This window comes from Streptomyces albiflavescens, assembly GCF_014645835.1.
Lineage (GTDB): Bacteria > Actinomycetota > Actinomycetes > Streptomycetales > Streptomycetaceae > Streptomyces > Streptomyces albiflavescens.
In genome coordinates, this window is record NZ_BMMM01000024.1 from 60,411 (window position 1) to 154,734 (window position 94,324).

87 protein-coding genes and 3 pseudogenes (1 of these 90 running past the window's edge) are annotated in these 94,324 nt (G+C 69.7%); 58 read left to right on the top strand and 32 right to left on the bottom strand.

What is annotated here, in order from left to right:
* The 6 genes and pseudogenes from IEY95_RS42475 to IEY95_RS42500 all read left to right on the top strand — a co-directional run.
* Positions 1 to 141: the 3' portion of a golvesin C-terminal-like domain-containing protein gene (locus tag IEY95_RS42475; protein WP_189191619.1), read on the top strand. It extends 8,493 nt beyond the left edge of the window; the window shows 141 of its 8,634 coding nt (coding positions 8,494-8,634); its start codon lies off the left edge, out of view; its stop codon occupies positions 139 to 141.
* 109 nt (positions 142 to 250) lie between these two features.
* On the top strand, positions 251 to 862 hold the full coding sequence (locus tag IEY95_RS42480) for a hypothetical protein (RefSeq protein WP_189191620.1): 612 nt from the start codon (positions 251 to 253) through the stop codon (positions 860 to 862).
* Between the two features lie 316 nt (positions 863 to 1,178).
* Positions 1,179 to 1,619, top strand: a pseudogene (locus IEY95_RS42485) (hypothetical protein); the annotation flags it as partial.
* A 469-nt stretch (positions 1,620 to 2,088) separates the two neighbouring features.
* Entirely contained in the window at positions 2,089 to 2,586 is a 498-nt protein-coding gene (locus IEY95_RS42490) for a hypothetical protein (protein WP_189191621.1), read from the top strand.
* A 1,033-nt stretch (positions 2,587 to 3,619) separates the two neighbouring features.
* Positions 3,620 to 4,432, top strand: a complete 813-nt coding sequence (locus IEY95_RS42495; RefSeq protein ID WP_189191622.1) for a hypothetical protein — start codon at positions 3,620 to 3,622, stop codon at positions 4,430 to 4,432.
* A gap of 140 nt (positions 4,433 to 4,572) precedes the next feature.
* On the top strand, positions 4,573 to 4,986 hold the full coding sequence (locus IEY95_RS42500; RefSeq protein ID WP_189191623.1) for a hypothetical protein: 414 nt from the start codon (positions 4,573 to 4,575) through the stop codon (positions 4,984 to 4,986).
* 379 nt (positions 4,987 to 5,365) lie between these two features.
* Here IEY95_RS42500 and IEY95_RS42505 read toward each other — a convergent pair whose 3' ends face one another.
* From IEY95_RS42505 to IEY95_RS42515, 3 genes are all read right to left on the bottom strand, one after another.
* A complete protein-coding gene (locus tag IEY95_RS42505) occupies positions 5,366 to 5,566 on the bottom strand; it encodes a hypothetical protein (protein WP_229703734.1) in 201 nt (66 codons plus the stop codon).
* Between the two features lie 11 nt (positions 5,567 to 5,577).
* A complete protein-coding gene (locus IEY95_RS50495; RefSeq protein ID WP_308429407.1) occupies positions 5,578 to 5,784 on the bottom strand; it encodes a hypothetical protein in 207 nt (68 codons plus the stop codon).
* Between the two features lie 279 nt (positions 5,785 to 6,063).
* Positions 6,064 to 7,290, bottom strand: a complete 1,227-nt coding sequence (locus tag IEY95_RS42515) for a helix-turn-helix domain-containing protein (protein ID WP_189191625.1) — start codon at positions 7,288 to 7,290, stop codon at positions 6,064 to 6,066.
* A gap of 253 nt (positions 7,291 to 7,543) precedes the next feature.
* Between IEY95_RS42515 and IEY95_RS42520 the strand changes: the two genes are divergently transcribed.
* From IEY95_RS42520 to IEY95_RS42580, 15 genes and pseudogenes are all read left to right on the top strand, one after another.
* Entirely contained in the window at positions 7,544 to 9,583 is a 2,040-nt protein-coding gene (locus IEY95_RS42520) for a golvesin C-terminal-like domain-containing protein (RefSeq protein ID WP_373294662.1), read from the top strand.
* Between the two features lie 75 nt (positions 9,584 to 9,658).
* Positions 9,659 to 10,135 (top strand): hypothetical protein, encoded by a 477-nt coding sequence (locus tag IEY95_RS42525; RefSeq protein ID WP_189191626.1) that lies wholly within the window; start codon positions 9,659 to 9,661, stop codon positions 10,133 to 10,135.
* 56 nt (positions 10,136 to 10,191) lie between these two features.
* Positions 10,192 to 11,367 carry a hypothetical protein gene (locus IEY95_RS42530; protein ID WP_189191627.1) on the top strand — a complete coding sequence of 392 codons (1,176 nt, stop codon included), beginning with the start codon at positions 10,192 to 10,194 and terminating at the stop codon, positions 11,365 to 11,367.
* Positions 11,368 to 11,687: 320 nt separating this feature from the next.
* Positions 11,688 to 11,858, top strand: coding sequence for a hypothetical protein (locus IEY95_RS42535; protein WP_229703735.1), 171 nt, complete (start codon positions 11,688 to 11,690; stop codon positions 11,856 to 11,858).
* A gap of 245 nt (positions 11,859 to 12,103) precedes the next feature.
* On the top strand, positions 12,104 to 12,400 hold the full coding sequence (locus IEY95_RS42540; protein ID WP_189191628.1) for a hypothetical protein: 297 nt from the start codon (positions 12,104 to 12,106) through the stop codon (positions 12,398 to 12,400).
* Between the two features lie 635 nt (positions 12,401 to 13,035).
* Positions 13,036 to 13,143, top strand: a pseudogene (locus tag IEY95_RS51120) (IS982 family transposase); the annotation flags it as partial.
* A 42-nt stretch (positions 13,144 to 13,185) separates the two neighbouring features.
* The gene (locus tag IEY95_RS42545) at positions 13,186 to 13,713 is read left to right on the top strand and encodes a hypothetical protein (protein ID WP_189191629.1); all 528 of its coding nucleotides are present in this window, start codon (positions 13,186 to 13,188) and stop codon (positions 13,711 to 13,713) included.
* 300 nt (positions 13,714 to 14,013) lie between these two features.
* A complete protein-coding gene (locus IEY95_RS42550; protein ID WP_189191630.1) occupies positions 14,014 to 14,484 on the top strand; it encodes a DUF5959 family protein in 471 nt (156 codons plus the stop codon).
* Positions 14,485 to 14,970: 486 nt separating this feature from the next.
* Complete coding sequence (locus IEY95_RS42555; protein WP_189191631.1) at positions 14,971 to 15,672, top strand: hypothetical protein; 702 nt, start codon at positions 14,971 to 14,973, stop codon at positions 15,670 to 15,672.
* Positions 15,672 to 16,940, top strand: a complete 1,269-nt coding sequence (locus tag IEY95_RS42560) for a DUF4241 domain-containing protein (RefSeq protein ID WP_189191632.1) — start codon at positions 15,672 to 15,674, stop codon at positions 16,938 to 16,940. The genes IEY95_RS42555 and IEY95_RS42560 overlap by 1 nt, the downstream gene beginning before the upstream one ends.
* 9 nt (positions 16,941 to 16,949) lie before the next feature.
* The gene (locus tag IEY95_RS42565) at positions 16,950 to 17,663 is read left to right on the top strand and encodes a hypothetical protein (RefSeq protein WP_229703736.1); all 714 of its coding nucleotides are present in this window, start codon (positions 16,950 to 16,952) and stop codon (positions 17,661 to 17,663) included.
* A gap of 17 nt (positions 17,664 to 17,680) precedes the next feature.
* The gene (locus IEY95_RS42570; protein ID WP_268240550.1) at positions 17,681 to 18,202 is read left to right on the top strand and encodes an SUKH-4 family immunity protein; all 522 of its coding nucleotides are present in this window, start codon (positions 17,681 to 17,683) and stop codon (positions 18,200 to 18,202) included.
* 166 nt (positions 18,203 to 18,368) lie between these two features.
* Positions 18,369 to 18,728, top strand: a complete 360-nt coding sequence (locus IEY95_RS42575; RefSeq protein ID WP_189191634.1) for a hypothetical protein — start codon at positions 18,369 to 18,371, stop codon at positions 18,726 to 18,728.
* 227 nt (positions 18,729 to 18,955) lie between these two features.
* Entirely contained in the window at positions 18,956 to 19,081 is a 126-nt protein-coding gene (locus IEY95_RS50295; protein WP_268240551.1) for a hypothetical protein, read from the top strand.
* Positions 19,081 to 20,325 (top strand): hypothetical protein, encoded by a 1,245-nt coding sequence (locus IEY95_RS42580; protein ID WP_189191635.1) that lies wholly within the window; start codon positions 19,081 to 19,083, stop codon positions 20,323 to 20,325. The genes IEY95_RS50295 and IEY95_RS42580 overlap by 1 nt, the downstream gene beginning before the upstream one ends.
* Here the strand turns inward: IEY95_RS42580 and IEY95_RS42585 are convergent.
* The 5 genes from IEY95_RS42585 to IEY95_RS49745 all read right to left on the bottom strand — a co-directional run bounded on the left by IEY95_RS42585 (position 20,291) and on the right by IEY95_RS49745 (position 24,275).
* Positions 20,291 to 20,530, bottom strand: coding sequence for a DUF397 domain-containing protein (locus IEY95_RS42585; protein WP_189191636.1), 240 nt, complete (start codon positions 20,528 to 20,530; stop codon positions 20,291 to 20,293). The two genes, IEY95_RS42580 and IEY95_RS42585, sit on opposite strands and share 35 nt — an antisense overlap.
* Positions 20,523 to 21,341, bottom strand: a complete 819-nt coding sequence (locus tag IEY95_RS42590; RefSeq protein WP_189191637.1) for a helix-turn-helix domain-containing protein — start codon at positions 21,339 to 21,341, stop codon at positions 20,523 to 20,525. Before IEY95_RS42590 ends, IEY95_RS42585 begins: the two co-directional genes overlap by 8 nt.
* A 416-nt stretch (positions 21,342 to 21,757) precedes the next feature.
* A complete protein-coding gene (locus IEY95_RS42595) occupies positions 21,758 to 22,999 on the bottom strand; it encodes a DUF4241 domain-containing protein (protein ID WP_189191638.1) in 1,242 nt (413 codons plus the stop codon).
* A 49-nt stretch (positions 23,000 to 23,048) separates the two neighbouring features.
* On the bottom strand, positions 23,049 to 23,618 hold the full coding sequence (locus tag IEY95_RS42600) for an SMI1/KNR4 family protein (protein WP_189191639.1): 570 nt from the start codon (positions 23,616 to 23,618) through the stop codon (positions 23,049 to 23,051).
* Positions 23,619 to 23,924: 306 nt separating this feature from the next.
* A complete protein-coding gene (locus IEY95_RS49745; protein WP_229703737.1) occupies positions 23,925 to 24,275 on the bottom strand; it encodes a hypothetical protein in 351 nt (116 codons plus the stop codon).
* Between IEY95_RS49745 and IEY95_RS49750 the strand changes: the two genes are divergently transcribed.
* The 6 genes from IEY95_RS49750 to IEY95_RS42630 all read left to right on the top strand — a co-directional run bounded on the left by IEY95_RS49750 (position 24,259) and on the right by IEY95_RS42630 (position 29,334).
* On the top strand, positions 24,259 to 24,774 hold the full coding sequence (locus IEY95_RS49750; protein ID WP_229703738.1) for a L,D-transpeptidase family protein: 516 nt from the start codon (positions 24,259 to 24,261) through the stop codon (positions 24,772 to 24,774). The two genes, IEY95_RS49745 and IEY95_RS49750, sit on opposite strands and share 17 nt — an antisense overlap.
* Before the next feature lie 270 nt (positions 24,775 to 25,044).
* Positions 25,045 to 25,485 carry a hypothetical protein gene (locus IEY95_RS42610; RefSeq protein WP_229703739.1) on the top strand — a complete coding sequence of 147 codons (441 nt, stop codon included), beginning with the start codon at positions 25,045 to 25,047 and terminating at the stop codon, positions 25,483 to 25,485.
* Positions 25,486 to 25,652: 167 nt separating this feature from the next.
* The gene (locus tag IEY95_RS42615; protein ID WP_189191640.1) at positions 25,653 to 26,270 is read left to right on the top strand and encodes an RNA polymerase sigma factor; all 618 of its coding nucleotides are present in this window, start codon (positions 25,653 to 25,655) and stop codon (positions 26,268 to 26,270) included.
* A 234-nt stretch (positions 26,271 to 26,504) separates the two neighbouring features.
* Positions 26,505 to 27,128, top strand: coding sequence for a hypothetical protein (locus tag IEY95_RS42620; RefSeq protein ID WP_189191641.1), 624 nt, complete (start codon positions 26,505 to 26,507; stop codon positions 27,126 to 27,128).
* 479 nt (positions 27,129 to 27,607) lie between these two features.
* Entirely contained in the window at positions 27,608 to 28,270 is a 663-nt protein-coding gene (locus tag IEY95_RS42625; RefSeq protein WP_189191700.1) for an RNA polymerase sigma factor, read from the top strand.
* Positions 28,270 to 29,334 (top strand): hypothetical protein, encoded by a 1,065-nt coding sequence (locus IEY95_RS42630; RefSeq protein WP_229703740.1) that lies wholly within the window; start codon positions 28,270 to 28,272, stop codon positions 29,332 to 29,334. The genes IEY95_RS42625 and IEY95_RS42630 overlap by 1 nt, the downstream gene beginning before the upstream one ends.
* Before the next feature lie 502 nt (positions 29,335 to 29,836).
* Here the strand turns inward: IEY95_RS42630 and IEY95_RS42635 are convergent.
* A complete protein-coding gene (locus tag IEY95_RS42635; RefSeq protein WP_189191643.1) occupies positions 29,837 to 30,667 on the bottom strand; it encodes a L,D-transpeptidase family protein in 831 nt (276 codons plus the stop codon).
* Between the two features lie 222 nt (positions 30,668 to 30,889).
* Here IEY95_RS42635 and IEY95_RS42640 point away from each other — a divergent pair, with 222 nt between their 5' ends.
* The 3 genes from IEY95_RS42640 to leuE all read left to right on the top strand — a co-directional run bounded on the left by IEY95_RS42640 (position 30,890) and on the right by leuE (position 33,835).
* Positions 30,890 to 32,470: an acyl-CoA mutase large subunit family protein gene (locus IEY95_RS42640; RefSeq protein ID WP_189191644.1), complete on the top strand. Its 1,581-nt coding sequence runs from the start codon at positions 30,890 to 30,892 to the stop codon at positions 32,468 to 32,470.
* Positions 32,471 to 32,569: 99 nt separating this feature from the next.
* The gene (locus IEY95_RS42645) at positions 32,570 to 33,142 is read left to right on the top strand and encodes a Uma2 family endonuclease (RefSeq protein WP_229703747.1); all 573 of its coding nucleotides are present in this window, start codon (positions 32,570 to 32,572) and stop codon (positions 33,140 to 33,142) included.
* 42 nt (positions 33,143 to 33,184) lie between these two features.
* Entirely contained in the window at positions 33,185 to 33,835 is a 651-nt protein-coding gene (gene leuE / locus IEY95_RS42650; RefSeq protein WP_189191646.1) for a leucine efflux protein LeuE, read from the top strand.
* Positions 33,836 to 33,842: 7 nt separating this feature from the next.
* Here leuE and IEY95_RS42655 read toward each other — a convergent pair whose 3' ends face one another.
* Positions 33,843 to 35,300, bottom strand: a complete 1,458-nt coding sequence (locus tag IEY95_RS42655; protein WP_229703748.1) for an FAD-dependent oxidoreductase — start codon at positions 35,298 to 35,300, stop codon at positions 33,843 to 33,845.
* Between the two features lie 104 nt (positions 35,301 to 35,404).
* Between IEY95_RS42655 and IEY95_RS42660 the strand changes: the two genes are divergently transcribed.
* Entirely contained in the window at positions 35,405 to 36,055 is a 651-nt protein-coding gene (locus tag IEY95_RS42660) for a TetR/AcrR family transcriptional regulator (RefSeq protein ID WP_189191648.1), read from the top strand.
* A 15-nt stretch (positions 36,056 to 36,070) separates the two neighbouring features.
* On the opposite strand, the gene IEY95_RS42665 is transcribed toward IEY95_RS42660, so the two are convergent.
* The 4 genes from IEY95_RS42665 to IEY95_RS42680 form a co-directional block, all read right to left on the bottom strand.
* Entirely contained in the window at positions 36,071 to 36,994 is a 924-nt protein-coding gene (locus tag IEY95_RS42665) for a class I SAM-dependent methyltransferase (RefSeq protein WP_189191649.1), read from the bottom strand.
* Positions 36,995 to 37,401: 407 nt separating this feature from the next.
* On the bottom strand, positions 37,402 to 38,559 hold the full coding sequence (locus IEY95_RS42670) for an acyltransferase family protein (RefSeq protein ID WP_189191650.1): 1,158 nt from the start codon (positions 38,557 to 38,559) through the stop codon (positions 37,402 to 37,404).
* Positions 38,556 to 39,890 (bottom strand): alpha-2,8-polysialyltransferase family protein, encoded by a 1,335-nt coding sequence (locus IEY95_RS42675; RefSeq protein WP_189191651.1) that lies wholly within the window; start codon positions 39,888 to 39,890, stop codon positions 38,556 to 38,558. The genes IEY95_RS42670 and IEY95_RS42675 overlap by 4 nt, the downstream gene beginning before the upstream one ends.
* Positions 39,887 to 40,867: a glycosyltransferase family 2 protein gene (locus IEY95_RS42680; protein WP_189191701.1), complete on the bottom strand. Its 981-nt coding sequence runs from the start codon at positions 40,865 to 40,867 to the stop codon at positions 39,887 to 39,889. Before IEY95_RS42680 ends, IEY95_RS42675 begins: the two co-directional genes overlap by 4 nt.
* A gap of 198 nt (positions 40,868 to 41,065) precedes the next feature.
* Between IEY95_RS42680 and IEY95_RS42685 the strand changes: the two genes are divergently transcribed.
* The 19 genes and pseudogenes from IEY95_RS42685 to IEY95_RS49760 all read left to right on the top strand — a co-directional run.
* Entirely contained in the window at positions 41,066 to 42,397 is a 1,332-nt protein-coding gene (locus IEY95_RS42685) for a DUF6716 putative glycosyltransferase (RefSeq protein ID WP_189191652.1), read from the top strand.
* Between the two features lie 74 nt (positions 42,398 to 42,471).
* The gene (locus tag IEY95_RS42690) at positions 42,472 to 43,782 is read left to right on the top strand and encodes an N-acylneuraminate cytidylyltransferase (RefSeq protein ID WP_189191653.1); all 1,311 of its coding nucleotides are present in this window, start codon (positions 42,472 to 42,474) and stop codon (positions 43,780 to 43,782) included.
* 14 nt (positions 43,783 to 43,796) lie between these two features.
* Complete coding sequence (locus IEY95_RS42695) at positions 43,797 to 44,735, top strand: N-acetylneuraminate synthase family protein (RefSeq protein WP_189191654.1); 939 nt, start codon at positions 43,797 to 43,799, stop codon at positions 44,733 to 44,735.
* A gap of 38 nt (positions 44,736 to 44,773) precedes the next feature.
* Positions 44,774 to 45,925 (top strand): hypothetical protein, encoded by a 1,152-nt coding sequence (locus tag IEY95_RS42700; protein WP_189191655.1) that lies wholly within the window; start codon positions 44,774 to 44,776, stop codon positions 45,923 to 45,925.
* A 167-nt stretch (positions 45,926 to 46,092) separates the two neighbouring features.
* Positions 46,093 to 47,202, top strand: coding sequence for a phosphate ABC transporter permease subunit PstC (gene pstC / locus IEY95_RS42705; protein ID WP_229703742.1), 1,110 nt, complete (start codon positions 46,093 to 46,095; stop codon positions 47,200 to 47,202).
* 1 nt (position 47,203) lies between these two features.
* Entirely contained in the window at positions 47,204 to 48,502 is a 1,299-nt protein-coding gene (gene pstA, locus IEY95_RS42710; protein ID WP_189191656.1) for a phosphate ABC transporter permease PstA, read from the top strand.
* Complete coding sequence (locus tag IEY95_RS50300; protein WP_189191657.1) at positions 48,502 to 50,277, top strand: substrate-binding domain-containing protein; 1,776 nt, start codon at positions 48,502 to 48,504, stop codon at positions 50,275 to 50,277. Before pstA ends, IEY95_RS50300 begins: the two co-directional genes overlap by 1 nt.
* 59 nt (positions 50,278 to 50,336) lie before the next feature.
* A complete protein-coding gene (locus IEY95_RS42720; protein ID WP_189191658.1) occupies positions 50,337 to 53,030 on the top strand; it encodes a hypothetical protein in 2,694 nt (897 codons plus the stop codon).
* 137 nt (positions 53,031 to 53,167) lie between these two features.
* Positions 53,168 to 55,162, top strand: a complete 1,995-nt coding sequence (locus IEY95_RS42725; protein ID WP_189191659.1) for an Ig-like domain repeat protein — start codon at positions 53,168 to 53,170, stop codon at positions 55,160 to 55,162.
* Positions 55,163 to 55,253: 91 nt separating this feature from the next.
* Complete coding sequence (locus tag IEY95_RS42730; protein ID WP_189191660.1) at positions 55,254 to 56,162, top strand: sortase; 909 nt, start codon at positions 55,254 to 55,256, stop codon at positions 56,160 to 56,162.
* Between the two features lie 266 nt (positions 56,163 to 56,428).
* Positions 56,429 to 57,250, top strand: coding sequence for a phosphate ABC transporter ATP-binding protein PstB (pstB, locus tag IEY95_RS42735; protein WP_189191703.1), 822 nt, complete (start codon positions 56,429 to 56,431; stop codon positions 57,248 to 57,250).
* A gap of 338 nt (positions 57,251 to 57,588) precedes the next feature.
* On the top strand, positions 57,589 to 58,812 hold the full coding sequence (locus IEY95_RS42740; RefSeq protein WP_189191704.1) for a M20 family metallopeptidase: 1,224 nt from the start codon (positions 57,589 to 57,591) through the stop codon (positions 58,810 to 58,812).
* A 284-nt stretch (positions 58,813 to 59,096) separates the two neighbouring features.
* Positions 59,097 to 60,155, top strand: a complete 1,059-nt coding sequence (locus IEY95_RS42745; RefSeq protein ID WP_189191661.1) for a BMP family lipoprotein — start codon at positions 59,097 to 59,099, stop codon at positions 60,153 to 60,155.
* A 201-nt stretch (positions 60,156 to 60,356) separates the two neighbouring features.
* Positions 60,357 to 61,883, top strand: a complete 1,527-nt coding sequence (locus tag IEY95_RS42750) for an ABC transporter ATP-binding protein (RefSeq protein WP_189191705.1) — start codon at positions 60,357 to 60,359, stop codon at positions 61,881 to 61,883.
* Positions 61,880 to 63,007 carry an ABC transporter permease gene (locus IEY95_RS42755; RefSeq protein WP_189191662.1) on the top strand — a complete coding sequence of 376 codons (1,128 nt, stop codon included), beginning with the start codon at positions 61,880 to 61,882 and terminating at the stop codon, positions 63,005 to 63,007. Before IEY95_RS42750 ends, IEY95_RS42755 begins: the two co-directional genes overlap by 4 nt.
* On the top strand, positions 63,007 to 64,293 hold the full coding sequence (locus IEY95_RS42760; RefSeq protein ID WP_189191663.1) for an ABC transporter permease: 1,287 nt from the start codon (positions 63,007 to 63,009) through the stop codon (positions 64,291 to 64,293). The genes IEY95_RS42755 and IEY95_RS42760 overlap by 1 nt, the downstream gene beginning before the upstream one ends.
* Positions 64,290 to 64,691 (top strand): cytidine deaminase, encoded by a 402-nt coding sequence (locus tag IEY95_RS42765; protein ID WP_189191664.1) that lies wholly within the window; start codon positions 64,290 to 64,292, stop codon positions 64,689 to 64,691. Before IEY95_RS42760 ends, IEY95_RS42765 begins: the two co-directional genes overlap by 4 nt.
* A 71-nt stretch (positions 64,692 to 64,762) precedes the next feature.
* The gene (locus tag IEY95_RS42770) at positions 64,763 to 66,046 is read left to right on the top strand and encodes a thymidine phosphorylase (RefSeq protein WP_189191665.1); all 1,284 of its coding nucleotides are present in this window, start codon (positions 64,763 to 64,765) and stop codon (positions 66,044 to 66,046) included.
* Positions 66,047 to 66,149: 103 nt separating this feature from the next.
* Positions 66,150 to 66,389: pseudogene (locus tag IEY95_RS49760) on the top strand (STAS domain-containing protein); the annotation flags it as partial.
* Positions 66,390 to 66,428: 39 nt separating this feature from the next.
* Here IEY95_RS49760 and IEY95_RS42775 read toward each other — a convergent pair.
* Together IEY95_RS42775 and IEY95_RS42780 are read right to left on the bottom strand one after the other, a co-directional pair.
* Positions 66,429 to 67,484, bottom strand: a complete 1,056-nt coding sequence (locus IEY95_RS42775) for a sigma-70 family RNA polymerase sigma factor (protein ID WP_189191666.1) — start codon at positions 67,482 to 67,484, stop codon at positions 66,429 to 66,431.
* A 269-nt stretch (positions 67,485 to 67,753) separates the two neighbouring features.
* On the bottom strand, positions 67,754 to 69,076 hold the full coding sequence (locus IEY95_RS42780; protein ID WP_189191667.1) for an MFS transporter: 1,323 nt from the start codon (positions 69,074 to 69,076) through the stop codon (positions 67,754 to 67,756).
* Positions 69,077 to 69,138: 62 nt separating this feature from the next.
* Between IEY95_RS42780 and IEY95_RS42785 the strand changes: the two genes are divergently transcribed.
* The gene (locus IEY95_RS42785; protein ID WP_189191668.1) at positions 69,139 to 70,092 is read left to right on the top strand and encodes a LysR family transcriptional regulator; all 954 of its coding nucleotides are present in this window, start codon (positions 69,139 to 69,141) and stop codon (positions 70,090 to 70,092) included.
* Between the two features lie 98 nt (positions 70,093 to 70,190).
* On the opposite strand, the gene IEY95_RS42790 is transcribed toward IEY95_RS42785, so the two are convergent.
* Positions 70,191 to 70,952, bottom strand: coding sequence for an alpha/beta hydrolase (locus IEY95_RS42790; RefSeq protein WP_189191669.1), 762 nt, complete (start codon positions 70,950 to 70,952; stop codon positions 70,191 to 70,193).
* A 113-nt stretch (positions 70,953 to 71,065) separates the two neighbouring features.
* Here IEY95_RS42790 and IEY95_RS42795 point away from each other — a divergent pair, with 113 nt between their 5' ends.
* Both IEY95_RS42795 and IEY95_RS42800 read left to right on the top strand, forming a co-directional pair.
* A complete protein-coding gene (locus tag IEY95_RS42795) occupies positions 71,066 to 72,220 on the top strand; it encodes an adenosine deaminase (protein ID WP_189191670.1) in 1,155 nt (384 codons plus the stop codon).
* 142 nt (positions 72,221 to 72,362) lie between these two features.
* The gene (locus tag IEY95_RS42800; RefSeq protein WP_189191671.1) at positions 72,363 to 72,716 is read left to right on the top strand and encodes an ATP-binding protein; all 354 of its coding nucleotides are present in this window, start codon (positions 72,363 to 72,365) and stop codon (positions 72,714 to 72,716) included.
* An 81-nt stretch (positions 72,717 to 72,797) separates the two neighbouring features.
* Here the strand turns inward: IEY95_RS42800 and IEY95_RS42805 are convergent, their stop codons facing one another.
* The 5 genes from IEY95_RS42805 to afsQ1 all read right to left on the bottom strand — a co-directional run bounded on the left by IEY95_RS42805 (position 72,798) and on the right by afsQ1 (position 76,928).
* Positions 72,798 to 73,001 carry a PspC domain-containing protein gene (locus tag IEY95_RS42805; protein WP_189191672.1) on the bottom strand — a complete coding sequence of 68 codons (204 nt, stop codon included), beginning with the start codon at positions 72,999 to 73,001 and terminating at the stop codon, positions 72,798 to 72,800.
* Positions 73,002 to 73,091: 90 nt separating this feature from the next.
* A complete protein-coding gene (locus tag IEY95_RS42810; RefSeq protein ID WP_189191673.1) occupies positions 73,092 to 73,643 on the bottom strand; it encodes a VanZ family protein in 552 nt (183 codons plus the stop codon).
* A gap of 176 nt (positions 73,644 to 73,819) precedes the next feature.
* Complete coding sequence (locus IEY95_RS42815) at positions 73,820 to 74,425, bottom strand: hypothetical protein (RefSeq protein WP_189191706.1); 606 nt, start codon at positions 74,423 to 74,425, stop codon at positions 73,820 to 73,822.
* A 215-nt stretch (positions 74,426 to 74,640) separates the two neighbouring features.
* Complete coding sequence (locus IEY95_RS42820; protein WP_229703743.1) at positions 74,641 to 76,254, bottom strand: ATP-binding protein; 1,614 nt, start codon at positions 76,252 to 76,254, stop codon at positions 74,641 to 74,643.
* Entirely contained in the window at positions 76,251 to 76,928 is a 678-nt protein-coding gene (gene afsQ1, locus IEY95_RS42825; RefSeq protein WP_099505496.1) for a two-component system response regulator AfsQ1, read from the bottom strand. Before afsQ1 ends, IEY95_RS42820 begins: the two co-directional genes overlap by 4 nt.
* Before the next feature lie 297 nt (positions 76,929 to 77,225).
* Between afsQ1 and IEY95_RS42830 the strand changes: the two genes are divergently transcribed.
* A complete protein-coding gene (locus tag IEY95_RS42830; RefSeq protein WP_189191674.1) occupies positions 77,226 to 78,005 on the top strand; it encodes a SigE family RNA polymerase sigma factor in 780 nt (259 codons plus the stop codon).
* A 191-nt stretch (positions 78,006 to 78,196) separates the two neighbouring features.
* Here the strand turns inward: IEY95_RS42830 and IEY95_RS42835 are convergent, their stop codons facing one another.
* A complete protein-coding gene (locus IEY95_RS42835) occupies positions 78,197 to 79,000 on the bottom strand; it encodes a hypothetical protein (protein WP_189191675.1) in 804 nt (267 codons plus the stop codon).
* A gap of 67 nt (positions 79,001 to 79,067) precedes the next feature.
* On the bottom strand, positions 79,068 to 79,706 hold the full coding sequence (locus tag IEY95_RS42840) for a uridine kinase family protein (protein ID WP_189191676.1): 639 nt from the start codon (positions 79,704 to 79,706) through the stop codon (positions 79,068 to 79,070).
* Positions 79,707 to 79,962: 256 nt separating this feature from the next.
* Between IEY95_RS42840 and IEY95_RS42845 the strand changes: the two genes are divergently transcribed.
* Positions 79,963 to 80,370, top strand: a complete 408-nt coding sequence (locus IEY95_RS42845; protein WP_189191677.1) for a hypothetical protein — start codon at positions 79,963 to 79,965, stop codon at positions 80,368 to 80,370.
* A 105-nt stretch (positions 80,371 to 80,475) separates the two neighbouring features.
* Here IEY95_RS42845 and IEY95_RS42850 read toward each other — a convergent pair whose 3' ends face one another.
* The 3 genes from IEY95_RS42850 to deoC are packed head-to-tail and all read right to left on the bottom strand — an operon-like array spanning position 80,476 to position 83,776.
* The gene (locus tag IEY95_RS42850; protein ID WP_189191678.1) at positions 80,476 to 81,378 is read right to left on the bottom strand and encodes an aldehyde dehydrogenase family protein; all 903 of its coding nucleotides are present in this window, start codon (positions 81,376 to 81,378) and stop codon (positions 80,476 to 80,478) included.
* Positions 81,371 to 82,807, bottom strand: a complete 1,437-nt coding sequence (locus IEY95_RS42855; protein WP_189191679.1) for an aldehyde dehydrogenase family protein — start codon at positions 82,805 to 82,807, stop codon at positions 81,371 to 81,373. The genes IEY95_RS42850 and IEY95_RS42855 overlap by 8 nt, the downstream gene beginning before the upstream one ends.
* A 6-nt stretch (positions 82,808 to 82,813) precedes the next feature.
* Positions 82,814 to 83,776, bottom strand: coding sequence for a deoxyribose-phosphate aldolase (gene deoC, locus IEY95_RS42860; protein WP_189191680.1), 963 nt, complete (start codon positions 83,774 to 83,776; stop codon positions 82,814 to 82,816).
* Between the two features lie 238 nt (positions 83,777 to 84,014).
* On the opposite strand from deoC, the gene IEY95_RS42865 reads away from it, so the two are divergent.
* Positions 84,015 to 84,686 carry a PH domain-containing protein gene (locus IEY95_RS42865; RefSeq protein WP_189191681.1) on the top strand — a complete coding sequence of 224 codons (672 nt, stop codon included), beginning with the start codon at positions 84,015 to 84,017 and terminating at the stop codon, positions 84,684 to 84,686.
* A 438-nt stretch (positions 84,687 to 85,124) separates the two neighbouring features.
* Here the strand turns inward: IEY95_RS42865 and IEY95_RS42870 are convergent, their stop codons facing one another.
* The 4 genes from IEY95_RS42870 to IEY95_RS42885 form a co-directional block, all read right to left on the bottom strand.
* The gene (locus IEY95_RS42870) at positions 85,125 to 86,354 is read right to left on the bottom strand and encodes a putative hexosyltransferase (protein ID WP_373294663.1); all 1,230 of its coding nucleotides are present in this window, start codon (positions 86,352 to 86,354) and stop codon (positions 85,125 to 85,127) included.
* Between the two features lie 339 nt (positions 86,355 to 86,693).
* Positions 86,694 to 88,325 (bottom strand): phospho-sugar mutase, encoded by a 1,632-nt coding sequence (locus IEY95_RS42875; protein WP_189191682.1) that lies wholly within the window; start codon positions 88,323 to 88,325, stop codon positions 86,694 to 86,696.
* Between the two features lie 339 nt (positions 88,326 to 88,664).
* Positions 88,665 to 89,489 carry a purine-nucleoside phosphorylase gene (locus IEY95_RS42880; RefSeq protein ID WP_189191683.1) on the bottom strand — a complete coding sequence of 275 codons (825 nt, stop codon included), beginning with the start codon at positions 89,487 to 89,489 and terminating at the stop codon, positions 88,665 to 88,667.
* A gap of 345 nt (positions 89,490 to 89,834) precedes the next feature.
* The gene (locus IEY95_RS42885) at positions 89,835 to 90,272 is read right to left on the bottom strand and encodes a gamma-glutamylcyclotransferase family protein (RefSeq protein ID WP_189191684.1); all 438 of its coding nucleotides are present in this window, start codon (positions 90,270 to 90,272) and stop codon (positions 89,835 to 89,837) included.
* 107 nt (positions 90,273 to 90,379) lie between these two features.
* Between IEY95_RS42885 and IEY95_RS42890 the strand changes: the two genes are divergently transcribed.
* Together IEY95_RS42890 and IEY95_RS42895 are read left to right on the top strand one after the other, a co-directional pair.
* On the top strand, positions 90,380 to 91,828 hold the full coding sequence (locus IEY95_RS42890) for an NAD(P)H-quinone dehydrogenase (protein ID WP_189191685.1): 1,449 nt from the start codon (positions 90,380 to 90,382) through the stop codon (positions 91,826 to 91,828).
* 167 nt (positions 91,829 to 91,995) lie between these two features.
* Positions 91,996 to 92,964 carry a DeoR/GlpR family DNA-binding transcription regulator gene (locus IEY95_RS42895; protein WP_189191686.1) on the top strand — a complete coding sequence of 323 codons (969 nt, stop codon included), beginning with the start codon at positions 91,996 to 91,998 and terminating at the stop codon, positions 92,962 to 92,964.
* A gap of 93 nt (positions 92,965 to 93,057) precedes the next feature.
* On the opposite strand, the gene IEY95_RS42900 is transcribed toward IEY95_RS42895, so the two are convergent.
* Positions 93,058 to 93,603: a TetR/AcrR family transcriptional regulator gene (locus IEY95_RS42900; protein ID WP_229703752.1), complete on the bottom strand. Its 546-nt coding sequence runs from the start codon at positions 93,601 to 93,603 to the stop codon at positions 93,058 to 93,060.
* Positions 93,604 to 94,324 lie beyond the last annotated feature (721 nt).

Here is a 94,324-nt window from a genome sequence, read left to right on the forward strand (position 1 = left end):
GGTGTCCCCTGGTCGGAGCAGCGCACACAGTTCAGAGATCTCGGCAGCTTCATGGCGGCGAATAAGATTAAACGCGGCGATCAGTTCCTGGTCTCGGTGATCAATGTGCGAGAGGAGTATGGCGTCTATATAGCCGGGTAAGGGGTTCTCCGCTTCAATCGAACCCAGTAGGGTGGGGTGGCCGACCCGTGTTCGGCCACCCCACCCGAGCCAGTTCTTCCTCATCCGAGGCGACAGAAGGAGGTCCAGCATGACGAGGTCCGACCGTAGGTTCGACTGGTTTTACGGTCTGGAAGAAGACTATTTGTATCCAACTATTTCTGTCATCGAGGGATCCGATCATAAAGAAGTGATGAGGATCCTTGGGGTGGGGGGCGCCGAGCCTGAGGCGATGACCGCCCGGGAAGCTCTCGAAAACGTGACGCGAAATGTTGAATTGGTCGGGCTGGGTGAGGACTGTGGGCTGATCTTCACCGTTGAGGCGATTGGTTCGACTTTGGCGGTTCCCGGTGTGCTGCGCGACATCTCTCGGGATGGTCGTTGCGTAAGCGTGAGCTTCAGCAGTGAAGGGGTCCACAGCTTTCACTACGCCGTGAATGGCGAATTGGTCAGTTATGAATTCGATGCCGAAGAAACGGTAACTCCATTGCGCCCCGGAGACCCTCGGTGGAATCCTGTGTGGTCCGAGGTGCCGAACGGTGTCGATGATGAAGAGGTGGACCGAGGCGTACACCTTCTGGCTCTTGTCGAGCAGATCATGGGATTGGCGCCGAAGGAGCAGTGGCTGAGTGAACGACTTCAGACACTGTGCATCCCGTCTTCTGTCCGTTTCCAAAACACACCGGCTTGGGATATCCCCTGATCCTCCAGGGCGCCGTACGGTGCCGGGCGCTGGACGGACTGTCACAGCGGGAGCCGGAAACACCGTTCCGATCCGGCGATCCGTGATGCCTACGCGGACTTCGTCCGCTATACCGTGGACCGCGAGGTGATGATCGGCATCAACAGCCTGGAGAAGCCTACGGCCGGCCTCGGACAGCACTTGCCGGCGCTGTCCTTACCGAAAACCTCATCCGCCCAGGTGGGAGCTGGCATGCGGGATGCGCGGGTTCTCGAGCACGGACGCTCGAATCGGTGCTCTCGCACGGCTGACGATCACCCCGACATGATGGCTCGTCGTGCTGCTGCGACTGGCTTACCTGACCGTGACGCACGCGTTCGCCGTGCTGCGCCTGCTGCCCATGAGCGACCGGGACACGGACACGGAGATCCTCGCCCTGCGCCATCAGATCACGGTGCTGGAGCGCCAACTCGGTGGCCAGAAGATTCGGTTCTCCCCGAGCGATCGCGCGTTCCTGGCGGCGTTGCTGCACCGCCTGCCCTCGGAGGTGCTGCGCAGGAGGGTGGTGCGTCCGGACACGGTGCTGCGCTGGCACCGCGACCTGATCGCACACCGCCACGCTGCGCGCTCCCGGCCCAAGCGCCCGGGAAGGCCGCGGACCGTGCGCTCCATCCGGCTGCTGGTGCTGCGGCTCGCCCGCGAGAACCCCAACTGGGGATATCGCCGCATCCACGGCGAACTCATCGTTCCAGGCGTCACGGTGGCGGGCGACGAAGTTGCACACTACGTGAACGTAGAGCAGATGCTGCAGAGCGGTCCCGGTGGGCAGTATTTGCGAGTGGAGGCAGGATTCGATATTCCACAACTCGTGACTCCCGACATCGTCCAGAAAGATCGTGTGCTCGTTACGGTGTCGACCAACAAGAAGACCGGAATAGTCGGCAAAGGTGGGCACGACGGGGCCATCAGTTGGTGGACGAGGAAGAATCCACGGCCAAATGACCCGGATATGAAGCCCTACCCTGTGACGGTGCCTGCGACGGTTTGGGACTGGGAACCCAGCTCCAGTACGGTCAATAGCATCGAGAAGGGGGTCGGCTATGGAGTGGTCGGTACGCTGGGAGTCATCGCGACTCTACTCACAGGTGGCGCTGCCACACCGTAGGAATTGAGCGAAGAAAAGAGTCCCCGGCTCATGAGAGCCGGGGACTCTTTGCGCGGGAAGCATGGTCGGGTAGGCTGAGCGCATGAGCGAGTACATCAACTTCGTTGGATCTGTGGCCGTTTCGCCTACGTTGAATCCCTCGGAGGTTCGGTATCTTGAGAGGTTCGCGGCGACTCGCAGGATGTCCAGAGCGTCTGGCCCCTATTCTACGATTGAGACCGGGCGACTGGTTATCCCAGATGGCGACATTCTCGACGTGAACACACCGCCGACTGGTCAACCCGGCCTGAGTTGCCAATGGGTCCCCGCTAATGATGGTACGCGGATCGAATGGAATCGTCGGAGTAAATTTCGCTTCGCAGATGAATGGCTAGCCTATATTATCGACCATTTCCTTGCGCCGGACGCCGTGCTCGCGCAAGAGTTGTCCAACCCGGTGGAGGGGAGATATTACGCTCCAGAGTTCGCCGACTTCACCTTCGACCATACCCTTAACGGCTCCGTCGACGCGTACAGTGAGTTCGGTGAGCGATGGCAGTTGGTCGTGAATGGGAATGCTGTCAGCCTTCAGGGTGTTTGAGTGCTGAACCTGAATCAGTGAGTCTTTCCCAGTAAGCGCCCGCCGCTCGCTGTGATCGCGACGCTGGCGCTGCGGTCCGTGTGGTCCCCAGGGCTGTTGCAAAGTCAGGGTCGGTTGGAAAAGCATCAATGCCTGAGGCGTGGTTTACGGCGGCAGGGAGAAAGCGATGAGGGTAGAGGTCAACCTTCGATCCTCGGAAGTGGATATTCCGCAACTCGCGGTTGAATGGTTCGAAATGGCGACCTGCGAGATTTTCGGTCCGCTGCTCGAAGAACTGCGGAACGGCCCTGACCTTCACATTCCTGGTAAGGGGGAGAGCATGATGGTGGGGCCGCCGGGGGGCGTCTGGGCCTCGCTGACCCAGCAGGACCCCCTGTGGGGCAGGCTGCGCTCTCGGAATCCCTGGTCCGAAACGAATTGGAGCAGGTTTCTCGCGAAGGTTGCCCAGCGGCCAGCGAGTTCTGGATTCTGGAACTGAACGGGGAAGGGCATCGGCGCGGGGCGGGCCAAGCGAAAGTTTCGGTTCAGTGCGTCAGTGAGGACGGTGAGTGGTACCGATTCCGGGCTGAGTGCGGGGGCGGTGAGGCACCACCTCGTAGAATCATTTCATCTTTGGATGTCAATTCCGTCACCGAGCATCTGAAGCGTTTTGTTTCGAGAGTTCCAGCCACCTTCGGTTGTGTCACCGATGACGGGGGTCATGGCGGGGAGACCATGCTGGAGGTCATTCATCGAGCTCGATGGGCACGACTTCATTGACCCGTGTTCAACGATCCGAAACAGGCCGACAGGTTCCCGTCGGGTCGATGCGGTTCATGCCGTCCACGACCGAACCTGATGTGTCGGTTGACTGGACGCGTACGAGCGAGTCGTGGGGCAAGGAATTCCCGTGCGACTACCGGTAGTTCATCGAGGTGTACGGGTCCGGGACAATCCAGGACTACCTGGTGATCCAGGATCCCGAACCCAAAGGGGATCGGCCGAAGTCCGCATTCGGCGGCATGCTCCACGAGGCGGTGAACGCCGAGCACGCATGGGCGACGACTCGGAAATCACCCGAGCCGGTCGGGACGAACCCGGAGCTGATCGCTTGGGGGTGGACTCCAGCGCGGACATCCTGTGCTGGGGCGCCTCCGGTGAAGACCCCGGTATCTGGCCGGTCCTGGTCTACAACAGGGACGACAGCCTGTGGAGCCGCTACGACTGCGGGATGGTGGAGTTTCTCTCGCGACTACTGCGAGCGGACCTCGACGACTGCTCACCCCATTCCGTAGGTATCCGTTCGCCTGACGCGTCGGTCGCCCGCACCGTACTTGTACGGTGCGGGCGACCGACGCGTCAGGCCTTCGTCATCCTTGGATTCACATCTTGGAGCGTCATGTTTGACATCACCTTTGTTCCGGACTCCATGCGGGATCTCACCGAGAAGCAGCTCGCCAAGTTGGAGCGGGCCAGTGAGATGGATTTGCGGTACGAGTACTTCAAGGCAGATCTATCCATCGCCGCTGATGAGTTCGGAAACGAGCAGTTCCCGGTGACGCCGGCCCTCGATTTCGTGTTCTGTGTGCTTCTTGCGGCCGGTGATATTCGGCAGGGTAATCCTGGGCGCATCAGCTTCACGGAGAACGATCTGCTGATTCATTTCACCCGCGACGGCGAAACGGTGACCGTGACGAGGTCCTGGGATCCCGTGCCCGGGCACTGCACGGTCGCCGAGTTCCTCGCTGTCGCCGCCAGATTCTCCACGGACGTCCTGGAATTCATTGCGCGGCGCTATCCGGCCTTCCAGGCAAATCCGGCCCGTGGGAAGCTAGTCGGCATGGTGGGAGAGTTGAAGGCGTCGTAGACGTACCGGCGGCTGTTCTTCGGCGCCGACCCGGGCCCTCCGCTCCCGTTTTTCGGTGAGCGGAGGGGCGGCGACGCTTCGCCGCCCTCTCCGTGGTATCGCTTGGTTAGGACTCCCGCACCGCTATGAGAGGCGAATTCGTGATCGAACATGTCTCCCAGGAAACGAAGCTCCAATACGAGCGAATTGTGGGAGAGGTGCGGGAGACGCTGCGCCTGGCCGGAATTCCTCTCACGGACCGCAAGGGGAATTCGGGTGCGCACGTTTACATTGATACGTTTCTCAATGCTGGGTCGGAAGGTGGTTCGGAAGGGGTCTATGTCGAGTGGCTGTCCAGTGCTGAGTTGATGGCGAAGGTGGATGATTGTGCCGAACGCAGTGATTTCGAAAACCCTGTGCTTCCCTTTGCGGATGCGGTGTTGGACGCCGTGCGAACGATGCTGAGGGATGTTCTGGAGGGCGCGGGGTGGCGGGCTTCCCTGGACGATGTTGGCGTACACGAGGAAGGCGTTCGAGTGTTCGGCCGGAGCGGTCCGGCGCCCGGGCTCGACTGAGCAAACTCTGCATTCTGGTCCCGCTGCCGCTGCCGCTGCCGCTGCTGGCCGTGGCATTGTGCAGCGGGCCGTAGGCGGCTGCCCTTAGGGTCCTCCAACGAGGTGGCGGACGACCGGTCGGTAGGCCGCCCGCCCTGCCGTCTGGGAACGGGATGCGGGCGGCCGGGTCGGGGCTGCTACCGGGCGTTATCGGTGCGGCAGCGGGGGCAGCGGGGGCAGCGGCACGGAGGCCAGGCGAGCGAGTCTGCGAGGCGTTCCGGGTCGGGGGTGGCCGTGATGGTGTGTCGTCTGGACTGTGCGACGCGCTTGCCGTCAGGGGTGAGCCGGTAGATGTGGATCGTCAGGCGGGATGTCCCGGGCGGGGGTGGGGTTCCGGCGTTCACCGCTCACCCTCCGACGCGTGGCAGGCGCACGGGCAGTGGCGGGCCAGCAGCATGCCCACGCCGCCGGGCATTGGCACGTCCGCCGTCTGGCGGCACTCGCCGTGCAGGTCCTCGTAGCCGGGCTGTTGGGCGAGCGCGCACTCGGCCGACAGCCACGACTGGTCCGCGCTTTCCCTTGTCACCTGTGGCTGCTTCATGGTCGCGCCCATCACGCGACCCCGTTGGCGCCGACCACGTGCCGGTCGAGGTCGATGCCGAGGTCGGCCGTGAGGACCAGGGCGAGCCGCCGCCGCTGATGCTGCCGCTCCCGTTTCCGCTCGCTCTCGAGAACGTACGGGCGGACGACAGCGTTCGCGTTGCCGTCGAGCGGCGTGTCCAGTCCGTACGCGCAGCGGTGCACCGGGGGCCACGGCATGGCAGTTCGGGGCGATTCCGGCGTGTGCGCGGGGGCCGATAGGGCGGGGCGGAACCCGGCGCGGCGCCTGCCGGAACCGGGTGCAAGAACCAGCCGGAGCAATTCGGCAATGCGGCGGTTACAGTCGTGCATGTTGACGCTCCTACTCAGCGTTGGCCGCGCCCCGGGAGGTCTAGCCACCTCGCCGGGGTCTTGTCGCAGCCATCGACGGTAGGAGCGGTTCGGCCGTGCAAGGGGTATGTACATACCCCCCTTGTGGAGGGGTACAGGTTGTACCCATCAGGCTGCTACGCCGAGCCGGCGTGCCAGTTGGCGCGCGTCCTCCCTGATCATTGCGTTGTTGCCGGTGGCGAGTTCGGCCACGGCCGGGCGAGCGAACAGGTTGAACCGCACGGTCTCCGGCGCGGTCTCGTACGCCTTCTTCAGCAGGTGAATCACGGCCACGTCCTCGCCCTGGAGCCGGTAGGCGCGTGCGGACTCCACTAGGTGGAAACTCCGGCGCGTCGCCGAGGGCATCGGCGCGAGGTCGATGTGCGTCGCGACATCGATCGCCGGGCCGGAACGTACGAGGTCTGCGTTCATGGTGATCGCGTAGGCGTCGACCATGCCCCGCCCGAAGATCAGCCACGGGTGCGCGTAGCCGTCGCCGAGGCGGCGCGCGGCTTCGTCCGCGCGGTCCCAGTGCCGTTCGGCATCGCCCCGGCGGCCCACCTTGGCGTACGAGAGGGCCGCTGCCAGGTGCAGGAGGCCCCAGCGTGCGAGGTCTTCCGGACCGTGCTCGGGGTTGAGGAGACCAGCTGCCTTCATGGCGAGGTCGACGCGTGCCTCGTGTCGCTCTCCGGCGTCCCTGAAGACGTGGTTCATGTACCAGGCCGCGGCGGCGATGGCGTGCGGGTCGTCGGCGTCCTGCGCTGCCGTCATCGACCGGTCTCCGGTGAGCATGACGAGTTCGGGCGCGGGCTGGAAGCTGAGGTACAGCTGCGCCAGGTGGTAGGTCTCGGCAAGCGCGACCAGGGCACGGCGCCGGTCGGTGCTTTCCAGAGCGTGTGCGGCGTGCCGGCAGTCGATCAGTAGGTCGGGGAGCAGGGCGGCGAGGCTTGTCCGGTGGTTGCCGACTCCGTGCCACAGCTGCCACGCCTGCCGTACGCGCGCGGCCAGCGCTTCGGCGGTCTCCGGTTCCTCGTCGGCCCCGTTGAAGTCATAGGTTGTGAGCGCTGCCTTCACCGAGGGCAGCGCCTCGTGCGCGGCCTTGCTGTAGGTGGCGGTCAACAGCCGTTCGTCGCCGGTCAGTTCCGCCAGGTCCTCGACTCCGAGAACGTCGGCCAAGCGCAACAGGATTGGCAGGCGCGGAATCTGGAGGCGGCCCACCTCAAGGGCCTTGACCCATTCCGAGGACCGGCCGACCAGTCCGCCGAGGACGGCCCGTGTGAGGCCGGCGCTCTCACGCGCCCGCCGGAGGCGCTGCCCGAAGGTCGAAGGTGCCGGGGTATCGGTGTGCTCAGGCATACTGAACTCCGTTCTGAGGTCGCATTCAGAACGGTACCCCTGGGCCTCCCAGGGGTAGCAGCGATCGGCCCCTCCTTGGTGGGGGCCGTCGCCCTGCCGATGCCAACGAACCTGAGCCGGCAACCCACGTGGGGACGCGGACAACAACGTCACGTACCTGGAGGAGGCCAACGGCGCCAAGGCCGCGTACTGCTACGACCAGAAGACGGGCTACCCGCTCTGGCAGCGCGACGCGGAGAACAACAAGGCGGGCGTGCCCGACCAGACGGCCACCTGCGTCTTGGACTCCACCAAGTGGCCGGCGAACGCGGCGAAGTACGAGTATCAGACGCGCGCGGACGGCTTCTCGGCGGACCTGTTCCGCAAGACGTCGCCGGAGGGCCGCGCCTGGCAGTTCGGCTACGACTCGTTCGGCAACGTGAAGACGGTCACCGACCCCAAGGGTGTCGCGACGCCGACGGCTGGCGACTACACCACGTCGTACGACTACGACGCCTACGGTGAACTGACCAAGGCAACCGACGCCAACGGCCACGCCACCACGTACAGCGGCTTCGGACCCACCGGTTACCCGACGACGATCACGGACGCGAAGTCCAACGCGACGACGTACGAGTACGACGCCCGCGGCCAGGTCACCAAGGTCACCGACGCCAACGACAAGGTGACCACGCAGACGTACGACACGTACGGTCGCCCGCTGGTCAACACAGTGCCCAAGGACACGGGCGTGGTGATCACCACCCCGGCGCCGGTGTACGACGAGAACGACAACGTCACGAAGTCGACGGCGCCGAGCGGCGCGGCGTCGACAGCGGTGTACGACAACGCTGACGAGATCACGTCGGCGACGGGGCCGGCGAACAACCAGACCGCCCCGCGGACGTCGACGTACACCTACGACAAGGTCGGCAACGTCAAGACGACGACCGAGCCCAAGGGCACGGCGACGACGACGGATGCGACCGACTACGTTACGACGAACACCTACGACGAGATCTACCAGCTCACGTCCGTGGTCAACGCGAACAGTGACAAGGTCTCGTACGAGTACGACAACGTCGGCAACGTCACCAAGGTCATCGACCCGAAGAAGAACGCGACGACCGACACGACCGACTACACCACCAAGACCGACTACGACCTGGACCACCGGGTCACGGTCGTCACGGACGCGGCCGGCAAGACCACCAAGAAGGGCTACGACAAGGACGGCCTGGTCACCTCGGCCACGGACGCCGAGAACAACACCACGCTCATCACCTACGACGAGTGCGGCAAGCAGACCGAGGTCAAGGTCCCGCACGAGGGCACCACGACACGCTCGACGAAGTACGAGTACGACCAGGTCGGCAACACCACCAAGGTGCTCACGCCGCGGGCGACGGCGGCCGGTTCCACCGACGCCTTCACGGTCCGCACGTCGTACGACGAGCTGAACCGCCCGGCCAAGCAGTACCAGCCCTACGACCCGGCGGACTCGCGCTACAACGACCCGAACGTCTACACGGAGACGACGTACGACAAGGTGGGCCAGGTCGCGAAGACCTCGCTGCCGCCGTCGGACGGCGAGACGGTCCGCAACGACACCACCTACAGCTACTTCGACAACGGCTGGGCGAGGTCGTCCGCGGACCCGTGGGACATCACCACGACCTACGACTACAACGAGCTGGGTCAGCAGATCAAGCGGACTCTGACCTCGGCGGGCGGTTCCTCGGACCGCACGATGTCGTGGTCGTACTACGCCGACGGCTCGCTGAAGTCCCGCGCGGACGACGGCGTCCCGGTGGGCAAGTCGGTCGTCCTGGCCGACAACTCCGACACCCAGAACACCTCGAAGACCGGTACCTGGACGAAGGGAGACATCACCGGTCAGCAGGGCTACAACCACGAGACCCACGCGGCCGGAACCGGCACGGATGCCTACACGTGGACGCTCAACATCCCCAAGGACGGCACGTACGCCGCGTACGTGAAGTTCCCGAAGGTGACGGGCGCCGCGACGACGGCGAAGTACACGGTGACCTACGACGGCGGGACGGCCGACAAGACGGTCGACCAGAACGCCACCGCCAACCAGGGCACCTGGGTCTCGCTGGGTTCCTTCGCCTTCAAGCAGGGCAACGCGGCCAAGCTGCAGCTGTTCCAGAACAGCGGCGGAGTCGTGGTCGCGGATGCCGTCAAGCTCGTCCGTGACACCACCGGTGACCCGGCGGACACGGAGAAGGACAACTTCACCTACTCCTACGACCCGTTCGGCCGCGAGGAGTCCAGCGACGGCACGACGTAGGGATCGCAGGGGCCTGGTCGCAGAGCCATGGCCCCTGCGATCCCCGGACTTGTGCAGGTACAAAGGGGGTTGCGTGTGGGGAGCTTGATCAGGACGTTCGGCCTCCTTTCGGCCGCACTGCTGTGTGCTGGCGGCTGTTCGGGACTTGACCCTGCCGACGATATTTCGAGTTCGTCGTGTATGAGTGAAATCGGTGGTGACCTGTTGCCGCAGAGATTCGACGTGACTGTTCCCGCGCATGCCGACGTCGTCAGGTGTCACACCGTCCGCACGTGGGACAGTGACTCACTCTCACTCGTGTTTGACGGATCGCCAAAGGTGGTGGATCAACTTCTCGGCCAATACGGCCATCAGTTGGCGGACTTGACGTGGGATGACGATTCGGTCCTCGTTCGCGACGAGCAGTGGGGGATGGGCAAGTGCTTCCCCGACGGATTGAAGGGGAAATGCTTGTACCTGAAATTCCAGACAAACATAGGATACTGCGCTGCCGTTGCGGAAAAGCTCCCTAACCGTATGGTGCGGTTCAGCTTCAGTGTCGACAAGGTGTGACGCGGGGCTGGTATGTGCAAATCCACGGAAGTCGGGGCAGGACGGTGAAGGCACTCGTGAACTCCGTGGTGATCGCGTCGGTCGCGTCGGCCCTCGCGCTCGCCCTGCGGGGCCTCGGTCGTCGCCGCTCCGGAGCTTCGAGTTCGACGGGCCGCTCCTTTTCGCCGCTCGTTGCGCTGGCGGTCACCACCGTGCTCATCTACGTCAACCAGGTGCTGTTCACGGTGTACGTGCTGCGCGTTCATGGTGGCGACCCGTCGTTCATCGCGCGTTACCTGCCGACCGGGTGGTTCGACCTGGCCACACACGACCCCATGATGCGATCGCTCGGTCGTGTCCTTCCCGCGCCGGAGCTTCTCGCTACGTCCGTGCTGCGGGTGCAGGCCTTCCTGGAACTGCCCTTCGTGCTCACCGCGTTCGCGACGGTTGCGCGTTGGTTCGACGCCGACCTGTACCGGCGGATCGCCTGTTCCGCGCTGCTTCCGTTGGCGTCCGTGTCGTACACCGTCGTGTTCTGTCTGGTCGAGTGGGATCTGCGGAACCCCTACACGAACGATGATCTGGTCATACGGGCCGTGTCTGCCGTGATCACGCCGGTCCTCCTGGCCCGTTGGGCGGCGCGTGACGCGGGGGTGTCCCGGGCGGCCGCCTCCGTGTCGGGGCTTTTGGTGTTCATCGGGTCGCTCGGCGCCTTGGGTGTGCTCGTTCTCGTCGTGTACGACACCGCCCTGCTCTACAACCTGGGGCGCCTGGACGACCGTCTTCCAGTCGTGATGGTGGCCGTTGCCGCGCTGACCGGGTTGCGCTGGGCCGCGGGCCGCCTGCCGGATCCGTCCGCTCCTGGTCTGTCCTCGGCCTTCGTGTGGCAGGTGCTTCGCCACTGGCTGGGGCTCTTCCTCGTGCCCGCACTGGCAGTGCGTTACGGGGTCATGTTCGGGACTCCGCAACTCGCCGGAGCCATGGAATTGTTGATGGCTGCCGTTGCCGTTGTACTGGCCGGGCGGGACGTGGTGGTGACTTCGGGCGGAGGTCGGCGGCTCGCGCTGGTGCTGGCCGGCCGGGTCGGGTGTGCGGTCCTGGCCGGATCGGCCGCCGCGTACGGGGTCGCCGCGCTGACTCCTCGGTCTTACTACGAGGTCACGCTGCTGTCGGCGGCGGCTGCGTTCCTGGTGACAGGAGTTGCGGTGTGCGGGCTGCTGGACGCCGGTGCGCGATGTGCGTCCGCGACATGATGGCCCGCATGAAGTGACCGTCTGTGTACGCACGTTCCGGCATGGTGCGCTGTTCGAGAACATCGCGGTCGAGGACGCCCAGGATTGGCAGACGACATGCTGAGGATCGAAGAGCTGGAGGCCGCGCTTCCGTCGATGACGCAGTGGCGTGTGCCGGGGGCGCAGCGTGGATCGGGCTGCCCTCGAAGCGGACCTGGGCACGGCGCTGCCCTCCGACTACCGGTCCCTGGCGGAGGCCTACCCCCCTCATTGGACTCCGCCCAGCGCAACAGGCCACCGGGCCGCGGGTAGGGGACGTAGTCGACTACCTCTACTGGAGGATGAGCTCACCCGACCCGGACTCCTGGCCCGTGGTGGTGTGTGGAGCCAACGGCGACTGGTCGGAGTTCCCGGTCGGTGCTGTCGAGTTCCTGGCCGGCGTGTATCGGCGCACCGCGGTGTGTCGCCGTTCACGGCAGGACTGTGCGGTCCTGATCACGCAGATCCTGTGAAGCGTGATCCGAGAACCGTCGTCCTGAACCTGACGTGTGGTTACGCTCGCGACAGGGGGGCGATGATGACTGAGCCGTTGACGTTCGCAGCCATGGGCGGGGTCGCGCTCAGCGAGGGCATCAGGTTTCTGTACGGCTAGGCGGAGGAGCTGCTCAATCGGCGCCGTGAAGCACGTGCGGAGGCGTCGGGGGCGGAGTCGGCTGGAGCCCCTTACGTCACACTGTGCGTCCCGAAAGGAATCGAGTTGAGAAGCGCCAAGGCTATTAGGGTTATTTCTCGCGTTCTGGGGTTGATTGGGATTTTCGCCCTGCTGATAAGTGCCCTTGTCTTGTCTCCCAAGATCCCGGGCGCCGGTCTGACGAGGGCCAATACTGATTCCGATGCGAGTGCCTCCAGCCTATTCATGCTGCAGGCTGCCATGGTGATGTCAGCGCTGGGGGCTGTCCTGCTCGGCTGGCGGGAACGCAAGATCGGGATCTCTGCTCTGGTCCTGGTTGCTGCAATTTCACGCTATCTGTCCCTTGCTGGATTCATCTACTAGATGATCAATTCCAAGGGATGGGCGGTGAGTCGACCGTTACGATCAGGACTGGGAGGTGGGAGCTCTGGGGAGGGTGGCCTGTGGGTGGCATGGCGGGTCTCGGACGCCGGGGGATGCTCTCGCTTATTGCGGTGATGATGCTTGCAGCGTGTACGTCAACTGAAAAAAGCGCAGACAGTGCCAAGGTCCGCACAGATCTGGAGCCCCTGGAGCGTCGGTTCGCTGCGCTCGGCCCGCTGTCCGGCGCACACTGGCTCGGGACCGCGCTGGGCACCGATTCGAGGGTGTCCGTTCCGGGCCCTACTGATGTGCGTGTAGTGGGAACTGCCCAGCTGAGAGCAGGTGCCGTCGCTGCCATCACTGGCGCACGGCACCGGAGCTTTCAGCCTGATACGCCAAGCCGGCTTCCTCCTGAACTCGCCGAGTTCATGCCGACAGGCGCCAGGTGGGTCCGGAGCAACGCCCTCGACCGTGAAATGACGGGCGGGACGTACTTCGGCACGTTCTATCTCGATCCAGGCACGGACACGGTCTACTTTGACACGACCAATCCAAACGTTTCCGCCAGCTCCGGACCGTGATCGAGTCCTGCGGTTATCCTGCGGAGCCGAGGCGAAGGTATCCAAAGTCAGTGTATGACGCCCGAATTGGACGCTCTCGCTACCGCACTGAATGTGAGAATCGACGACTTGCTGACGACCTCTCCACGGCTCGCTCCGTGGCGGCCGAAGATCGGCATCGCGCTGCTTTGGTGCCGGAGCCGTTTTTCGTGCTGGGGGAGTGACGTGTGGTTCGACTGTGACCCTGAGCTGGAACTCACCGAGGAAGGCCTGCGTTTCGTCACCGCCCTGCGGGAGCGGGCGGAGGCCGGCGCGTGGTCCTGCGATCCGGACGACACGTACGCGACCCTCGCCGTCTTCGAGAACCGCACCGAGCTCCTGGTCACTCTGGACCTGCGGGACCCCGTCTCCGAGTCGGACGCGCACATCGTCACGGTTGGGGCGTTCTTCACCGGCTCGCGTCTCATCGGCGGCGAGTTCCACGACCAGCTGTACACGCTGGAACGCACGCTGGAAACCGCGATCGAACTTTCGGGATCACCCGAGTTCCTCGCGGAACGCGTCGCGGAGTGGTTCACGGCCATGCTGGCCCTCCCCATCCTGCGAGACGACTTCATCGTCGACGGCCGCGTCGTGAACCGCCAGTGGGTCCTGGCCAGAACCGGCAGGCAGTTGGCCTCCGATTTCCGGGTGGAGCCGGGTGACCCTGTCGGTCGTACGGTTCAGGTCCGGGGTGAGGTTTCCGATCGCTGAAGAGCGTCCGGAAACGGGCGGCGATGCGGGGATTCCACGTGAGTTCGGTTCATCGGATTCGATGGAGGACCGAGATGCGCCGGATGCCAGGGGGTCCGCGGGAGCGTCACCTTCATCGAGTCGCAGCCGGGGAGGGAGTCTTCCATCGTCACTGTGGACGGAGTCGTTTCGACCTCGTCCGCGTGGGAGGAGGGTCGGCCCGGTCAGCCCGGTGCCACGGTGGAGGCGGTCGACAGGCCGATCAACGCGGCGCATGATTCATCAGCGACCCCACCCTTACGGGCGAGAGCGAGGCAGGCAGTGACGGAACCAGGCGCGGTGGACCTCATCCACCTGGGGGACGCGGACGGCAACCGCTGCATCGTGCGTGTCACCGGGCGCTCCAGGCCTGGTGTGCTGCCGGGTCACGACACCCTTCGGGCCGACGTGTTCGCATCGGCGGACTTCGTCGACGCCCGCCTGGATGTCTATGTCTTCCAGCGGGACCTCGATGCCTGGCAGCGCGACTTGACCGGTATCGCGCCTGGGAAGGACGCGAGGATCGGCAGGGACCGCGGACTCGAACTCGTTCTCCACATGCTCGACGACCGCTCCCTGGCCGTAACCCTCCACGATCCCGACCGTCTCACCACGATGCTGCGGATCCGACCGGAGGAGAACTGGGTCGACGAGCACCTTCAGCGCCTTGAGCAGGTCCGGCGGATCTGGCCCAGCGAGGTGGTGGAGACGGGACCCATGACCTACGCGTGGAGCCCCGACCGGCAGGCCTGACTCGCCGCCCTGCCGACCTGTTCAAGCTGATCAAGCGCGGGGCAGGGCACTGCTCTTGAACGCGTCGACGACGGACGCGTGACAACGGCCGTTCGATCCTGAGGGCGATCGGGCGATCGGGCGATCGGGCGGTCGGGCGGTCGGGCGATTCGTCCGGAAGGTTCCCGTGCTCGTATCCCGCCGCGCGACTGTTGTATAACCGGGCCGCCATCGCACTCCCCGTCCCTGTCGAACCTGCCGAAGGGTTGCCTCGTGCCGTCCGGAATACATTTCAGCGCGCGTGGGCGCCGTACCGTCGTCGCCCTGGTCGCGGCTGCCGTGACCGTAGCCGGGTGTTCCCCGAAGGACGGCAGCCGGAAGTCGTCGGGGAGTCACGGGTCCTCGCGGACAGCGCAGGCCCAGCCCGAGCCGAAGAGGACATCGCGGCCCCCGTCCGCGCCGAAGCCGAGAACGGCCGCCCAGTTCGTCGCCCGGGCCCGGCAGGCCATGAGCGCCGAGAAGGGGTGGACGTTCGCCCTCCACGGCAGCGAGTCCCTCGTCATGGCGGGGCAGGCGCCGTCCACCGCCACGTACAGCGCGACCGCGCACCGCACCACCGCCCCTGAGGCGCTCCAGCAGACCGGCACGATCACCACCAGCAAGGGGGAGCGCAAGTCCGAGGTGGTGTACGTCGTCGGCGGCACCGGTTACGTCAAGGAGGGCGGCGAGGCCTGGAAGAAGGGGCCGCTGTCCGATCGCGACATCGCCAATGATGTCGAGGATCCCGTGGTCGACCTGGACGCGTTCGGGGCGTACTCCAAGAGCGCGAAAGTGAGCCGTACCGGGGCGGGCGGGGCTGACGTACGGCTTCAGGTCACCGCTTCCGGCTGGCAGTTGTCGGCCGCCCGAAGCCGTCCCGCGCTGAAGCGGGCGGTGCGGGAGATGGAGCCGGCGCTGGTTCAGCTGCGGGGTGCCGGGGTGACGGCGACCGACAGTCAGATCACGCTCAAGAGCCTCACCGAGACCTGGGACCTGGACGCGGCGCACGGCTACCGGCTCACCTCGCACCGCTATGCGTACACGTTCCTCATCCCGTACCGGGGCGGTGACATCACGGTGAGCCAGGAGGTGCGCGCCGACAACCGTGGCGTGTTCGGCGGAAGTGTGGCCCTGCCCTCCGGCGCCGCAGCAGCAAGGGAAGCAGCCTGATGAGTGAGAACGGCAGCGGCAGCGAGATCGTCGACGTCGCGTACGGCGAAGGGTGGGACTCCGGGCGCGGGGCCGTGCTCGGGCCGATCAGCAGCGAGGCCGCGGCCGCGCGGGACGCCGCGGGGGAGTCGTACGCGGTGGTGCTGCGGCAGGCGGACCACCCCGCCGTGGTCGTCGCGCATGTGGCCTGGGCACGCCACTACCTCGGGCTGTGGGTGTACGACGCTCAGGGGCGGCGCTTCCTCGAACTGGACCTGCGGCGCCTTGAGGCGGAGCGGCTCTTCCTCACCTACAGACGCGCCTGGGCGTACGCGAGCGACCAGAGCCCGGAGTTCGCGGCGGACGCCGGGCGGCTGACGACCCGGCTCCGGCCGGACGAGCGCGGCTCGCAGATCGTCGAACCACAGGGCGACAAGGGTGGTTCGCTGCACACGGTCGCGGACGTGCCCGAGGAGCAACGATGGTTTCCCGCTCCGCGGTTCGGGCGGTGGGAAGGGCTGTTCGCGCCGCTCGGCATCGACATCGCGGACCGGTGCGAGCTGCGGGAGGTCGCGGACGCGGCTGTAGGCAGCGAGGACGCCGAGCCCAACTGGCGGCCGCCGGAAGGGTTGCGCCCCCGGCACCTGAACGAGCTGTTCACTCTGGGCGCCCGCTTCTCGACGCCCGAGGCGGAGTACACCGTTTGGGATCCGATCGCGGCGGGGACGCTGCGGCTGCCGAGCGGGCGGCTGGTGGCGCGCGACCCCACGTACGGGCAGTGCGAGCAGGACGCCGGGTTCACGGTGACCGTGGCGCCCGGGAGTTACCCGGTGCAGCTCGCCTGCGCGGCGTACACGGCCGAGAGCCGGGGCCGGACGCTGATCTACGACGAGTTCACCGCGGCCCGCGTGCTCGTCTCCGAACAGCCAGCAGTGCACTGGGAGTTGGCGCTGCTCGAAGGCCAGGACGAACGCGTCCTGCGGGACGGGGAGTTCTACGGCTTCGGCGTGGACGCGGGCACCGGCGCCTTCGTCGACGCGACCATGGCCGAGCAGCTGGGCCGGCGGTTCTGGGACGGCCAGGTCGCGGGCACGCAGGACGAGGACGACAACGGCATCGCGACCGTGGACGACCCGGCCACCGGCGCCAACCTGATCGCCTACCCGAGCGGGCGGGGCGACGGCTCCTACCCCGTGTGGATCGGCCGGGACGCGGACGGTGACGTCACGTGCTTCGTGGCGGACATGCTGATCCTCGACCAGGCGGAGCTCCTGCCACAGCAACTTTAAGGTGAGCGGATGTTCGAGAACGAGGTGAACGAGACGCGGGCGGTGCTGCCCGGCTACGCGATCGACGTCGGAGCCGAGCCGCTGGACCGGCCCGCGCGGAACTCGGTAGGGGGCTGGCCCTTTCTCGACGACGGCCAGGAGTGGCCCGAGTGTTTCTGCGGCGAGCGGCTGGCGCTGTTCTTCCAGTTCGACATACCCCTGAACGTGGAGCCGTTCGGTGGAGACCACCTGTTGGTCTTCCACTGCCGCGCTCACAACGACGCGTCCGAACCTGAGCTGACCGACGACGGCCGGCTCGTGCCCGCGTACTGGGACGCTCCGCGGCCGCCCTACCCGCGTCCGTTCTGGCGTGTGCTGCTCCAGCGCCACGCGACGCGGCCGACGCCGGATCGCGAACCGTCCGTGCGTGCGCTGCCGTTGACGCTGCGGCCTCTGGCGGACACCCTCGACCGGCACGGGCGAGGAGTCCCCGGATTCAATGTGGGCGGTACGCCGTCCTGGGCGCAGGATCCCGAGTACTACCGATGCGCGTGCGGCGCCGATCTGATGCACCTCTGCCAGGTGCCGGAGGGCTGGTCCTTCGACGTCCACCCCGGCTTGCCGGAGCAGCCCTACACCATCTACGCCGACACCTACCTCCTGTTCCTCGGCAACGAGGTCTATCTGCAGGCCTGCCCGGCCCACTGCGACCCGGCGGCAGTCTGGCCCGTGAACCAGCACTGACGGCGGGAGCACATCTGATGCGCCCGGCCGATCGGCTTCGATGGGCCCCGGATCGCTGCGCTGCCCTGACGCACATGGACAGCCGCCGATTCCTCATGGACGAAGGGCTGCCCAAAAGGTCGCTGCTCTTCACCTCCGTCGAGCCCATCAGCAAGGTCGCGGCGTGGGTTCAGGGACCCCAGCGGTACGTGGTGCTCGGCAACTACACCGACGACGAGAGCTTCGTGCTCGACATGGACGCCGGAACGGTTCACTTCGGGACCGGGGCGGGTGATCCTGTGTGGCCGGTCAACTCGGGGCTTCGGAAATTCGTCCGCTGCCTGGATGCGGCAGAGGGGGAGTTCCCCTTCTACGGGGCGGGCGCGGGGGTCGAGGAGTACACACGCGTCTCCACCCGGCTGAAGGCGCTCGTCCGGCATATCGACCCCACCTGCTTCGCGGCGGAGGGCTCGTTCTGGGCGTCCCTCCTGCACGACATCTCCATCGGTGACTTCTCGACCGAGGACGTCGACTGGTGGCCCTCCGCGGGTGAGAAGTGAAGCCCTGAACAGGGAGCGTTGTCGGTGGCGGCCCGTAGTGTCCTCGCCCATGGGATTCTTCGGTTCGTTCGTGATAGCCCGGTGTGATGGTCCCCTGGCGGAACTCCCCGCGATGAGTGAGGCGGGCGGTGACCTGGCGTGGTCGGTCAGGGACGGGGCCTGGCAGATGGTGCAGCTGCACGGCGGTGGTCGACCCGCCGCGTCGATCGTCCAGGACACGCGAGCCCCTGTGCTCGTCGCTCTCGTTTTTGACAGTGATGTGGTCGCAGTGGAGGCGGCGAGCCCGAAGGGACCCAGGTGGGAGTGCACGCTGGCGCCGGAGATGGCGATTGATTCCTACGGCGCCCCGGAGCAGGTCGTCGAATGGAACGAGGCGGCACTCGAACCCGCGTTGGCGTGGGCGAGGGAAGCCGGTCATGAACCAGACGCAGAGGCCGTGACGGCAGCCCTCTCGGCCGAGGCGGACCCGTTCGCGGAGGACCTGGTGAGAGAGCTGGCAAAGGCTCTGGGGTTCCGCTTCGCCTGACCGCGCGGGGCGCTCCCCGGCGGTCGCGTCCGCGGCGGCGGAGGCCGAGGCGGGAGGAGCCGGAGTGGCTGCCGGAGGGCGATGTGGACGCGGACGAGGTGCCCGGCTTCACCACCCGGGACAATACGGAGGCGCACCCGGACGACCTCGTTCCCTCCTCCGGAACAGGGCAAGGGCCGGTCGGCGCGCCGCTTCCCGAGCGGCATCGATCTCCAAGGAGCGTGCACATGAGGCCCCGTGTGGCTGTGGCTGCGCCGGCGGTTCCGCTGCTTTCCGAGGGAGCCTGCATGTCCTATAAGTTCGTGATCGTCCACCGGGCGGCCACGGAGCGCATGGTGGACGTCGGCAGCTGATGGCCGTGAGAGTACTCGTGGACGCCGCGGTTCTCGCGTCGGTCGTAGCGGCCCTCGCGCTGACCCCGCGTGCTCTGGGCCGCCTCCCGGATCCCGTCAGGGCGGCGGGCCGCTCCGTCTCCCCGCTCGTGGCACTGGCACTCGTGACCGGCCTGATCTACGTCAACCAGGTGCTGTTCACGGTGTACGTGCTTCGCGTGCACGACGGGGACGTGTCGTTCATCGCGCCCTATATGCCCGCCGGGTGGTTCGACCTGGCCACGCACAGCCCGGTGCTGCGCTCGCTCGCCCGCGGCTTTCCCGCGCCGGAACTCCTCGCCCCCTCGGTGTTGCGGGTGCAGGCGTTCCTCGAACTCCCCTTTGTCCTGCTGGCCTTCGCCACGGTGACGCGCTGGCTGGACCCGGGCCTGTACCGGCGGATCGCCCGGTCCGCTCTGCTTCCGCTCGCCTCGGCGTCGTACACGATCGTGTTCTGCGTCGTCGAATGGGACCTGCACAACCCCTACACGGCCGACGACATCGCGATCCGGGCCCTCTCCGCCGTGCTCACACCCCTGCTCATCGCCCGCATGGCGGCCCATGACTCCGCCGACGCCCGGCCAATGACAGCCGTGCGCCTCCTGCTCTTCATCGGGTCACTGGGGGCTCTGGGGGTGCTGGTCCTCGTCGTGTACGACACGGCGTTGCTCTACAACCTGGGCAGGCTGCCCGAGCGAACTCCACTGGCCCTTGAGGGCGTTGGCGCCCTCGGCGTACTCCGGCTGACGGCCGCCCGACTTCCGGCCCGCTCTCCCGAACCGGGTCCCGCGGTCACCTTGGTGGGGCAGGCCGTGCGCCGCTGGCTGGCCCTCTTCTTCGTCCCCGCTCTCGCGATCCGGTACGGCGTCACTTTCGGAACGCCCGCATTGGCCGCGGGCGCAGGCTCGTTGACCCTGGCGATGGCCGGTCTGTATGCCCTGCGGGACGCGTCGACGGTGCAGGATCCTCGCCCATACCGGCATGTGTTCGGACTGGTGGCACAGCTCGGCGGCGCCTCGCTGGTCGGCGCCGGTGCGGCGTACATGGTCGCTCGTTGGGCCGCGGGCTCGTACTACGAGGCGACGCTGCTCCTGGCGAGCGCCGCGTTCCTGGTCGCGGCGATCACGTCGTGCGGGCTCCTCGATGCGGGAACCAGGCGCCGGGCGTCCAGTCCCTCTCGTCCCCTGCGACTCAGCTCTGGTAGGGGGAGGCGGAGGCCATCCTGACCGCCGTGACGAACGCCGTCCACGCGCCGGCCGTGAAGACGACGGCCGGGCCGTGCGGGTTCTTGCTGTCGCGGACGGGGATGTGGGCGGGGCGGGAGTCGCTCACTTCGAGGCACTCGCCGCTGTCGCCCCCGCTGTAGCTGGACTTGCGCCACATTGGCACGACCGAGGCGTCGGGGATGCTGACGGGCTCACTGCTACGCATGCTCGTATTCCTCCGCGATGGACCTGATCAGGGCCAGGGACGCGCGGTGTGACAACGCATCCCCCAGACCGTGATCGTAGACGGCCTGGCACTGGCGCACTACGGATGGGACTTCCAGTACCCGGCCCGTTTTGAGGCCTTCCACGTACGCGACCGGCGGCAGATCTTCGAACCACATCAGCGAGACAAAACCCTCCATCAACGCGTGCAGGCCCACCGAGAAGGGCAGCACATGCACGCGGATCCGGTTGCTCTCGCCCAACTTCAAGATGTGCCGAAGCTGTTCGCACATCACCGCCGCGCCTCCGACCGGGCGCCGCAGCACAGCCTCGTCGAGCAGCGACCAGAACACCGGTGAGTGGAAGTCGTCGAGGATGCGGCCTCGTTCGAGGCGTGTGACAAGCAACTTGTCACGTTCCTCGGGAGTTTTCGGCGGGAAGCCGGAGCCGAGCACCTCGCGTGCGTACGCCTCCGTCTGCAGAACGCCCGGCACCAGCTTCGGGCCGTACACCCTGATCACCTTCGCCTGCCGCTCCAGCTTCAGGGCCTCGCCGAAGTGCTCGGCGACCTTTCCCTCGCCCAGCGTCGGCAGGAACTCCACGAAGAACCCGCCCGTACCCAGCACTTGATCCAGCCGTCGTGCGTCCTCCACGTCCGGCCTGCGCCGCCCCGCCTCGATATGGGCGATGTGCGAGCGCGACATGATGGCCCGCAGGCTCAAGTCCTCCTGCGTGAGCCCGGCCTTCTCGCGTCGCCGTTTGAGTTCCTTGCCGTACTTCTCGCGTGACTGCGGGTTGTCCTCGATGGCCATCGCCAACTCCCCAGAGTGCAGACGCCGTTGTCACAAGCAAACCCCTACCGAGCGTAACTCCCATCACCCCAGTGTGTGATCGGAACTGCACAGAACGTGAGAGGCGGGACTGGGGATGGATGAGGTCGAGGGTGACGAGGGTGGCGCGTACATCACACTCAGGGTCTCGCGGGACAGTGGTCGGACCTGGGGGCCGCGGACTACGTACCAGCCTGGGCGTGAGGCACTGCCCATCGAATCGGGCGGCCGATTCCCGCCGTGCGAGTGCCCGCGGTGCGCTCACCTGAAGTGACCCTGCGTGTACCGATGTTGATGCACGGTGAGCGCGAAGGCCGGGCCGTGGGCGGAGTCTGTCGTCCTGGTCCGGGTCTGACCCCGGGGAACGAGGAACTCGCGCCGCTCGGCCCATGGTGCCGTCAGTCGCTCGGTACCTCCTGGTCGCCGAGGATCAGCATGTCGGCGACGAAGCACGTGATCTCGCCGTCCGCGTCGCGCCCGATCCACACCGGGTAGGAGCCGTCGCCCATGCCACTCGGATAGGCGATGAGGTTGCCGCCGGACTCCGGGTCCTCGCTGACGAGGATGCCGTCGGGATCGGCGTCCTGGGCGCGGGCGTTCTCGCGGCCGGTGAGCCGGGCGGCCGCCGCGGCGTCCACGAAGCAGCCGGTGCCGCTGTCCACGCCGAAGCCGTAGAACTCGCCGTCCCTCAGGGTGCGCGGGTCCTCGCCGGGGCGCAGGGCCAACTCCCATGCCACCGTGGGTTTTTCGGAGATGAGGACGCGTGCCGCGGTGTAGTCCTCGATGTGGACCGGCGTGTCCTCGAACGCGCTCGTGTAGGCGGCGGTCGCGATCTCCGTGCGGTAGTCGCCGGGGGGTACGACGACCGTGAAGGGCTTGCCGGGAGTGATCCAGTCCGGGTCGCAGGCGATGATCTGGCCCGTCGGGAGGCGCAGCACCCCGGCGTCGATGACGCGTTGGACGACGTACGGGCCCGCGTCGCCGTCGTACGGCGGGGAGAAGCGCGTGCCGGGCGTGAACGTCCCGTCGAGGTGGCGGGGACGCAGGGGAGTGGGCGGCTTCCAGTTCGCGGTGGCGAAGGCGGTGGCGAGGGGCGTCGGATTCGTCTCCGGCGCCTCTCGGAGGGCGTCCGGGAACTGCCCGTCGGTCACGAGGGCCACGGTCCACTCCCAGGCGCCGAACTCGGGTGCCGGTACCCAGCGTTGCTCGTCCGGCATGTTGGCCATGGTGTGCCGGGAGCCGCCTCCGCTTCCCTGCGGTTCGGACACCTTGCGGCCGCGGCCGTCCGGGTAGAGGTCGACCCGGACCCGTCCCGCCTCCGCCGCGAACTCCGGCAGGTCCTCGCTGTCGTAGCGCCATTGCCCGAGGTGGCGAAGGAAGAGACGCTCGGGCTCCAGGCGGCGCATGTCCATTTCGCGGGTGCGCCGGCCCTGGTCGTCGTACGCCCAGACACCGAAGTAGCCGTGCGCCCAGGCGATGTGCAGTACCGCGACGGGCTGGGGGCGCCCCTCCTCGCGCAGCACCACGGCGTACGGCTCGCCCGCCGTGTCCCGGGCCGCGGCCCGGGGCCTGCTCATCGGGCCGAGAACCGTACGGGACGCGGCGTCCCAGTCCTCTCCGTACGTCACATCGATGATCACGTCTCTTCCAGCGCGCCGATGGCCGAAACAGTCACAGGTGGTGTGGCGGTCAGCAGGGAGTGATCTCGGGGGCGATCGGCGGCAACGCCCATGGCTCCAGGGTGCCGTCCAGCCACTCGGTCAGGAATTGGACGGCGCCGCCGGTGTAGTGCCACCAGCCGCCGTTGCGGGAGGCGACGGTGACCGGCCAGTCGTCGGGGGTCGCGCCGCTCGTGGTCCACAGGAGCTTGTCCCCCTCGTTCGACTCGGCCCAGGGGAGCAGGCCACCGGGGGCGGGATGGGGGCGCAGGCCGAGGGACATGTCCGACTCCCACCAGGCCTGGACCACCTCCAGGGCGCTGTGGAAGCCGCGCAGGTGGTCGTGCTCGGTGCCCGGCTCCGGAAGGCCGACGAGCAGGAAGTCGTCGAGGGCGAAGGTGGGGTAGAGGGCGGCGAGCAGTTTGAAGTCCGCGGGGAGTGCCGTGCCCAGCCCGCCCTCCAGCGGCGGCCAGGCGAGTGCGGCGGGCTCGGGGCGGCGGAGTCCGACGAGTCCGGGGACCGCCCTTTCCAGTGCACGCAGGGACTCGGCGGGGTCCGTGATCCGGCGGCCCGGTGCCTGGGTGCCTATGAGGTCGTTCATGGCGGACAGCGTGTCAGGGGGGTGGGTGTGACAGCGGCCGATCGGTGGATCGGCCGGCGAAGAGGGTGATTCGTCCGGAGAGATGGAAATAGGTCCGATAGATTCCCTCGCTCGCATCTCGCCGTAAGCCTGCTATATAACCGGGCCGATTCCGCCGAGCACTCGTCGGCCATGCCCACTTCTCCCTCACCCGAAGGGTCACTTCGTGCTGCCCTCGTCCTTTACGCGCAAGTTCTCCGCTGTCGCCGTGGCCGCGGCAACGGCCGGTGTGATGGTCATGGCGTCCGCTTGCGGTCACCAGGACGGTCAGGACGATCGCGGGGAGGGCGCGTCCGGCTCCGAGACCGTGCGGGCGGACGAGGCCGGCTCGTCCGCCTCGCCGAGCCGCTCGGCCAGTGCCTCCGCGTCGCCGTCCGCCTCGGCATCCGCCTCTGCCTCCAAGTCCGCTGAGCCTTCAGCCCGTACGTCCGCGTCGTCGGCCGGTGCCTCCCGCGCCACGGCGGGCAGCAGCGGTACGGGTACGGGTACCGGCACCGGGTCGACCGGTGCGGCCGCCGCCGCCCCGAACTTCCCCGTGCCGGTCAGCCCCGGCGACTCGACCCAGCTCATCACCGTCAAGTCGAACGGCTCGTACGCGACCGTGACCGCCTGGGCCAAGGGCTCCTCCGGCTGGAAGGCGGTCCTCTCCGACGGTGCCGGGCGGGTCGGCTCCAACGGCGTGGTCGACGGAGCCACGAGGAAGCAGGGTACGTACACCACGCCCACCGGGACCTATACGATCACCGAGGGGTTCGGGGTCGAGGCGGGCGGGACGAGCATGCCGTACACGCGGGTCAACTCCAGCCACTGGTGGGTGGAGGACCCGGAGTCGAAGTTCTACAACTCGATGCACGCGGCCGCGGGCGCCGACTTCCCGCTCACCGAGGCCGGCGACCGGGGCAGTGAGCACCTCGTCAACTACCCGACGCAGTACGCCAAGGCGCTCGTCATCAACTTCAACCGCTGGCCGGCCACGCCCGGTCGCGGAGCCGGGATCTTCCTGCACGTCAACGGACAGGGTGCGACGGCCGGTTGTGTCTCCGTGCCGCGCTCGACGATGGACCGGATCATGGCCTGGATCGAGCCGGGCGCGCATCCGCGCATCGCCATCGGCTGATCGCGGGGACGACCGCGTCGCGGTCCGGTCGCCGCGGCCAAGATGGTTCCTGAGTGCCTCGCGACGCGTGAAACGCCTTACGACGCTTGAGCCGAGCGAATAGTTGTACGAAATCGAGAGCCCCACCCTGTGACGTTCGTCATGCGCGTCACACGTGATGTTCGGCGTCCCCGTCCCGCTGGGTCTGGTGAACCGGGGCGTGACCACGCCCCGGACGTGTGCCCCGTGCGTACGGGGTCATGTGGACACGGGGACGAGGTGCTGTGAGTCATGGAGGAGCGGACGCCGGCCGGGGTGTGGATGCGGCGGCATGCGGCACAGTTCGTGCGGCAGATCACGGCGCGGAACCGGCTACCGCTGGACTACTCCGTGAACAGCCTGCGGGTCGTCGACTTCATCGTCGACGGGTTACGGAAGGGGAAGTCCGAGCGCGCCGACGTACAGCATGTGCTGTTCGGGCTCGGCGTCTACGCCGGTGAGGTGCTCGTGCGGCGCGCTGGGGCGCAGTGGGTCGAATTCGACGCCGATCAGCGGGAACTGTTCGGCCAGCCCGTCGGCGTACGGATGTCGGACGGACGCGTGTGGAACCCGCTCGGCAAGGTCGTGAAACGTTTCGAGGTCGGGGAGCGGGAGTCCGTACGGATGCTGTACCTGCAACTGCACGGGCGGGCGGCCCGAGCGGTTTTGCCCTGTGGCCATCGGTCCGCCTGAGCTCGAAGAGATGATCGGGCCGGGCGGGGCGCTCGCTTCGCACGAGCCGCCTGACTCGCTGTGACATTTCTGTGCGTCCCGACGCTGATGGGCATGGGGGTGTCGACGCGACCGGTCGTGTCGGCAGCAGGGGAATTCAGGCGAACTCGGTACGAACGAGGACAGTGTTGGGCCAGGGAGGGGAACCCCGCCGCGTGCAGGCGTACGACCGGGAACTGGGCGTGGCCGTCGCGCGGGCACAGGAGGGGGACGAGGCCGCCTTCGCGGTCGCGTACCGGATCGTGCAGCCCGGACTGCTCGGGTATCTGCGCGGAATCGTCGGCGACGACGCGGAGGACGTGACCTCCGACGCGTGGCTGGAGATCGCGCGGGATCTGGGACGGTTCCGCGGGGACGGCGCCGGATTCCGCGGCTGGACCGCGACCATCGCCCGGCACCGGGCGCTGGACCATCTGCGGCGGCTGAAGGTACGGCCCCGGGGGACCACAATCGAACAGGACGTGCTGGAGCTGCCCGGCAGGCACAGCACGCACGACGAGGCGTTGGAGTCCCTCTCCACGGAGTACGCCCTGGAGCTGGTCTCGCAACTGCCGCGCGACCAGGCCGAGGCCGTGCTGCTGCGGGTCGTGGTCGGCCTCGACGGGCCGGCGGCGGCGCGGGTGCTGGGCAAGCGCCCGGGCGCGGTGCGCACGGCCGCGTACCGCGGGCTGAAGAGGCTCGCGCGCCAGCTCGGCGCCGAGGGTGTGACGGATGAGCGACCCCAGACGCTGGGGGAGTCGGGATGAACGGCAAGAAGGCGCCGAACGGCAGGACGCCGTCGGGCAGAGAGCGAAATGGAACCGGACATGGGTGAACGACACGGCGACGGCGGATCCCCCGACCGTCGGGTCGCGCATCCGACGCGTCACTTGAGTGGAGAGCCCGCCCCGAGTGTTCCGCGGACGCCGGATTCCCGGACCCCGGCTCCTCAGGCGCCCGCTGCGGACCTACCCGCCCTGGAAGCGCTGCTCGCCGCCGCCATGCTTGGCAGTGCGAACGACGCCGAGGCCGAGGCGCGGGCCGTCGCCGCCTTCCGTGCCGCGCGGGACGACGGCGCGCTGGCCGCGCGTACCCGGCGGCGGGACGACTGGCGGCCGCGCGAGCAGCGGCGGGTGAGCCGTTCGTTGAAGGCCACGCTCGCCGTGCTGCTGGCGAGCGTGACGCTGGGCGGGGTGGCCGTCGCGGCCATCGGTTCGTCCTCGGACGACGACACGGACGACCGGAGCAGGACCGAGCCGTCGAGCAGCGCCCCGGACCGGTCCGCCGAGTCCACCGAGCCCGACGTTTCCGGTTCCTCCGCCCCCGCGCCGGCCTACCCTTCCGCCCACCCCTCCCAGGCTCAGGACACCGAGGCCCACTGCCGCGCGTACGAATCGGTCAGGGGCCGGGGCAATGCCCTGAACTCGACGGCCTGGCAACGGCTGATCACCGCCGCGGGCGGCGAGGAGAACGTCGCGGAGTTCTGCGCCGAGCAGTTGGCCGAGGCCGCCGAGTCCAAGAACACGAAGAAGGCGGACAGTACGCCGAGCCCGGCCGCCACGTCCGCGGCCACCCCGGCGTCGTCCCCGACGCCGAAGCCGACGAAGTCCAAGGGCAAGCAGTAGAGCCACCGGGAAGTCCAAGGGCAAGCAGTAGAGCCACCGGCAGGATTCGCAAGCAGTAGAGCCACCGGCAGGATTCGCAAGCAGTAGAGCCACCGGCAGGATTCGGGAAAGTCGCGCTGGAGGGGCCCTTCGGCGCGTCCACGCGCGCCCTCCGCTCTCGCCGATGGCAACGGCCGAGGCCGCCACCCCCCACAGGAGAGGCCCCGGCCGTCGCGCGGCACGGGCCGCGCGGCGGCCCGTACTCTCTACAGCGCCGCGGCTGCGGTTTGTGTCACACCTCGCTCCGTCACGAGATAGTTGCATGCTGTACGAACATGGACGGGGAGCGGTTTCACGCCGTAACGTGCCTTTCGCGCCGCGGCGCGGACCAGGGACGGACCGACGAAGGACCCACGACCGCAACCATCAACTGAACGACCACGATGGCGAGCAACCACGTCCGCGAGAGCGGCGCCGGTTCGAGGCGCAGAGGGAGTGCGGTGCTGGGGGACGACGCGGAGCTGACCGCCGCGGTGCTTGCGGCACAGGACGGGGACGAGACCGCGTTCCGGACTGTGTACCGCGCGGTGCACCCACGGCTGCTCGGATACGTACGGACGCTGGTCGGCGACCCGGACGCGGAGGACGTCACGTCCGAGGCCTGGCTGCAGATCGCCCGTGACCTGGAGCGGTTCAGCGGGGACGCGGACCGCTTCCGTGGCTGGGCGGCCCGGATCGCCCGCAACCGCGCGCTGGACCACATACGGATGCGCGGGCGGCGCCCCGCGATCGGCGGTGACGAGACCGAACTGACCGGCAAGGCCGCCGAGTCGGACACCGCGGGCGAGGCCATCGAGGCGCTGGCCACCGACAGCACCCTCTCGCTCATCGCCCAGCTCCCACAGGACCAGGCGGAGGCCGTCGTGCTGCGCGTCGTGGTCGGCCTCGACGCCAAGACCGCCGCCGAGACGCTCGGCAAGCGCCCCGGAGCCGTCCGCACGGCGGCACACCGCGGTCTGAAGCGGCTCGCGGAGCTGCTCGGCGGGGATCCGGAATCCGCCGGCGGACTCGGCGCCGTTCCCCCACAACGAGGTTCGCGCACACGCGCGGTGACGTCCGCCGGTGTGACGCATATGCGTTCGCGGACGCAGAAGGACATGTGATGGCCGACGAGCAGTACAGGTGGCTGGACCGCGATGCCGCGGAGCGTTTGCTGCGTGGAGAGCCGTTGGAAGCCGTCGACGCCGACACCCGCGAACAGGCGGACCGACTCGCCGACGTGCTCGGTACGCTGGCCGCCGAACCCACACTGAACAGCCCCGAACTCCCGGGCGAGGCCGCCGCGTTGGCCGCGTTCCGCTCGGCGCGCGCGGACAGGGACGGCGAGCGCGCCCAGCTCGGCCGCCGTGGCCTCACGCACCCGGCCGCCCATGCTTCCGACGCCGGTCTGGTTCGTCTCGGACGCGCCGCCGGGAACGGTCGCCGGGCCCGTTGGGGACGTCCCACCCGCTTCGGACTCGCCGCGGTGCTGGCCGCCGGAATGCTCGGCGGGGTCGCCGTCGCGGCCGGAACCGGAGTGCTGCCGACTCCGTTCAGTAACGAGCGACCGAGTCCCGCCGCCTCGGTCACGGCCGCCGGGACACCGGAGCAGCCGCTCCTCTCGCCGTCCCCCGGGGCTTCGGGGAACGGCGGCTCCCAGGTGCCGACGCCCGACGGCACCACGAACGGCCCGTCCGGCGGGAATTCCTCGGATGATGACGCGGTCGGTGGCGCCGCGAGCGGGCAGCCGCGCTCGGACAGCACCGGTACGTCGGGCCGCACCCACGATTGGTGGAGGCGGACCCGCTCGTCCTGCCGCGATGTCCTCGACGGCAAGGATCTGGACGCGGGCCGCAGGCGTGCCCTGGAGGACGTCGCGGGCGGCAGCGGCCGGGTGCGGAAGTACTGCACCGGCATTCTGGACCGGCTGGACGGCAACTCCGCGGGCCAGGACGGCGGCGACGACAAAGGCTCGGACCATGGCGGCCATGGGGATCAGGGCGACCAGGGCGGTGACGACGACGGCAACCACATACTGCCGGGCGGCAACGACGACCATGACAACGGCGGCATCCTCACCCCGTCGCCCTCGGCCCCGGCCCTGAGCCCGCTGCTGCCGAGGCAGACCATCACGACTCCGACGCCGACCCCGACGTACAGCGTGCTGGGTCTTCCCACCGACAACTGAGCCGCGAGCTGTCTCAGCTGACCGAGTCGCGAACGCTCGCAGGTAACGGAGTCGCGAGGTCTCACCGCCCACCGAGCCGGGAGCTGTCTCAGGCGACTGAGCCGCGAGCTGTCTCAGCTGACCGAGTCGCGAACGCTCGCAGGTAACCGAGCCGCGAGCTCTCGCCGCCCACCGAGTCGCGAGCTCCCACCGCCCACCGAGCCGTCGGCCTCATCAGCCGCCGAACCGCACGACACCTCGCTGACCTGCGGTTCCGTAATTCTTCGAAGTTTTTTCGGCTCGGGTGTGACGTTTTCGGCCGCCGTAGCGCAGTACTGGGTGAGCCGACTGGTCATCGGCCGTAGCACGGAGCCGGGGTTCCCCCCGTACCCACGGCTCTGTGCACTTGGCGCGGGCGGGACACGTTCCCCCGGTCCCGCCCGCGCCCCACTCTCCTTCTCCGGTCTTCCCGCTTCTCCGGTCTTCCCGCCGGGTTCTCCATCCTTTCCGCCGGGCCGGTCGGTCACCAGTAGACGACGACCTTGTCCCCGTTGCGGACCTGCGCGAACAGCGCGGCGATCTTCCCCTGGTCCCGAACGTTGACGCAGCCGTGCGAGGCGCCGTAGTAGCCCCGGGCCGCGAAGTCCGAGGAGTAGTGGACCGCTTGGCCGCCGCTGAAGAACATCGCGTAGGGCATGGACGTGTGGTAGATCGTCGACACGTGGTAGCGCGACTTGAAGTAGACGCTGAACACACCTTCGCGGGTCGGCGTGTACTGCGAGCCGAACCGCACGTCCATCGTCGAGACCGTCTTCCCGTCGATCATCCAGCGCAGGGTGCGGCTCGTCTTGCTGACGCACAGCACGCGGCCCGTCATACAGCGCGGGTCCGGCCGCGCGGCCGGCTGCCCGCCGTAGGGGTACAGCTCCCAGGCGACCGGTTTGTGCGTCATCTTCTGCAGCCGCTCCCAGGTGACGGTGTCCAGCCGGCCGGTGCGCGGCAGACCCCGTTTGCCCTGGAAGCCCTTCACGGCGTCGACCGTCCGGGCGTCGTACGTCCCTGTCGGCGCGGTGATGAGCCAGGCGACCTGGTGCAGCCGGGCCTGGACCTCACGGACGTCGATGCCCTTGTCGCCACGGGACCACAGGACCTTCGGGGCGGGGGCGTCGGGCTTGCCGTCCTCGGGCGTGGAGGTGGACGTGGGTGCGGGCGTGGCCGTAGTGCCGTTCCGGGCGGGCGGCGGCGTCTTCCCGTCCGCGTCCACGGCCTGTGCCGTACAGCCGCTCACCGCGACCAGAGCCGCGACGGCGGCCAGTGATCTCTTCATACTTATCGTCATACCTGCTGTGCGCATCCGGACCCCCGTTTCGCCGATATGTCACCTGAGATGCTCCCCGCGCGTGACCGGTTGCGAACTAGGCGGCATGGTGGAGAGCGAGACCACGAAACAGGTCCGTGAACAGGTCTGTGAGGAAGGTCCCAGCGTGGGCCACTCCACCGGGCGCACGGCCGCCGCTACAGTCCGTCGCGAGGGTCGATTCGTACTAGTCAGTAGCATCAGCGGGAGGCACAGCACATGGCGCGCGAATCCGAGTCCGGTCTGCCCATCGAACCGGTGTACGGGCCGGAGACTCTGGAGGGCTGGGACCCTGCCGAGAAGCTGGGCGCGCCGGGGTCCTACCCCTTCACCCGTGGCGTGTACCCGTCGATGTACACGGGCCGTCCGTGGACGATGCGGCAGTACGCCGGTTTCGGTACGGCCGTGGAGTCGAACGCCCGCTACAAGCAGCTGATCGCCAACGGCACGATGGGTCTGTCGGTCGCCTTCGACCTGCCGACCCAGATGGGCCACGACTCGGACGCCGCCATCGCGCACGGTGAGGTCGGCAAGGTGGGCGTGGCGATCGACTCGGTCGAGGACATGCGGATCCTGTTCGGCGGCATCCCGCTGGACAAGGTCTCCACGTCGATGACGATCAACGCGCCCGCGGCGCTGCTCCTGCTGATGTACCAGCTGGTCGGCGAGGAGCAGGGAGTGCCGGCCGACCAGCTGACCGGCACGATCCAGAACGACGTGCTCAAGGAGTACATCGCGCGCGGGACGTACATCTTCCCGCCGAAGCCCTCCCTGCGCCTGATCGCGGACATCTTCAAGTACTGCAAGACCGAGATCCCGAAGTGGAACACGATCTCGATCTCGGGCTACCACATGGCGGAGGCGGGCGCGTCGCCCGCACAGGAGATCGCGTTCACGCTCGCCGACGGCATCGAGTACGTCCGTACGGCGGTCGCGGCGGGCATGGACGTGGACGACTTCGCCCCCCGGCTCTCCTTCTTCTTCGTCGCCCGCACGACGATCCTGGAGGAGGTCGCCAAGTTCCGTGCCGCGCGCCGGATCTGGGCCCGGGTGATGAAGGACGAGTTCGGCGCGAAGAACCCCAAGTCCCTGATGCTGCGCTTCCACACGCAGACGGCGGGCGTGCAGCTGACGGCCCAGCAGCCGGAGGTGAACCTGGTCCGTGTCGCCGTCCAGGGCCTGGCCGCGGTGCTCGGCGGCACGCAGTCCCTGCACACGAACTCCTTCGACGAGGCGATCGCGCTGCCGACCGACAAGTCGGCGCGCCTGGCCCTGCGTACGCAGCAGGTCCTGGCGTACGAGACGGATGTGACGGCGACGGTGGACCCCTTCGCGGGCTCGTACGTCATCGAGAAGATGACGGACGACGTGGAGGAGGCCGCGGTCGAACTCATGGCCAAGGTCGAGGAGTTGGGCGGCGCGGTCAACGCGATCGAGCACGGCTTCCAGAAGTCCGAGATCGAGCGCAGTGCCTACCGCATCGCCCAGGAGACCGACTCCGCCGAGCGGGTCGTGGTCGGCGTCAACCGCTTCCAGCTCGACGAGGAAGAGCCCTACGAGCCGCTGCGGGTGGACCCGGCGATCGAGGCCCAGCAGGCGGAGCGGCTGGCGAAGCTGCGGGCGGATCGGGACCAGGCCGCGGTGGACGCGGCGTTGGCCGACCTCAAGAAGGCCGCCGAGGGCACGGACAACGTCCTCTACCCGATGAAGGACGCCCTCCGCGCCCGCGCGACGGTGGGCGAGGTGTGCAACGCGCTGCGGGAGGTTTGGGGGACTTACGTGCCGTCGGATGCGTTCTGACCTGGGAGATTCCTCCGAATGGGTGATCGGGGGCGGAATCCGTCCGTTCCCGGTTACGCTCGTGGAGGGTGTTCCCGAAAGGAGGGTGCCGTGGCCGTGATGCTGCATGAGTCGTCGCTTGCCGAAGCTGCCGACCGGCTCTGGGAGGAGCTGCCCGGGCACCGGGTGGAGATCCTCAACGGGAGCATTGTTGTGACACCGCCGCCGGATGGCCCGCACCAGGAGACGCTGACCTGGCTCATTGAGGAGTTCCTGAGAGTCAAGGCCAGGCAGGCAGGGCTCAGGTACGTGCAAGGGATCGGTTTGTGGCTGCCAACTGGGCCGGATGACTATGCGGTGCCGGACTTCTCCGTCGTCGACGCCGACTACAAGGACGCTCTCGTCGAGAAGAACTGCTACGCGCCGCACGTCTTCCGTCTGGTACTGGAAGTGACTTCGTCCAACTGGACCAATGACACGGCCACCAAGGTCGATATCTATGCTCGGGCCAACCTCCCCGTCTACCTTGTCGCCGACCGCAAGCACGACGAGGTCCTCCTCTACCAGAACCCGGCTGACGGCAAGTACCCCGACGCCCAGCGCTTCAAGCGAGGGCAGACCGTGCCCGTTCCCGAGTCCGTCGGCGTCACCCTCGGCCTCTCTGCGGACACCCTCCTCGACGGCGACGACTGACCCGAAGCCGGAGTGTCGTATCCCCGTGCGACACTCCATCTCATGCTCGGTGTCATTGATCTCCCCACCTATCTCGCGGGACTCGTCCTGATCGTCCTGCTGCCCGGTCCGAATTCGTTGTACGTGCTGTCGGTCGCCGCCCGCCGGGGTATCCGGGCCGGGTACGCCGCCGCCGCCGGCGTCTGGTGCGGGGACACCGTGCTGATGACGCTCTCCGCCGCCGGTGTCGCCTCGCTGTTGCAGGCGAACGCCGTGCTGTTCGGGATCGTGAAGTACGCGGGAGCCGGGTATCTGAGCTGGCTGGCGGTCGGGATGTTGCGGGCCGCCTGGGGGATGTGGCGGACGCGGCGGGAGAAGACCGTCCACGAGGACGCCGCCCCTGCTGCCACCGATGAGCGGCCGTACCGGCGGGCGTTCGTCGTCAGCCTGTTCAACCCCAAGGCGATCCTCTTCTTCGTCGCCTTCTTCGTGCAGTTCGTGGACCCGGGGTACGCCTACCCGGCCCTCTCCTTCGTCGTGCTCGGCGCCTTCGCCCAGTTCGCGAGCTTCCTGTACCTGACCGCGCTCATCTTCAGCGGTACGAGGCTGGCGGCGGCCTTCCGCAGGCGCAAGCGCCTCTCCGCCGGGGCCACGACCGCCGCCGGCGCCCTCTTCCTCGGCTTCGCCGTGAAGCTCACGCTGGCCAGCGCCTAGGAAACACCTAGACCACGCCCACGCGGGTCGCGTACTCCGTCAGACCCTCCGCCGTCGCGCCCGCCCAGCCGACGTAACCGTCGGGCCGTACGAGGAAGAACCCCGTGCCGTACGCCTCGCAGGAGGGGATGTGGACCGTGCGGACGGCGGCGGGCAGGGGCGGCAGGGCGGCCCCGTCCGTGCCGACCGTCAGCAGCGTCCAGTGCGGCCCGCGGAACGCGTCGAAGAGGCGTACGTCGCCGACCGTCCCGTCCGGTGCGCGGTCGCCCGCGTGCAGCGCGTCCTCCGGGAGGCCCGCGCGCCTCTCCACGGTGAGCGAGCGGCCCCGGTAGCCCAGCCCGAGCTGCCGCGTGGCCGCGCCGCGCCGGACCTCGCCCCGGTGCACCCGGGTGGACAGGCCGAGCATGTCGGCGGCGATGGGCAGCCGTTCCTCCTCGTAGGAGTCGAGCAGGGACTCGGGAGCCCCGTCGCGCAGCACCGCGCCGAGCTTCCAGCCCAGGTTGTACGCGTCCTGGACGCTGGTGTTGAGGCCCTGGCCCCCGGCGGGGGAGTGGACGTGCGCCGCGTCCCCGGCGAGGAACACCCGCCCGGCGCGGAAGCGGTCCGCCATCGCGGCGCGCGGCCGAAAGTCCGAGGCCCAGCGCACCTCGGTCACGTCGGCGGGGGACAGATGCGAGCGGGCGTCGACGACCTTGCGGATGCCGTCGAGGGAGAGGTCGACGTCCGTACCCTCCGGGAACTGCGCCACGACCTGGAAGTCCTGCGTTCCCGCCAGTGGGCAGATCGCGAGGAAGCCGTCGTCGTCCCCGCGCGGCGGGAAGACATGCCAGTTGTCGCGGTCGAGCCCGGTGATCCGGACGTCCGCCACCAGCATGGGGTGGGGGTCCACGGTCTCCCCGGCCATGCCGATCCCGAGCGCGCGGCGCACCGCGGAACGGCCGCCGTCGGCGGCGACGGCGTACCGGGCGCGCACGGGTGCGCCAGAGGTGAACTCCACCGTCACACCGTCCTCGTCCTGGGTGAGACCGACGACCTCCCGCCCGAACGCGACCGGCCCTCCCCCAGGCTCTCGGCTCCGTTCGAGCAGGGCGGATGATCCCCACAGCTCCTCCAGCCGCGCGAACAGGATCTCCTGGGTGCGCCACTGCGGCACCATCCACGGCTCGGTGTACGGCGAGTCGCCGCTCGCCTCGGCCGGGTCGAACATCCGGTGCTCACCCACCCGCTCGCCGTCCTGCCAGATCATCCCGACCGGGTACCTGCCGCCCGCCGCGAGGATGGCGTCCAGCACCCCGAGGTCCTCGAAGACCTCCATCGTGCGCGGCTGGATCCCCTTGCCGCGCGACCCGGGGAAGAGGGCCTCGGCCCGCTCCACGACGAGCGCGTCCACCCCGCGTCGTGCGAGGTCGGCGGCCAGGGCGAGTCCGGTGGGGCCCGCGCCGACGACGAGTACGTCCGTGTTCACGATTCCCTCTGCACCGGCGATTCCGTTCGCGTTCACGACAGCCTCCTTAACGCTGTTAAGTTCCATGCCAGGAGCATGCCCTTAACGGCGTTAAACTGTCAAGCGTGGTTACCCAGAGATCCCCCAAGCTGGACAAGAAGCAGGTCGTCGACACCGCCCTGCGCCTGCTGAACGAGGTCGGTCTCGACGGCCTCACGCTCCGGGCGATCGCCAAGGAGCTGAACGTCCAGGCGCCCGCGCTCTACTGGCACTTCAAGAACAAGCAGGAGCTGCTGGACGAGATGGCGACGGAGATGTACCGCCGGATGGTCGAGGAAGCGCCGCTCGCGCCCGACGTCACCTGGCAGGAGCGCCTCCTGACGGCCAACCGCGGACTGCGCGCCGCGCTGCTGAGCTACCGCGACGGCGCGAAGGTCTTCAGCGGCTCCCGTTTCACCGGCACCCTGCACGCCGTCGAGATGGAGCGGACCCTGCGCCTCTTCACGGAGGCCGGATTCACTCTGGCCCAGGCGGTACGCGCCACCTCGACCGCGTACCTGTACGCCCTCGGCTTCGTCACCGAGGAACAGGGCGTCCAGCCCCTGCCGGGCGAGCGCCGCGAGGGCTACGACGTCGAAGAACGCGCCCGCCGGATGGCCGACTTCCCGCTGTCGGCCGCGGCGGGCGCGGAGATCTTCGAGGACTACGACCGGCACTTCGAGGACGGGCTGGCCCTGGTGATCGCGGGGATCGAAGCGCGGTACGGGGTCGGCTGAGCCGACCGCCGTAGGTCAGCGCGCCCCCGGGCCCCTGCCCGCGCGGGCGCTGCGGATCGCGCGGGTGAGGACGGGCGGCAGCAGGTCGGCGGCTATGCGACGGGTGCGGCCGCGGCGCGGGGCGGCGGGTCCGCTCGGCCGGGTGAGGGTCCGGTCCGCGGCGGGGTCCGGCACGCTCGCGTACCGGGACGGCGGGAAGGGCGGTGCCTGCATGCCCTTCTTGGACTTGAGGCGGACGATGCGGTGTCCGGCCGCCTGCTGGACGCTCAGACGGCAGTCCTCGCGTCCGCGCACCGCCGCCAGCAGTTCCTCTTGGGCGGGGCCCGGATCGTCCCAGGTCCCGTACAGCTTCTGCGTGCTCAGGCAGATCGGGCGCAGGCCCCTGGTGAGCACCGCCTCCCAGGCGGCCACGGAGACGCCGGGTGTGTGTTCCGAGCGGAAGTCGTCCAGGACGACGACCCCGCCGGGCAGCAGTGCGTCGCGGGCGGCGCCGATGTCGTCGTACACGTGCTCGTACAGGTGCGAGGCGTCGATGTGGACGAACCGGCAGGAATCGGGAACTGTCTCCGCCGGGACCACGCTGCTGGGGCCCTGCAGAACGCGGGGCAGCGCGTCGTGGAAGGAGAGGTAGTTCTCCTCGAAGGCCTGCCGGGTGAGCGCGGCGTACGACTTCGTCGACTCCGCCTTGTTGGCGTCGTCCGGCGCGGAGCCCTCGAAGAGGTCGCACACCGTGTACCGCTCACCGTCCTGAAGATGACGGCCGAGGAAGATCGCGCTCTTGCCCATGTATACGCCGACTTCCAGCAGGTCACCCCGCATTCCCGAGGACTTCTGGCGGTCCAGGAACCACTCGAAGAGCATCTGGTCGAGAACGGGGAACCAGCCGGGTACGTCGTCGAGCCGGCGGGGCGGTCGGGTCGTGTCTGGTACGAGGGTCATATGGAGGGAGCACTCCCTTGTACGGACGGGCTTGTACGGATGTACGGACAGGCCTGTGCGGACGAGTCCGCGGGGACGAGCCTGTACGGAACTTCCTCGGCGTCTGCCCGACGACGCGTGCCCAAACGGGCGGCCAGGTGAACGACAGACCAACTCCTGTGCGTCACCTGTGAGGCGTGCCGGTCGGCCCGGGCGCCGTCCGTGCCGGACCCACTTCGGCCACCCGCCCAAGGGTTCTCGCCCACCCGCCCAAGGTTCTCGCCCCGCCGCCCCTACCCTTCCCCGAGCTCTCGGCTTCGCTCGGGCAGAGGAACCCCCGTCGTCCTCGGGGGTTCCGCCCCGAAGCCACGCTCCTCAAACGCCTGAGGGGCTGAACGAATCAGCCCCTCAGGTGTGCGCGAAGAAAGCTACGGGCGTGGCTTGGACAGGGCTCCACGGAGTTTGGGGGTGAGCCACTCCTCCACATAGCGGTTCAGCAGCCAGGCCAGCAGCAGCATCGTGGCGACCGTCAGCAGGAATGTGCCGTACGACGGAATGTGCAGCGTCTGGTGGTAGGCCTTGATGACGACCCAGCCCAGGTGCTCGTGGACCAGGTAGAAGGGGTACGTCAGGGCACCGGCGACGCTCAGCCAGCGCCAGTTCGCCCAGTTCAGCCAGCCGAGTGCGATGGCCGCCACCGCCACATAGCCGAACGTGACGACCAGCATGATGCCGAACGACGAGCGGTAGGAGAAGAAGTCCGGGTTCGGGGCGTGCCACAGCTTCACCACGGCGTAGTGCTGGCCGATCAGATAGCTGACCGCGACGATGCCCCAGGCGTACGCGTCCCGCCGGTCGCGGTGGATCAGGTAGAGGCCGACGCCGCCGATGAAGTACGAGGCGTACTCCGGCATCAGGACGATGTTCAGCAGGGGCTCGTTCGCGGCCTGCGCGAACGCTGCCGCCAGCGTCCAGCCCGCGCAGAAGAGGATCACCCGCTGCCGGTTGGCGCCCGGCAGGACGATGCACAGGGCGAAGAGGGCGTAGAAGCGGACCTCGGCCCACAGCGTCCAGCAGACGCCCAGCACCCGGTCCACGCCCAGGGGTTGCTGGAGCATCGTCAGGTTCACCAGCGCGTCGCTCGGGGAGACCGCCTTGTACGCGACCACGGGCAGCGCGAACACCGCCGTCACGATGATGATCGCCGCCCAGTACGCCGGAAGCAGACGGGAGGCGCGGGAGGCGAAGAACGACCGCAGGGACCGGCCCCAGCCGCTCATGCAGATCACGAAGCCGCTGATCACGAAGAAGACCTGGACACCCAGACAGCCGTACGCGAAGTACGAGTGCACCATGGGGAACTGGTGCTTCGCGGAACTGCCCCACGCCTGCGCGACCTCGCCGTCGCGGCCGCCGTAGTGGTACGCGGCGACCATCAGCGCGGCGATGAGCCGCAGTCCGTCGAGCGCACGCAGGCGTGGCGCGTGCGCCCGGGGCAGTATCCGGGGCGGGACTCCGTCCGCACCGGCTTCCGGCGCGGACTCGGGGAGCGAGGTGTCCACGGGGGCGGACGCGGCGGCGGTCATCCGAGCGTCGCCCGCTTCAACGACCGGGCGCGGCGCGCCACTCGGCGTACCGTCGCGTTGCGCGGAATGAAGGCGAGCTGCGCGGGGACCGCGCCCGGGAGCGCCAGGGAGGTGAGCCGTCGGCGCTTGAAGTACCGCCAGGTGTACTGATTCAGATGGTGCGTCAGATAGTTCTCGGCGGCCTGGCGCAGGTCCGGGTAGATCTTCGGCTGCATGGCGAATCCAACGGCTCGTACGAGTCCGGTCAGGGCCGTGACGTCCAGGCCGCGCCGCTGCTCGGTGACCGCCGCCTTGTCGGACAGTTCGGGCAGCAGGGCGTCCACGATCGTGACGGGGACGCGGTTGCTGTTCTCGTAGGGCGTGAGGCGGTCGAGCAGCGACTCGGTGCCGACGCGGGCGACCGGCAGGCCATACAGCGCGGACGCCGTGAGCAGCGCGGTGGAGAAGCAGCCGACGACCAGGGCGGGGCGCATCCGCTGGTAGAGCACCTCGGCGAGGACCGGGGTGTCAAGGACGGTGAGGTCCGCGCCCAGCTTCTCGGCCTCCCTCTCCAGTAGCCGCGACCAGCGGGCCGGGGCCGAGGGGTGCGGCTTGAACACCACGCGGGTGTGGCCGAGCGCGAGGGCGCCCTTCAGCATCCGTACGTGGAGGTTCTCCTCCTCCTCGGCCGTGAGGATGTCAAGGGCGGAGAGGTATTGACCCAGCAGCAGTGCCGGCTCGTCGATCGACGGCAGCTCGTCACCGGTGTCGACGAGTTCGGCGAGGACCTTCACGAACGCGTCGGTCGGTACGATCTCCGGCTCGACGTCGAACTCCGTGAGGAGCAGCGGCTTGAGGCCGGGGACCAGGTCCAGGTGGAGCAGACGGTCCACCCGGGTGCCGACCAGCGGGTCGATCTTGTTGCGGGTGGGGCCGTAGCTCATCAGGCCGTCGGCGTACACGGTGACGGGGGCGCCGGTGAAGATCTGGGAGATGCCGAGCGCCGGATTCACCTGGATCGACTCGACGGCCAGCTCGATGTCGTCGTCGCCGAGGTTCCAGGCGAGCCGCAGATGCCGCTCCCACAGGGGTACGTCGTCGAGTCGCGGGGCCCAGCCGCCGGGGTGGAAGGGCGAAATGGTGTCGTTCCACGAGATCACGTCGTCGAAGCGGCCGCGCAGCCGCTCGAAGCCGGGCATCTCGTCCACGCCGGGCGTCGTCTCGGGTGTCGCCGCGTTGTTGGAGACGAGCAGGATGCGCCGGTCGGCCGGCGCGAAACACTCGGTGTCCAGGGCGGCGGCGAGCGTGGCCGTGCCGTACAGCGTGGACGCCATGAAGATCTGGGTGGTCACGCGGCGACCCCCGAGGCCGGAGCGGGACGGCGGCGCAGCCGGCGCAGGCGCGTGGCGCGCTGGACGTCCATCGAGTCGAGGGCGTCGTCGAGCACGCCCTGCGGCATGCGCCGCAGGGCGACTGCGCTCATCGACTTCAGTTTCCGTGCCACCGCTGGCTCGAACCTTTCGATGGATCCCAGGTGATGGGAAATAATCGCGCAATACGTGCGCACGGCTTTGGGCAGGAGTTTTTCCGCGTCACGGTCCGTGGCGGTTTCGGCCACCACCTGGTCGAACGCGCGAATGAAATCGAGCTGACGCACATCACCGATCTGGGTGAGAGAGGAGGCTACGCCACGCCGATAGAACACGCCGAGCAGCCCCACCGTGGCGAAGGATTCCGCCTCCCGGTGCAGCTTCCAGATCCACGGCCGGTCCTCGGCCGTGCGCAGCCCGTCGGTGAAGTGGAGCAGGCCGCGGTCGACCAGCCGGCGGTGGTAGATGCCCGCCCAGGCGTAGGCGTAGTCGACGGAGGTGGACCGGTCGGCGGGCAGGATCGCGTCGCGCGGACGCATCACCACGCCCCGCCGGCCCTGCGGAACGCGGTGGATGGTGCGGGCGCGGGCGGTGCACTGGACATGATCCGTACGGACGAAGTCGCAGCCCAAGTCTTCGATGGAGGCGACGAGCTGCTCGTAATACCCGGGGGCGAGCCAGTCGTCCCCGTCGAGGAACGTGAGGTAGTCACCGCGCGCCTTGTCGATCCCGGTGTTGCGTGCGGTGGCCAGTCCTCCGTTCTTCTCGTGTCTGACATACACCGCGCCCGGGAGCTCGCGCTCCGCGCGCGCGAGAATGTCCGGTGTCTCGTCGCGCGAGCAGTCGTCGACGAGAATGAATTCGAAGTCTGCGCGAGCGTTCGCACGCAGGCTCTTCAGGGTGTCGGGCGCATATTGCTGCACGTTGTAGAACGGCACGATGACGGAGAGCTTGACCACCCACGTGACGTTAGGCGGCAGCCCGGCATTCGTCTTGACCGGCGGCTTGATGTCAGGTGAACGGCGCGTGGCGAACCTGTGAACCGGGCTTTTTTGCTGTGCGTAACCGGCCCGATTCGCCATTCGTCGATGTGCTGTTAACCCTTTGTTGCATTCGGGTTGGGCCGCAACTCGAAATGGCTTCCTAGCGTCTTGGACGTGCCAGCAAGTACTACGAAGTCCCTGCGGGTCGCCGTCCTCGCGGATTCCGATACTCGGTGGAAATGGGGTTCGCTCACCGCGAATCGCATTTCTCCTGCCGAATCGGACATTCGCCTCGACGGATTCCTCCTGCGCGGCCGTGCCACCCCCACCGCCCGCCAGCTCGAAGAAGTCGGCGTCCGCGCGGATTCCCTCCGCGAGGTCACCGCCGTCGAGTTCCTGCGCGAGATGGCGAAGGAGCAGTACGACGTACTGGTCCTCGCCCTCGTCGGCGGCGCCGTGCAGGCGATGCTGCACGGCCTGGCACACGCCTGGGAGGGGCGCGAGAACCGGCCCGTGGTCGTCACCGGCTATGTCGGTGTCGTCTACGAGAAGCTCGCCGACGGCCTGCTGCTGCGGCACGGCGCGGACCTCGTCCTTGCCAACTCCCGCCAGGACGCGGACCGTTTCCAGGCCGTATACGAAGGAGTCGGCGCCGACGCCTCGTCGGTGACCGAGGTCGCACTGCCCTTCCTGGGCGGCACGGCCTACCCCGCCGGGGGGCACGACCCGTACACGGTCGTGTTCGCCGCCCAGCCCTCCGTACCGGAGAGCCGCAAGGACCGTACGTACCTGCTGAACCGGCTGATCCAGCACGCACGGCTGCACCCGGACCGCGAGGTCCTGCTGAAGCTGCGCTCGAAGCCGGGCGAGCACACCACGCACATCGAGGAGTTGCCCTACCAGAAGCTGGTGCAGAAGGCGGACCCGCCGGCCAACTTCCGCCTGGTCTACGGGCACATGGGCGAGGTCCTCGACCGCACCGACCTGCTGGTCACCATCAGTTCGACGGCGGCCCTGGAGTCGCTGCACCGCCGGATCCCCACCGTCGTCCTGAGCGACCTCGGGGTGCGCGAGGCGCTCGGCAACCACCACTTCGTGGGCTCCGGCTGCCTCGCCTCCTGGGACCAGCTCGACGCCGGACACCGGCCGTCGCCCGACGCGGCGTGGGTGGCCCGGCAGGGCGTCGCCGCTGGGGGTCCCCCCTCTGGGGGAGCGTCCTACGAGGCGGCCTTCGACGTGGCCCGGTTCCGCATCACGGAGCTGCTGGAAGCGGAAACGCTCCCGGCCCTCGCCCCCTACTACACGCCCGTCACCGCGCCCGGCTACCTGCCCGGCATCCTCGCCCGCCACCACCTCGGCCCGGACGGCAGCCCGCTGCCCGGCGCGCCCGCGGCGGACAAGGAGCCCAGCCCCGTACGGCAGATCGTGCGCAGGGCGGCCCGCGGCGCCTACCGCCACGGCGTCCAGCGGGTGGCTCCGGTGATCCGGCGGATGGGCGAGCTGTGAGCTACGCAGCCCAGAGCCCTGGGCCCCCTCGCCCCCCACGCCCTTCTCGCTTCCCTCGTCAAGGAGAACAGCGCATGACCAACTCCGAAGCGGGCCAAGCGGCGCCAGTGCGCCGCGTGCTCGCGGTGATCCCCGCGCGCGGCGGCTCCAAGGGCGTGCCCGCGAAGAACCTCCTCCCGGTCGGCGGTGTGCCGCTGGTGGCCCGCGCGGTGCGCGAGTGCCGCGCGACCCGGCTCGTCACGGACGTCGTGGTCTCCACGGACGACCAGGCGATCGCCTCCGCGGCCCGCGAGGCCGGCGCCGAGGTCGTGCTGCGCCCCGCCGCCATCGCCGGCGACACCGCCACCTCCGAGGCCGCCGTCCTGCACGCCATGGACGCCCACGAGACGCTGCACGGCGCGGCGGTCGACGTGGTCCTCCTCGTGCAGTGCACCAGCCCGTTCATCGTCCGTGAGGACATCGACGGCGTCGCCGCGGCGGTCGTCGAGAACGGCGCGGACACGGCCCTGACGGTGGCCCCCTTCCACGGGTTCATCTGGCGGGACGCGGCGGACGACCCCCAGGTCGTCGAGACCACCCGCACCGATGAGGCGAGCGAAGCCGGGGGAGGCGCCATCAAGGTCGCCAACTCCACCACCACAGAGGGTGGTTACGGCGTCAACCACGACAAGTCCTTCCGCCCGCGCCGCCAGGACCGCCCCCAGGACCTCCTGGAGACCGGCGCCGCGTACGCCATGGACGCGGCGGGGCTGCGCGAGCACCAGCACCGCTTCTTCGGGCGTACCGAACTCGTGCGCACCGACCCGGCCCGCGTGCTGGAGATCGACGACCCGCACGACCTCGCCCGTGCCCGCGCCCTCGCGCCCCTCTTCGACGCGAACCGGCCCGGCACCCTCCCGACCGCAGCCGACATCGACGCGGTCGTCCTCGACTTCGACGGCACCCAGACCGACGACAGGGTGCTGATCGACTCCGACGGACGGGAGTTCGTCTCCGTGCACCGCGGAGACGGCCTCGGCATCGCCGCCCTCCGCAAGAGCGGCCTGACGATGCTGATCCTGTCCACGGAACAGAACCCGGTAGTCGCCGCCAGAGCCCGGAAGCTGCAGATCCCGGTCCTCCACGGCATCGACCGGAAAGACCTCGCACTGAAGCAGTGGTGCGAGGAGCAGGGCATCGCGCCTGAGCGCGTGCTCTACGTCGGCAACGACGTCAACGACCTCCCGTGCTTCGCCCTCGTGGGCTGGCCCGTGGCGGTCGCGAGCGCCCACGACGTCGTGCGCGGCGCCGCACGCGCGGTCACCACCGTCCCCGGTGGCGATGGCGCGATCCGAGAGATCGCCAGCTGGATCCTCGGCCCTTCTCTCGACTCCCTCGACAAGTAAGGAACTTCTCCACCATGAGCACCAACTCCCGTCTGCGCACGTTCGGCTCGAAGACCGCCGGCCCGGGTCACCCCGTCTACGTCGTCGGTGAGATCGGCATCAACCACAACGGCGAGCTCGAGAACGCCTTCAAGCTGATCGACGCCGCCGCCGAGGCCGGCTGCGACGCCGTCAAGTTCCAGAAGCGCACCCCGGAGATCTGCACCCCGCGCGACCAGTGGGACATCGAGCGCGACACCCCCTGGGGCCGCATGACCTACATCGACTACCGCCACCGTGTGGAGTTCGGTGAGGACGAGTACCGCCAGATCGACGAGTACGCCAAGAGCAAGAACATCGACTGGTTCGCCTCCCCGTGGGACACCGAGGCCGTCGCCTTCCTGGAGAAGTTCGACGTCCCGGCCCACAAGGTCGCGTCCGCGTCCCTGACCGACGACGAGCTGCTGCGCGCCCTGCGCGCCACCGGCCGCACGGTCATTCTCTCCACCGGCATGTCCACCCCGAAGCAGATCCGCCACGCGGTCGAGGTCCTCGGCTCGGACAACATCCTGCTCTGCCACGCCACCTCGACGTACCCGGCGAAGGCCGAGGAGCTCAACCTCCGCGTCATCAACACCCTGCAGGCCGAGTACCCGAACGTCCCGATCGGCTACTCCGGTCACGAGACGGGCCTGCAGACCACGCTCGCCGCGGTCGCCCTCGGCGCCACCTTCGTCGAGCGTCACATCACCCTCGACCGCGCCATGTGGGGCTCGGACCAGGCCGCCTCGGTCGAGCCGCAGGGCCTGACCCGCCTCGTCCGCGACATCCGCACCATCGAGGCCTCCCTCGGTGACGGCGTCAAGAAGGTCTACGAGTCCGAGCTCGGCCCGATGAAGAAGCTGCGCCGTGTCACGGGCGTCGTCGCCGAGGCGGAGATCGCCGCCGCCGCGGGCGAGCCGGTCGCGGTCTGAAGGCCCTGATTTCCTTACGACGGGACGGTCGTACGACGATGAGCCCCCGCGCCGGTTCCGCCGGCTCCCGCACTCTCGCCTTCGTCGAGAGTCCGGTACAGCTCCTGAACGTGCTGGAGTGGGCGTACGCGCATGCTCTCAGCACCGCGGTGCCCGGCGCGGGGCCCTCCGGGGCGGCCGAGCCGGTGTCCGGCGGGGGGCTCTCCGGGATGGCCGAGCCGGTGTCCGGCGCGGGGCTCACCCTCGTCGTTCTCTCTCCCAACGACCCGATGACCCGCGGTCAGCTGCGCCGCATGGCGGAACTGGCCCGCGACGAGGGCCACGAGGTCCGCTGGGAGGAGGCGCGCGGCGGTACCACGGCCCCCTTCCACACGATCGGTGGCCTGGCCCCCCTGCTTCGCAAGGCCAAGCGCATCGTCATGGGAGACCCCTTCTCCCGTTACGTGCAGCTGTTGCTGACGATCACCCGTGCCCGCGATCTGGTCGTGGTCGACGACGGCACGGCGACGATGGAGTTCGTCGCCCAACTCGCCCGCGGCGAGCGCCTGGTGCGCTGGCACCGGCGCGGCGGCCGCCCGGGCGCCCGCGACGTGATCTTCGCCCCGGTGTCGGCTTCGGCGCGCCGCCGGCTGACCCCGAACGACCGCCATACGGTCGAGGTCTTCTCCTCCATGCCGATCGACTCGGCACCGGACGGCGTCCGCATCACCGCCAACGACTTCTCCTGGACCCGCGCCCGCTTCGGCCCGCCCCGCATCACCAAGGGCGCGGACCTGGTCGGCACGTCGCTCGTGGAGACGGGCGTGGTGGACCCGGAGCGCTACCTGGCGGCGGTCAAGAGCCTCGCGGGAGCGCACGGCGCGACCCGCTACTTCGCCCACCGCCGTGAGAGCACCGACAAGCTGCACCGCCTGGCCGCCGAGACGGGCCTCGAAATAGTCCGCCCCGACCTGCCGCTCGAACTGATCGCCCGCCGCGGCCCCATCGGCCGTACGATCCTGAGCTTCCCGTCGACGGTCGTCCACACCCTCCCGCTGGCCCTGGTCGGCACGGACGTCCGCGTCGCCGTCTGCGACATCGACCCGACCTGGCTGACGGAGAACGCGTCACCGAGGGCGCAGGGGTTCCTGTCGGGAGTCACCGGGACGGCTCGGGATGTGCATCGGCTGTCGTCGGTGGCGGCGCTCTAGAGGCGACTTGCAGAGACTGCACAGTTGACGCACCGAACAGACATATGTTGTTCGCGATCCAGCCATGGATCGCGCGTTGGACCGACATGATTCGGCCATTGAATCTCCCCGCGCGGTGCCGTCCGGCCACCGCGCTCTGATTCCGTTTCCGGAATGGGGGGACCGCAGTGGCGTCCGCGCAAGAGGAGTCCGACAGACCGGAGTCCGACAGACCGGAGTCCGACAGACCGGAATCCGACAGATCGAGGGCGGGCATACCGGTCTTCGGCACTCTGGTCCCCGGCACTCTGGTCTTCGACAAACCCGCCCCCCGGCGGCCGTACGCGGCCCGAGGGCTCGGTGATCGATTCTTCCGGTACCAGCTGACGGCCACCGGTCTCGCCGTCCTCGCCATCATGGCGGGGGTCGGGCTCTTCCTGCTCCTGAGGGCCGGTCAGGCGCTGCGCGCCAGGGGCTTCGCCTTCCTCACCACCGCCGAATGGCAGCCGGACGTCCACCGGTTCGGCATCGCGGCCGTCCTCACCGGCACCGTGCTGATTGCCGCGGTGGCGGTGACGATCTCCGTGCCGCTGGCCATCGGGACCGCGCTGTTCATCTCCGACGTGGCCCCGCGCAAGCTGCGCCGCACCCTGGTGACGATGGTCGACCTGATGGCGGCGGTCCCCTCGGTGGTGTACGGGCTGTGGGGGCTGTTCTTCCTCCAGCAGCATGTGATCGGCCTGTCGCGGTGGCTGTCCGAATGGTTCGGCTGGATCCCGCTGTTCAAGGTGGACGGCACCCAGCCGGGCGAGCCGCTCGCCTCCGAGAGCGTCTTCACGGCCTCCACCTTCGTCGCCGGGATCGTCGTCGCGCTGATGGTCGCGCCGATCCAGTGCTCGGTGATGCGCGAGGTCTTCTCGCAGGCCCCGGCGGGCGAGCGCGAGGGCGCGTACGCGCTCGGCGCCACCCGCTGGGGAATGATCCGCGCGGTCGTCCTGCCGTACGGCAAGGGCGGCATCATCGGCGGCACGATGCTGGGGCTCGGCCGGGCGCTCGGCGAGACCATCGCGGTCTACCTGATCATCTCGCCGGTCTTCACCATCCAGCCGCACATCCTGCAGACCGGCTCGAACTCGGTCTCCTCACTGATCGCCCTGCACTACGGCGACGCCTCCACCTTCGGCATGTCGGCGCTGATGGCGGCGGGCCTGGCGCTGTTCCTGCTCACCCTTGCGGTCAACTTCACGGCCTCCTCCGTGGCGGCCCGCTCCCGGTCCGGCGCACAGAGCGAGGCATGAGATGACCATCGTGGAAACCGTCGTGGAGGACACTCCCGTCCCGATCGCCGAGGCCGCGCCCGCCGGGCCTTCGTCCGGCGCGTCGGAGCCAGTCCTGCCGGCCGACCGGCCGCGCCGCATCGGCGGCGTCAGCCGCTCCGGGGTGCTGTCCCTGTGCGGCGCCGCCGCCTCCGGACTCTGCGTCACGGTGCTGCTGTTCGGCCAACTCGCGCCGTTCTCAGGCGGGTTGGGGTTCACGGTCGCCGCCTACCTTGCCTTCCTGGCGATCTACGCGGTGCTCATCGGCCTGGAGGAGGACGGCCAGGCCGTCCGCGACCGGGTGATGACGGTCGTGCTGTGGACGGCGGCCACCCTGCTGTTCTCGGGGCTCTTCATGGTCGTCGGCTTCACGGCCTGGCGCGGCCGGGAGGCGCTGCCGCACGGCAACTTCTTCACCCAGGACATGCAGTCCTCCGGTCCGCTGGACCCGCTCACCCACGGCGGCATCGCCCACGCGATGCTCGGCACCCTCACCATGATCGCCATCGCGCTCGCGATCACGGTTCCGCTGGGCCTCGCGTGCGCCGTCTACCTGAACCAGATCCCGGGCCGCTTCTCCCGGTTCGTGCGCACCATCGTCGAGGCGATGACCGCGCTGCCGTCGATCGTCGCCGGTCTGATGGTGTACGCCACCTGGATCCTCGGCCTCGGCATGCAGAAGTCGGGCCTCGCGGCCGGCTTCGCGATCAGCGTGATGATGCTCCCGATCGTCATCCGCGCCTCCGACGTGGTGCTGCGGCTGGTGCCGGGCACGCTCACCGAGGCGGCGGAAGCGCTCGGCGCGCCGCGCTGGCGCACGGTGTGGCACGTCGTCCTGCCCACCGCACGCTCCGGCCTCGCCACGGCCGTCATCCTCGGCACCGCGCGCGGCATCGGCGAGACCTCGCCCGTGCTGCTCACCGCCGGCTTCACGGCGGCGCTCAACGCCGACCCGACGAGCGGGCCGATGGTGTCGCTGCCGCTCGCCGTCTTCAACTTCGTCAAGTCGCCGGAGCCCGCGATGATCGCCCGCGGGTTCGGTGCGGCGGCCGTCCTGATGGCCCTGGTCCTGGTGCTGTTCGTGATCGCCCGGGTGATCGGCGGCCGCGGTCCCGGCCACCAGACCAAGCGCCAGGCGCGCCGTACGGCCCGCGCCTCACGGCGCGACATGGAGCGCTTCGACGAACTGCACGTTCCCGGGCTGTCCCTGTTCGAGCGCCCGGAGCTGTCGCACCCCACCGGCACTGCCCCGTCCGTCCCCGCCACCGGAGAGAACGACTGATGCGCAGCCACCTGCTTTCCGCCCTTGGACGCCTGCGGGCCCTAGGCGCCCTCGGCGCGCTGTTCGGCGTGATCGCCGGGCTGCTGGCCGGCCCCGCGGCGGCTCCGGCCGCCGCCGAGAGCTACACCCCGATCGCCGGTGCCGGTTCGACCTGGGCGGAGAACGCCGTCGACGAGTGGCGCCGGGCCGTCAACCAGTACGGCATGCGGATCAGCTACGCCGGTACCGGATCCTCCGACGGACGCCGGCAATTCCTCAGCGGAACCGTCGACTTCGCGGTCTCGGACATCCCGTTCCAGACCCACCCGACCGACGGCTCGGCCGCTGAACGGCCCGCGTCCGGGTCGTACGCCTACATGCCGATCGTGGCCGGCGGCACCGTCTTCATGTACCACCTGACGGTCAACGGCAAGCGGGTCACCAACCTGCGGCTCTCCGGCGACGTGGTCACCAAGATCTTCACCGGTGCGATCAAGGCCTGGGACGACCCGGTGATCAAGGCCGACAACCCGGGACTGCAGCTCCCGCACCGCACGATCGTCCCCGTCGTCCGCTCCGACGGCTCCGGCTCGACCGCCCAGTTCACCATGTGGATGGCCAACCAGCACAAGTCGCTGTGGCAGGCCTACTGCCGCAAGGTCGGCCGCTCCGGGGCCTGCGGGCAGACCTCGTACTACCCGACCGTGTCCGGCATGATCGCCCAGTCCGGCGACCTCGGAGTGGCGGGTTACGTCGCCCAGAACTACGGCGAGGGCGCCATCGGGTACGTCAACTACTCGTACGCGCTCAACGCCCACTATCCGGTCGCCAAGGTCCTCAACCACGCGGGCTACTACACCGAGCCGACCCCGCAGAACGTCGCGGTCTCGCTGCTCAAGGCGAGGATCAACACCGACAAGAGCTCGGCGGACTACCTCACCCAGAACCTCGACGGCGTCTACAACGACTCCGACAAGCGCAACTACCCGCTGTCCAGCTACTCGTACATGATCCTGCCCCTGAAGGTGCAGGGCACCTTCACCAAGGCCAAGGGCAAGACGCTCGGCGCGTTCTCGTACTACTTCATGTGCCAGGGCCAGCAGCAGGCGCCCTCGCTCGGCTATTCGCCGCTGCCGATCAACCTGGTGAAGGCGGGATTCGAGCAGATCCGCCGCATCCCGGGCGTGCAGGCGCAGAACATCAACATCAAGGGCTGCAACAACCCGACCTTCTCCTCCGACGGGCGCAACAAGCTCGCCGAGACCGCGCCCTACCCCGCGGCCTGCGACAAGAAGGGCGCCCCGCCCTGCACCACGGGCAGCGGCGGCGCCAAGACGGGCGGCGGCTCCGGCGGTTCGGGTTCCTCGGGCGGCACGAGCGGCGGCGGTACGACGGGCGGCTCGACGAACGGCGGGACGGCGACCGGCGGGAGTTCGGGGGCCGGGGGCGCCGCGGGCGGCGGCGGTACCGGCGGCAGCGCCGAGCCCGTCGTCGACCCGGACACCGGGCAGACCCTGTCGCCCGGCTCCGGCGGCGGCTCCGGCTCCGGTTCGACGGGCGGCAGCGGCGGCAGCGGCGCGGACGGCACGGTCGCTCTCGCCCAGCCGGTCGCCGTGGCCGGCAGCCACGGCTGGACCAGCACACAGACGCTGATGCTGCTCGCCGTGTTCATGGTGCTCGGGCTGGTGCTGCTGCCGGCCACGGTCTCCCGGGCGATGGCCGGGCGCGGCGGCCGCAACGACGGCAACGGCAGCGACAACGGCAACGCGGGTGGCACGGACGGGGGTTCGCGATGAACCGCCGAGCAACGACGGGCGAGTCGAACCGTCCGGGAAGCCGGGGGAGCGGGGGCGCCATGAACCGCGTACGACGTCTGCTGCTGCGGGTCGTCGCCGGAGCCGCCGTGGGCGCCCTCGCGGGCCTCGGCGTCGCCCAGGCCGCCGGACCCGCGACCGCCGCGAGTGGCGCGAGCGGCTCGGACGCCACCCCCTCCGCCGTCACCGTCTCCGGACGCGGCGAGTTCAAGGACATGAAGTTCACGGTGGGCCAGACCACCCACCTCACCAGCCAGGCGATCACGGTGTCCTGGTCCGGCGGCACGCCGACGACGTTCGCGGGCACGCTGTTCAACACCGACTTCGTGCAGATCATGCAGTGCTGGGGCGACGACGACGGCACCGTGCCGTCGAACCCGGGCCCCTCGCGCACCCAGTGCCAGTACGGCGCCTCCCCGACCACCGACCGGGGCAGCTGGCCGGGCAACGACTACGACGACACCCGCAAGATCTTCTACAGCGCCGATCCCACCAACTACGGCCAGGACGACCGGTACGGGGCGGCCAACCCCAACGCCCCGGGCGAGGTGCCCTTCAAGTCCGTCGACGGCACGGTGATCACCTCCGGCACCCAGAACAACCCGTTCTTCAGCCGCAACACCACCAATGAGGTCGACTTCGCCCGCACCGGCGCCGACGGCACCGGCAAGGAGTTCTTCGAGGTACAGACCGCCAACGAGGCCCCGCACCTGGGCTGCGGCATCCCGGTCACGGCGAACGGCGCCACCGCGCCCCGCTCCTGCTGGCTGGTGATCGTCCCGCAGGGCCACCTCGACCTGGACGGCAACCCGTACGCGGACCACAGCCAGGTCAACGCGGGCTCCCCGGTCTCCTCCACCAACTGGAAGAACCGCATCGCCGTCAAGCTCGACTTCAACTCGGTCGGCACCAGCTGCGCCCTCGGCGCCGACGAGCGCGCCACCACCGGCAGCGAACTCGCCGCCGACGCCATGACCAGCTGGCAGGCGGCCCTGTGCCCGACCGGCACGGTGTACGGCTACACCGAGCTCGGCGAGCCCGACACCCGGGCCCGGCTCAGCAACGACGGCTCCTCCGGGCTCGCCTTCACCACCCGGGCGCTCGGCGCCGACGCGGGCACGACGGCGCCCTCCGACACAACGGTGTACGCGCCGGTCGCGCTCTCCGGAGCCGTCATCGGCTTCACCGTCGAACGCAGACCCAAGGCGGGCGCCCCCGACTCCGTCCGCAAACTCGCCGGAACCAAGGTCGAGTCCATCGACCTCACCCCGCGCCTGGCCGCCAAGCTGCTCACCGAGTCGTACCGGAACTCGCCCTGGGGAGCGGTGCTCGGCGACCAGGCCGCCACCGGCTACGGCTGGGCGAAGAGCAACCCGGCAGGCCTGGCGAGCGACCCCGAATTCATCGCGCTCAACCCGGAGTTCGCCGATCTGTCGGTCTCCGAGACCCCGGCCACCGACACCGATCTGATCACCTCGCTCGGCCACAGCGACTCGGCCCGCGCGCTGTGGCAGTGGATCCTCGCCGACAAGGAGGCCCGCGGCTTCCTCGCCGGTGCCGCCGACGACTGGGGCATGCGCGTCAACCCGTACTACAGCACCAACGCGGACCTGAACCCGACCGGCGCTCCCTTCGACCCCGCCGCCGCCGACGACTACCCCAAGAGCGACCCCTGGTGCACGATCCCCCCGGGCACCGACGCCACCGTCAAGCAGTGCATGACCGACTTCCACCCCTACGTGGAGGACATGCACTCCGGCGCCCTGCACACCCGGCGCGCCGACACCCTGTGGAAGTCCAGCTGGGACGCGCTCGCCAACCCGCCCGCCTTCAGGAGCCCGGGTCCCCAGACCGTCGGCTCCCGGTTCGTGATCACCGTGACCGACGCGGCCTCCGCCGAGCGGTACGGCCTGCAGACCGCCCGGCTGCGCAACACCGCCGGAAAGTTCGTGGCACCGAGCACGGCGTCGCTGACCGCGGCCGCCGCGAGCGCCACCGGCTCCGGCGCTCCCGAGATCACCCCGGCCAAGGCCACCGCGAAGGGCGCGTACCCGCTCGCCCAGCTGGTCTACGCCGCCGTACGCCCCGCCAAGATCGACACGGCGGCCCGCAAGGACTACGCCGCCCTGCTGCGGTACGCGGCCGGTGCGGGGCAGACCAGCGGAGCAGACCCGGGTCTCCTCCCGGCCGGCTACGCCCCGCTGTCCACGGCCCTGCGCACCAAGGCGACCGACGCCGCCGACGCGCTCGTCCACTACACCGCGCCCGCCCCCTCGTCCTCCGCCGGCGGCAGCTCCGGCGGCGGCTCGACCGGCGGCTCCGCGGGCGGCAGCGGTGGCAGCGACTCCCTCGGCTCCGGCGGCGGATCGGGCGGCAGCGTCTCCGGCGGCTCCGTCGGCGGCGCCACCGATGGCTCCACGGGCGGCGACAGCGGCGCGTCACCGAGCGCCGACGCGAGCCCGACGCCGAGCGACAAGCCCTCCTACGACGGCGGCAAGGCCGTACAGACCACCGCGCTGGGCACCACACCCGACGACCCGGCCAACTCACTGCGGTACGCGGTCCCGGTCGGTGCCGCGCTCGGCGCCATGGCCGGCATCGGGGCACCCTTCGCGGGCGGCAGCAGGCTTCGGCTGCCCCTGCGCATCCCGCTGCCCGGCGGCCGCGGTCTGACCATCCCCGCCCTCCCCCTGCCGGAACGGCTGCGCAAGCTGCTGCCACCGGGCCGGGGCTGAGCCCCCGGAGCGCGCGCCCCGTCGGGCCGCGCTCCCCACAGACGGCCGCCCGCCCCGAAAGGCAGTCGGGGCGGACGGCCCGTACCACCCTGCCAGATCCACCCGACGTCACGTCGCACACCCTCTGGAGACTCTCAATGCGCAGAACGCGCTGCACCGCGGCGATGGTCGCCGCCGCCGTGGTGTCCGGCACGCTGGCTCTGGCGAGCCCGGCGTCCGCCGACCCCACCCCCGCCGGAACCTTCCGCAAGCTCGTCGGCGTGGGCTCCGACACCACCCAGGACATGCTCAACGCGCTGGCCGGCGACACCGTCAACGGCAACAGCTACGCCGGCACCGCCGTGAAGGCGGCGTCCGGTGCGGGCGTCGCCTCCTACGACGCGATCGAGCCCGGTACGGGCTCCACCACGTCGAACATCCAGACCCGCACGGGCGGCCCGTCCTTCCTGCGCCCCAACGGCTCCGGCAAGGGCCGCCTCGCCCTCAGCATGTCGCTGACCGGCGACAAGTTCCCCGACAGCTCGGGCGTCTCCATCAAGGGACAGGTCGACTTCGCCCGCTCCTCCAGCGGCCCGAGCACCTCCGGAACCGCCTTCACCTACATTCCGTTCGCGCGGGACGCGGTCGGCGTGGCGGTCCGCGGTTCGGCCCTGAACACGCTGACCGTCGACCAGCTGCACGACATCTACTCGGGCTCGCTGACCGTGGTGAACGGCCAGACCGTGCACCCGAAGATCCCGCAGAGCGGCTCCGGCACCCGCAAGTTCTTCCTCGGCGCGATCGGGCTCACCGACGCCACGCTCTCCCCGAACGTCCCGACCGTCCAGGAGAACCAGGCCGACGGCGCCCTGAACGAGGACGGCGCGCTCGTCCCGTTCTCCGTGGGCAGCTGGATCGCCCAGAACAACGGCATCTCCCCGGACTTCAGCACCACCGCGGCCGCCGCCGGCGCCCACCTGGCCGCCGTGCAGCTGCCCGGCGACACCGGCGCCACCACCCCGGTCGCCACCGTGAACGGCAAGCTCGCCCCGGTCGGCGCCTACTACGAGAACGCCACCTTCGGCCGCGACGTCTACAACGTCGTCCCGACCCGGGCGATCGACCCGACCAGCGTCTTCTTCGACAAGGACCTCTACGACGTCTTCGTCACCAGCGGCACCCACGAGGCGGGCCTCGCCTCCGAGGGCGCCGAGGGCGTCATCGCCAAGTTCGGCTTCGTGAACGAGTCGTACAACGGCTCGGTCAACCCGGCCAAGCACGCCAAGCTCGGCGGCCTGGAGGAGTCGGGCATCGACACCTCGACGCCCGCCGCGCCCGCCCTGAAGGCCACCCGCGGCGACGCGAGCGTCAAGCTCAGCTGGACCGCTCCGGCCGCAACCGGCCTCCCGGTCACCGACTACCGCGTGACGCTGACCGGTTCGGACGGCGCCGTCGTGGCCGTCAAGGACGTCTCGGCCGGCACCAGGTCGTACACCTTCAGCGGTCTGGCCCTCGGCACCTACACGGCCACGGTCTCCGCCGCCAACCTCAACGGCAGTGGCCCCGCCGCCTCGTGGACCGGCATCATCAAGTACACCACCACGACGAAGGCCACCACGGCGACGACCGCGTACGGCAAGACCCCGAAGGTCGCGGTCACCGTCGCCGACACGCACGGCGTCGTCCCGACCGGCACGGTCACCGTGAAGGAGGGCACCACCACCCTCGGCACGGGCACGCTCGACAGCACCGGCAAGGCCACCATCAGCCTGTCCAGCCACCTCAAGGTCGCGACGCACGCCCTCACGGTGTCGTACGGGGGCAACGGCAAGCTCCTCACGTCCCACACGAGCGCCGGCCTGACGATCACCAAGGCAACGCCGACCGTCACCGTCACCGCGCCCAGCACCATCAGCCACACCAGCCAGGCCAAGGTCACCATCAAGGTCTCCGCGACCGGCACCACGCCGACCGGCACGGTCCGCATCTACGAGGGCTCCGTCGTGCGCGCCACCGGCACGTTGAGCGGCGGCGTGCTGACCCTCACGCTGCCCAAGCTGAGCGTCGGCACGCACACCATGCACGCGTGGTACCTGGGCTCCTCGACGGTGAACTCGAAGAACAGCGCGAACTTCACCATCAAGTCCACCTGAGGTGTGACGCGTTGACCTCCTGCCGGGGCGGCCGCCACCGCCCCGGCAGGACCCCCTCTTCCGTACCCATGAGTGAAGGAGACGTGCCGTCGTGACGGTCGCCGTACAGGCCACGCTCGCAACCCCCGTGTCACGGCCGCGCGTTCTGGGCATCACCGCCGTCCGGCATCTCGCCCGGGGCGGCCTGCTCACCCTCGCTGCCCTGCTGCTCGGCCTCACCGCACAGCTGCTGTTCGTCAGCGGGCTCCAGGAACGGGCCGCCCAGCACGCCGCGTTCGACGAGCTGCGCGCCCAACTCGCCCTGGGCACCGCCCCCGTGGCCCAGACCGACCAGCAGGGCGATCTGCTGGCGCCCGGCACCCCGGTCGCGCTCATCGACATCCCCGCCGTCCATGTGCGCCAGGTCGTGCTGGAGGGCACCGACTCCACCGTCCTCACCGACGGCCCCGGCCACCGCCGGGACACCCCGCTGCCCGGCCAGACCGGCACCAGCGTGCTGCTGGGCCGCGCCGCCGCGTACGGCGGGCCGTTCGGGCGTCTCGACGAGCTCGCCGCGGGCGACACGTTCACCGTGACCACCGGCCAGGGCAAGGCGAAGTACCAGGTCATCGGCGTACGACGGGCCGGTGACCCGGCGCCCGCCACGCCGGCGGCCGGCAAGGGCCGGCTGGTCCTGGTCACGGCCACCGGGCCGAGCTTCATGCCCGGCGGCGTCCTGCGCGTCGACGCCGACCTGATCTCCGCTCCCGCCCAGACCCCCGCCGCCGTCATCCGCCCCGGCACCCTCCCGGAGTCCGAGCAGCCGTTGGCGCGCCCCTCCGGTGTGCCGTGGCCGCTGGTCATGTGGCTCCAGGCGCTGGTGGCCGTCGCGGTCGCCGCGGTGTGGGCCTGGCACCGCTGGGGCCGCCACCAGACCTGGATCGTGTTCGCCCCCGTCGTCGCGGTCCTGGGCCTCCAGGTCGCCACCCGCACCACTGAACTGCTGCCCAACCTGATGTGACCCCCGGGGCCCACCGCACACGGCGCGCCGACCTCGGGGGCTCCGACCGGGGCCCGCTCCCGCCGTCCCTGCCTCGCACTCCGCCCCGTCCCCGCTCCCGCCCAGCCCCTGACCCGCACCAGACCCCCGCTGAGACCCGACCCCGCCAAGAGGTGCCCGACGTGACCGATGCGACCGCCGCGCGTGACAGCGCCGCGACCGAGACCGCCCCGACGACCGACATCGCCGTCGTCCGCACGGGGACCGCCCTGGCCGACACCGTCGTCCTGCCGCCCGTCCCTGCGGGTGCGCCCACCGCGTCCGGCCCGACCGCCCCCGCGACGCTCGAGGCGCGCGCCGTCTCGGCGTGGTTCGGCAGCCACCAGGTGCTGGAACGCGTCTCCCTCACCATGCCCGCCGGGCAGGTCACCGCCCTGATCGGCCCCTCCGGGTGCGGCAAGTCGACCTTCCTGCGCACGCTCAACCGCATGCACGAGCTGATCCCCTCGGCCGCGCTCGCGGGCGAGGTGCTCTTCGAGGGCGAGGACATCTACGCTCCCCAGCGCCGCCTGACCGACGCCCGGCGCCGGATCGGCATGGTGTTCCAGAAGCCCAACCCGTTCCCCGCCATGTCGATCTACGACAACGTCGTGGCGGGCCTGCGTCTGACCGGCACGCGCGTGAGCCGCCGCGAGAAGGACGAGCTGGTCGAGGAGAGCCTGACCCGGGCCGGCCTGTGGAAGGAGGTGCGGGACCGGCTGCGGCAGCCCGGCGGCGCGCTCTCCGGCGGCCAGCAGCAGCGTCTGTGTATCGCCCGCGCGCTCGCCGTACGTCCCCGGGTGCTGCTCATGGACGAGCCCTGCTCGGCACTCGACCCCACGTCCACCCGCCGGGTCGAGGAGACCATCCACGAACTCGCCGGTCAGGTGACCGTCGTGATCGTCACCCACAACATGCAGCAGGCGGCCCGCGTCTCCCAGCAGTGCGCGTTCTTCCTCGCCGAGCAGGGCACCCCCGGCGGCATCGTCGAGCACGGCCCCACGGAGCACATCTTCGGCACCCCCGAGGACCAGCGCACGGCGGACTATGTGGCGGGCCGCTTCGGCTGAGCACCGGGCACGGTCGATGACGAAAGCGCCGCGCGGCGGTGACGCTTCCGGAATCCGCGGGGCGAGATCTGTGGGACTGTGGGTAGGGGAATGGGCTCGGGCACTCCGGGCGTTTCCCGATGGGAGTCCGTGGGTAACCCCCGGCGGATTCGGATCATGGGATGCCCGACCGGGCTGGTTCAAGATCCAATAGCCCGAAAGCCGGGCGAGTTTACCCATCCCCGCAGAAACCTATGCGCCGTGCGGCCAGATTTTCTTCCCCTAACGGGTTGAACTTTTGTTGATCGTGGGTCAGTTGGCCGCCCGACCGCCTTACCCTTCAGAGGGTGAACGAACTGATGTCCCGAGAGTCCGAGGCCGATCTCCCCGGGGAACCGCAGCTCCCCGGCGCGCTGCCCGAGGCACTGCGCGCCGAACTTGTCGCGTTCCGCCGCGACTTGCACATGCACCCGGAGCTCGGCAACCAGGAGTTCCGCACCACGGCCGCGCTGAAGGCGCGCCTGGAGCAGGCGGGCCTGAAGCCGCGTGTCCTGGACATCGGGACCGGCCTCATCTGTGACATCGGCGACTGGGACGGCGTACGGCCCATGCTCGCGCTGCGCGCCGACATCGACGCGCTGCCCATCCCGGACACGAAGACCGACTGCGCGTACCGGTCGACCGTGCCCGACCGCGCCCACGCCTGCGGCCACGACGTGCACACCACGGTCGTCCTCGGCGCCGGGCTCGTCCTCGCCGAGCTGCACCGCGAGGGGCGGCTGCCCCGGCCGGTACGGCTGATCTTCCAGCCCGCGGAGGAGGTGCTGCCCGGTGGCGCCCCGGACGCGATCGAGTCGGGCGTGCTCGACGGCGTCGGGCAGATCATCGGCGTGCACTGCGACCCGAGGGTGGACGCGGGGCGCATCGGTCTGCGGCACGGCGCCATCACCTCGGCGTGCGACCGGCTCGAAGTCTCACTCGACGGTGCGGGCGGTCACACCGCGCGCCCCCACCTCACCACCGACCTCGTCACCGCCGCCGCCCGCGTCGTGACCGACGTACCGGCTCTTGTCGCCCGGCGGGTCGACGCCCGCAGCGGGCTCGCGGTGACCTGGGGGCGGATCGAGTCCGGCCACGCCTGCAATGTCATCCCGCAGCACGCCGAGCTCTCCGGGACCGTGCGCTGCCTGGATCTCGACGCCTGGCGGGCCGCGCCCGACCTGGTGCACGCGGCCATCGACGAGATCGCGAACCTGTACCGCGCCAAGTCCGAGATCAACTACATCCGGGGCGTCCCGCCGGTCGTGAACGACGCGGCCGTCACGGAGCTGCTCCGCGACGCGATGAGCGCCCGGCGCGGGGCGCACTCCATCGAGGACACCGAGCAGAGCCTCGGCGGCGAGGACTTCTCCTGGTACCTGGAGCATGTGCCCGGCGCGATGGCCCGCCTCGGCGTCCGTACCCCCGGCGAGCGCACGGTGCGCGATCTCCACCAGGGCGACTTCGACGCCGACGAGTCGGCGATCACGGTGGGCGTGGAACTGTTCACGGCCGCGGCGCTGCTGGACGCGGCGGAGCGTTGAGCGAAAGGCCCTCCGCGGGGGCGGGGGCGTTCCGACATCAGGCGCAACACGGTTGTAAGCCATTCGTCCGTGGTTCGAAATCATCGGCGCGGAGCCGCAAGATCCCGAGTTCAGACGCTGTTTGCCTCGAATCGATAACGGCTTCGCGAGAGGTGTTTTTCTGACATCTACGCGCGTTACGATGCCGCGAAGCCGACGCCGACGGGGCGTCCCGGCTCGAGCACTGGCATGGTGCTCACATCAAGCGCCGACATGGCGCTCAGGTCAGGTGAAGGAGCCTTCCCGTGCGCCGGGTAGCCAAGCTTTCCGCTGCGTGTATCGCGACCGCAGCTCTCGCACTGTCTGCCACTGCCTGTGGCAGCACGTCCTCCGAGAACGACAAGGACTCGTCCGCCTCCGCCGGCAGCGGCAAGGGCATCAAGATCGGCCTTGCCTTCGATGTCGGCGGCCGTGGTGACCGTTCCTTCAACGACTCCGCCGCGCGCGGTGCGGACAAGGCCAAGTCCGAGTTCGGCGGCTCGATCAAGGAGCTGACCGCCAAGAACTCGGACACCGAGGCCGACCGCGAGCAGCGCCTCACGGACCTGGCCGACGCGGGCTACAACCCGATCGTCGGCGTCGGCTTCTCCTACGCGACCTCGATGGGCAAGGTCGCCGCGAAGTACCCGAAGGTCAGCTTCGGCATCGTCGACTCGGTGGTGGACGCCAAGAACGTCGACAGCATCACCTTCACCGAGGAGCAGGGCTCCTACCTGGCCGGTGTCGCCGCGGCGCTGAAGACCAAGAAGGACCACGTCGGCTTCATAGGCGGCGTCGACGTCCCGCTGATCAAGAAGTTCGAGGCCGGCTACGTCCAGGGCGTCAAGGACACCAACTCGAAGATCAAGGTCGACACCCAGTACCTGAGCCACGGCTCGGACCTCTCCGGCTTCTCCAGCCCCGACAAGGGCAAGGAAGCCGCGCAGGGCATGCTCGACAAGGGCGCCGACGTGGTCTACTCGGCGGCCGGCTCCTCCGGCAACGGCGCGATCGAGGCAGTCAACGGTCAGAAGGGTGCCTGGGCCATCGGCGTGGACTCGGACCAGTACAACATCCCGGGTCTGTCGAAGTACAAGAGCTCGATCCTGACCTCGATGGTCAAGAACGTCGATGTCGGTGTCTACGACTTCATCAAGTCGGTCCATGACAGCAAGCCGCTGACCGGCACCAACACGTACTCGCTCGCCAAGGACGGTGTCTCGCTGGCCACCAGCGGTGGCTTCATCGACGACATCAAGGCCAAGCTGGACGCGGCGCAGAAGAAGATCGTCGACGGCGACGTCACGGTCAAGACCACTCCGTGATCTGACGGGTCCCCGCCGGACCCCGGGCTCGGCGAGAGGCGCGCTCAGCAGCCCCTCGCCGAGCCATAACAATGTGTCAACTCTACGCGTGTAGCATGGAGTTGCCGCGCTAGCGTCGCCGACGCCTGCCCTCCCCTACGCAGCCCCTTTCCCCGAGGAGAGTGCGCCATCAACGCGTCCAGCCCTCCCGCTGCCGTCGAACTGCGCGGCATCACCAAGCGTTTCCCCGGCGTCGTCGCCAACCGCGACATCGACATCACCGTCCGCACGGGAACCGTCCACGCCCTCTGCGGTGAGAACGGTGCCGGCAAGTCCACCCTGATGAAGATCCTTTACGGCATGCAGCAGCCGGACGAGGGCACCATCACGGTGAACGGCGAGCGGATCGCCTTCCACACCCCCGCCGACGCCATCGCGCGCGGTATCGGCATGGTGCACCAGCACTTCATGCTCGCCGACAACCTCACCGTCCTCGAGAACGTCGTCCTCGGCGCGGAGAAGCTGTACGGCATCGGCGCCAAGGCGCGTACGAAGATCAAGGAGATCTCCGACGCGTACGGACTGAACGTCCGGCCCGACGTCCTCATGGAGGAGCTCGGCGTCGCCGACCGCCAGCGCGTGGAGATCCTCAAGGTCCTCTACCGCGGCGCCAAGATCCTCATCCTCGACGAGCCCACTGCCGTCCTCGTACCGCAGGAGGTCGACGCCCTCTTCGACAACCTGCGCGAGCTGAAGGCCGAGGGGCTCACCGTCATCTTCATCTCCCACAAGCTGGGCGAGGTGCTGTCCGTCGCCGACGAGATCACCGTCATCCGGCGCGGCACCACGGTCGGTACGGTCGAGCCGGGGAGCACCACCTCCAAGCAGCTCGCCGAGCTGATGGTGGGCAGCGAACTGCCCACGCCGGAGACCGAGGAGTCCACCGTCACGGACGTCCCGCTGCTGAAGGTGGAGGGGCTGCACCTGTCCCAGACGGACCTCGACGGCATCGAGCGGATCATCCTCGACGAGATCTCCTTCACCATCCACAAGGGCGAGGTCCTCGGCATCGCCGGCGTGGAGGGCAACGGCCAGTCCGAGCTGGTCGAGGCGATCATGGGCATCCGCAACCCCGACGCCGGCGTCATCTCGCTCGATGACACCGACATCTCCCACGCCCCCACCCGCCGCCGCCGCGAGGCCGGCGTCGGCTACATCCCCGAGGACCGCCACCGCCACGGCCTGCTCCTCGAAGCACCGCTGTGGGAGAACCGCATCCTCGGCCATGTCACCGAGCGGCCCAACTCGCGCGGCGGACTGCTCGACCTGAAGGCCGCCCGCGCGGACACCGAGCGCATCATCAGCGCGTACGACGTCCGCACGCCGGGCATCGAGGTGACCGCGGGCTCGCTGTCGGGCGGCAACCAGCAGAAGCTGATCGTCGGCCGCGAGATGAGCCACCGGCCCAAGCTCCTCATCGCCGCCCACCCCACCCGCGGCGTGGACGTCGGTGCGCAGGCCGCGATCTGGGACCACATCCGCGAGGCCCGCCGCGAGGGTCTGGCCGTGCTGCTGATATCCGCCGACCTGGACGAGCTCATCGGGCTCTCCGACACCCTGCGGGTGATGTACCGCGGCCGCCTGGTCGCCGACGCCGACCCCGCCACGATCACCCCCGAGGAGCTGGGCTCCGCCATGACGGGTGCGGCCACCGGCCACCTGGAGCACGCAGAGGACGACGACCGATGAAGAAGCTGACCTCACGGATCGACAAGGAGCGGCTGCTCCTCGGCATCGCGGCGCCGCTCCTTGCGCTCGTCGCCGCGATCGTCGTCACCACCGTGGTGATCCTCGCCACCGGCAAGAACCCGGGCGACGCCTTCAGCGACATGCTGACCTACGGCACCGCCAGCGACAGCCAGGTCTACATCCTGAACAAGGCGACGACGTACTACCTGGCGGGCGTCGCGGTGGCCATCGGCTTCCGCATGAACCTGTTCAACATCGGAGTGGACGGACAGTACCGCCTCGCCGCGTTCTTCGCGGCGGTGCTCGGCGGCGCCCTGACCGTCCCGGGCTGGATCGCCGTCCCGCTGATGATCATCTGCGCGATGGGCGTGGGCGCCGTCTGGGCCGGTATCGCCGGCATCCTCAAGGTGACCCGGGGCGTCAGCGAAGTCATCTCGACGATCATGCTGAACTCCATCGCCACCGCGATCATCGCCTACCTCCTCCAGCCGGGTAAGCTCGCCGAACTCCAGAGTGGCGGCACCGTCGTATCGACCAAGCCGCTGCCGCAGGACTCTTGGTTCTTCTCGTTCGACACGGGCGCGGCGGGCGTGCTCTGGGGCTTCATCGTGATCGCCGTGATCGTCGGTGTCGCGTACTGGTTCGTGCTCGGCCGCACCCGCTTCGGCTTCGACCTGCGCACCGTCGGCCAGTCGGAGACCGCTGCCGCGGCGAGCGGCGTCAGCGTCAAGCGCATGATCGCCACCAGCATGGTCATCTCGGGAGCCGTCGCCGGTCTGATCGGCATGCCGACCTTGCTCAACGACAGCCACCAGTTCAGCAACGACTTCCCGTCGGGCATCGGCTTCACCGGCATCGCCATCGCGCTGCTCGGCCGCAACAGCCCGATCGGCATCGCCCTCGGCGCCCTCCTGTGGGGCTTCCTGGAGCGCACCACCAACCACCTGGAGTTCCAGGGCTACGACAAGGAAATCCTCGGCGTCATCCAGGGCGTCATCGTCCTGTGCGTCGTCATCGCCTACGAGGTCGTACGCCGGTACGGCCTCAAGCGCCAGCAGCAGCGGGTCGGCGCCGAACTCGCCGCCCAGGCCGCCGCCCGGACCGAGAAGCAGGAGGTGGCGTGATGACTGCCACGATGACCGACACGCCGCCGCCCGCGGCGCCCAAGGCGGACACCGGACCCCAGCGGTCCGGCCGGTCGGCCGGCCAGCTCCTCATGATCGTCGCGGGCGCGCTGCTGCTCGTGGCCGCGGTCCGCGTCATCACCGGCGCCGACCAGCTCACCTCTGCCGGACAGGTCAGTGCCGCGCTCGGCCTCGCCGTGCCCATCGGCCTCGCCGGCCTCGCGGGCCTGTGGTCCGAGCGGTCCGGCGTGGTCAACATCGGCCTCGAGGGCATGATGATCCTCGGCACCTTCGGGGCCGGCTGGGTCGGCTGGCAGTCCAGCCCCTGGCTCGGCCTGCTGTGCGGCGTCGGCTTCGGTGTCCTCGGCGGCCTGGTGCACGCCGTCGCGACCATCACCTTCGGCGTCGACCACATCGTCTCCGGTGTCGCGGTCAACCTGCTCGCGCTCGGCACCACCCAGTACCTCGCCAAGCTCTTCTTCTCGGAGGGCAAGGCGGCGGACGCGGGCGGCAACCCCAAGCAGTCCCCGCCCGCGGACTCGCTGGGCCACATCACCGTGCCCGGTCTCTCGGACGCCCTCGAGTCGCTCCAGAAGCACCACTGGTTCCTGATCTCCGACCTCGCGGGCATCCTCGGCGGCCTGGTCACCAACGTGTCCGTGGTGACGGTCCTCGCCGCGCTGCTGTTCGTGGGCAGCTGGTGGCTGCTGTGGCGCACCCCGTTCGGTCTGCGGCTGCGCTCCTGCGGTGAGAACCCGACCGCCGCGGAGTCGCTCGGCGTCAACGTCTACCGGTACAAGTACGCGGCCGTGGCGGTCTCCGGCGGCCTCGCCGGACTCGGCGGCGCCTTCCTCGCGCTGGTCACCTCGCACATCTACCTGGAGGGCCAGACCGGCGGGCGCGGCTACATCGGTCTCGCGGCCATGATCTTCGGCAACTGGCGGCCCGGTGGACTGGCCATGGGCGCGGGCCTCTTCGGTTACTCGGACGCGCTGCAACTGCGCAACGGCGGCGTGACCGTGCACGCGCTGCTGCTCCTGCTGGTCGTCCTGCTCGCGGTGCTCGCCGCCTGGAAGCTGTACCGGAAGGCGCACTGGCAGGGCGCGATCAGCCTCTTCGTCGCCGCGCTCGTCCTGGTCTGGTACCTGTTCACGGACGAGGTGCCGAGCGACTTCGTGGGCGCCACCCCGTACGTCGTCACGCTGCTCGTGCTGTCGCTGTCCGCGCAGCGCCTGCGGATGCCCAAGGCCGACGGCATGCGCTACCGGAAGGGCCAGGGCAAGTGACCACGCCGTCCGCCGTCGACTGGGAGGCGCTGCGCGAGCTGGCCCGCGAGGCCATGTCCCACGCGTACGCCCCCTACTCGGGCTACGCCGTCGGGGTCGCCGCACTGGTCGACGACGGCCGCACGGTCTCCGGTTGCAACGTCGAGAACGCCTCGTACGGCCTCGGCCTGTGTGCCGAGTGCGGGCTGGTCTCGCAGCTGCAACGGACCGGCGGCGGCCGTCTGACGCACTTCACCTGCGTCGACGGGCACGGCGAGATCCTGGTCCCGTGCGGCCGCTGCCGCCAGCTGCTGTACGAGTTCGGGGGACCGGATCTCCTCCTGGAGACCCCGGCGGGAATCCTCCCCCTCTCCGAGATGCTGCCCCAGGCCTTTGGCCCGGACCATCTCACCAAGTAACTCCCGTACGGCCCCTCTGAGTTGATCAGAGGGGCCGCACACTTCCATGAACCTCGGAAGGAACGTACGCCATGGCCATGGACGCCATCTCCGTCATCCGCACCAAGCGGGACCGCGGCGAGCTCAGCAACGAGCAGATCGACTGGGTCATCGACGCGTACACCCGCGGGGAGGTCGCCGACGAGCAGATGTCCGCGCTCGCCATGGCCATCCTCCTCAACGGCATGAACCGCCACGAGATCGCCCGCTGGACGGCCGCGATGATCGCCTCGGGCGAGCGCATGGACTTCTCGTCCCTGTCCCGCCCGACGGCCGACAAGCACTCGACGGGCGGGGTGGGTGACAAGATCACCCTCCCGCTGGCGCCCTTGGTGGCGGCCTGCGGAGCAGCGGTCCCCCAGTTGTCGGGCCGCGGCCTCGGCCACACCGGCGGCACGCTGGACAAGCTGGAGTCGATCCCCGGCTGGCGTGCGCTGCTCTCCAACGAGGAGATGCTGTCCGTACTCGAGGGGACGGGCGCGGTGATCTGCGCGGCGGGCGACGGTCTGGCACCGGCCGACAAGAAGCTGTACGCCCTGCGTGACGTCACCGGCACGGTGGAGGCGATCCCTCTGATCGCCTCGTCGATCATGTCGAAGAAGATCGCGGAAGGCACCGGCTCCCTGGTTCTGGACGTGAAGGTCGGCACAGGCGCCTTCATGAAGACCATCAAGGACGCCCGCGAACTGGCCTCGACGATGGTCGGTCTGGGCACGGACCACGGCGTGAAGACGGTCGCGCTCCTCACGGACATGTCCACGCCTCTGGGCCTGACGGCGGGCAACGCGCTGGAGGTCCGCGAGTCGGTGGAGGTCCTGGCCGGCGGCGGCCCCTCGGACGTCGTCGACCTCACCATCGCGCTGGCGCGCGAGATGCTCGACGCGGCCGGCATCAAGGACGCCGACCCGGCGAAGGCGCTGGCCGACGGCTCCGCGATGGACGTCTGGCGCCGCATGATCGCCGCGCAGGGCGGCGACCCGGACGCCGAGCTGCCCGTCGCGCGCGAGCGGCACGTGGTGAACGCCCCGGCCTCCGGCGTCCTGACCCGCCTCGACGCGTACGACATCGGCATCGCCGCCTGGCGCCTCGGTGCCGGGCGTGCGCGCAAGGAGGACCCGGTGCAGGCCGGCGCGGGCGTCGAACTGCACGCCAAGCCGGGCGACACGGTGACGGCGGGCCAGCCCCTCCTCACCCTCCACACGGACACCCCGGAGCGCTTCGAGTACGCGCTCCAGGCGGTCGAGGGTTCCTACGACATCGCGGCCGCGGGCACGGACTTCGTGCCGACCCCGATCGTGCTGGACCGGATCGCCTGACCCGGGCCCGCGGCCGGGGGCCGCTGATGGACACGGCCTCCCCAGGGCGAACGGGATCGGTGGACCTGCTCACGGCCATTGGTCCCGTTCGGCAGGTCCGGCGATGAGTTCTGTGCTCCCGGCCGGTCTACTGACCGTGGACGCCACGACACCCGCCGTACTTGTGCTGCCTGGACCCGTCACCCGCGACGAGGTGCCGCGGCTCTGTGACGACGTGCGGGCGCAGCTGGAGGCGACCGGGGCAGGGATCGTGGTCTGCGATGTCGCGGGGCTCGGTCCGCCCGGTCTCGGCACCGTCGACGTGCTGGCGAGACTGGAGCTGGCCGCGCGGCGGGCCGGGGGCCGGATCCGACTACGGAACCCGGACCCTGCCCTGCGTGCCCTACTGGACCTCGTCGGCCTCCGCTTCGAGTCCGTCGACGCCATCGACGCCGGAGACCCCACCGGCTTCGTCGAGTCGGAGGGGGAGCCCGAAGAGCGGGAACCAACGGGCGGTGTCCAGGAAGAAGTGGAACCCGGTGATGCGCCCCTTTGAGATCTCCAGCACCTGCACGGCCCAGGGCGTGTAGCCACCCGCTTCCGGATCCGGCTTGTAGTGCGCGAACCCCGGCAGACCATTGACCTCGACCGGCATCAGGCGCGAGCCCGCGCAGCCGGCGCCCAGCGTCGTCATGAAGCCGGTGATGTCGTCCGTGCCGCGCAGCCACAGGTCGAACGGCGGCATCGTCATGATCGCGTCCTCGTGGAGCAGCGCCGTCAGCGCCGTCATGTCGTACCCCTCGAACGCGGCGACATAGCGCTCCAGGAGCTTCTGCTGCTCCTCGTCGAGCGGATCCGAGGTGGCGGCCTCCGCGCCGGCGCCGTCGGTCTCGGCGAGGGTGGCGCGGGCCCGCTGCAACGCGCTGTTGACCGATGCCACGGAGGTGCCGAGCAGCTCGGCGACCTCGCTCGCCTTCCATGCGAGGACCTCGCGCAGGATGAGCACCGCCCGCTGCTTCGGCGGCAGCTGCTGCAGGGCCGCCATGAAGGCGAGGCGCACCGACTCCTTCGCGACCGCCGCCTCGGCCGGGTCGCCGGCCGTCGGCAGGACGCGGGCGTCGGGCATCGGCTCCAGCCATGTGTTGTCCGGGCGGGGAGTGAGTGCCGCCTGGGCCAGGGGCGAGGGGGCGGTGAGGTCCATGGGGCGAGCCCTCTTGTTGCCCGCGTTCAGCATGTCGAGACACACGTTCGTCGCGATCCGGTACAGCCAGGAACGCATCGAGGAGCGGCCCTCGAACTTGTCGTAGCTGCGCCAGGCGCGGACCATCGTGTCCTGCACCGCGTCCTCGGCCTCGAAGGAGGAGCCGAGCATCCGGTAGCAGTACCCGGTCAGCTCGACCCGGTGCTTCTCCAGCCGGACGTCCAGGTCTGTTGTCGTCGCCGTGCCGTCGCTGCTCATAGCCAACCCACCCCTGTGGCTCTGTTCCGTCCCGCGCGTCGTTGCGCCAGCACTTCGGAAGCTACCGCAGCCCACTGACAATGGCGTGCGGAGCGGGAAAAGGCGCAGGTGGGAGTGGGGTGTTCCGGGGTGGTTTCTGCGCCCCCTCCGCCCCTGCCCGTCCCGACCCGGGGCTCCGCCCCAGACCCCGTTCGCACAGTTCCCCGCGCCCCCGAAAGGGGCGCGGGGAACTGCGTGATCTTTTAGCGGGGCGGCGGGGGTTAAACCCCCTAGTGCGCCAGAGCCGGCTTCCCGCGGGACTGGACGCGCGCCGCGTGGGAGCCGAACACCGTGATGGTCACGACGCCGAGGACGGCGAGCAGACCGAGGGTCACCGTGCCGGCCCAACCACCCTCGTGGAAGGCGACGGCCCCGAGCGTGCTGCCGGCGCTGGAGCCGATGTAGTAGGCGGACTGGTAGAGGGCCGAGGCCTGGGCCCGACCACGCACCGCGGTGTGGCTCACCGAGGAGGACGCCACCGCATGTCCCGCGAAGAAGCCCGCGGTGATCAGGACCAGACCGAGCAGTACGAGCGGGAGCGAGTCGGCGAGGGACAGCAGCAGACCGGCGGTCGTCGTGCCGCCCGCCAGGTACAGCGAGCCGCGGCGGCCCAGCCGTCCGACGAGCCTGCCCGCCGTGGAGGCCGACACCGTACCGACGAGATAGACCAGGAAGATCGAGCCGATGATGCCCTGGGGGAGGGAGAACGGGGCGTCGGTGAGGCGGTAGCCGATGACCGTGTAGACGCCGCCGAAGACCATCATGAACAGGGCGCCGATCGCGTACAGCCGGCACAGGAGAGGGTTCGCGAGGTGGTCGCGGACCGTGCGCGCCAGGACGCGCGGTCGCAGCGAGCCCGGAGTGAAGTGCCGGGGCGCCGGCAGCAGCAGCCGGAAGGCGACCGCGCACGCCACCGCGATGATCCCGATGGCGCCGACGGCCACCCGCCAGCCCCACTCCTGCGCCACCCAGCCGGTGATGACCCGACCGCTCATTCCGCCGACACTGTTGCCCGCCACGAAGAGGCCGATCGCCGTGATCAAGGCCTTGGGGCGGACCTCCTCGGCCAGGTACGCCGTCGCCGACGCCGGAAGTCCGGCGAGGGCCGCGCCCTGCACTGCCCGCAGCACCACCAGCGCGCCGATCGAGGGGGCGAAGGGGACCAGCAGTCCGACCGTCACCGCCACCGCCAGCGACGCCGTCATCAACGTACGCCGCCCGAACCGCTCCGACAGCGCGCTCATGGGGAGCACGAAGAGCGCCAGTGCGCCGGTCGCGGCCGACACCGTCCAGCTCGCCTCGCTCGCCGTGACCCCGAAGTCCGTGGAGACGAGCGGGAGAAGGGCCTGCGTGGAGTAGAGGAGCGCGAAGGTCGCGACACCTGCCAGGAAGAGGGCGAAGCTCATCCGGCGGTAGCCGGGCCCGCCCGGGGTCATACGGGAGTCGACGGACGACGGTGCGGAAGCGGCGGAGGCGGTGGAGGCGGTGGTGGCGGTGGTGGCGGCGGTGGCGGCGTCCACGGTGGTGGACGCCCCGGTACTGGCGGAAGGCATGCTTCGAACTTAAGGACCCGTCATTCATCCGTCCAATGCATGGAAACTCCATAATCGTTCCCATGGCGCATCAGCAGAGGTCAGAAGCTCACCTGTCACCGTACAGTGACACAGAAGACATCGTCGCCGTGCTTGCCCCACGCCTCGCGTACTTCGCCGGCGTCGCCCGTACCGAGCACGTCACCCGGGCGGCGCAGGAGATGCAGGTCCCCCAGTCGACCCTGTCGCGGGCCATGGTCCGGCTGGAACAGGACCTGGGCGTCGACCTGTTCGCGCGCAGGGGAAGGACCGTCTCCCTCACGGCCGCGGGGCGTACGTTCCTCGGCTCCGTCGAACGGGCACTCGCCGAGATCGAGCGCGCCGCCGAAGAGCTGCGCGCCGACGCCGACCCGGCCACCGGCAAGGTCGCCTTCGGCTTCCTGCACACCATGGGGTCCGAGACGGTGCCGGGCCTGATCCGCGCGTTCCGCGCCGACCATCCCGGTGTCCGCTTCAGTCTCGTACAGAACTACGGCGAGGCGATGCTGGAGGGGCTGCGCTCGGGTGAGTTGGACCTGTGCCTCACCTCGCCCGTGCCGGACGCGCCCGACCTGGTGGGCCGCCGTCTCGACGAGCAGAAACTCCGGCTCGTCGTACCGGCCGACCACCGTCTCGCCGCCCGTAGGCGCATCCGCCTCGCCGAGGCCGCCGACGAGACCTTCGTGACCCTGGAACCCGGCTACGGCATGCGCCGTATCACCGACGACCTCTGCAAGGAGGCGGGCTTCAAACCGCGCATCGCCTTCGAAGGGGAGGAGGCGGAAACACTACGGGGCCTCGTGGCCGCGGGGCTCGGGGTCGCCCTCCTGCCCCCGCCTGCCGTACCCCGACCGGGGGTTGTGGAGCTGACGGTGACCGCGCCACGCGCGGTACGCGAGATCGGCGTGGCGTGGCTGGACGGCCACGCGGACACGCCACCGGTGGCGGCCTTCAAGAAGTTCCTGCTGTCCCGACGGGGCCACTTGCTCCCGGACTGACGGCACCGGGAGCGCCCCTTCAAGTGCGCGGGGCCGCGACCTCACGCGGTTCCGCCGCGCGGCTGCGACCAGCCCTCACAGCCCGCGGAAGAACCCACCTAGCGACGCAACGCCTTCCCGAAGCCGGAGGCCAGCGGCATCCGCAATCCCAATGGCGGCGGAGCCGCAAGCGCGTCCTCAAGAGGCCGGGACAGACTGCGGCCGAACAGGGAACCCATCACGAAGTCCTCCGACAACGCCAGCACTTCCGACCGGTGCTGATGCAGCGCGTGCCCGTCGGAGTGGACCTCGAAGCGGCAGATGTCGCGGTTGGCCTTCTTGGCGCGTGCCGCGAGTCGGAAGGACAGCTCCGGGTCGGTGCGCTCGTCGTTCGTGCCGTGCACGATCAGCACACGGCGCCCGGCCAGCTGCTTCACCGGTTCGGGGGGCGCCGCCACGTCCTCCTCGGGCAGCCAAGGGGCGAGCGCCAGTACGGAGTTGACGGCCGTGTGCCCGCCGGCCCGCAGTGCCGCGCGGGCACCCATGTCCACCCCGGCCAGGCACACCGGGACGTCTCCGTAGCGGCGTACGACCTCGTCGGTGGCCCACGACGCGTCACGCGCCAGATGCGCCTCGCTGCCGTTCCAGCCGCGAAAGCGGTAGTGCACCACGTGGGTGACCAGGCCTTCCGCGTGCCCGGCGCGGGTGAGGCGGCGTCCCAACGCGCGTACGGAGGCGGTTGCCATCATGGGGGACGGTCTGCGGGCGGAGGTCTCCTCGCCGCCCGGGAGCAGCAGAACCACTCCGCTGACCGCCGTCGGCTCCGGGCCGAGCGCCCTCCCCAGCCGGGCCCTGCGAACCGGCGTCGCTTGCTGTGCCATGACAGAACAGTCTCAGAAGCGACGGTGTACGCCACCCGTCCGCACGGTCACCGTTACGTATCGACGGATTCGTACAGCAGGAGATCTACGCGCGTAGGGCGTACAGTGCGAAAATGACGAGCCAGATCCAGAACACCCCGAGCTCGGACCAGATCCGCCGGGCGCCCAAGGTCTTGCTGCACGATCACCTCGACGGGGGCCTGCGCCCCGGGACGATCGTCGAGCTCGCCCAGGAAACGGGCTACTCCAACCTCCCCGAGACCGATCCCGACAAGCTCGGCATCTGGTTCCGCGAGGCCGCCGACTCCGGTTCCCTGGAACGGTATCTGGAGACCTTCGCCCACACCTGCGCCGTCATGCAGACCCGCGACGCCCTCGTCCGGGTCGCCGCCGAGTGCGCCGAGGACCTCGCCGAGGACGGTGTCGTCTACGCGGAGGTCCGGTACGCGCCCGAGCAGCATCTGGAAGCCGGGCTCACCCTCGAAGAGGTCGTCGAGGCGGTCAACGAGGGCTTCCGGGAGGGCGAACGGATCGCCCGGGAGAACGGGCACCGGATCAGGGTGGGTGCCCTGCTGACCGCCATGCGGCACGCGGCCCGCGCCCTGGAGATCGCCGAACTGGCGAACCGCTACCGGGACTTGGGTGTCGTCGGCTTCGACATCGCCGGCGCAGAGGCCGGCTACCCGCCCACCCGGCACCTCGACGCCTTCGAGTACCTCAAGCGGGAGAACAACCACTTCACCATCCACGCCGGCGAGGCCTTCGGACTCCCGTCGATCTGGCAGGCACTGCAGTGGTGCGGCGCCGACCGGCTCGGCCACGGCGTACGCATCATCGACGACATCCAGGTCCACGGGGACGGCTCGGTGGAGCTCGGCCGGCTCGCCTCGTATGTGCGGGACAAGCGCATCCCGCTGGAGATGTGCCCGAGCTCCAACCTTCAGACCGGCGCGGCCGACTCGTACGCCGCCCATCCGATCGGGCTGCTGCGGCGGCTACATTTCCGGGCGACCGTGAATACGGACAATCGGCTCATGTCGGGCACCAGTATGAGCCGGGAATTCGAGCGCCTTGTCGAGGCATTCGGTTATACGCTCGATGATATTCAGTGGTTCTCTGTCAATGCTATGAAGTCAGCATTCATTCCTTTCGATGAACGACTGGCGATGATCAATGACGTGATCAAGCCCGGATATGCCGAGCTGAAGTCCGAATGGCTGTTCCAGCAGACTGCCTCCACCAGGGGGTCTGTGGGGGATCAGGCCTGATCGGAGGGGTCGGAAAGCGGTCGGGTCTTCACTCCTTCTCCATGACTCGGCCGCTTTTCGATGTTTGCGGAGGTCGGCTCTGGGTGTTTACGTTTTTGGACCGCTCACATCCCTGTCTCACGGATCCAAGGACGCATTCAATATGAAGCAGTCTGCTGCCAAGACCCTCGGTGTCGCCGCTCTCGGTGCCGCCTTCGCCGCTGCCGGTGCGGGCGCCGCGAACGCGGCGCCGGCCGTGCCCGACGCCTCCTCGGCGCTGGACACCGTCACCAAGACGCTGCCTGCCGAGAACGTCGCCAAGGCGCTGCCCGGGGCCGGTGAGGCGCTCACCCAGGGGCAGAGTGCGCTCGGTGGGGGCCTGGCGGCGGCCCAGCCCGCCGCCGCGAGGGTGCTCGCCCAGGGGCCGGCCGCGCCCGTGGCCGGGCTGCTCGGCGGGCTGCCGGTGCAGGGGCTGCCCACGCACGGTCTGCCGGTGAACGGGGTTCCGCTGGGCTGAGGCCTTCCGCTCGTACCAACGCCGGTGGGGCGCACCCTGGTTGGGTGCGCCCCACCGGCGCGTGTGCGATGGCTGCTGGGCTCACCAGGCCGTGCGGGCGGCCTTGTCCTCGGACGGGAACAGGATCCACAGCGCTATGTAGAGCAGGAACTGCGGGCCCGGGAGCAGGCAGGAAAGTACGAAGATCACGCGCATCGTGGTCGCGGAGGTGCCGAAGCGCCGTGCCAGCGCTGCGCACACTCCGCCGATCATGCGGCCGTTGGTGGGGCGGGCAAGGGCGGTCATGGTGGCTCCTTCGCGAACCGTCGTTGAGTGCCGGGGTGTCCGGCTTCGATGTCTTCAACGCTACGGGGACGAAGTGGGCCAAGCGTCGCTCTACGGTGCGATCCCGACCCTGGGAATCGTCGGGGTCCGACCCTGAGCCGTGTCCTCCCGGGGGAGGGCCGCGCGGCGTCGGGTCTCGGCCCGTCGGCGGAGCCTGGCCCTGGCGGCGGGCACGATCGCGAGGTGGGCGAGGGCCACGCCGACCGTGTTGAGCAACAGCGAGTCCACGTCCACGACCTGGCCGGGGACGCCGGTCTGCAGGAGCTCGATGCCCAGCGAGAGCAGGGCTCCGGCGGCGACCGTACGGATGAGGGAGCCGAGCGGGGAGACGGCGAGCTTGCCGCCCGCCATCGGGAGCAGGACGCCCAGCGGGGCGAGCAGGCCCAGGCCCTCCGCGATGCGGCGGGCCGCCACCCCCGGGCCCAGTGCGAGGTCGGCTCTGATGCCGGCGAAGGGCCGCAGGTTGGCGGCGCTCACCCAGGGGACGTCCAGGGGGCGCAGCGTGATCCAGGCGACGAGGGCCAGGTGTGCGACGAGGAGGACACCTCCTGCCACACGGACGCGGATCACGGCGCTGCCGCCGTCTGAACCTTGACGCTGCACGCCCCCCAAGACGCGGGGCGCGGCACGATCGGTTCCGGGGGGAGAGGTTTCGCCCCCGCCGCCCTTCAGGGGTGCGGGGAACCGCGCAGTCTTTCAGGGAGCCGGGACGCGCAGCCCCGGGTAAGGGACGGGCAGGGGCGGAGGGAGGGGGCGAAAACGCTCAACGCCCCGCCACGTCACGACCCCTCGACCGCCGTGGACGGCGGTGACGTGGTGACGGGGTCGGAGCGGACCTCGGGAGTGCATTCGTAGCTGAGGAGGGGGGACGGGGCGGGGCCGCCGAGGATGACGGAGCCGTCGTCCCGGGCTGCGGCCGAGTCGGAGAAGGTGCAGACGATCTGGGCGAGGGCGGAGGACGTGAGGTCCTCGGGCGGGGTGCTCAGCCGGAGCGTGTCCTCGGGATCCTTGTCCCGGGGACCACTGACCGTCATGCCGCCGCGCACGTCCGTCGTGTACCCGGCCTGCTGCTCCGGCGCGGAGGGCCTCTCGGCGAGCTCGTCGAGGAGCCCCTGGGCCACCAGGACCCGTCGCGCCGCCTCCGCCGTGCCGTCCGGGATCCGGACCGAGCGGTCGACCGTGACCAGTTGTCCGGAGCAGAGGAGGAACACCTGGACGGGCACACCCCGGGTGGACTGGGTGGAGATGTCCGGGCCGGACAGCGCGCAGGGCACCCGTGACGGCGCCGGACCGAAGTCCGTCGGCACCTGGGTGGACCGGATGCCACAGCCCGCCAGCAGCACGGCGAGCAACGGAACGACCAGCCAGGGCCGCAAGCCCCGCAGACGCGGGGGACCCGCCGGACCGGTCAGCCGCGGCTGACCTGCGGGACCGGCCGGACGCCGGAGACGCGGGAGCCGTGCGAGGCGCCCGTCCTGCGAGCGGAGGGCTTGTGCGCGGCCCGTGCCTCGGCGGTGGAGGAGCCGTGCCGAGCCCGTACGTCGGCGGCGAAGGAGCCGTGCGCTGCCCGCGCTCAGGCGGTGGAGGAGTCGTGCGGTCGTCATCCGGCGGTGTCCTCCGTGCTGTTCCCGCTCCCGTGTCCGTTCCCGGGGCCGTTTTCGTTCCCGTTCCCATTCCCGTCGCGGAGGTCGTCGGTGAGCAGTTCCGACGCGTCCTGCGGCAGGCGCAGCGTGAAGACCGCACCCCCCTTGGGCGCGTTCGCCGCGGTGATCTCGCCGCCGTGGATGTGCGCGTTCTCCAGGGCGATGGAGAGGCCGAGGCCGCTGCCCTCGGAGCGGGGCCGGGACGCGCTCGCCTTGTAGAAGCGGTCGAAGACGTGCGGGAGTACGTCCCCGGGGATGCCGGGACCGTGGTCCTGGACCTCGATGACCAGCTCTTCGCCCTCCACGCGCACGGACACCCGTACCGGCGAACCCCCGTGCTTGAGCGCGTTGCCGATCAGGTTCGCCAGGATCACGTCGAGGCGGCGCGGGTCGAGGCGCGCCGTGATGCCGCGCTCGGCGTCCAGGTCCACCGCGTCCAGCCAGGCGCGCGCGTCGATGCACGCGGTGATCTGGTCGGCGATGTCCACATCGTCGAGGACGAGCCGGGCGGTGCCCGCGTCGAAGCGGGTGACCTCCATGAGGTTCTCGACGAGGTCGTTGAGGCGCCGGGTCTCGCTGACGACGAGGCGTACGGCCGGCTCGATCATCGGGTCGACGCTGCCGGTCTCCGCGTCCAGTTCCTCTTCGAGGATCTCCGTCACGGCGGTGATCGCCGTGAGCGGCGTGCGGAGTTCGTGGGACATGTCCGCCACGAAGCGGCGGGACGCCTCGTCGCGGGCGCTCATGTCGGCCACGCGTTTCTCGAGGGCCTCCGCCGTGTGGTTGAACGTACGGGAGAGGTCGGCGAGTTCGTCCGTGCCCGACACGCGCAGTCGCGTGTCGAGCTTGCCCTCACCCAGGCGGCGGGCCGCGATGCCCAGGCGGTGCACCGGCTTGAGGACCGTGGTCGCGGCGGCCTGGGCCAGCAGCGCCGAGCCGATCAGGGCCAGGCCCGTGGCGATCCCCAGGGACCAGGCAAGCGAATTGAGATCCTTCGCCTCGGGTTCCAGGGACTTGAGCATGTAGCCGGTGGTGGTGCCGCCGATCACCCTCGCGCCGCCCACGAGGTACGGCTTGTCGTGGTCGGTGATCCGCTGCCAGTAGAGGTGGTACGCGGACTTGTTGTTCGAGGACAGCGGCTGCTCCTTGTTCACCGCCTTCTGGAGGGACTTGGGCACGTCCTCCAGCGTGAAGGTGTCCAGCTCGGAGTTGCCGACGACGGTCTTGCCGTTCGGGTCCTGGGCGACCAGCAGCACGCTGAAGCGCTGGCTGCTGTTGGCCATCTGCCCCGCCGTGCGCTGGAGCTCGTCCTGCGCGGGGTGCACCGGCAGCATGCTCGCGTGGTTGCGCATCTCCTGCTGGAAGTCGCGCAGCACCGCGTCCTGAGTGCGCGTCAGCACGGCCTCGCGGTTGAGCCAGTACGCGATGCCGGACGCCGACACGGCAGCAGTGAGCGCGACGAGTCCGAACACCACGACCAGCCGCAGTCGCAGACTGGTGAAGCGCAGGCCGGACAGGATCGCCTTGCGCGCCGCGGCCCAGCCGCGGAGCTCGTCCTGCGGTCTTGTCACTGAGGATTGTCCAGCCGGTAGCCGACGCCACGCACCGTACGGATCAGGGTGGGCGAGGACGGCACGTCCTCGACCTTCGCGCGCAGGCGCTGCACGCAGGCGTCCACCAGACGCGAATCGCCCAGGTAGTCGTGCTCCCACACCAGACGCAACAGCTGCTGGCGGGACAGCGCCTGCCCGGGGCGGCGGCTCAGTTCGAGGAGCAACCGCAGCTCGGTGGGCGTCAGTTGCAGATCCTCGCCGTTCTTGGTGACCGTCATCGCGGCGCGGTCGATGACGAGCGAACCGAACGTCGCCGAGTCGTTCGCCTCGCGCTCACCGCGCCGCAGCACGGCACGGATCCGGGCGTCGAGCACCCGGCCCTGCACGGGCTTGACGACATAGTCGTCGGCGCCGGACTCCAGACCGACCACGACGTCGATGTCGTCGCTGCGCGCGGTCAGCAGAATGATCGGCAGCTGGTCGGTGCGCCGGATGCGCCGGCACACCTCGAATCCGTCGATGCCGGGCAGCATCACATCCAGCACGATCAGGTCGGGCCGCTGTTCACGCAGCAGCTTCAGACCGTCCTCGCCGGTGGCAGCGGTGGCCACACGGTGTCCCTGGCGCGTCAAAGAGAGCTCCAGGGCCGTACGGATGGCGTCGTCGTCCTCGATCAGCAACAGGGAAGGCACGAACGTCATTCTGGCCCATGTCATGGCCGGGTATCGACCGTTGGAGCGCTCCCACCCATCTCCCGCACAGAAGGAGGGCCCCTCTTGTACGACGGAGGGCCCCCGAGTGGTCATCTGCGTAGTCGTATCGCTCTTCTCTGTGATCGGGCTGTGACGCGCCTGCGGATGGGCCCTGTGACAGGTCTGTGACAGTCGGCGGACACGGCCATGAAGTGGCCCGGGCAAGCTTTTCGACACAAGCAAGGAAGCACGGCCGAACGAACCGAAGAACCGGGACTCCACGACGGGGGGCGCGAGATGAACACGCTGCACAGCACCAGCACTAGCGCAGTTGTCACGCGGCTCCACGACGTCACCCGGGGCTCGGAGAAGTCCGGTGCCGTGAGCGGGCGGGGGTGCGCTCGCGGCACCGGGCGTCAGCACACCGCGTACATGACGGTGGTTGACGCGTTCACGGGGGAGAGCCCCGCGGCGCCAGTCGCTGTGGGCACGGTCGGGGGGAAGGCTCACGGGGGAGCCGCGTACGGGGAGGACACGGGGGAGCGTCGCTCGCTGTCGGAGGCGGAGTTCACCGCCTACGTCCAGGAGCGCCGCGCCTCCCTGTACGCAACCGCCTACCACCTCACCGGTGACCGGTTCGAGGCCGAGGACCTGCTGCAGAGCGCGCTGTTCTCGACGTACAGGGCCTGGGACCGGATCAGTGACAAGGCCGCGGTCGGGGGCTACCTCCGCCGCACCATGACCAATCTGCACATCAGCGCGTGGCGCCGCCGCAAGCTGAACGAGTACCCGACCGAGGAGCTGCCGGAGACGCCCGGTGACACGGACGCGATGCGCGGCACCGAGCTGCGCGCCGTGCTGTGGCAGGCGCTCGCCCGGCTGCCCGAACTCCAGCGCACGATGCTGGTCCTCCGTTACTACGAGGGCCGCACCGACCCGGAGATCGCGGAGATCCTCGACATCAGTGTCGGCACGGTGAAGTCCAGCATCTGGCGGTCGCTCCGCCGGATGCGCGAGGACGAGGTCCTCAGCTTCGGCCGTGACGAGGAGGAGTCCTTCGGGGAGCTTGTCGCCTGAAGGTCTGGGGGGGAAGCAAGGGGAAGCAAGAGGTAACAGGTAGTACGGGGGAGCAGTACCGGGGGGTACCAACGGGGTCACGGGGGAGCACGGGGGAATGAGAAAGGTCCAGGCGGACGGGGGGTCCGCCTGGACCTCTTTTCGTTGTCCGCGCCTTGTTGTCCGCTCGTTTGCGCGCCCTGCCGTCCGCGCTACCGCGCCGCCTTGTCCGCCGCCACGATCGACTTCGCCTTCTCGACCATGCGCCGCTTGCGTTCCTTCAGGGCCGCGAGCGTGTCCTCGTGCTCCTTGATGAACTGCTTCTGGTGGCCGGACTCGACGGCGTGCCGGGTCACGACGTAGTCGGTGGTGGTCTTGCAGCGCACATCGGCTTCCGCCGTGCGGATCTCCCTGGCCGAGGGCGCGGGGAAGTTCGGGTGCGGGCCGTTCGGGCTCGTCCGCTGGGTGCGCCAGGTCGAGTCGTCGACGGCGGAGAGCGGGTCCGGGTAGTTCATGCCGGACTTGCGCATGCAGGCGCTCCACCGCTTGTCGAGCGCGACGGTCGCCGGGTCCTCGCGGGTGGTGGCGGAGGCCTGGACGAACAGGTTCTGAACCGTCATCAGATCGTCGGCGGCCCGGTCGGCCAAGGCCCGGCGCTGGGCCTGCCCGTGACAGCCCCCCTCGGCAACACCGGCCGGGACCTCGGCAGCGGCCGTGCCGTTCTCCTTGTCGGCCTTCTGCGCGGTGCCGGTGGCGACGGCCGCGGCGGCGGGAGTGACGGCCTGTTCCCGTGCCGCGTCCCGCTGCTGCGCGGCCACGGCCTGTTGCCTGGTGACGCCGTCGGGCAGCGGCGGCTTGTAGCCGTAGACGCGGACCGAGGCCAGATCGGTCGGCCCGTACTTGCGCGCGTTGGTCGGTTCTACCAGTTGGACAACTGGGCCGGTGACACCTGGGGTCTGCCGGCTGGTTCCTCCACCAACTTCAGCGGTTCGGACGACAATAAGTGGTCCTCCCACTGCTGGACCGGAGCGACCGCGGGCTGCCCGGGCGGCTGACACAAGCGGCGGCCCCGGGGGCCGGTGACTACGCCGCCGTCGGGCGCGGGGTCGAGTGGCGCCCGGCGGCCGAGGCGGTCAGGCGGCCGAGGGCCTCGTCCTTGTCGCAGGGGTGGGCGCCCAGGGCGGCCTGACGGGCCACGATGGAGCGCTCGGCACGCATCAGACGCCAGCCGCGGCGCAGCAGGAAGGGCACCGACTTGCGGCCTTCCTTCAGATCCCGCGCGAAGCGGCGGCGGAACGTGGTGACCGGCCCCCGCGACAGACACAGCGCGTCGGCCAGCACGCCCAACTCCCGGCAGCGCTCGACTATCTCGGCGGCGAAGATCCCCTCCGCGATGAACAGCGGCGTCCGCTCGATGCACAGGGTCTCCGAGCCGGTACGGGCGCTCAGCGAGATGTCGTACACGGGGATCGTCGTACGTCCCGTGCGGCACAGTTCCTCGATCGCGGCGACCGCGGTGTCCGCGTCCCAGGACAGCGGGTGGTCCCAGTCGATGTCCGCGCTGCCCTCCACCTGCGGAAGCGTCGGGTCGGTGCCCTCCTTGTAGAAGTCGTCGAGGCGGAGCACGGGGAGGCCGGAGTCGGCCGCGAGAAGGGACTTTCCAGAGCCGGAGGGGCCGCAGAGCAGCACCACGCGGGTGGGTATCGGGGGATGGGAACCCAATTCTCTGTACCTTCTGTGAATCGACCTGGTGCGGTCACGCATCGGACGCGTCCCGGACATTATCCCCTCCCCGGCCCGCTCCCGGACCCGGCGGGCGCAGGTCGGTCCGGCCTCTTCGGTGTCCCCGGCGGACCGGCGCTGATATGCCTGTTGACCCGCAGGGGCGAATCCGCCGTTCGGACCGCCTCGAAGTGCGGCCGGTCAACTACGCTGCGTGTCAAACAAGTTGCTCTCTGCTCTTCGAAGAGGAAACCTGATGGCGCGACACGCAGCCCAGCAGACCACCATGGCCCGCACGACCGCGCGCATCGCCGCCGCGGTCGGCGTGGTCGCTGCCGGTGCGGCCACGGCCGGCCCGGCCGTCGCGGACACGGACCCTGTCGTGGACGTCATGCGCACCCGGCCCGCCTCGCTGGGCAACATCGACCCGCAGGCGGGCCTCGCGGCCCTGACCGGCACGGTCGGCTATGTCACCGGCCCCGTCCAGGGCCTCAAGCCCAATCCGCTGGCGGGCACCGGGGTCGACCCGCTCGACAACGGGGTGGGCACCCAGCTCGCCGACTTCAAGCCGCTCTCCTCGCAGGCTCTGACGCGGCCGGTGGCGCAGGCGCAGTCAGTGGGAAGCATCCCGCTGCTGGGGCAGGCGACGGGACTGCTGCACTGAGCGACACATGAGAGAGCCGCGCTCCCCCTGGACGGAGGGGAAGCGCGGCTCTCCCGTTGACGGGGCCCCGGGGACACTGATCGGGGCCCCGAAACTCGGCATGCCTCAGTAGGACGATCCGGAGGCGCCCAGCGACCCCGTCGGATGCCAGACCGTCTTCGTCTCCAGGAAGGCCGTCAGGCGCTCGATCCCGGGGGTCGCCGAATAATCCACAGGCTGTGGACGAAGAACGCGCTTCAGGTTGTCCGCGGCCGCGATCTCCAGCTCCTTGGCGAGTACGTCGTCCGCGCCCGCGAGGTCGATCGCGTTGACGTCCTGGTGCGCGGCCAGGGGAGCGGCGATCTCCGCGGTCCTGCCGGAGAGCACGTTGACCACACCGCCGGGAAGATCGGAGGTGGCCAGCACCTCGCCCAGCGACAGTGCCGGGAGCGGGGACTTCTCGGAGGCGACGACGATCGCCGTGTTGCCGGTCGCGATGACCGGGGCGATCACCGAGACCAGACCCAGGAACGAGGACTCCTGAGGGGCCAGTACGACGACCACGCCCGTCGGCTCCGGGGTGGACAGGTTGAAGAACGGGCCCGCGACCGGGTTGCCGCCCCCGACCACCTGGGCGATCTTGTCGGTCCAGCCCGCGTACCAGACCCAGCGGTCGATCGCGGCGTCGACCACAGCGGCCGCCTTGGACTTCGACAGCCCCTCGGCGTCCGCGACCTCCCGGACGAACTGGTCCTTGCGGCCCTCCAGCATCTCGGCGATGCGGTAGAGGATCTGGCCGCGGTTGTACGCCGTCGCGCCGGACCAGCCGCCGAACGCCTTGCGGGCGGCGACCACCGCGTCACGGGCGTCCTTGCGGGAGGCGAGGGGCGCGTTCGCCAGCCAGTTGCTCTTCGAGTCCGTCACCTCGTACACCCGGCCGCTCTCGGAACGCGGGAACTTCCCGCCCACGTACAGCTTGTAGGTCTTGAAGACTGACAGTCGCTCGATCTTTTCCGACTTCTCAGACATCGAGGTACGCCTCCAGGCCGTGACGACCGCCCTCGCGGCCGAAGCCCGACTCCTTGTAACCGCCGAACGGCGAGGTCGGGTCGAACTTGTTGAACGTGTTGGACCAGATGACGCCCGCGCGGAGCTTGCTCGCGACGGCCAGGATCCGGGAGCCCTTCTCGGTCCAGATGCCCGCCGAGAGGCCGTACTGGCTGTTGTTGGCCTTGGCGACCGCCTCGTCCGGCGTGCGGAAGGTGAGGACCGACAGCACCGGGCCGAAGATCTCGTCGCGGGCGATGGTGTGCGCCTGGGTGACGTTCGTGAAGAGCGTCGGGGCGAACCAGTAGCCGGAGGAGGGGAGTTCACAGGCCGGGGACCAGCGCTCGGCGCCCTCGGCCTCGCCCTGCTCGACGAGCGAGGTGATGCGCGAGAGCTGCTCGGCGGAGTTGATGGCGCCGATGTCGGTGTTCTTGTCGAGCGGGTCGCCGAGGCGGAGCGTCGAGAGGCGGCGCTTGAGCGAGTCCAGCAGCTCGTCCTGGATCGACTCCTGAACGAGCAGGCGGGAGCCGGCGCAGCAGACCTGGCCCTGGTTGAAGAAGATGCCGCTGACGACGCCCTCGACGGCCTGGTCGATGGGGGCGTCGTCGAAGACGATGTTCGCGCCCTTGCCGCCCAGTTCGAGGGTGACCTTCTTGCTGGTCCCCGCCACCTGGCGGGCGATCGCCTTGCCCACAGCGGTGGAACCGGTGAAGGCGACCTTGTTGACGTCGGGGTGCTCGACGAGCGCGGCACCCGTGTCGCCGTATCCCGGAAGGATGTTGACGACGCCCTTGGGCAGGCCCGCCTGGCGGCAGATGTCCGCGAAGAACAGCGCCGACAGGGGAGTGGTCTCCGCGGGCTTCAGGACGACCGTGTTGCCGGTCGCGAGCGCCGGGGCGATCTTCCAGGCCAGCATCAGCAGCGGGAAGTTCCAGGGGATGACCTGGCCGGCCACGCCCAGCGGCCGCGGGTTCGCGCCGAAGCCGGCGTGGTCGAGCTTGTCGGCCCAGCCCGCGTAGTAGAAGAAGTGCGCGGCGACCAGGGGGAGGTCGGCGTCGCGCGTCTCCTTGATGGGCTTGCCGTTGTCCAGCGTCTCCAGGACGGCGAGCTCGCGGGAGCGCTCCTGGATGATCCGGGCGATGCGGAACAGGTACTTGGCGCGTTCGGAGCCGGGCAGCGCCGACCACTTCTCGAAGGCCTTGCGGGCGGCCTTCACGGCGCGGTCGACGTCCTCGGTGCCGGCCTGGGCGACCTCGGAGAGGACCTCTTCGGTGCTCGGGCTGACGGTCTTGAAGACCTTGCCGTCGGCGGCCTCGGTGAACTCGCCGTCGATGAAGAGCCCGTACGACGGGGCGATGTCGACGACGGAGCGGGACTCGGGCGCCGGTGCGTATTCGAATGCGGAAGCCATGATGGATCAGTCCACCGTCACGTAGTCGGGGCCGGAGTAGCGGCCGGTGGCCAGCTTCTGACGCTGCATCAGCAGGTCGTTCAGGAGCGAGGACGCGCCGAAGCGGAACCAGTGGTTGTCCAGCCAGTCCTCGCCCGCGGTCTCGTTCACCAGGACCAGGAACTTGATGGCGTCCTTGGTGGTGCGGATGCCGCCGGCGGGCTTCACGCCGACCTGGATGCCGGTCTGCGCGCGGAAGTCGCGGACGGCTTCCAGCATCAGGAGGGTGTTCGCCGGCGTCGCGTTGACGGCCACCTTGCCGGTGGAGGTCTTGATGAAGTCGGCCCCGGCCAGCATGCCGAGCCAGCTCGCGCGCCGGATGTTGTCGTACGTCGAGAGCTCACCGGTCTCGAAGATGACCTTCAGGCGGGCGGCGCCCGAGGCCTCCTTCACGGCGACGATCTCGTCGTACACCTTCATGTAGTGGCCCGCGAGGAAGGCCCCGCGGTCGATGACCATGTCGATCTCGTCGGCGCCCGCGGCGACGGCGTCGCGCACGTCGGCCAGCTTGACGTCGAGCGCGGCGCGGCCCGCCGGGAAGGCGGTGGCGACCGAGGCGACCTTCACGCCGGATCCGGCGACGGCCTCCTTGGCGACGGCCACCATGTCGGGGTAGACGCAGACCGCGGCCGTGGTCGGTGTCGTACGGTCGGTCGGGTCCGGGTGGACCGCCTTGGCGCCGAGCGCCCGGACCTTGCCCGGGGTGTCCGCGCCTTCCAGCGTGGTCAGGTCGACCATCGAGATGGCGAGGTCGATCGCGTACGCCTTCGCGGTGGTCTTGATGGAACGGGTGCCGAGCGAGGCGGCGCGCGCCTCCAGGCCGACCGCGTCGACGCCGGGCAGCCCGTGGAGGAAGCGGCGCAGCATGCTGTCGGACGCGGTTACGTCGCCGAGTGCGTGTGCAGCGGATGCGATGGTGGGCATGGTCACCAGCCGAGCATATCTACGCGCGTAGCAGCTGTACACCCCCGGGGTGGAGGTGGGTTCTGGAACGCCCCTGCAAGGGGCGTGGGGAACTGCGCGATCAACCCCCACCCACCCCGCAGCCAAAGTACCGCCCAGCGGGGTCCGGGGCGCAGCTCCAGGTGCCGGGAACGGGCAGGCGCGGTGGGGGCGAAAACCACACCACCCACCGGCCCTGTCGCAGACGTCCGGCACAATCGGGACCATGAGCACCCCCGACCCCCAGCCTCCCGTACCGGACGCCTCGCGACCCGAGTCGAAGGACCGGATCTACCGGTCGCCCGCCGGTATGGCGGGCGGCGCCCTGCTGCTGCTGATCGCGGGCTGGCTCGGCATCGACGCGCTGGTCTCCGGCCACGGCCGCACCCCCTGGCTGGCCCTCGCCTCGCTGATCCTCATCGTCCCGTTGGTGACCGCCTTCACCCTGCGACCCGCGGTCTACGCGAACGAGGACCGGCTGCGCATCCGCAACCCGTTCCGCGTCATCGTGCTGCCCTGGGGCAAGGTCGCCACCCTGCGCTCCAGCTACTCCAACGAGGTGGTCGACACCTCCGGCACGAAGTACCAGCTGTGGGCGATCCCCGTCTCGCTGCGCGCCCGCAAGAAGGTGGCCAAGCAGCAGGCACGGGGAGCGGCGGCGGGCAGCAGCGGAGGCCGTATGGGCCGCACGTCCGCCTTCGGCCGTCCGTCGTCGGTCCATGCCGAGCCGACCCGCGCCCAGACCGACCAGATCATGGACGACCTGCGGGAGCTGCAGGAGGCCCGGGCCGCCACCGAGGGCGCGCAGGGCGAGGTCAGCGTGCGGTGGGCGTACGAGGTGATGGGGCCCGCGGCGGCGGGGGCGATCCTGCTGGCCATCCTCCTGGCGGTGGGCTGACCGCCGGTGGTGGGCTGATCAGCCCCTTCCCCTACGATTCACAGGCTTCTCGGCTGGACAACGGGGGCATTCACCCCGCTGGCACCCTGTCCGGGAAGCGACGCATCGATGAGCACGAGTCCTGACGGGCCGCACCGGCTGCCCGCGTCCGAGGTTCCCGACGGCGCGGGAAGTTCCTGCTGGGGGCCGGGCTCCTGATGGCTCTGCTCGGCGTCACGCTGATCGCGGCCTACGGTCTCCGGAATCTCGGCCAGGACCCGCAGAGCGCCCGGACGATGGGCGACTTCACCGTCGGTCTGGAGCTGACCGTGGTTTTCTCCGGGTGGTTCGGGCGCCGCCGCGCCACGCTCCTGCGCCGCGCCCCCGCGCCCGTGCTGCTTTCCTGCTTCCGTAGCCGCGGTGGTGGGGGTCGTGGGGGGCTGGCTCCCGTGACCCTGGTCAGGGCGCGCTCGGCCACACCAGCGCCATGTACGCGCCGCAGTAGGCCGAGCCCAGAACCGCGGCCGTCAGGCACACGGCGCGGAAGCGGGGCGAGGCGCGGGCGAGGTGCAGGGCCGCCGGGAGCAGGAGCGGGAAGCCGGGGAGGAGGAAACGGGCGCGGGGGAAGTAGACGCCGCCGCTGCCCAGGACGATCAGCAACAGGACCCCGGTGAAGACAAGCAGGGGGAGCGGCTGGCGATCCCAGACGGAGACGACGTAGAGCGCCATCGACGCGAGCAGCGTGACGGTCACCATCACCAGGAACAGCTCGGGTGTCGAGTCGGCCCCGAGTACCTCCCGCAGCCGGCGCACGGTCTCCACGCCGCCGTCCCACTCGTTGTGCCACAGCCGCTGTACGGCGAAGTAGCCGTCCCAGCGGCCCAGGCGCAGGCCCACCCAGCCGACGTACGCGAGCCAGCCGGCCGGAGCAAGGGCGGCGGCCGCGAGGGCGCGCACCGAGAAGCCGTTGCGGAGCGAGAGCAGGGCCGTCACGGTGACCGCCGCCGCCACCGCGATGCCCGTCGGGCGGGTCAGCCCCGACAGCGCCGCGAGAGAAGCCGCCCACAGCCAGCGGCCGGTGAGCACCGCGTACAGCGACCACGCGGCGAACGCCGTGAACAGCGACTCCGTGTACCCCATCCACTCGACGAGGCCCACCGGGAGAGCCGCCCACAGGACGGTCAGCAGCACGCCCACCCGGCGGCCGTGCAGATGGCTGCCGACCGAGTGGATCCCCCATGCGGCGAGGAACGAGCACGCGACGGCGATCGCCCATCCCGTCGTCGCCCGCGTGCCGGGTGTCAGCACCGCGACCGCCTTGACCAGCACGGGGTAGAGCGGGAAGAAGGCGAGGTTGTTCGCGTCGTACGTGGTGCCCAGGTGGTGGGTGTAACCGTGGTCGGCGATGCCCAGGTACCAGTCCGCGTCCCAGTGTGTCGCGAGGATCGGCCAGACGCCGTGGTGCCGGCGGTGGGCCCACACGGCGAGCGCGAGCAGGCCGGTGACGCGTACGGCCGCGTAGGCGAGGAGGGCGGGGGCCGCGCGGCGCAGATGGGCGCGGACTCTGGCCGCGGGGGTGGCTCCGCGCGCCGGGCGCAGGGTCTTCGGGGGCGTCGGCGTCTTCGGGACGAGTCCGCTCGGGGCGTTCCGGGGTGGGGCGGATGTCGGCCGGGAAGCGGTCGAGGGCACGCGGCAGCTCCTGGGACTCGGTGGTGCGCTACCGGTAACCGTTCCTCGGTCTTCCGGCAGCGCACGGGAGCGCTGCGTCAACTGCCGTGCGGAAATCACCCGCCAGAGCGATCAGGGGTGCCTGGGTGGGCCCGCCGAGCGGAAGGGCCGGTGTGTGCCCGTGCGAGCCCGCTGGACGGAGCGATCGGTGTGTGACCGTGCGGGCCCAGCGGAGAGGACCGTCGGTGTGCCTGTGCGGGCCCAGCGGAGAGGACCGTCGGTGTGACCGTGCGGGCCCAGCGGAGAGGACCGTCGGTGTGACCGTGCGGGCCCACCGGACAGTGGGCCCGCGACGACGCGTCAGATACCGGCCGCCGCCGACAGGTCCCGCTTGATCGCCGACAGCAGCTCGGCGGCCTTCGCGTGGGCCGCGGGGAGGTGGTCCCGGGTGCCCACGGACACCACGACCTCCAGGTAGCACTTCAGCTTCGGCTCCGTGCCGCTCGGGCGGACGATGACGCGGGCACCCTCCAGCGTGTAGCGCAGGCCGTCCGTCGGCGGCAGCCTGTCCGTGCCCTTGGTGAGGTCCTCCGCCTTCGTGATCGCCAGACCGGCGAGCCGCGTCGGCGGCTGCTCGCGCAGGCGCCGCATGGCGTTCGTGATGATCGACAGGTCCTCCACGCGGACCGAGAGCTGGTCGGTGGCGTGCAGGCCGTACTCGACGGCGATGTCGTCGAGGAGGTCGAGGAGGGTCCTGCCCTGCTCCTTGAGCTCGGAGGCCAGCTCGGTGACGAGGAGGGCGGCGGTGATGCCGTCCTTGTCGCGTACGCCGTCCGGGTCGACGCAGTAGCCCAGCGCCTCCTCGTATCCGTACCGCAGACCCTCCACGCGAGCGATCCACTTGAAGCCGGTGAGGGTCTCCTCGTACGGCAGCCCCGCCTTCTCGGCGATCCGCCCGAGGAGGGACGAGGACACGATCGACTCGGCGAAGGTGCCCCGCGCTCCGCGTCGCACCAGGTGCTCGGCGAGCAGCGCGCCGACCTCGTCGCCGCGCAGCATCCGCCAGTCCGCGCCGTCCTTCACGGCGACCGCGCAGCGGTCGGCGTCCGGGTCGTTCGCGATGATCAGGTCCGGGTCGGTCTCGTGGGCCGTCGCGAAGGCGAGGTCCATCGCGCCGGGCTCTTCCGGGTTGGGGAAGGCGACGGTGGGGAAGTCCGGGTCGGGCTCGGCCTGTTCGGTGACGAGGACGGGGGTGGGGAACCCGGCCCGGGCGAAGGCCGCGAGCAGCACGTCCTTGCCGACGCCGTGCATCGCCGTGTAGACGGTGCGGGCGGTACGCGGCGACCCCTGCGCCAGTACGGCGTCCGTACGGGCCAGGTAGGCCTCCAGGACGCCCTCGTCGAGGATTTCCCAGCCGGAGTCGGGGCGCGGGACCGTGCCGAGGCTGGTGATGGCGTCGATCTCGGCGGCGATCTCCGCGTCCGCCGGGGGAACGATCTGCGAGCCGTCGCCCAGGTAGACCTTGTAGCCGTTGTCGCGGGGCGGGTTGTGGCTGGCGGTGACCTCCACGCCCGCCGCCGCGCCGAGGTGCCTTATGGCGTAGGCGAGTACGGGGGTGGGGAGCGGGCGGGGCAGTACGGCGGCGCGCAGCCCCGCACCCGTCATCACGGCCGCGGTGTCGCGGGCGAAGTCCGCGGACTTGTGCCGGGCGTCGTACCCGATGACGACGAGCCCGTCCGTCTGCCCCTTCTTCCTCAGGTACGCGGCGAGGCCGGCGGCGGCGCGGATGACGACGGAGCGGTTCATGCGCATCGGGCCGGCGCCGAGTTCTCCTCGGAGGCCGGCGGTGCCGAACTGGAGGGTGCCGCTGAAGCGGGCGGCGAGCTCTGTGACGTCCTGGGCGTCGATGAGCTTGGCGAGTTCCTCACGGGTCTCCGCGTCGGGGTCCTCGGCCAGCCACGCCTTGGCCCGTGCGATGAGTTCGTCCTGCACCTCGGGTGCACCTCTCTTCGTTCGTACGTTGCTGTGTACGCCGGGTTGGTCTCGCCCCTGCCGCCCCTACTCCTTCCCGTCCCCCGGAGGTTCCGCCTCCAGACCCCCGTATCGGCCTGAACGGCCTCGCCCTCGAACATCGCACGGGCTGAAAGCTTCCGGCCCCGTCGGGAGGAAGGCTCAGCTCCGCGCGGGGAAGGGGGCCGAGCCCGGGCAGGGGTCCAGGGGGCGACGCCCCCGACGGGGCGGGGGCAGGGGCGGAGCCCCAGGAGGAAGGGACGGGTAAGGGCGGAGGAGGCGAAAAAACCGTTGCCCGAGCCCGTCGCCCGAGCCCGTCGCCTACAGACGGTCCAGGACCTGCGTCAGAAGCTCGCCCATGCGGGCGGCCGAGTCGCGTCCGGCCTGGAGGACCTCTTCGTGGTTCAGGGGCTCGCCCGTCATGCCGGCGGCGAGGTTGGTGACCAGGGAGATGCCCAGCACCTCGGCGCCCGCCTCACGCGCGGCGATGGCCTCGAGGGTCGTCGACATGCCGACGAGGTCCGCACCGATGACCCGAGCCATCCGGATCTCGGCCGGTGTCTCGTAGTGCGGCCCGGGGAACTGGGCGTAGACGCCCTCCTCCAGGGTGGGGTCGACCTCCTTGCACAGGGCCCGCAGACGGGGCGAGTACAGGTCGGTGAGGTCCACGAAGTTCGCCCCGACGATCGGCGACGTCGCCGTCAGGTTGATGTGGTCGCTGATCAGCACCGGCTGACCGGGGCGCATGCCCTCGCGCAGACCACCGCAGCCGTTGGTCAGCACGATGGTCTTGCAGCCGGCGGCGACGGCGGTCCGCACGCCGTGCGCGACGGCGGCGACCCCGCGGCCTTCGTAGTAGTGGGTGCGCCCCAGGAAGACCAGGGCCCGCTTGTCGCCGATCTTGTACGAGCGGACCTTGCCGCCGTGGCCCTCGACCGCCGGCGCGGGGAACCCGGGCAGCTCGGTGACCTGGAACTCGGCCTCGGGGGAGCCGAGCGCGTCCACGGCCGGGGCCCAGCCGGAGCCCATCACGAGGGCGACGTCGTGGGTCTCGGCGCCCGTGAGCTCACGCAGGCGCGCGGCGGCGGCGTCGGCGGCGGCGTAGGGGTCGCCCTGGATGTCGTCCGGAAGAAGAGATGCGTTCACGCGCATGAGCGTAGCTGGTCCAGGCCTACGCGCGTAGATGGCAAGCTCACGGTCTTGCGATCGTTGTCTTGTCGTTTCCAACAAGGAGCGACGGAGGGAGGGGCGGAGCCGACTCGACGGGCCGAACGGGTGGGCGGTGGGAAAGCGTGGGGCAACATGGGAAAACGCGGTAAAACGCGCGGCGGAGCCGCGAAAAGGGTGCCCGTCGGACAGGCCGATCGGGTGGGCGGGTAGGCGGACCCGCCGCGGAGCGGCGCGGCAGACTGCCTGCTCAGCGGGCCGATCGGGTGGGCGGGTGGCTGAATCCCGCCGCGGAGCGGCGCGGCAGGCCCGCACGGGCACCCCTCAGCAAGGCCGCTTGCGGAGCTCCATGACGTAGTCGTGCGGCGCCCCCGCCGACTCCGCCGCGTCGGCGATCTCCCCGAGGTACCGCGCCGAGGGGAGCCCCCCCTCGTACCCGTTCAGTACGTACACCCACGCCGGTTCCTCCCCCTCCAGCGTGTGCACACGTACGCGCATGCGCCGGTATATGTCGAGGCCCACGCCCTCCCACCGGTCCATGGAGTCCTCGTCCAGGGGTGCGATGTCGTACAGCGCCACGAAGACCTGGGAGCGCGGTGCCTCGACGATCGTCGCGAGCGCGCCTTCCCAGCCCATGTGCTCGCCCCCGAACGTCAGCCGCCAGCCGTTCAGCCAGCCGGTGGCACGCAGCGGCGAATGCGGAGCGCGGCGCGTCATGAGCCGCGGGTCGAGATTGCCGGCGTACGCGGCGTAGAGCGACATGGGGACGAGGGTACGACAGGTACACGTACGCCTCTCGCGTAACAGAAGCACCTCGGATGCAAGGACTTCGGGCCCCTGGGCGGAAGCACCTTGAAGCGTGCGGGACAATGGAGTACGTGACTCGGATCGTGATCATTGGTGGCGGACCCGGCGGATATGAAGCGGCGCTGGTGGCCGCGCAGCTCGGCGCGGAGGTGACCGTCGTCGACTGCGACGGTCTGGGCGGGGCGTCGGTGCTCACCGACTGCGTGCCGTCGAAGACCCTTATCGCTACGGCTGAGGTGATGACCACCTTCGACTCCTCGTACGAGGAGCTGGGGATCATCGTCGCCGACGACACGCCACCCATGGAGCAGGCGGCCCGGGTCGTGGGCGTCGATCTCGGCAAGGTCAACCGCCGTGTGAAGCGCCTGGCGCTCGCGCAGTCGCACGACATCACGGCCTCGGTGACGCGCGCCGGCGCCCGCGTACTGCGCGGTCGCGGCCGGCTCGAAGGCATGCAGGCCCTGGACGGCTCGCGCAAGGTCGTCGTACGCGCCGCGGACGGCACGGAGGAGACACTCACCGCCGACGCCGTCCTCATCGCCACCGGCGGTCACCCCCGAGAGCTCCCCGACGCCCAGCCCGACGGCGAGCGCATCCTGAACTGGACCCAGGTGTACGACCTCGACGAGCTGCCCGAGGAGCTCATCGTGGTCGGTTCCGGTGTCACCGGCGCCGAGTTCGCCGGCGCCTACCAGGCGCTCGGCTCCAAGGTCACCCTCGTCTCGTCCCGCGACCGTGTGCTGCCCGGCGAGGACCCGGACGCCGCCGCCGTCCTGGAGGACGTGTTCCGCCGCCGCGGCATGAACGTCATGGCGCGTTCCCGCGCCGAGTCCGCCAAGCGGGTCGGCGACCGCGTCGAGGTCACGCTCTCCGACGGCCGGGTCATCAGCGGCTCGCACTGCCTGATGGCCGTCGGCGCGATTCCGAACAGCAGCGGGATGGGCCTGGAGGAGGCCGGGGTCAAGGTCAGGGACTCCGGGCACATCTGGACCGACAAGGTCTCGCGCACGACCGCTCCCGGCGTGTACGCGGCCGGTGACGTGACCGGCATCTTCGCCCTCGCGTCCGTCGCCGCCATGCAGGGACGTATCGCCATGTACCACTTCCTGGGCGACGCGGTGGCCCCCCTGAACCTGAAGACGGTCTCGTCCAACGTCTTCACCGACCCGGAGATCGCCACCGTCGGCTACTCGCAGGCCGATGTCGACGCGGGCAAGATCGACGCCCGGGTCGTCAAGCTCCCCCTCCTGCGCAACCCGCGCGCCAAGATGCAGGGCATCCGCGACGGCTTCGTCAAGATCTTCTGCCGCCCCGGCACCGGCATTGTGGTGGGCGGTGTCGTCGTGGCTCCGCGCGCCTCGGAACTGATCCATCCGATCTCGATCGCGGTCGACAACAATCTGACGGTCGAACAGATCGCGAACGCGTTCACCGTGTACCCCTCCCTGTCGGGCTCGATCGCCGAGGTGGCCCGGCAGTTGCACACCCGGAAGACCGCGGGCGAGGGCTGAGGCGTATCGCCGACTCCTCGCTGGTCACGGGGAGTTGTCGACCATTCGTACGGCGTAGGCGGCGCGAGTAGGCGCATATACCACTTCACGCCCTGCCATGCGAACAACTTCTGTTATTCGGCGCAAACTGCTGAAAGCAGACGGTCGTTGGGGTTACTGTCAGTTTCGTGTTCGCTGCAGAACGTCGCCAATTGATCCTCGAAATGGTGCGAGCGAATGGGGCCGTGTCGCTCCGTGAGCTCGCCCGTGTCGTCCAGACCTCCGAAGTGACCGTACGGCGGGACGTGCGCGCACTGGAGGCAGAAGGACTCCTCGACCGCCGGCACGGCGGTGCGGTATTGCCGGGCGGGTTTACGCGGGAGTCCGGCTTTCCGCAGAAATCGCATCTCGCGACCGCCGAGAAGACGGCCATCGCCGATCTCGCCGCGGGTCTCGTCGAAGAGGGCGAGGCCATCGTGGTGGGCGCGGGTACGACCACGCAGGAGCTGGCTCGCCGGCTCGCGCGAGTGCCCGGGCTGACCGTCGTCACCAACTCCCTCCTGGTGGCACAGGCGTTGGCCCACGCCAACCGTGTGGAAGTCGTGATGACCGGCGGCACCCTGCGCGGTTCCAACTACGCCCTGGTCGGCTCCGGTGCCGAGCAGTCCCTCCAGGGGCTGCGGGTCTCCCGGGCCTTCCTCTCCGGGAGCGGGCTGACCGCCGAGCGCGGGCTCTCCACGTCCAACATGCTGTCGGCCTCGGTCGACCGCGCGCTGGTCCAGGCCGCCGCCGAGGTCGTCGTGCTCGCCGACCACACCAAGCTCGGCACCGACACGATGTTCCAGACCGTGCCGACCGACTTGATCACTCACCTGGTCACGGACGAGCCCCCCGGGCACGACGACCGCGCGGTCACCGAACTGCAGGCCCTGGCCGACCAGGGCGTACAGATCGCGGTGGCCGGGTCATCGGCCTCGGGCGGCGCGGGAGGCGATCCCGTCCCGGCGGGGCGCCAGTCACGCCGGGACGTACCGCTCCCCGGTCCCCGCCGCGGCCAGCCGATCCCCGGTGCGGGCCCCCAACTGCGCAGCGCCAGCGCCTTGGGCGACCAGCCCCAGCCGGAACGCGCCAGGGTGGCCGACCTGCGCCGCCGCTGACCCCTCCCCCAAGGGCGGGAGGGGCGGGCGGATTCGGGCCCCGAAGTGACCGCGATGTGCGGCTTCACGTGGCCTGAATTGCCGAAGGACACCTCAGGGCTTCAGGCCCCGTAGCGTCAGGGTCAGGAGCCGGTCGGCCAGTTGCGGCTCGTCCGGGGTCTCCTCGGCCGCCAGTGCGATGGCGTTGGTCAGTTGGAGTAGGTCGCCGATCGACACGTCGGGGCGTACCGCGCCCGCCTCCTGTGCGCGGAGCAGCAGGGCGCTGCCCGCCTCGCGCATCGGGCTGCTGCACCGCGCGAGATCCGAACCGTCGTCCTGAGAGGCCGACATGAGGGCGCGGGAGAGGCCGCGGTATTCGCTCGCGTGGCTGATGATGTCGCGCAGCCAGTCCACGAGGGCGGCGCACGGCTGCGGGGCGCCGAGGAGTTCGCGCGAGCGGGCCAGCAGCTCGTCGACCGCGTCCTCGAAGACCGCGCTCATGAGGGCGTGCCGATTCGGGAAGTGGCGGTAGAGCGTGCCGATTCCCACGCCCGCGCGCCGGGCCACGTCCTCCAGGGACGCACCGGTGCCGTGCTCGGCGAAGGCGGACCGCGCCTCGGTGAGCAGCCGTTCGTAGTTGCGCCGGGCGTCTGCGCGCATGGCGCGCGGCACCGCGGCGTTCTCCACGGGCCCGTGTGCCCCCGCTCTCTCCGGTGCGGTCGCGCCCGCCATGGCATCCACCTGCCCTCTCCTGCCGCGCGGCTGCGGTCCAGCATGCCATCGGGGGCTCCCGAGCGGCCTCCCCGGGCCGAGTGAAAGCCGCACCTGCTTCTCTAGGGCCTGTCGTCACATTCCCGTCTGCCCCGCGACGCCTGGCACGCTCCCCCACTGCCTTAACGGCGTGGGAGGTGCCCCCACTCGCCGCACCGGGCGAAAGCCCAAGTACGTCCAGTACGAGGACTTCCGCCCGGCACTCCCCCAGCCTTCGGCCGGGGGGACCCCCAGAGCACGCACCAGACGCCGCGGGGCCGCCCTTCGGGCGACGACGGGAATGTGACGACAGGCCCTAGTGCGTCGCGTCGGTTTGCCCCGCCCGCACATCGTGGCTCGCCCCCGCACATCGCTTTGTCTGTGCATTTATATACCTTTTGCTCATCTTTAATCCGCAGTTACGCCCCTTGATGGAGCAGCGGCGGGGGGAGAGCCCTGGGGACGGGAGAGAGCGAAGCGCCCGGCGGACTGACTGCTGCAGTCCGCCGGGCGCTTCGGGATGTCACAAGGAGACTCGCGTATCAGTCCTTGATCTCGCAGATGGCGGCGCCGGAGGTGACGGAGGCGCCGACTTCGGCGCTGAGGCCCTTGATGGTGCCGGAGCGGTGGG

Coding starts and splice junctions, on each gene's coding strand:
- IEY95_RS42720 (WP_189191658.1), top strand. CDS start 50,337: ATGAACCGCGTACGACGTCTGCTGCTGCGGGTCGTCGCCGGAGCCGCC.
- IEY95_RS42610 (WP_229703739.1), top strand. CDS start 25,045: ATGGAGGAGCGGACGCCGGCCGGGGTGTGGATGCGGCGGCATGCGGCA.
- IEY95_RS42890 (WP_189191685.1), top strand. CDS start 90,380: ATGGAGTACGTGACTCGGATCGTGATCATTGGTGGCGGACCCGGCGGA.
- IEY95_RS42495 (WP_189191622.1), top strand. CDS start 3,620: ATGGGCGACGACTCGGAAATCACCCGAGCCGGTCGGGACGAACCCGGA.
- IEY95_RS42620 (WP_189191641.1), top strand. CDS start 26,505: ATGCTTGGCAGTGCGAACGACGCCGAGGCCGAGGCGCGGGCCGTCGCC.
- IEY95_RS42770 (WP_189191665.1), top strand. CDS start 64,763: ATGGCCATGGACGCCATCTCCGTCATCCGCACCAAGCGGGACCGCGGC.
- IEY95_RS50295 (WP_268240551.1), top strand. CDS start 18,956: ATGAGGCCCCGTGTGGCTGTGGCTGCGCCGGCGGTTCCGCTGCTTTCC.
- IEY95_RS42635 (WP_189191643.1), bottom strand. CDS start 30,667: ATGCGCACAGCAGGTATGACGATAAGTATGAAGAGATCACTGGCCGCC.
- IEY95_RS42695 (WP_189191654.1), top strand. CDS start 43,797: ATGAGCACCAACTCCCGTCTGCGCACGTTCGGCTCGAAGACCGCCGGC.
- IEY95_RS42845 (WP_189191677.1), top strand. CDS start 79,963: ATGGCGCGACACGCAGCCCAGCAGACCACCATGGCCCGCACGACCGCG.
- IEY95_RS42785 (WP_189191668.1), top strand. CDS start 69,139: ATGGCGCATCAGCAGAGGTCAGAAGCTCACCTGTCACCGTACAGTGAC.
- IEY95_RS42855 (WP_189191679.1), bottom strand. CDS start 82,807: ATGGCTTCCGCATTCGAATACGCACCGGCGCCCGAGTCCCGCTCCGTC.
- IEY95_RS42900 (WP_229703752.1), bottom strand. CDS start 93,603: ATGCGCGCAGACGCCCGGCGCAACTACGAACGGCTGCTCACCGAGGCG.
- IEY95_RS42535 (WP_229703735.1), top strand. CDS start 11,688: ATGAGCTCACCCGACCCGGACTCCTGGCCCGTGGTGGTGTGTGGAGCC.
- IEY95_RS42725 (WP_189191659.1), top strand. CDS start 53,168: ATGCGCAGAACGCGCTGCACCGCGGCGATGGTCGCCGCCGCCGTGGTG.
- IEY95_RS42885 (WP_189191684.1), bottom strand. CDS start 90,272: ATGTCGCTCTACGCCGCGTACGCCGGCAATCTCGACCCGCGGCTCATG.
- IEY95_RS42690 (WP_189191653.1), top strand. CDS start 42,472: ATGACCAACTCCGAAGCGGGCCAAGCGGCGCCAGTGCGCCGCGTGCTC.
- IEY95_RS50300 (WP_189191657.1), top strand. CDS start 48,502: ATGCGCAGCCACCTGCTTTCCGCCCTTGGACGCCTGCGGGCCCTAGGC.
- IEY95_RS42740 (WP_189191704.1), top strand. CDS start 57,589: ATGTCCCGAGAGTCCGAGGCCGATCTCCCCGGGGAACCGCAGCTCCCC.
- IEY95_RS50495 (WP_308429407.1), bottom strand. CDS start 5,784: ATGCCGTGGCCCCCGGTGCACCGCTGCGCGTACGGACTGGACACGCCG.
- IEY95_RS42560 (WP_189191632.1), top strand. CDS start 15,672: ATGAGTGAGAACGGCAGCGGCAGCGAGATCGTCGACGTCGCGTACGGC.
- IEY95_RS42805 (WP_189191672.1), bottom strand. CDS start 73,001: ATGACCGCCCTTGCCCGCCCCACCAACGGCCGCATGATCGGCGGAGTG.
- IEY95_RS42700 (WP_189191655.1), top strand. CDS start 44,774: ATGAGCCCCCGCGCCGGTTCCGCCGGCTCCCGCACTCTCGCCTTCGTC.
- IEY95_RS42645 (WP_229703747.1), top strand. CDS start 32,570: ATGCTGCATGAGTCGTCGCTTGCCGAAGCTGCCGACCGGCTCTGGGAG.
- IEY95_RS42850 (WP_189191678.1), bottom strand. CDS start 81,378: ATGTCTGAGAAGTCGGAAAAGATCGAGCGACTGTCAGTCTTCAAGACC.
- IEY95_RS42670 (WP_189191650.1), bottom strand. CDS start 38,559: ATGACCGCCGCCGCGTCCGCCCCCGTGGACACCTCGCTCCCCGAGTCC.
- pstA (WP_189191656.1), top strand. CDS start 47,204: ATGACCATCGTGGAAACCGTCGTGGAGGACACTCCCGTCCCGATCGCC.
- IEY95_RS42800 (WP_189191671.1), top strand. CDS start 72,363: ATGAAGCAGTCTGCTGCCAAGACCCTCGGTGTCGCCGCTCTCGGTGCC.
- IEY95_RS42570 (WP_268240550.1), top strand. CDS start 17,681: ATGCGCCCGGCCGATCGGCTTCGATGGGCCCCGGATCGCTGCGCTGCC.
- IEY95_RS42490 (WP_189191621.1), top strand. CDS start 2,089: ATGAGCGAGTACATCAACTTCGTTGGATCTGTGGCCGTTTCGCCTACG.
- IEY95_RS42585 (WP_189191636.1), bottom strand. CDS start 20,530: ATGCGTAGCAGTGAGCCCGTCAGCATCCCCGACGCCTCGGTCGTGCCA.
- IEY95_RS42795 (WP_189191670.1), top strand. CDS start 71,066: ATGACGAGCCAGATCCAGAACACCCCGAGCTCGGACCAGATCCGCCGG.
- IEY95_RS42665 (WP_189191649.1), bottom strand. CDS start 36,994: ATGACCCTCGTACCAGACACGACCCGACCGCCCCGCCGGCTCGACGAC.
- IEY95_RS42755 (WP_189191662.1), top strand. CDS start 61,880: ATGAAGAAGCTGACCTCACGGATCGACAAGGAGCGGCTGCTCCTCGGC.
- IEY95_RS42760 (WP_189191663.1), top strand. CDS start 63,007: ATGACTGCCACGATGACCGACACGCCGCCGCCCGCGGCGCCCAAGGCG.
- IEY95_RS42555 (WP_189191631.1), top strand. CDS start 14,971: ATGAGCGCCGAGAAGGGGTGGACGTTCGCCCTCCACGGCAGCGAGTCC.
- IEY95_RS42775 (WP_189191666.1), bottom strand. CDS start 67,484: ATGAGCAGCGACGGCACGGCGACGACAACAGACCTGGACGTCCGGCTG.
- IEY95_RS42780 (WP_189191667.1), bottom strand. CDS start 69,076: ATGCCTTCCGCCAGTACCGGGGCGTCCACCACCGTGGACGCCGCCACC.
- IEY95_RS42865 (WP_189191681.1), top strand. CDS start 84,015: ATGAGCACCCCCGACCCCCAGCCTCCCGTACCGGACGCCTCGCGACCC.
- IEY95_RS42480 (WP_189191620.1), top strand. CDS start 251: ATGACGAGGTCCGACCGTAGGTTCGACTGGTTTTACGGTCTGGAAGAA.
- IEY95_RS42515 (WP_189191625.1), bottom strand. CDS start 7,290: ATGCCTGAGCACACCGATACCCCGGCACCTTCGACCTTCGGGCAGCGC.
- IEY95_RS42630 (WP_229703740.1), top strand. CDS start 28,270: ATGGCCGACGAGCAGTACAGGTGGCTGGACCGCGATGCCGCGGAGCGT.
- leuE (WP_189191646.1), top strand. CDS start 33,185: ATGCTCGGTGTCATTGATCTCCCCACCTATCTCGCGGGACTCGTCCTG.
- IEY95_RS42580 (WP_189191635.1), top strand. CDS start 19,081: ATGGCCGTGAGAGTACTCGTGGACGCCGCGGTTCTCGCGTCGGTCGTA.
- IEY95_RS42575 (WP_189191634.1), top strand. CDS start 18,369: ATGGTGCAGCTGCACGGCGGTGGTCGACCCGCCGCGTCGATCGTCCAG.
- IEY95_RS42640 (WP_189191644.1), top strand. CDS start 30,890: ATGGCGCGCGAATCCGAGTCCGGTCTGCCCATCGAACCGGTGTACGGG.
- IEY95_RS42590 (WP_189191637.1), bottom strand. CDS start 21,341: ATGGCCATCGAGGACAACCCGCAGTCACGCGAGAAGTACGGCAAGGAA.
- IEY95_RS42565 (WP_229703736.1), top strand. CDS start 16,950: ATGTTCGAGAACGAGGTGAACGAGACGCGGGCGGTGCTGCCCGGCTAC.
- IEY95_RS42790 (WP_189191669.1), bottom strand. CDS start 70,952: ATGGCACAGCAAGCGACGCCGGTTCGCAGGGCCCGGCTGGGGAGGGCG.
- IEY95_RS42830 (WP_189191674.1), top strand. CDS start 77,226: ATGAACACGCTGCACAGCACCAGCACTAGCGCAGTTGTCACGCGGCTC.
- IEY95_RS42505 (WP_229703734.1), bottom strand. CDS start 5,566: ATGAAGCAGCCACAGGTGACAAGGGAAAGCGCGGACCAGTCGTGGCTG.
- IEY95_RS42600 (WP_189191639.1), bottom strand. CDS start 23,618: ATGAACGACCTCATAGGCACCCAGGCACCGGGCCGCCGGATCACGGAC.